112 protein-coding genes and 6 tRNA genes (2 of these 118 running past the window's edge) are annotated in these 115,343 nt (G+C 43.5%); 59 read left to right on the forward strand and 59 right to left on the reverse strand.

Going from position 1 to position 115,343, the window contains the following annotated elements; all coding sequences use genetic code 11:
* The 9 genes from RT422_RS01010 to RT422_RS01050 form a co-directional block, all read left to right on the forward strand.
* A protein-coding gene (locus RT422_RS01010; RefSeq protein WP_313420929.1) for a DNA polymerase III subunit crosses the window boundary here: on the forward strand, positions 1-368 show its end. Its footprint begins 796 nt before the window's first position; only the last 368 of its 1,164 coding nucleotides appear in the window; its start codon lies off the left edge, out of view; the stop codon is at positions 366-368.
* 93 nt (positions 369-461) lie between these two features.
* Positions 462-809 carry a pilus assembly protein PilZ gene (locus tag RT422_RS01015; RefSeq protein ID WP_138019005.1) on the forward strand — a complete coding sequence of 116 codons (348 nt, stop codon included), beginning with the start codon at positions 462-464 and terminating at the stop codon, positions 807-809.
* 301 nt (positions 810-1,110) lie between these two features.
* On the forward strand, positions 1,111-1,860 hold the full coding sequence (cmk, locus tag RT422_RS01020; protein WP_313420933.1) for a (d)CMP kinase: 750 nt from the start codon (positions 1,111-1,113) through the stop codon (positions 1,858-1,860).
* Between the two features lie 122 nt (positions 1,861-1,982).
* The gene (gene rpsA, locus RT422_RS01025; protein ID WP_313013348.1) at positions 1,983-3,653 is read left to right on the forward strand and encodes a 30S ribosomal protein S1; all 1,671 of its coding nucleotides are present in this window, start codon (positions 1,983-1,985) and stop codon (positions 3,651-3,653) included.
* Positions 3,654-3,923: 270 nt separating this feature from the next.
* Positions 3,924-4,220 carry an integration host factor subunit beta gene (locus RT422_RS01030; RefSeq protein WP_007116365.1) on the forward strand — a complete coding sequence of 99 codons (297 nt, stop codon included), beginning with the start codon at positions 3,924-3,926 and terminating at the stop codon, positions 4,218-4,220.
* A gap of 161 nt (positions 4,221-4,381) precedes the next feature.
* On the forward strand, positions 4,382-4,741 hold the full coding sequence (locus RT422_RS01035; protein ID WP_313420935.1) for a LapA family protein: 360 nt from the start codon (positions 4,382-4,384) through the stop codon (positions 4,739-4,741).
* Between the two features lie 41 nt (positions 4,742-4,782).
* Entirely contained in the window at positions 4,783-5,508 is a 726-nt protein-coding gene (gene pyrF, locus RT422_RS01040) for an orotidine-5'-phosphate decarboxylase (RefSeq protein ID WP_284034412.1), read from the forward strand.
* 17 nt (positions 5,509-5,525) lie between these two features.
* A complete protein-coding gene (locus tag RT422_RS01045) occupies positions 5,526-6,317 on the forward strand; it encodes a metallophosphoesterase (protein ID WP_284034413.1) in 792 nt (263 codons plus the stop codon).
* Positions 6,318-6,431: 114 nt separating this feature from the next.
* Positions 6,432-7,181 carry a histidine phosphatase family protein gene (locus RT422_RS01050; RefSeq protein WP_284034414.1) on the forward strand — a complete coding sequence of 250 codons (750 nt, stop codon included), beginning with the start codon at positions 6,432-6,434 and terminating at the stop codon, positions 7,179-7,181.
* Positions 7,182-7,269: 88 nt separating this feature from the next.
* Here RT422_RS01050 and RT422_RS01055 read toward each other — a convergent pair whose 3' ends face one another.
* From RT422_RS01055 to RT422_RS01065, 3 genes are all read right to left on the reverse strand, one after another.
* A complete protein-coding gene (locus RT422_RS01055) occupies positions 7,270-8,436 on the reverse strand; it encodes an acyl-CoA desaturase (protein WP_007116360.1) in 1,167 nt (388 codons plus the stop codon).
* Positions 8,437-8,640: 204 nt separating this feature from the next.
* Positions 8,641-10,284 carry a sensor histidine kinase gene (locus RT422_RS01060; RefSeq protein WP_313420939.1) on the reverse strand — a complete coding sequence of 548 codons (1,644 nt, stop codon included), beginning with the start codon at positions 10,282-10,284 and terminating at the stop codon, positions 8,641-8,643.
* A 3-nt stretch (positions 10,285-10,287) separates the two neighbouring features.
* A complete protein-coding gene (locus RT422_RS01065) occupies positions 10,288-10,923 on the reverse strand; it encodes a response regulator (protein WP_040403691.1) in 636 nt (211 codons plus the stop codon).
* Between the two features lie 326 nt (positions 10,924-11,249).
* On the opposite strand from RT422_RS01065, the gene RT422_RS01070 reads away from it, so the two are divergent.
* The 12 genes from RT422_RS01070 to radA all read left to right on the forward strand — a co-directional run bounded on the left by RT422_RS01070 (position 11,250) and on the right by radA (position 21,839).
* Positions 11,250-11,843, forward strand: a complete 594-nt coding sequence (locus RT422_RS01070) for a 6-pyruvoyl trahydropterin synthase family protein (RefSeq protein WP_007116356.1) — start codon at positions 11,250-11,252, stop codon at positions 11,841-11,843.
* A 78-nt stretch (positions 11,844-11,921) separates the two neighbouring features.
* Entirely contained in the window at positions 11,922-12,359 is a 438-nt protein-coding gene (gene tsaE, locus RT422_RS01075) for a tRNA (adenosine(37)-N6)-threonylcarbamoyltransferase complex ATPase subunit type 1 TsaE (protein WP_076774430.1), read from the forward strand.
* Positions 12,352-13,929 (forward strand): DNA mismatch repair endonuclease MutL, encoded by a 1,578-nt coding sequence (gene mutL, locus RT422_RS01080; RefSeq protein WP_313420942.1) that lies wholly within the window; start codon positions 12,352-12,354, stop codon positions 13,927-13,929. The genes tsaE and mutL overlap by 8 nt, the downstream gene beginning before the upstream one ends.
* 39 nt (positions 13,930-13,968) lie before the next feature.
* On the forward strand, positions 13,969-15,021 hold the full coding sequence (gene miaA / locus RT422_RS01085; RefSeq protein WP_060994786.1) for a tRNA (adenosine(37)-N6)-dimethylallyltransferase MiaA: 1,053 nt from the start codon (positions 13,969-13,971) through the stop codon (positions 15,019-15,021).
* Between the two features lie 148 nt (positions 15,022-15,169).
* Positions 15,170-15,712: an RNA chaperone Hfq gene (gene hfq, locus RT422_RS01090; protein WP_313420945.1), complete on the forward strand. Its 543-nt coding sequence runs from the start codon at positions 15,170-15,172 to the stop codon at positions 15,710-15,712.
* 299 nt (positions 15,713-16,011) lie between these two features.
* Entirely contained in the window at positions 16,012-16,980 is a 969-nt protein-coding gene (locus RT422_RS01095; protein ID WP_313420947.1) for a KpsF/GutQ family sugar-phosphate isomerase, read from the forward strand.
* A gap of 57 nt (positions 16,981-17,037) precedes the next feature.
* Entirely contained in the window at positions 17,038-17,562 is a 525-nt protein-coding gene (locus tag RT422_RS01100; protein ID WP_062334430.1) for a KdsC family phosphatase, read from the forward strand.
* Between the two features lie 165 nt (positions 17,563-17,727).
* The gene (lptC, locus tag RT422_RS01105) at positions 17,728-18,300 is read left to right on the forward strand and encodes an LPS export ABC transporter periplasmic protein LptC (protein ID WP_313420949.1); all 573 of its coding nucleotides are present in this window, start codon (positions 17,728-17,730) and stop codon (positions 18,298-18,300) included.
* A gap of 183 nt (positions 18,301-18,483) precedes the next feature.
* The gene (lptA, locus tag RT422_RS01110) at positions 18,484-18,993 is read left to right on the forward strand and encodes a lipopolysaccharide transport periplasmic protein LptA (RefSeq protein ID WP_099834480.1); all 510 of its coding nucleotides are present in this window, start codon (positions 18,484-18,486) and stop codon (positions 18,991-18,993) included.
* 57 nt (positions 18,994-19,050) lie between these two features.
* A complete protein-coding gene (lptB, locus tag RT422_RS01115) occupies positions 19,051-19,794 on the forward strand; it encodes an LPS export ABC transporter ATP-binding protein (RefSeq protein WP_099833710.1) in 744 nt (247 codons plus the stop codon).
* Positions 19,795-19,832: 38 nt separating this feature from the next.
* Complete coding sequence (locus tag RT422_RS01120; RefSeq protein ID WP_099833711.1) at positions 19,833-20,267, forward strand: PACE efflux transporter; 435 nt, start codon at positions 19,833-19,835, stop codon at positions 20,265-20,267.
* Between the two features lie 174 nt (positions 20,268-20,441).
* Positions 20,442-21,839 (forward strand): DNA repair protein RadA, encoded by a 1,398-nt coding sequence (gene radA, locus RT422_RS01125; RefSeq protein WP_050324120.1) that lies wholly within the window; start codon positions 20,442-20,444, stop codon positions 21,837-21,839.
* A 76-nt stretch (positions 21,840-21,915) separates the two neighbouring features.
* Here radA and RT422_RS01130 read toward each other — a convergent pair whose 3' ends face one another.
* From RT422_RS01130 to RT422_RS01145, 4 genes are all read right to left on the reverse strand, one after another.
* On the reverse strand, positions 21,916-22,248 hold the full coding sequence (locus RT422_RS01130; RefSeq protein ID WP_159676071.1) for a hypothetical protein: 333 nt from the start codon (positions 22,246-22,248) through the stop codon (positions 21,916-21,918).
* 214 nt (positions 22,249-22,462) lie between these two features.
* Positions 22,463-23,257: an ABC transporter ATP-binding protein gene (locus RT422_RS01135; protein ID WP_036593505.1), complete on the reverse strand. Its 795-nt coding sequence runs from the start codon at positions 23,255-23,257 to the stop codon at positions 22,463-22,465.
* Between the two features lie 73 nt (positions 23,258-23,330).
* The gene (locus RT422_RS01140; RefSeq protein ID WP_313420953.1) at positions 23,331-24,236 is read right to left on the reverse strand and encodes an ABC transporter permease; all 906 of its coding nucleotides are present in this window, start codon (positions 24,234-24,236) and stop codon (positions 23,331-23,333) included.
* A gap of 180 nt (positions 24,237-24,416) precedes the next feature.
* On the reverse strand, positions 24,417-25,445 hold the full coding sequence (locus RT422_RS01145; protein ID WP_409520104.1) for an ABC transporter substrate-binding protein: 1,029 nt from the start codon (positions 25,443-25,445) through the stop codon (positions 24,417-24,419).
* A 480-nt stretch (positions 25,446-25,925) separates the two neighbouring features.
* On the opposite strand from RT422_RS01145, the gene RT422_RS01150 reads away from it, so the two are divergent.
* Entirely contained in the window at positions 25,926-26,435 is a 510-nt protein-coding gene (locus RT422_RS01150; protein WP_313420954.1) for a hypothetical protein, read from the forward strand.
* A 79-nt stretch (positions 26,436-26,514) separates the two neighbouring features.
* Here RT422_RS01150 and RT422_RS01155 read toward each other — a convergent pair whose 3' ends face one another.
* Positions 26,515-27,573, reverse strand: coding sequence for an ABC transporter substrate-binding protein (locus RT422_RS01155; RefSeq protein ID WP_313420956.1), 1,059 nt, complete (start codon positions 27,571-27,573; stop codon positions 26,515-26,517).
* 454 nt (positions 27,574-28,027) lie between these two features.
* Between RT422_RS01155 and RT422_RS01160 the strand changes: the two genes are divergently transcribed.
* A complete protein-coding gene (locus RT422_RS01160) occupies positions 28,028-28,189 on the forward strand; it encodes a hypothetical protein (protein ID WP_007116336.1) in 162 nt (53 codons plus the stop codon).
* 140 nt (positions 28,190-28,329) lie between these two features.
* Here the strand turns inward: RT422_RS01160 and metG are convergent, their stop codons facing one another.
* Complete coding sequence (metG, locus tag RT422_RS01165; protein WP_313420958.1) at positions 28,330-30,441, reverse strand: methionine--tRNA ligase; 2,112 nt, start codon at positions 30,439-30,441, stop codon at positions 28,330-28,332.
* A gap of 212 nt (positions 30,442-30,653) precedes the next feature.
* Between metG and apbC the strand changes: the two genes are divergently transcribed.
* The gene (apbC, locus tag RT422_RS01170; RefSeq protein WP_313420959.1) at positions 30,654-31,880 is read left to right on the forward strand and encodes an iron-sulfur cluster carrier protein ApbC; all 1,227 of its coding nucleotides are present in this window, start codon (positions 30,654-30,656) and stop codon (positions 31,878-31,880) included.
* Between the two features lie 128 nt (positions 31,881-32,008).
* Positions 32,009-32,818, forward strand: a complete 810-nt coding sequence (locus RT422_RS01175) for a cation diffusion facilitator family transporter (protein WP_313420961.1) — start codon at positions 32,009-32,011, stop codon at positions 32,816-32,818.
* 75 nt (positions 32,819-32,893) lie between these two features.
* Here the strand turns inward: RT422_RS01175 and RT422_RS01180 are convergent, their stop codons facing one another.
* The 3 genes from RT422_RS01180 to RT422_RS01190 form a co-directional block, all read right to left on the reverse strand.
* Positions 32,894-34,219, reverse strand: a complete 1,326-nt coding sequence (locus RT422_RS01180; RefSeq protein WP_313420963.1) for an LD-carboxypeptidase — start codon at positions 34,217-34,219, stop codon at positions 32,894-32,896.
* A gap of 61 nt (positions 34,220-34,280) precedes the next feature.
* Positions 34,281-34,568, reverse strand: coding sequence for a hypothetical protein (locus tag RT422_RS01185; RefSeq protein ID WP_095355681.1), 288 nt, complete (start codon positions 34,566-34,568; stop codon positions 34,281-34,283).
* A gap of 110 nt (positions 34,569-34,678) precedes the next feature.
* Positions 34,679-35,224 carry a hypothetical protein gene (locus tag RT422_RS01190; protein ID WP_313420965.1) on the reverse strand — a complete coding sequence of 182 codons (546 nt, stop codon included), beginning with the start codon at positions 35,222-35,224 and terminating at the stop codon, positions 34,679-34,681.
* 135 nt (positions 35,225-35,359) lie between these two features.
* Here RT422_RS01190 and dnaQ point away from each other — a divergent pair, with 135 nt between their 5' ends.
* The 8 genes from dnaQ to RT422_RS01230 all read left to right on the forward strand — a co-directional run bounded on the left by dnaQ (position 35,360) and on the right by RT422_RS01230 (position 44,467).
* The gene (gene dnaQ, locus RT422_RS01195) at positions 35,360-37,072 is read left to right on the forward strand and encodes a DNA polymerase III subunit epsilon (protein ID WP_239741824.1); all 1,713 of its coding nucleotides are present in this window, start codon (positions 35,360-35,362) and stop codon (positions 37,070-37,072) included.
* A 193-nt stretch (positions 37,073-37,265) separates the two neighbouring features.
* Entirely contained in the window at positions 37,266-38,957 is a 1,692-nt protein-coding gene (locus RT422_RS01200) for a hypothetical protein (protein WP_203171663.1), read from the forward strand.
* An 18-nt stretch (positions 38,958-38,975) separates the two neighbouring features.
* Entirely contained in the window at positions 38,976-39,785 is an 810-nt protein-coding gene (gene nudC, locus RT422_RS01205) for an NAD(+) diphosphatase (protein WP_313420967.1), read from the forward strand.
* A gap of 126 nt (positions 39,786-39,911) precedes the next feature.
* On the forward strand, positions 39,912-40,721 hold the full coding sequence (locus RT422_RS01210; protein ID WP_050324131.1) for an RnfABCDGE type electron transport complex subunit B: 810 nt from the start codon (positions 39,912-39,914) through the stop codon (positions 40,719-40,721).
* Between the two features lie 81 nt (positions 40,722-40,802).
* Complete coding sequence (gene nth, locus RT422_RS01215; RefSeq protein WP_050324508.1) at positions 40,803-41,447, forward strand: endonuclease III; 645 nt, start codon at positions 40,803-40,805, stop codon at positions 41,445-41,447.
* A 199-nt stretch (positions 41,448-41,646) separates the two neighbouring features.
* Positions 41,647-42,177: an inorganic diphosphatase gene (locus RT422_RS01220; RefSeq protein WP_050324132.1), complete on the forward strand. Its 531-nt coding sequence runs from the start codon at positions 41,647-41,649 to the stop codon at positions 42,175-42,177.
* Positions 42,178-42,352: 175 nt separating this feature from the next.
* Positions 42,353-42,967, forward strand: coding sequence for a hypothetical protein (locus tag RT422_RS01225; protein WP_313420968.1), 615 nt, complete (start codon positions 42,353-42,355; stop codon positions 42,965-42,967).
* Between the two features lie 126 nt (positions 42,968-43,093).
* Complete coding sequence (locus RT422_RS01230; RefSeq protein ID WP_313420970.1) at positions 43,094-44,467, forward strand: 3-deoxy-D-manno-octulosonic acid transferase; 1,374 nt, start codon at positions 43,094-43,096, stop codon at positions 44,465-44,467.
* A 139-nt stretch (positions 44,468-44,606) separates the two neighbouring features.
* Here the strand turns inward: RT422_RS01230 and RT422_RS01235 are convergent, their stop codons facing one another.
* The 14 genes from RT422_RS01235 to RT422_RS01300 form a co-directional block, all read right to left on the reverse strand.
* Complete coding sequence (locus RT422_RS01235; RefSeq protein ID WP_036589350.1) at positions 44,607-45,407, reverse strand: 3-hydroxybutyrate dehydrogenase; 801 nt, start codon at positions 45,405-45,407, stop codon at positions 44,607-44,609.
* Between the two features lie 80 nt (positions 45,408-45,487).
* The gene (locus RT422_RS01240) at positions 45,488-46,270 is read right to left on the reverse strand and encodes an acetoacetate decarboxylase (protein ID WP_313420972.1); all 783 of its coding nucleotides are present in this window, start codon (positions 46,268-46,270) and stop codon (positions 45,488-45,490) included.
* A 231-nt stretch (positions 46,271-46,501) separates the two neighbouring features.
* Positions 46,502-47,218 (reverse strand): 16S rRNA (uracil(1498)-N(3))-methyltransferase, encoded by a 717-nt coding sequence (locus RT422_RS01245; protein ID WP_313420973.1) that lies wholly within the window; start codon positions 47,216-47,218, stop codon positions 46,502-46,504.
* Between the two features lie 293 nt (positions 47,219-47,511).
* The gene (locus RT422_RS01250) at positions 47,512-47,769 is read right to left on the reverse strand and encodes a hypothetical protein (protein ID WP_313420975.1); all 258 of its coding nucleotides are present in this window, start codon (positions 47,767-47,769) and stop codon (positions 47,512-47,514) included.
* Positions 47,766-48,233 (reverse strand): hypothetical protein, encoded by a 468-nt coding sequence (locus RT422_RS01255; RefSeq protein WP_313420976.1) that lies wholly within the window; start codon positions 48,231-48,233, stop codon positions 47,766-47,768. The genes RT422_RS01250 and RT422_RS01255 overlap by 4 nt, the downstream gene beginning before the upstream one ends.
* Positions 48,234-48,364: 131 nt before the next feature.
* On the reverse strand, positions 48,365-49,411 hold the full coding sequence (locus tag RT422_RS01260) for a hypothetical protein (protein ID WP_313420978.1): 1,047 nt from the start codon (positions 49,409-49,411) through the stop codon (positions 48,365-48,367).
* A gap of 95 nt (positions 49,412-49,506) precedes the next feature.
* On the reverse strand, positions 49,507-50,076 hold the full coding sequence (locus tag RT422_RS01265; RefSeq protein ID WP_313420980.1) for an inovirus-type Gp2 protein: 570 nt from the start codon (positions 50,074-50,076) through the stop codon (positions 49,507-49,509).
* Positions 50,077-50,228: 152 nt separating this feature from the next.
* Positions 50,229-50,531, reverse strand: coding sequence for a hypothetical protein (locus RT422_RS01270; RefSeq protein ID WP_313420981.1), 303 nt, complete (start codon positions 50,529-50,531; stop codon positions 50,229-50,231).
* Positions 50,518-50,715 (reverse strand): hypothetical protein, encoded by a 198-nt coding sequence (locus RT422_RS01275; RefSeq protein WP_313420983.1) that lies wholly within the window; start codon positions 50,713-50,715, stop codon positions 50,518-50,520. The genes RT422_RS01270 and RT422_RS01275 overlap by 14 nt, the downstream gene beginning before the upstream one ends.
* Positions 50,716-50,856: 141 nt before the next feature.
* Positions 50,857-51,096 (reverse strand): helix-turn-helix domain-containing protein, encoded by a 240-nt coding sequence (locus RT422_RS01280; protein WP_313420985.1) that lies wholly within the window; start codon positions 51,094-51,096, stop codon positions 50,857-50,859.
* 1 nt (position 51,097) lies between these two features.
* Positions 51,098-51,397: an AlpA family phage regulatory protein gene (locus RT422_RS01285; protein WP_313420986.1), complete on the reverse strand. Its 300-nt coding sequence runs from the start codon at positions 51,395-51,397 to the stop codon at positions 51,098-51,100.
* A gap of 144 nt (positions 51,398-51,541) precedes the next feature.
* Complete coding sequence (locus tag RT422_RS01290) at positions 51,542-52,402, reverse strand: hypothetical protein (RefSeq protein WP_313420987.1); 861 nt, start codon at positions 52,400-52,402, stop codon at positions 51,542-51,544.
* A gap of 8 nt (positions 52,403-52,410) precedes the next feature.
* Positions 52,411-53,766: a tyrosine-type recombinase/integrase gene (locus RT422_RS01295; RefSeq protein ID WP_313420988.1), complete on the reverse strand. Its 1,356-nt coding sequence runs from the start codon at positions 53,764-53,766 to the stop codon at positions 52,411-52,413.
* A 181-nt stretch (positions 53,767-53,947) separates the two neighbouring features.
* Positions 53,948-54,037, reverse strand: a tRNA-Ser gene (locus RT422_RS01300).
* A 466-nt stretch (positions 54,038-54,503) separates the two neighbouring features.
* Here RT422_RS01300 and RT422_RS01305 point away from each other — a divergent pair.
* Positions 54,504-55,841 (forward strand): dicarboxylate/amino acid:cation symporter, encoded by a 1,338-nt coding sequence (locus RT422_RS01305; RefSeq protein ID WP_007116316.1) that lies wholly within the window; start codon positions 54,504-54,506, stop codon positions 55,839-55,841.
* Positions 55,842-55,940: 99 nt separating this feature from the next.
* Here the strand turns inward: RT422_RS01305 and RT422_RS01310 are convergent, their stop codons facing one another.
* From RT422_RS01310 to RT422_RS01325, 4 genes are all read right to left on the reverse strand, one after another.
* Positions 55,941-56,246 (reverse strand): CopG family transcriptional regulator, encoded by a 306-nt coding sequence (locus tag RT422_RS01310; RefSeq protein WP_313420990.1) that lies wholly within the window; start codon positions 56,244-56,246, stop codon positions 55,941-55,943.
* Between the two features lie 214 nt (positions 56,247-56,460).
* Positions 56,461-56,949 (reverse strand): hypothetical protein, encoded by a 489-nt coding sequence (locus tag RT422_RS01315; protein WP_312384468.1) that lies wholly within the window; start codon positions 56,947-56,949, stop codon positions 56,461-56,463.
* A 158-nt stretch (positions 56,950-57,107) separates the two neighbouring features.
* A tRNA-Asn gene (locus RT422_RS01320) sits at positions 57,108-57,183 on the reverse strand.
* A gap of 193 nt (positions 57,184-57,376) precedes the next feature.
* Positions 57,377-57,452 (reverse strand) — tRNA-Asn (locus RT422_RS01325).
* A gap of 394 nt (positions 57,453-57,846) precedes the next feature.
* On the opposite strand from RT422_RS01325, the gene RT422_RS01330 reads away from it, so the two are divergent.
* From RT422_RS01330 to RT422_RS01345, 4 genes are all read left to right on the forward strand, one after another.
* Positions 57,847-58,296, forward strand: coding sequence for an acyl-CoA thioesterase (locus tag RT422_RS01330; RefSeq protein WP_050324512.1), 450 nt, complete (start codon positions 57,847-57,849; stop codon positions 58,294-58,296).
* 8 nt (positions 58,297-58,304) lie between these two features.
* Complete coding sequence (locus RT422_RS01335) at positions 58,305-58,979, forward strand: DUF2059 domain-containing protein (protein WP_313420991.1); 675 nt, start codon at positions 58,305-58,307, stop codon at positions 58,977-58,979.
* An 87-nt stretch (positions 58,980-59,066) separates the two neighbouring features.
* Positions 59,067-59,142 (forward strand) — tRNA-Val (locus tag RT422_RS01340).
* A gap of 36 nt (positions 59,143-59,178) precedes the next feature.
* A tRNA-Asp gene (locus RT422_RS01345) sits at positions 59,179-59,255 on the forward strand.
* Positions 59,256-59,579: 324 nt separating this feature from the next.
* Here the strand turns inward: RT422_RS01345 and RT422_RS01350 are convergent.
* From RT422_RS01350 to cydD, 8 genes are all read right to left on the reverse strand, one after another.
* Positions 59,580-60,284 (reverse strand): potassium channel family protein, encoded by a 705-nt coding sequence (locus RT422_RS01350; protein WP_050324178.1) that lies wholly within the window; start codon positions 60,282-60,284, stop codon positions 59,580-59,582.
* A gap of 23 nt (positions 60,285-60,307) precedes the next feature.
* Positions 60,308-62,089, reverse strand: coding sequence for a TrkH family potassium uptake protein (locus RT422_RS01355; protein WP_313420993.1), 1,782 nt, complete (start codon positions 62,087-62,089; stop codon positions 60,308-60,310).
* Positions 62,090-62,242: 153 nt separating this feature from the next.
* The gene (locus RT422_RS01360; RefSeq protein ID WP_313420995.1) at positions 62,243-62,842 is read right to left on the reverse strand and encodes an ATP-binding protein; all 600 of its coding nucleotides are present in this window, start codon (positions 62,840-62,842) and stop codon (positions 62,243-62,245) included.
* A gap of 7 nt (positions 62,843-62,849) precedes the next feature.
* Entirely contained in the window at positions 62,850-64,106 is a 1,257-nt protein-coding gene (locus RT422_RS01365) for a histidine kinase dimerization/phospho-acceptor domain-containing protein (protein WP_313420998.1), read from the reverse strand.
* 62 nt (positions 64,107-64,168) lie between these two features.
* Positions 64,169-64,837, reverse strand: a complete 669-nt coding sequence (locus tag RT422_RS01370; protein ID WP_036603962.1) for a response regulator — start codon at positions 64,835-64,837, stop codon at positions 64,169-64,171.
* Between the two features lie 111 nt (positions 64,838-64,948).
* Complete coding sequence (locus RT422_RS01375) at positions 64,949-65,827, reverse strand: PepSY domain-containing protein (RefSeq protein WP_313421001.1); 879 nt, start codon at positions 65,825-65,827, stop codon at positions 64,949-64,951.
* Positions 65,828-66,051: 224 nt separating this feature from the next.
* Positions 66,052-67,839 carry an ATP-binding cassette domain-containing protein gene (locus RT422_RS01380; protein ID WP_313421003.1) on the reverse strand — a complete coding sequence of 596 codons (1,788 nt, stop codon included), beginning with the start codon at positions 67,837-67,839 and terminating at the stop codon, positions 66,052-66,054.
* Positions 67,840-67,843: 4 nt separating this feature from the next.
* A complete protein-coding gene (cydD, locus tag RT422_RS01385) occupies positions 67,844-69,541 on the reverse strand; it encodes a thiol reductant ABC exporter subunit CydD (protein ID WP_313421005.1) in 1,698 nt (565 codons plus the stop codon).
* Between the two features lie 456 nt (positions 69,542-69,997).
* On the opposite strand from cydD, the gene RT422_RS01390 reads away from it, so the two are divergent.
* From RT422_RS01390 to RT422_RS01415, 6 genes are all read left to right on the forward strand, one after another.
* Positions 69,998-71,626, forward strand: a complete 1,629-nt coding sequence (locus RT422_RS01390) for a cytochrome ubiquinol oxidase subunit I (protein ID WP_313421007.1) — start codon at positions 69,998-70,000, stop codon at positions 71,624-71,626.
* Complete coding sequence (gene cydB / locus RT422_RS01395) at positions 71,619-72,755, forward strand: cytochrome d ubiquinol oxidase subunit II (RefSeq protein WP_313421401.1); 1,137 nt, start codon at positions 71,619-71,621, stop codon at positions 72,753-72,755. Before RT422_RS01390 ends, cydB begins: the two co-directional genes overlap by 8 nt.
* Positions 72,756-72,787: 32 nt before the next feature.
* Positions 72,788-72,997 carry a cytochrome bd-I oxidase subunit CydX gene (cydX, locus tag RT422_RS12160; RefSeq protein ID WP_204156291.1) on the forward strand — a complete coding sequence of 70 codons (210 nt, stop codon included), beginning with the start codon at positions 72,788-72,790 and terminating at the stop codon, positions 72,995-72,997.
* Positions 72,998-73,289: 292 nt separating this feature from the next.
* Positions 73,290-74,576, forward strand: a complete 1,287-nt coding sequence (locus RT422_RS01405; RefSeq protein ID WP_409520105.1) for an ammonium transporter — start codon at positions 73,290-73,292, stop codon at positions 74,574-74,576.
* Positions 74,577-74,683: 107 nt separating this feature from the next.
* A complete protein-coding gene (locus RT422_RS01410; RefSeq protein WP_313421009.1) occupies positions 74,684-75,448 on the forward strand; it encodes a hypothetical protein in 765 nt (254 codons plus the stop codon).
* A 252-nt stretch (positions 75,449-75,700) separates the two neighbouring features.
* Positions 75,701-76,273, forward strand: a complete 573-nt coding sequence (locus RT422_RS01415; protein WP_313421011.1) for a BLUF domain-containing protein — start codon at positions 75,701-75,703, stop codon at positions 76,271-76,273.
* Between the two features lie 158 nt (positions 76,274-76,431).
* Here the strand turns inward: RT422_RS01415 and RT422_RS01420 are convergent, their stop codons facing one another.
* Together RT422_RS01420 and RT422_RS01425 are read right to left on the reverse strand one after the other, a co-directional pair.
* The gene (locus RT422_RS01420) at positions 76,432-77,007 is read right to left on the reverse strand and encodes a BLUF domain-containing protein (protein ID WP_062334529.1); all 576 of its coding nucleotides are present in this window, start codon (positions 77,005-77,007) and stop codon (positions 76,432-76,434) included.
* 160 nt (positions 77,008-77,167) lie between these two features.
* Complete coding sequence (locus RT422_RS01425; RefSeq protein WP_065252434.1) at positions 77,168-77,599, reverse strand: BLUF domain-containing protein; 432 nt, start codon at positions 77,597-77,599, stop codon at positions 77,168-77,170.
* Positions 77,600-77,805: 206 nt separating this feature from the next.
* Here RT422_RS01425 and RT422_RS01430 point away from each other — a divergent pair, with 206 nt between their 5' ends.
* Together RT422_RS01430 and RT422_RS01435 are read left to right on the forward strand one after the other, a co-directional pair.
* The gene (locus RT422_RS01430; RefSeq protein ID WP_313421015.1) at positions 77,806-78,750 is read left to right on the forward strand and encodes an alpha/beta hydrolase; all 945 of its coding nucleotides are present in this window, start codon (positions 77,806-77,808) and stop codon (positions 78,748-78,750) included.
* A 346-nt stretch (positions 78,751-79,096) separates the two neighbouring features.
* Entirely contained in the window at positions 79,097-80,551 is a 1,455-nt protein-coding gene (locus RT422_RS01435) for an NAD-dependent succinate-semialdehyde dehydrogenase (RefSeq protein WP_313421017.1), read from the forward strand.
* A gap of 103 nt (positions 80,552-80,654) precedes the next feature.
* Here RT422_RS01435 and pncB read toward each other — a convergent pair whose 3' ends face one another.
* The 4 genes from pncB to RT422_RS01455 all read right to left on the reverse strand — a co-directional run bounded on the left by pncB (position 80,655) and on the right by RT422_RS01455 (position 84,538).
* Positions 80,655-81,848, reverse strand: a complete 1,194-nt coding sequence (gene pncB, locus RT422_RS01440) for a nicotinate phosphoribosyltransferase (protein WP_313421019.1) — start codon at positions 81,846-81,848, stop codon at positions 80,655-80,657.
* Between the two features lie 91 nt (positions 81,849-81,939).
* The gene (locus RT422_RS01445; RefSeq protein WP_138019048.1) at positions 81,940-82,446 is read right to left on the reverse strand and encodes a flavin reductase; all 507 of its coding nucleotides are present in this window, start codon (positions 82,444-82,446) and stop codon (positions 81,940-81,942) included.
* A 21-nt stretch (positions 82,447-82,467) separates the two neighbouring features.
* Complete coding sequence (locus tag RT422_RS01450) at positions 82,468-83,523, reverse strand: methionine synthase (RefSeq protein ID WP_065252438.1); 1,056 nt, start codon at positions 83,521-83,523, stop codon at positions 82,468-82,470.
* A 37-nt stretch (positions 83,524-83,560) separates the two neighbouring features.
* The gene (locus tag RT422_RS01455; RefSeq protein WP_313421022.1) at positions 83,561-84,538 is read right to left on the reverse strand and encodes a DUF1852 domain-containing protein; all 978 of its coding nucleotides are present in this window, start codon (positions 84,536-84,538) and stop codon (positions 83,561-83,563) included.
* A 577-nt stretch (positions 84,539-85,115) separates the two neighbouring features.
* Here RT422_RS01455 and RT422_RS01460 point away from each other — a divergent pair.
* Positions 85,116-87,536, forward strand: a complete 2,421-nt coding sequence (locus RT422_RS01460; protein WP_313421403.1) for a glucose/quinate/shikimate family membrane-bound PQQ-dependent dehydrogenase — start codon at positions 85,116-85,118, stop codon at positions 87,534-87,536.
* A 134-nt stretch (positions 87,537-87,670) separates the two neighbouring features.
* Here the strand turns inward: RT422_RS01460 and RT422_RS01465 are convergent, their stop codons facing one another.
* Positions 87,671-89,230, reverse strand: coding sequence for a deoxyribodipyrimidine photo-lyase (locus RT422_RS01465; protein ID WP_313421024.1), 1,560 nt, complete (start codon positions 89,228-89,230; stop codon positions 87,671-87,673).
* A gap of 228 nt (positions 89,231-89,458) precedes the next feature.
* Here RT422_RS01465 and RT422_RS01470 point away from each other — a divergent pair, with 228 nt between their 5' ends.
* Positions 89,459-89,629: a DUF2256 domain-containing protein gene (locus RT422_RS01470; protein ID WP_007116285.1), complete on the forward strand. Its 171-nt coding sequence runs from the start codon at positions 89,459-89,461 to the stop codon at positions 89,627-89,629.
* A gap of 133 nt (positions 89,630-89,762) precedes the next feature.
* Entirely contained in the window at positions 89,763-90,899 is a 1,137-nt protein-coding gene (locus tag RT422_RS01475; RefSeq protein WP_313421026.1) for an energy transducer TonB, read from the forward strand.
* A gap of 135 nt (positions 90,900-91,034) precedes the next feature.
* Here the strand turns inward: RT422_RS01475 and RT422_RS01480 are convergent, their stop codons facing one another.
* From RT422_RS01480 to RT422_RS01505, 6 genes are all read right to left on the reverse strand, one after another.
* Positions 91,035-92,576: an outer membrane protein transport protein gene (locus tag RT422_RS01480; RefSeq protein WP_313421030.1), complete on the reverse strand. Its 1,542-nt coding sequence runs from the start codon at positions 92,574-92,576 to the stop codon at positions 91,035-91,037.
* A gap of 245 nt (positions 92,577-92,821) precedes the next feature.
* A complete protein-coding gene (gene infA, locus RT422_RS01485; protein ID WP_007116282.1) occupies positions 92,822-93,043 on the reverse strand; it encodes a translation initiation factor IF-1 in 222 nt (73 codons plus the stop codon).
* A gap of 127 nt (positions 93,044-93,170) precedes the next feature.
* The gene (gene truA / locus RT422_RS01490) at positions 93,171-93,977 is read right to left on the reverse strand and encodes a tRNA pseudouridine(38-40) synthase TruA (RefSeq protein WP_313421037.1); all 807 of its coding nucleotides are present in this window, start codon (positions 93,975-93,977) and stop codon (positions 93,171-93,173) included.
* A 61-nt stretch (positions 93,978-94,038) separates the two neighbouring features.
* Positions 94,039-95,133 (reverse strand): asparaginase, encoded by a 1,095-nt coding sequence (locus RT422_RS01495; RefSeq protein WP_313421043.1) that lies wholly within the window; start codon positions 95,131-95,133, stop codon positions 94,039-94,041.
* 8 nt (positions 95,134-95,141) lie between these two features.
* Entirely contained in the window at positions 95,142-95,768 is a 627-nt protein-coding gene (gene ybeY, locus RT422_RS01500; protein ID WP_313421045.1) for an rRNA maturation RNase YbeY, read from the reverse strand.
* A 3-nt stretch (positions 95,769-95,771) separates the two neighbouring features.
* Positions 95,772-96,941, reverse strand: coding sequence for a PhoH family protein (locus RT422_RS01505; RefSeq protein WP_313421047.1), 1,170 nt, complete (start codon positions 96,939-96,941; stop codon positions 95,772-95,774).
* Positions 96,942-97,287: 346 nt separating this feature from the next.
* On the opposite strand from RT422_RS01505, the gene RT422_RS01510 reads away from it, so the two are divergent.
* Positions 97,288-97,364 (forward strand) — tRNA-Met (locus RT422_RS01510).
* A gap of 202 nt (positions 97,365-97,566) precedes the next feature.
* Here RT422_RS01510 and putP read toward each other — a convergent pair.
* Together putP and trmB are read right to left on the reverse strand one after the other, a co-directional pair.
* The gene (gene putP / locus RT422_RS01515; protein ID WP_138019059.1) at positions 97,567-99,054 is read right to left on the reverse strand and encodes a sodium/proline symporter PutP; all 1,488 of its coding nucleotides are present in this window, start codon (positions 99,052-99,054) and stop codon (positions 97,567-97,569) included.
* A 209-nt stretch (positions 99,055-99,263) separates the two neighbouring features.
* Positions 99,264-100,100 (reverse strand): tRNA (guanosine(46)-N7)-methyltransferase TrmB, encoded by an 837-nt coding sequence (gene trmB, locus RT422_RS01520; RefSeq protein WP_409520106.1) that lies wholly within the window; start codon positions 100,098-100,100, stop codon positions 99,264-99,266.
* A 111-nt stretch (positions 100,101-100,211) separates the two neighbouring features.
* Between trmB and RT422_RS01525 the strand changes: the two genes are divergently transcribed.
* Positions 100,212-101,159: a pilin gene (locus RT422_RS01525; RefSeq protein WP_219298823.1), complete on the forward strand. Its 948-nt coding sequence runs from the start codon at positions 100,212-100,214 to the stop codon at positions 101,157-101,159.
* A gap of 142 nt (positions 101,160-101,301) precedes the next feature.
* Here RT422_RS01525 and htpG read toward each other — a convergent pair whose 3' ends face one another.
* Positions 101,302-103,272 (reverse strand): molecular chaperone HtpG, encoded by a 1,971-nt coding sequence (gene htpG / locus RT422_RS01530; RefSeq protein ID WP_313421051.1) that lies wholly within the window; start codon positions 103,270-103,272, stop codon positions 101,302-101,304.
* A 238-nt stretch (positions 103,273-103,510) separates the two neighbouring features.
* A complete protein-coding gene (gene ispH, locus RT422_RS01535) occupies positions 103,511-104,479 on the reverse strand; it encodes a 4-hydroxy-3-methylbut-2-enyl diphosphate reductase (protein WP_076774283.1) in 969 nt (322 codons plus the stop codon).
* 196 nt (positions 104,480-104,675) lie between these two features.
* On the opposite strand from ispH, the gene gmk reads away from it, so the two are divergent.
* Positions 104,676-105,293, forward strand: a complete 618-nt coding sequence (gene gmk, locus RT422_RS01540; RefSeq protein WP_007116269.1) for a guanylate kinase — start codon at positions 104,676-104,678, stop codon at positions 105,291-105,293.
* Positions 105,294-105,332: 39 nt separating this feature from the next.
* On the opposite strand, the gene RT422_RS01545 is transcribed toward gmk, so the two are convergent.
* The gene (locus RT422_RS01545) at positions 105,333-106,280 is read right to left on the reverse strand and encodes a LysR family transcriptional regulator (protein WP_313421052.1); all 948 of its coding nucleotides are present in this window, start codon (positions 106,278-106,280) and stop codon (positions 105,333-105,335) included.
* 173 nt (positions 106,281-106,453) lie between these two features.
* On the opposite strand from RT422_RS01545, the gene RT422_RS01550 reads away from it, so the two are divergent.
* The 7 genes from RT422_RS01550 to RT422_RS01580 all read left to right on the forward strand — a co-directional run bounded on the left by RT422_RS01550 (position 106,454) and on the right by RT422_RS01580 (position 113,817).
* Positions 106,454-107,692: an acyl-CoA dehydrogenase family protein gene (locus tag RT422_RS01550; RefSeq protein ID WP_313096931.1), complete on the forward strand. Its 1,239-nt coding sequence runs from the start codon at positions 106,454-106,456 to the stop codon at positions 107,690-107,692.
* Between the two features lie 139 nt (positions 107,693-107,831).
* Positions 107,832-108,899: a phosphotransferase family protein gene (locus RT422_RS01555; protein ID WP_313421053.1), complete on the forward strand. Its 1,068-nt coding sequence runs from the start codon at positions 107,832-107,834 to the stop codon at positions 108,897-108,899.
* Positions 108,900-108,907: 8 nt separating this feature from the next.
* Positions 108,908-109,672, forward strand: a complete 765-nt coding sequence (locus RT422_RS01560; RefSeq protein WP_313421054.1) for a histidine phosphatase family protein — start codon at positions 108,908-108,910, stop codon at positions 109,670-109,672.
* Between the two features lie 100 nt (positions 109,673-109,772).
* A complete protein-coding gene (locus tag RT422_RS01565) occupies positions 109,773-110,576 on the forward strand; it encodes an SDR family oxidoreductase (protein WP_313421404.1) in 804 nt (267 codons plus the stop codon).
* A 441-nt stretch (positions 110,577-111,017) separates the two neighbouring features.
* A complete protein-coding gene (locus RT422_RS01570; protein WP_313421405.1) occupies positions 111,018-111,830 on the forward strand; it encodes an SDR family oxidoreductase in 813 nt (270 codons plus the stop codon).
* Positions 111,831-111,939: 109 nt separating this feature from the next.
* Positions 111,940-113,247, forward strand: coding sequence for a HAMP domain-containing sensor histidine kinase (locus RT422_RS01575; protein WP_313421056.1), 1,308 nt, complete (start codon positions 111,940-111,942; stop codon positions 113,245-113,247).
* 9 nt (positions 113,248-113,256) lie between these two features.
* Complete coding sequence (locus tag RT422_RS01580) at positions 113,257-113,817, forward strand: response regulator transcription factor (protein ID WP_284034473.1); 561 nt, start codon at positions 113,257-113,259, stop codon at positions 113,815-113,817.
* A 211-nt stretch (positions 113,818-114,028) separates the two neighbouring features.
* Here the strand turns inward: RT422_RS01580 and RT422_RS01585 are convergent, their stop codons facing one another.
* From RT422_RS01585 to RT422_RS01595, 3 genes are all read right to left on the reverse strand, one after another.
* Positions 114,029-114,241 carry a cold-shock protein gene (locus RT422_RS01585; protein ID WP_050324216.1) on the reverse strand — a complete coding sequence of 71 codons (213 nt, stop codon included), beginning with the start codon at positions 114,239-114,241 and terminating at the stop codon, positions 114,029-114,031.
* A gap of 321 nt (positions 114,242-114,562) precedes the next feature.
* On the reverse strand, positions 114,563-115,294 hold the full coding sequence (locus RT422_RS01590) for a glycosyltransferase (protein ID WP_284034474.1): 732 nt from the start codon (positions 115,292-115,294) through the stop codon (positions 114,563-114,565).
* 14 nt (positions 115,295-115,308) lie between these two features.
* Positions 115,309-115,343 carry the 3' portion of a class I SAM-dependent methyltransferase gene (locus RT422_RS01595; RefSeq protein ID WP_284034475.1) on the reverse strand. Its footprint extends 568 nt past the window's final position, so only the last 35 of its 603 coding nucleotides appear in the window; its start codon lies beyond the right edge, outside the window; its stop codon occupies positions 115,309-115,311.

Here is a 115,343-nt window from a genome sequence, read left to right on the forward strand (position 1 = left end):
CTTTTTTGGCACTGCAAATGTTACACAGCGAATGGTATCAACACCGCCAGACTTGGATAAACAGCTTTCAAGCAGTTCGTAGCGGACAACGTACGCCTGTACAAGCCAGCAACTATTGGCAAAAAACGCTGACATTAACGGACTTTTTATACTTGTCGCAAGCTTTGTTAGTGCCGTTGGGGCAATTTGCCGTCGGTATCTCAGCGTCATCCAATGACTTAGATTTTGGCAAGCTGCAGCCACCACCAACATTAAAGCAAATTAGCCATTTACAGTGGGTTATCGATCAAATCTGGCAAGATAGACAGCAACATATCCAAGATAAGTTATGCTATGATAAAATTTTTAGCACCATGCTTGATTGCTAATTTATTGAATTATCTATATTACCCAATTATCTATATTATTTATCATTCACCATGCGTTGGTAACCCCATGCGTTAGTAAAAGGAACAGTGATTATGGCAATGCCATCTCGTGGCGGTATCACCACCATTAACTATGATACGATCGAAAAATTGTATGCTAGCTATCTGCCTTTTATTGAAAACGGTGCGTTATTTATTCCTACTAACCAGCAGCAACAACTAGGCAGTCAAGCCTTTGTGGCAATCACCTTGCCAAATTCGAGTGAGAGAATGCCGCTGCATGGCAAAGTGGTGTGGGTCAACCATCGCGCACAGGCACAGCGCCCTGCAGGCTATGCGTTACAGCTTGGCAAAGACGAAGCAGGGTTACGTATCAAAAACGAAGTTGACCGCCTGTTAGCGGGTCATCTCAGCTCCGATAAACCCACCTTCACGCTATAAATTCTGGAAATTCTAGAAACTGCGGCAGTTTTTTTAGCCTGTGATTATTAAAAGCCAGCGATTGCTAAAGGTGAGCTTATGCTTAATCCTGTAAGTCGCTAGCTTTTTTTCTTCTATCGCGCAATAGTTAATCATCACTCTGCGTCTTGATGCCTTTCTCATGTTTAGTCCCTTTTTTGCGTATTTTTCTATTGGTAGAAAATGAAATGCAATTTAGTCAATCCTTGTGTCAAATTACTTGTATAAAATAGCTTTCAGGCGTAAAATATACGACTATTTTTGCTTTGTTCCTAAGAATGGCATGTCACAAACGTTAACGCAACCGTCTTTTGATCTAACCGCAAGCCTGCCCGTCATCACCATTGATGGCTCAAGTGGTGCAGGTAAAGGTACATTGACGGCAAGACTGGCAAAGCTGCTGGATTATCAAATTTTGGATTCAGGAGCGCTGTATCGGATTGTGGGGCTTGCAGCCCACCAAGCGGGTTTGTTAACGAACAGCATTGACGAAACTGCGCTAGCTGATTTAACCCAATCGTTAAAAATTGAGTTTGCAGCCGCAAAAGCGGGTTCTGAGCATGTGACCGTGCTCGTGAATGCCAACGATGTGAGCGAAGTGATTCGCACCGAAGAAGTGGGTAACTTTGCATCAAAAGTCGCGGTATTCCCGAAGGTGCGTCAAGCGCTATTAGAGTTACAAAAAAATATGGCAACGTCGCAAGGCAACCCAAAAAAGGGTTTGATTGCAGACGGGCGTGATATGGGAACAGTAGTTTTTCCCGATGCGCCGCTGAAAGTTTATTTGGTCGCATCCTCTGAGGCACGAGCCGAGCGCCGAGTCAGTCAGTTAACCAACGCTGGCAAACAGGCAGATTTTGACGAAATTTTGGCACAAATTATTGCCCGTGATGAGCGTGATAGTACACGCAGTGCCTCACCGGCTAAGCCTGCCGATGATGCGATAGTGATTGATAGCTCAGCCATCGATGCTGAGCAAGTGTTTAACCAAGTTTGGCAGCTATGTGTTGAACGTGGTTTGACAATTAACTAACAGCTTTTAAAAGTTTTATCGATTTTTTATAGGCACTAAAACCAGCCTTATGTTTATAAAAAATCTTAATTTGAACCGTACTGTGCTGGACAGGCTACGGCTATACAAAGGTAAATTTTATGATGGAATCATTTGCTGAACTGTTTGAAGCAAGCCAAGTACTTGACGTAGAACGTGGTGCAGTTATCTCTGGTCAAGTAGTTGCGATTGATAGCGACTGGATTACCGTAGATACGGGTCTAAAATCAGAAGGTATCGTTGCGCGTTCAGAATTTTTGAATGAACAAGGCGAGCTTGAAGTAGCAGTTGGCGACCAAGTTCAAGTCGTTGTAGACGCGGTTGACAATGGCATGGGTCAAACCCTATTGTCACGTGAAAAAGCAAAACGTGCTGAAACTTGGAACGTACTTGAAAAACTTTACGAAAACAATGAGATCGTAACCGGTCTTATCTCTGGTAAAGTTAAAGGTGGTTTCACGGTTGATATCGGTTCAGTACGTGCGTTCTTACCAGGTTCATTGGTGGACACTCGCCCAGTACGCGACACCGCGCACTTAGAAGGCAAAGAGCTAGAATTTAAAGTCATCAAACTGGATCAAAAACGCAACAACGTCGTTGTTAGCCGCCGCGCTGTGATGGAATCTGAAAACTCAGCAGAGCGCGAAGCATTACTATCTAACCTTGAAGAAGGTCAAGAAGTGGTCGGCGTGGTGAAAAACTTAACTGATTACGGTGCATTCGTAGACCTAGGTGGTATCGATGGTCTATTACACATCACAGATATGGCATGGCGCCGTATCAAGCACCCATCAGAAGTGGTTGAAGTGGGTCAAGAATTAAAAGTTAAAGTATTAAAATTTGACCGTGAACGTAACCGTGTCAGCTTAGGTCTAAAACAACTAGGCACTGACCCATGGCAAGACGTTCTTAACAACTATCCAAAAGGTACTAACGTTAAAGCACGTGTAACTAACCTGACTGATTATGGTTGTTTTGCTGAAATCGCTGATGGTATCGAAGGCTTGGTACACGTTTCTGAAATGGATCATACCAACAAAAACATCCATCCTTCAAAAGTGGTACAAATCGGTGACGAGATCATGGTTCAAATCCTGGATATCGATGAAGACCGTCGTCGTATCAGCCTAGGTATCAAACAAACCATGCCAAACCCATGGGAAGAGTTTGATAAGAACCACCAAAAAGGCGACAAAGTATCTGGTACTATCAAATCAATCACTGACTTCGGTATCTTTATCGGTCTAGAAGGTGGTATTGATGGTCTAGTTCACTTATCAGACCTTTCTTGGACTGAAAGTGGTGAAGAAGCGATTCGTAACTACAATAAAGGTGATACTGTTGAAGCGGTCATCTTGTCTGTAGATGCAGAAGCTAACCGTATCAGCTTAGGTATCAAACAACTTAACAGCGACCCATTCAATGAATACCTAGTATCAAATGATCGTGGTGCGGTAGTAAAAGGGGTGGTAACTGACGTTGATGCCAAAGGCGCTAAAGTAAAACTGGCTGACGATGTAGAAGGCTACTTACGTGCTTCAGAAATCCAACAAGACAAAGTAGATGATGCGACCACTGTACTTAATGTCGGTGATGAAGTTGAAGCGAAAATTGTCAGCGTTGACCGCAAAACTCGCGGTATCAATCTATCAGTTCGTGCAAAAGACGAAGCAGAACAACGTGATGCCATCAAAGCATTAAGTTCAAATGCTGCGGCAGATGCACAACCAAAAACGATTGGTGACTTAATCAAAGAGCAACAACAAAACCAATAATCGGTTTTGTGAGCAATAAAAAAAGCGACTAACTTAGTCGCTTTTTTTATTTTTGCCTTTTAGGTAACAAAATGAAAGATTTAGTCTAAAAAAAGACGACGAATTTAGTGCGGTTTTGTTATAATATGCGAAGAAAAGTAATGAAATGTAATTTTTCATTATTAGAATTGTTATTAGATTATTGGATGAAATTGGACTTTAACGAAGTTTTTAAAACAATCATTCTGTAATTTAGATTACGACAGTTACGTTTAGCGTGTTAGGGGTAGTATGGAAAAAGTGTTAAACAAATCTGATTTGATCACTAGATTATCAAGTGAATGTGAGAATATACCAGAAAAAACCATTGAGGAAGCCACCAAGCAAATCATTGATTTGATGGTCGATACCTTATCTCAAAACGGACGTGTCGAAGTACGCGGTTTTGGTAGTTTTAGTTTGCATCATCGTGAGCCACGTGTGGCGCGCAACCCTAAAACAGGCGAGAAAGTTACCGTGAAAGCAACAGCCATACCCCATTTTAAACCTGGCAAAGCATTGCGAGAGGCAGTCAATCATCATCGTTAGTTGCGGTTTTGAGTCATTTAACGTTATTGAACTTACGCTATGGTTTAATATATGATTGATCAAAAAAGAGTGGACAAAAAATCCACTCTTTTTTTTGAATTATCTGTAATAATAGTGGTATTCAAAAATGTAGATTAATTAAAATAACCAAGGAGAAAACTATGCGTTATCTGTTAGCGATTTTGTTGTTCGTGGTCATTGGTTATTCATTGATGCTGGTATTGGTGAATAACAACCAAGTCGAAGTAAATTTACTGTTTAGCCAAGTGCCACAAATGAGTTTGGGGTTACTGCTGATTATTAGCATTGTTTTAGGGGTCATCGCGGGGCTATTGATAGGTGTGATTTTATTTCGTGTCTTACAGATGAAACTGGAAAATCAGCGCTTATCTAAAGAATTAAATCAAACCCAAGAAAAATTGATGCAAACACAGCATAATTATGAACAGCATTTAGCGCAAACCAGCAATGCAACGATTGCTCCTACCGCAGCCAACCCTAATTTACCACCCATACGATAAGCAATGTATGCTATCGAATTGAAAAAACGAGTCAGTTTGTTATGAATCAAGTGGCAGTACCGCAAGCAACATCACTCATTAAGTCACCCATTATTGTGGCATTAGATAACATGGATGACCGTCAGGCACTAAGCTTGGCGGATAAATTGGATCCTACATTGTGCCGAGTGAAAGTTGGCAAAGAGTTGTTTACCAAATATGGTAGTAGCTTAGTGACAGCCTTACATCAGCGTGATTTTGAGGTGTTTTTGGATTTAAAATTTCATGATATTCCCAACACCACCGCACAGGCAGTATTAGCGGCGGCTGATTTGGGGGTATGGATGGTCAATGTACATGCCAGTGCGGGGCGCACCGCCATGCAAACGGTGAAAGCGCGTTTATCGGCGCAAAACTACCAAACTTTAGTCATTGCGGTGACGGTGCTGACCTCTATGTCACAGCAAGATTTGGCTGAGGTGGGCATTACCGACTCGGTAGAAAATCATGTCAAGCGACTAGCATTATTGACGCAGCAATCTGGGCTTGATGGGGTGGTTTGCTCTGCACAAGAAGCCAATATGCTTAAAGGTTTATGCGGCAAGGATTTTCTTTTAGTCACCCCAGGTATTAGACTACCAGAAGACGCCAGTAATGACCAAGCCCGCATTTGCACGCCCAAAGATGCTATAGCAAATGGGTCTGATTATTTGGTCATTGGGCGGTCAATCACGGCAGCAGCGGATCCCACCGCCAAACTGCATTATATCTTGGATACGTTAAAATAATCAATTTCGAGTCATGTATGCCAGTACGTTTTCAAGTGTTAAGTGATTTACATATTGATAGCTATACAAGAAGGGATTTGCCGATTGGTGAAATCCCTTATACAAATGCCGATGCTATTTTAGTAGCGGGCGACACATCCAATGGGCTTTTGGGCATCGAATGGCTTATCGGCGAATCAAAGCGACTTGAGAAACCAATTTTTGTGATTGTGGGCAATCATGAGTATTTTGGTCATAATATTCTTGATTTAGATGCCCAAATAAAGGCATTGACCCAAGATACGCAAGTACATTTTTTACAATGCACGAGCTTTGAATTTATGGGTGTTAGAATTATTGGTACAACGCTTTGGACGGATTATCAATATCAACCACAAGATAATACGTTAGAGATTGCTCAGCAGTTTATGCGTGATTATCGCGAGATTTATTATGATAACCGACTGTTAACGCCCCAAGATACCGTATCTATTCATCAGCGGCAGAGGGCATGGTTGCAAAATGCCTTAAAACAAAGCCAAAAAGATACTATGCCCACCGTGGTCATGACACATCACAGCATCAGCCCATTATCTATCGCGCCAAAGTATGCCAATTTTCCCAGTAATGCGGGATTTGTCGTTGATTTGAGCGAATGGCTACAGAGCGACTTTGCGCCTGATATTTGGCTACATGGACATACCCATGAAGCGTTTGATTATCAGCAAGGTCATACACGTGTTATTGTCAATCCCAGAGCCTACCCCAATGAAATCAGTAGTACGGGGATAGTTTTTGACTGGCACAAAGTCATTGAAGTCATGGTATGATTGGCAAGTTTCCCCCAGTAACATCCCATTTAATCGCTTAAATTTTTGACCTCATCAATTTATAGTATCAATTTATGGTGCAAAGATAAAAAGATATAAGGAATGCGTATTTAAATGTCTAATTCAATCAACACCATGCCTGCTCATTTACCGCCCAGTATGATTGAATCGGTTAAGCTACTGCCGAGAAATGAGCGACTAATACTATTTACCCGTCATTCATTGCGCGAGATGTCAGATAAGAATGGCTTTGCCAGTTATGCCTTGCCACTAACACCAAAAGGTAGAGTGTTGGCGGAGTCTTGGGGGCGTTGGTTGGCTGCCAACTTAGATTACTCGATGGATGTAGATAGCATCAGTAGCCCGATACAACGTTGTATTGATACCGCGATTTTAATGCAAGCAGGGGCCGGCATCTCTAGAAATGTGTCGCACCAATCACTGTTGGTAGAGCCCGGTAGTTTGGTGGTTGACCATGAAGAAGTGAGTAAGGTATTCAAACAAATTGGTGCGCTCAATTTTATCAATCGTTTTTTGGCGGGCGATATGGCAGGGATTAAAGCGCCACATAAAGGCGGTTTGGATTTATTAGCGCTTTTATTTCAGCATCAGCCAAAGCACGGACATTTATTATTGGCGGTTAGTCATGATACGCTATTGTCAGCGTTTTTAGCGGTGATGATGGGCGTGGGTGAAATTAGCTGGGATGATTGGCCAAAAATGATGGAAGGGGTGTTTTTGTGGTTTGATGATAAACCCTTTAGTGATGCAAAAGTACATTTTATTTGGCGCGGGCAGTGCTATGAACGCCGATTGATTGAATTGTTAGACCCATTTTCACCCTCTTATCCGCTAAAAGACTAATCGATACCCAAAAAACCATAAAAATAAAGGTAGGACTTTATCCTACCTTTTTTGACACAGTCAACCTTTAAACATGTTTATGTTTTAATCAAACATGTTTGCCTTTTAAATGATTAACCAAATTTTCAATTTGCTGAGCATGATTGCGAAGTTTATCCTCAATACCACTAAATTGGTCTTTTAGCTTATCATCGACTTCATGAATACGCTGGGCAAACTCATTTTTTTTCATCTCAATGGCTTGCGTTTTTAACGCTTGCCATTCTGCAATCGTTTGTTTAAAGGCTTGTTGTTCACTGTTTAAACGATCTTTTATCACTTGAAAGTCGCTGGTTAAATTCCCTGAAAAGGTCGCAACTTTTTTCTCAGCACGTTTGAATGCCATTTCTGTTTGCGCATGCTGAATAGTAACATCTGGGACACGTTTTAAATCCCAAGTCAAACCGATTTTTGACAAGCCATAAATAATCCATTTACTAGGATCATATTGCCACCATTTTACCCCATTGCGATAGTCGTATTGGAAAAAGTGGTGGTAGTTATGATAGCCTTCGCCCCAAGTGAAAATCGCCAGAATCGGATTATCACGCGCGGTGTTGGTATCGGTATAAGGACGGGTACCAAACATATGGCAAAGCGAGTTGATAAAGAAAGTAAAATGATGGCTTAACACCAAACGCAGTAGCCCTGCAAGTACTAAGGTACCTGCAATATCACCCACCATCCAACCAAACAACGCTGGCAAGCCAATATTGGCCAATAAAATCCACAGGGCATAATATTTATCTTGCGCCACTAACACAGGATCAGCTTTTAAATCTGGGATATTTTTGTAGTCATAATGGCCGCTTGGGTAGTTTTTGAGCATCCACCCGATATGTGAGAACCAAAAGCCACGCTTGGCAGAGTAGGGGTCTTGATAGATATCATCGACATGGCGGTGGTGTAAACGGTGTCCTGCACACCAGTCAAATACCGAGCCTTGAACAGCTAAGGTGCCGCCAATCAGAAGGAACCATTTGACAATCGGATGCGCTTGGTAAGTACGATGTGACCATAAACGGTGATAACCAACTGTAATACTTAACCCATTCCAAGCCATAAAGAATGCGAAAATTGCCCAAACTTGCCAACTGACGCTATGTGTCCACAAGTAATAAGGTACAATCAATAAAGCCGCCAAAGGCGTGCTAATTAAGACAAACGCAGGGATCCAATTGATGGGCGCGTTTTCAAAAGATTGAGGTTGTGCCATAGAGATAAATGTCCTGAGGATGATCAAAATACGACATGTATTTTTTTAATCATTGACGCTATATTGTACTGAAAAAATGGAAAAAAGTGAACACATATACACTCAAATTCCCGACAATTTTGCTAAATTGATATCGATAAACTTACTGTAATATGAATGCTTTAGCCAAAAAATTCAATTAAAAATTTTAGCTACAAAGATATTTTAGACGGACGGTAAAGTTTTGGTTTGACAAATCATCCGAAAGCAAGTTTGCCCCTCACTTCGTACATATTCTAGATTGGCATAGTTTGCCTGACAAAAGGCCTGCGACAAATAAAGCCCCAGACCCGTGCCCTGACTATCGGTGGTAAAAAACGGATTAAATAAATACTGAATATTTTCTTTGGCAACGCCGTGACCCGTATCTATCACATCGATATGGATAGATTTGCCAGATTCATACACTTCAAGGGTGACAAAGCCGTGGGGCTGGGTTTTGCTACTAAAACGCAGCCCGTTATTGATGAGGTTGACCAAAATCTGTGCTAGCTGATAGTTATCAAACATAAAGCCTTTATCAGTATGGCAGTGCAGAAAAATATTCTGCCCGCTAAAGTTTTCTTGTATAAAATCGTTTAGCCAAGTTTTGGGTTCAATATAAACAAAATTAGGGCGCTGCTGACGAGATAATTTAAGCACATCTTCGATGATTTTATTGACCCGAATGGTTTGGTGATAAATCATCTCATATAGCAGGATATTATCATCGGATAAGCCACTGTCAGCCTCATTAACTTCCTCCATTAATAATTGACTGGCTTGGCTAATGGTTGCCAGCGGGTTACGAATCTCATGGGCAATACTGGCGGATAATTGCCCCAGCGACGCAAGTTTTAACTGCTGCGCGCGGCTAAACTCGTGGCGTAAATCTTCAATAAAAATAATGGCATATTGCTGTCTTAATTGGGTGATACGAAGTCGCAAGTCATTAAAGCTTTGGTGATTGGGCTCAATGCCAACGGCCAAAGGTGTGCTAGCAGTCGCTGCGCCGAGCCGCACTATTAAAGTTTCTTCAGGCTCTTGGATGATGGGTGCAAGTCTTGCGGCTAATAAGGGGGAAATGTCTAGTAAATTAAAATTATCAAGGGCCTTGGGCAGATGTAGTTGTTCGAGTGCGGTATCATTGGCGATAAAAATTTCTAAATCGTGGGATAATACCACCACCCCTTGATCAATGATTTGCACAATTTTATTATTGATGGCATTTAGCGCATTGACTTCATTGACTTGGCGCTCAGAGAGCAGCTCAATTTGTTTAAGCCGTTTGGATAACGTATAACTTAAATAAGCAACCCCGATAAAGCTAATCGCCATCGAAGCCACGTTGTTAACCAGCGCGTAGTTCACATCGTTTTTTAGGGTTTGATAAAACTGCTGATAAATAACCAGCGTGATGGCAAAAATAGTGAGCAAAATAGCTTGGTTGGAGCGCACCAACATAAAGGCCGCCGCAACTTGCACCAAAAACAGCAAAATCACTTGTAAATCATTACCACCGCTAAAATACAACATGGTAGTGAGTACCAGCGCATCGACAGTTAGCCCGACCATCAACAGCGGATTTTTGGGATAAAAATAATACAAAATAAATAAAGCAATACTAAACAAAAAATAGAAAAAAGTGGGAAAAAGATTAATCAATACCCAATAGTCATGCTGGGCATTTTTTAATGCCAACATAAAACTAAAGGAAAAAAAGATAGCAATAATAATACGGTAACCATTGTAGACGTTACCGATTTTTTTGGTTTTATCGTGGGTGTTTGGCTTGTCAAATAGCGATGAAAACGCAGGATTGGTAATCATGGTTTAGGGTTGAACTAAACCATGACGCATAGCCAAATGGGTAAGTTTGACATCACTGTCGATATTAAGCTTTTCAAAAATACGATAGCGGTAGGTATTGACTGTTTTGACACTCACAAACAACTGATCGGCGATTTGCTGTGGACTTTTGCAATTGACCACCATCATCGCCACCTGCATTTCTCGCTCACTTAGCGCATCAAATGGCGACTCTGAATTGTCAGTGAATAAAATATCAGCAAGCTGCTCGGCAACATCGGCACTAAAATAACGCCCGCCTTGGTGGACTTTTTTGATGCCTTTAATCATCTCATCAAGCGGTGTCCCTTTGGTGATATAGCCACTCACTCCTGCTTTGATGAGCATGGATGGGTAGGGCTGCTGAACCAAAGAGCTGACCGCCAAAATTTTGGTGTTTTTATCGGTTTGCAGCAAGCGCTTGGTGACTTCTAACCCGCCAATGGTAGGCATATTGACATCAAGTAATACCACATCGGGTTTTAATTGTTTGGTTTTGATAATCGCGGTTTCACCATCGGCAGCCTCACCAATCACATCAATGTCAGGGCTATCTGACAGCATCCGTACGATGCCCATCCGGACTAAATCATGATCGTCAACGACCAATACTCTAATCATCATTTTTTATCTCCACCGCGCTTATCTTTGCTTATCTTTATGCCAACAAAGTTTTGTATCAACAAGACTTTATATAAAAAAGAGTCAGCTAAAGAAAACTCATTTTTCAAAAATAACTGTCTATCCCCAAGTTTTTATATTAGCACAGTTAACGATTTAAGACGTGAGTTAGTGTCTTAAATGTGACGAGATTTTTTGTTTGGGTTATGGGTAAATTTAGGTAGGCAAATTTGCATACATGACTAAAATTCGCTTAACTTGCCCAATAGCTTTATAATAGTCAGCATTCAACCCTTTATTACTGCTAAAAAAATGCGAATCCTATTATGAGAATTAGAAAGCTGTTTAAATTTGAAAATGCCCATATCGTGCGCAATTGTAGCTCCGATCGCTGCAAGTACTCGATTCATGGGCATAGTTACCAAATCGAGCTGATTTTAGAAGCGCACCGCCTCGATCACGGGCAAATGGTGTACGATTTTGGGCTGTTAAAATCATCGATCAAAGACATCATTGATAGTTTTGATCATGCTATTTGTTTTTGGGATAAAGATGACCCCGACTATATTGACGCCTGCAAAAAATTTAGCGCGCGCTGGATTAGTTTGCCTGTTTCGCCTTCGGCAGAGCAGTTTAGTCGCGTGGTGTTTTTTTGGGCAAGAGAAATCTTAAAACAAACCCAAATGCAAAACGGCGAAACCGATGTTAAAGTGTATTCCGTCATCGCCCACGAAACAGCCACAGGTTATGCACAGTGCTTTGAAGACGATGTCGATAATGCCCAAATGGGCGCGTTGACGCTGGGTGATTTTGAATTTAGCGAGCAAGTAAAAGCCGAATGGCATGACCCAAACATGTATGACAAATTAAAAAAAGGCGAGAAATTTGTCAATCCGACAGTGGTGTTACAAGTTGACTAAGCTGTTGGTATCTGACGGGGTTGTTGTAACGATTTTTGATTTAGGACAAACATTGGGCAAGTTGGGAAATTAATCGACATGAATAAAACTATCCTCCTAAAATCCGAAACCGACACCCAAGCCTTAGCTAAAGAGCTTGCCGAAATGAATGTGACCGGTAGCGTTTGGCTGTCGGGTGATTTGGGTGCGGGCAAGACCACGCTTACCCGCTATTGGCTACAGGCAATGGGTCATACAGGCGCGGTAAAAAGTCCGACTTTTACCCTGGTTGAACCTTATCGTATTACGCAGGACGATGGTACAATTAAGCCGGTTTACCACGCCGATTTATACCGTCTCAATGATCCTGGAGAATTGGAATTTATCGGTTTTTATGAATATCAAGATGAGCCAAATAGTTTGGTGATTATTGAATGGGCGAGTCGTGCAGCAGGCTATTTGACGCCGCCCAATGCCACCCTTGATATCAAACGCCTGGATGACGAACAACGAGAAGTGACGATAAGTTTTGCCTGACAACCGTATTCATAAATTATCCCCACTGCTTATCAACCAAATCGCCGCTGGCGAGGTAGTCACGCGTCCTGCTTCTGTGGTCAAAGAACTGATTGAAAATGCTATCGATGCCAACGCTACTCATATTCGCATCGATATCGAACAAGGCGGGCTTGGGTTGATTCAAATTAGTGACAACGGCATGGGGATTCATCCTGATGACATGACGCTTGCAGTCACTCGCCATGCTACCAGTAAACTTGCTAATGTCAATGAGTTGGTTGGTATTCATAGTTTAGGCTTTCGCGGCGAGGCACTAGCGAGCATTGCAGCGATATCGCATCTGACATTAACCAGTAGTCACAACGACAGCGGGATAGGGCAGCAGCTGAGCGTGAGCGGTAGTGAGGTAAGCCAAGCTACTATTCGTCCTATCGTAAAACATCGCGGCACGTGTGTCAGCGTTCGCGATTTGTACTTCAATGTGCCAGGCAGACGCTCGCACCTAAAAAGTATCGCCACAGAATTTGCCCATATTGAACAAGTCGTGCAGCGATTAGCGATTAGTTTTGCCGATGTGCAGATTGAATTATATCATCAAGACAAGTTGCGTTTTAGCTTGACGCAGTCAGCCCAAGCCCCTCACCAAAATTTAGAGGGTGCTGCATTGCCTTTTTTGCCCGCGTTTAGTTTGGTGCGCCTTGAACAAGCGTTAAATTTGCCATTGGCTAACATTGCACAGCCATTTTATTTATCGCTGCAAGGTTTACAAGCACAGACAGAGGAGTTAAGTGCCCAAGTCACCGGCTGGTTTTTTATCGCCCATAAGAATAATCTGCCAAAACTGATTTATATCAATCATCGTTTGGTCAGTGATATGGCAATTAGCCAAGCCATACAAAAAGTGGGTCGCAAGCTAGGGATTGGCATCGATAATTCGCTACAAATGGGCTATGCGTTGTCTTTTGAGCTGCCTGCCGAGTGGATAAATGTCAATATTCACCCGAGTAAACAACAAGTCAAAATCCAACCATTGACCAATATATTAGCTTGGTTGTCTCAGCATATGCTAGAGCAATTGCAGCCTAAAATGACTGAGTTAAATACCCTGCAACGGCAAGCTTGCGTGACAAAAACTGATGACAGTAACGTCGATAAATTTCAAAAATTGCCTACAGGTGAAGCTACGTCCATTCAGTATATAAAGACCGGTGAGAAACCCAACGCCACCCATGAGCTAACCCATGTTGCCGAAAATCAGTCGATTTATCAGGTGGCAAGAAAGGGTGCTGTTGATAGGTTAACGGATAGCGACGCGATACAGCTAGTAACCTTATTTGAAAACAAGCATGAATTTGAAAGACAGCATCAATGTGAAAACCAGCATCAAACTTTTGCTTTAATTTTTTGGCAAGGATATTTTTATCTGATTGATTTACAATATCATCATATAGACAGTGATGATAAAGCCTATGTTCAATCTTATTTGAATCAAGCTGATTTTACCCACATTGCCGATAATGCCATTCGAGTCAGTGAAGCTGACATGCTACAATGGCTGCTGTCGCAGTCGCATTTACCTAATCCCTAGTTACCTCCCTATTCACCTTAACAATCCCCAGAATAAGCTATGATAACAGCCGATAGACAAGACGTGATTTGCCTTATAGCACCTACTGCCAGCGGCAAGACAGCGTTGGCGTATGAACTCTACGAAACAGGCAAATATCGTCTTATTTCGGTAGATTCTGCCTTGATTTATCGGGATATGAATATCGGTACTGCCAAACCGACACGTGAAGAATTGGCACACTATCCACATGCCCTCGTTGACATCATCAGTCCTGAGCAAAGTTACAGCGTTGCGCAGTTTGTAAGCGATGTGGACTATCATATCAATCTTGCTCATCAGCAAAATAAAACACCTGTGCTGGTGGGTGGTACCATGATGTACTATATGGCACTGATTCAAGGTATCAATGATATCCCAGCAACCTTGCCTGAGATTCGCCAACAAGTCACCCAACTGATTGCCAAGCAGGGGATAGAACAGCTACATGCTTATTTAACCCGGGTAGATCCCATCCTTGCTAAGCAACTCAAAACCACAGACACCCAAAGAATTGGCAGAGCGGTGGAAATCTATCTACAAACAGGCAAGCCATTAAGCGCTTGGCAAAACCAGCCCGCTAGGGCGTTAGCCGACAATCCAAATCAGCGTTGGCAAGTTTTAGCCGTGATGCCAGATCGTGATTGGTTACACAAGCGCATCGCACTTCGGTTAGATATCATGTGGCAACAAGGCTTTTTGCAGGAAGTGATTGCCCTGCGACAACGATATCACCTCAGGGCTGATCTGCCATCCATGCGCTGCGTTGGCTACCGGCAAGCTTGGGATTTTTTAGAAAAAATACAAAATACAACATTGTTTACATATGATAATAATGAAGAAAATTTTCATGATGATGTGGCGCGTTTTTTACTAAACACGCACAGCTCCCCAATTCAAGATTATAGACAAACTATGCAAAATGAGGCATTATATGCTACAAGGCAGCTAGCAAAACGCCAATATACATGGATGCGTAAGCTGGTTAGCACACAACAATTGGTTGAGCGTTTTGATATCAGACCCTTGGCAACTATTGATCAAGCAAGAAATTTGCTAATAAAAACAAGTTAACAGCAGTGACATGCTTGGGTGATACTATTTGAGTGCTTATCTAATATGGTGATTCGACAATCCATATTAAGCTAATAAGGTATAATTAAAAATTCGTTTAAAAATATAATAATTTAACCAACTTTCTGTTTATTTCTGGGAGAAACCTATGTCAAAAGGTCAAACACTACAAGACCCTTTCTTAAACTCTTTACGTAAAGACCGTATTCCAGTGTCTATTTTTTTAGTCAATGGCATCAAACTTCAAGGTCAAATCGAATCTTTCGATCAATATGTGGTATTACTCAAAAACACCGTCAGTCAAATGGTCTACAAACACGCCATTTCAACGGTAGTACCTGCCCGTAATCCCCGTTCAGCCACGCCAATGCCAGGGGCAAGTGGATACGGCCAATCTAGCCAACTGGGCTTTGGTCAAACAGGCGGTTTTGAACCACAAGGCTATGGCGCAAATCGCACAGGGTTCGCTAATCGTGCGGGCTTTGGTGACCGCGGCTTTGATGGTGGTTATGACAATGACCCACGTGGCTATTCGCACGAGCGTACAGGGTTTGCCCAAGCACCGTATGATCGCAGTGGTTTTACTGACCGTGGTTTTGATAGCGGCTATGACACTATGAATTTTGAGCCTGCCAAAGATGATACTAATTTTGACGATGATGCCAACGGCAATGGTGAAGACAAGTATTAATTTTTAAATTCTAAACATGATATTACGTGGCGAACCCTATCAGTGTTCGCCATTTTTTATAGCTTTTATAACTTGTCTTTTATAGTTTATTTGGAACTGATTTAGCAATGCCTAGATTGTTAATATAAACTCGATGAAATGTTGTCAAAATATGTATTTTCGGACTTATCCCGTGAATATTGGCTTAAATTGCGCTATGATACAGTTTGAAAAATTTTAAATTTTAGCTTTTAAGGTTGCTGATGGCTGAGCGATTAAGCGCACAAAAAGTGATTTTGAAAAATTAGTGAGGAATTATCTTGGATGCATCGGTTGATTATTTAAAGCATGCCAAAGACGCTATCAAAACAGAACAACATGCTTTAGATTTGCTGATTGAACAGCTAGATGAACGATTTGTGACCGCTTGCCATTTGATTGAAAACTGTCAGGGGCGTGTAGTGGTGACAGGCATGGGTAAGTCAGGGCTTATTGGTCGCAAAATTGCAGCGACTTTTGCCTCAACGGGAACGCCGTCTTTTTTTATGCATCCTGGTGAAGCAGGTCATGGCGACTTAGGCATGTTGGTCAAAGGCGATGTGTTAATTGGCATCTCGAACTCAGGTGAGTCAGATGAAATCCGCACGTTACTGCCCGTGGTAAAAAAACTGGGTATTCCGCTCATTAGTATCAGCCGTGACAAACGTGGTATTTTACCAAGATCTGCCGATGTGGCGTTGACTTTAGGGGCGTCTGAAGAAGCCTGTCCCCTTGGATTGGCACCGACATCCAGTACTACAGCTACTTTGGCACTGGGAGATGCGTTAGCGGTTGCGTTGGTGCATAGTAAGCATTTTACCTCAGAAGATTTTGCTTTATCACACCCTGCGGGGGCATTGGGTCGCAAATTATTAACCCAAGTAAAAGACTTGATGCATGTGAATAATCTGCCAACCATTCATGAGCACTCGACGCTTAACGAAGCCTTGTTCAGCATGACGGGTGGCAGACTGGGGATGACGGTGATTACCAATGCAAACAATCAAGTCGTGGGCGTATTCACCGATGGCGACTTGCGCCGTGGCTTAGCGCGCCAATTGGGGCTTGATACGCCGATTAGTGAGGTGATGTCAACCAATCCAAAGTCCGTCAATCCTGATATGCGTGCGTCTGATGCGCTGACATTAATGAATGAACAAAAGATAAATCAGCTATTAATCATTAATGATGATAAGACTTTAGCGGGTATTTTGACCTTGCATGAGCTACTGCATGCGGGTGTGAATTAATAGGCTTAAAATAACTACTTTTAAAGTAACTAGGCTTACAATAATAAGGATAAGGTCATGCAAAGTCTGCTCACTAAAGCAAAAAACGTTAAACTATTGGTCATGGATGTGGATGGTGTGTTGTCCGATGGAAAAATTATCTATGATGCCAACAGTGTTGAAACCAAAGGCTTTAATGTTCAAGATGGCTTTGGTATTCAGCGTATTCACCAAGCAGGTATTCAAACTGCCATTATAACGGGTCGCACTAGCGCCATTGTCACGCATCGCGCCAAAGAATTAAAAATTACCCATCTAGTGCAAGGGCGGGAAGACAAATTGACGGCGCTCAATGAATTGTTAGCTAAGATTGGTATCTCGCTAGCAGAATGTGCTTATATCGGTGATGATTGGCCAGATATCAAAGCCTTGCAATCCGTCGGATTTGCTGTAGCCGTGGCAAATGCTAATGGCGAAGTCATCAAACGGGTCGACATGGTTACCACGCGCTCAGGCGGAGAAGGGGCAGTTCGTGAGTTATGTGATTTGATTTTAAAAGCAACGGGTCATTACGATGATATTTTGGCCAGTTATGTGGTTTAGGTCATATAACTTGGTTTAAGGGATTTATGCTAAGGGATTTGTTCTAAGTGATTTTTTTTGAAAGTGGTTTAGTTTAAGTGATTTGTTTTAAGTGATTTGGCGTATGCGGCTTAGTGTGGTAACGTCCATTTTTATCAAATTTTTTGGCAATGTTAGGTGGCAATCGTGTCAACAAAAACGCTATTTATTTTAGGCTTATTATTTATTATCGTATCGGCCTATTTTTATACGCAAAACGATGCTCGCTTGACCCAAGTATCACTCAAACCGACCGATATTGATTACCAAGCAGAGCAAATTAAAGCGCTACAAACGACCGAAACAGGTAGTGTCGGCTATCAGTTAACAGCGGCGCAGGTAACCCATTACCAAAATGCCAATACCGCCGTGATGTCCAAGCCACAGATTGTTATCCGTCCAAAAAATGAGCGTGAAGTAACCTTGGTGGCAGACCAAGCGCAATTGGATGAAAATAAGCAGATTGCCAAACTGATAGGTAACGTGACCTTAACTAGCGTTCCGTTGCTCACCCAAAATACCAGTATGTTGAATTTGCCTGTTAAAATGATAGGTAAAAACTTTGTCGGTGATTTGGTCAATAATACAGTGATGACTAATGAACCGCTGACCTTTATCCATGGGAATAATCGGTTTGATGCCAAACAATTTAGTGGTGACTTGGCAACGGGTGATTACGGTTTTGGACAAGTGAGTGTGATGATTCAACCTGCACAGTAGCTAACCCTATCTCTATGGAGTAGAGTGGCTACTGTTAAGACAGCAACTCAGTTGCGATGTTGACGGGACTTAAGTGAGTATCAAAAATCTTTAACTTCGGTGCTAATTTAATCTATATTGTTGATTTTAAAATTTTTATATAAAAGGTTTAACATGATTGTGGTGAAGACTCGACAATTAATAATGGCTGGCGGTGTGGTAGTTGCTGGCATGCTTGCGGCATCGAACGTGGCAAACGCCCTGCCATCAGACGCCAATGAGCCGATTCGGTTGTTGGCAGACAAAGCGACGTACAGTGAGCGCTCTGGGGTGACAAGCTATACAGGCAACGTCACCATTACCCAAGGCACACTCAAAATGGCGGCTGATAATTTAACCGTCAATTTGACGCCAACCCGCGCCATCGAAAGTGCAGTCGCAACAGGGCGTCCTGCCACTATCCAACAAATTGTGACACAAGAAAAGGGCTTAGCGAAAGGTCAGGCGAATCGAATTGATTACAATGTCAAAACAGGGCTTGTCACCCTCACGGGTAATGCGCGTTTGACCCAAAATGGCGGTAGTTTTTCTGGCAATGTCATCCATTACAGTCTAAAAGTGGGTGATATTGAGGCAAAAGCAGGGAATAACCAACGAGTTGAGCTGGTGTTTCCGCCACAAGCGAGCAACCGTGTGGGCGTTCGTAATCGCTAGTATTGTTTAACTTGCTTTCGCTTTGTTCATTGCCATTGTTTAGTTCTAGGATTTATTATGTCGCAACCGCAAGCCAACCAGACTCTAATCATGCAGCACCTTGCCAAACGCTATGGCAAGCGTTGGGTGGTTAAAGACGTGTCTTTTTCCGTAGAACAAGGGCAAGTGGTTGGGTTACTCGGTCCAAATGGGGCGGGTAAGACTACCAGCTTTTATATGGTCGTTGGTTTGGTCAATATGGACAAAGGGCAGATACAGCTGGGCAATCAAGATTTGTCGGCATTGTCCATGCACGAGCGCGCCGCATCAGGCATTGGCTACTTACCGCAAGAAGCGTCAATTTTTCGCAAATTAACCGTTGAAGAAAATATTTTATCGATTTTGCAGACTCGCACAGATTTGGATAAAGCGGGGCAGCAGCAGCAACTTGAGCAGCTGATTGGGGAATTTAATTTGGGTCATGTGCGCCACTCATTGGGGATGAGCGTTTCTGGCGGTGAGCGCAGACGTTGTGAAATTGCCCGTAGCCTTGCCTCAAATCCCAAGTTTATTTTGCTTGACGAGCCTTTTGCGGGGGTTGACCCGATTTCAGTAGGCGATATCAAAGAAGTAATTATTAAGCTCAAACAGCGCGGCATCGGCGTGCTGATTACCGATCATAATGTGCGTGAGACTTTGGCTATCTGTGAACATGCCTATATTGTCAGTGAAGGACAAATTATTGCGGCAGGTACGCCAGCGCATATTTTAGACAATGAGTTGGTACGTAAGGTCTACTTGGGTGAAAACTTCATGGTCTAGCAAGCAGGGTTTAGTAAGATGGTTGCAAGCAAAACGTGATGACCACCAAAGCACGCATTTGGCAAGCGATTTTATTTGAGACAATCGCCATACTGCTATCATTAGGCTGGGTAAAATTACTCAGCCTTTTTGGCTTTACGGGTAGTGAGTCGCAGCATAACTCAAGTATATTGGCGCTGCTGATTGGCATTTCGCTCATCGCCATGATTTGGACATTTATTTATAACTTATTGTTTGATAAATTTTTTACCGGTGAAAAACTGGCTCGTCCGATATGGCTAAGGGTACTGCATATAGTGGGGTTTGAAGGTGGCTTGTTGGGCTTTACCTTACCACTGGTCATGTGGGTGATGAATATTGGACTGTGGCAGGCGTTTATGCTCGATATTTCGTTGACCTTACTTATTTTGGTGTATGGGTTTATTTTTTACTGGATTTATGACCTGGTCGCCCATAAATATAGTCGCAAATAACAGCAATCTTGCGTGTCAAAACTTGTGTGCCAAACATAGCTCGCTATCCCTAATTTCATTGCATTAATGTCATCGTATTAATTTCATCGCATAGTTTATCCCTCTCACCACCATCAATACGCTTTAAGTTTCTTTATTCTTTATTTTTAAATTTTTCATTGCAAATTGGAATCTATGGCAAAATCAAAATCATCCTACGTGTGCCAACAGTGTGGCGCAAACTTTGGTAAATGGTCGGGACAGTGTGCCGAATGTGGCGCATGGAATAGCCTTGTCGAAGCGCCGACGGTCAGCATGCCACATCATAAACCTGTCACCAAAAAAGCTAGCAACTACGCAGGCGAACAATCGAGCGTCATGCCACTTAATGCAGTGCCCATGTCGCTCGATACTAGGCTACCAACGGGTGTTGGTGAGTTTGATCGGGTGTTAGGCGGTGGCTTAGTGGCAGGTTCTGTGGTGCTGATTGGGGGTGATCCCGGTATTGGCAAATCCACTATCTTGCTACAGACGGCGATTCACATGGCAGAAAATCAAAGTCTAGCAGGAAGTGCGCTGTACATCACGGGTGAAGAATCGTTGTCACAGGTGGCGATGCGGGCTAGTCGTTTGGGACTACCCAATAACAACTTAAAAGTATTGGCAGAAACCAATGTTGAAATGATCTGCCAAGCCTTGACCCAAGAGCAACCAGCCGTCGCTATCATTGACTCCATTCAGACTTTGTTTACCGAAGCCATCCAATCCGCACCAGGCGGTGTCAGTCAAATCCGTGAATCAGCGGCGATTCTGACGCGCTATGCCAAGCAAACGGGTACAGCGTTATTTTTGGTTGGGCATGTGACCAAAGAAGGGGCGCTGGCAGGTCCTCGCGTGCTAGAACATATGGTAGATGCGGTACTGTATTTTGAAGGGCAATCGGACAGCCGTTTTCGAATGATTCGTGCGGTGAAAAATCGTTTTGGTGCCGTCAACGAGTTGGGCATTTTTGCCATGACGGATGCAGGACTCAAAGAAGTGGCAAATCCATCGGCGATATTTTTAAGTCGCTATGATAAACCGATTGCAGGCTCAGTGGTCATGGTTAGCCGTGAGGGTACCAGGCCGCTACTGGTTGAAGTACAAGCGCTGGTCGATGAATCTCAAGGACAACCTAGGCGCATGGCACTAGGTTTAGATTATCAGCGCTTAGCCATGTTGCTGGCAGTCATGCACCGCCATGGCGGTATCCAAACCAATGGGCAAGATGTGTATGTCAATGTGGTAGGCGGGGTCAAGGTGCTTGAAACCGGCTCAGATTTGGCGGTTTTATTGGCCTGTGCGTCTAGTATCAAGGAAAAGCCTTTGCCTTATACCCTGGCAGTATTTGGTGAAGTGGGCTTGTCGGGTGAAATCAGACCTGTTCCCAATGGTCAAGAGCGTCTAAAAGAAGCGGTGAAACATGGCTTTACCCATGCGATTGTACCCAAAGCCAATGCACCCAAAACGCAATTAGAGCAATATCAAGGTCTCAAAATCATTGCAGTTGAGCGACTAGACGATGCGATTGATAGCGCCTTTAATCATCTATAAATAAAGGAATCATCTATAAATAAAAGACATAAAAAAGCTGAAAAGTAACATTTCAGCTTTTTTATAATTGACTTTTTTATTCTACATCTGCGGCAAAATTAAAGTATTTGGATTGACTGCCAATGATTTTTTCAACTGCTTCAATCACTTCATCCACCACATCATCATACACGCCATAGTGAAGTTCATTGCGAAACGAGGTAAACGGGCTTTTACGTAGACCTGAACGCACTTCGGTAATACCACTTTTATGGTAAATAAAATCAACTTTACCATTGGTGTTTAGTACACAGCTTAACCGTCCATCTTTTACCATCATATCTACGCGCTCTGGCATAAAGATGTATTCATTGACATTTAACGTTTTGTCTTCGACAGCTTTCGTAACAAGCGATTTTAAATCAAACATAGTGACCTCAAAGTTTATCGTTTTTTATAATTAAAATTTAGGGAAAATAGCAGTATTGTCACTGCTTGCTTATCCAGTGTTATTATGAAGAATTAATTTATCACTGTGTGTAAAAAAATGGATAACTTATGTTATCCATCTTCATCTTGTTAAGGGCTAGCGTTTATTTAACTTATTCTATTTAACCCATCTTATTTAATTGGGCCCAGTTAAGTTAGCTCAAAATTAAGCTGTCATCTTCTACCACTTCGCCGCGGGTGCGTTCAAACATATTGAGTAAATCATGAACAGTCATGCCTTTGCGTTCATCGCCTGATACGTCTAGTACCACTTGCCCTTGGTGTAGCATGACGGTGCGCGTGCCGTGATTGAGCGCTTGCTGCATGGAGTGAGTGACCATCATGGTGGTGAGATTGTTTTCTTGGACGATTTTATCGGTCAGTTCCAAGACGAAAGCGGCGGTTTTTGGGTCAAGGGCAGCCGTGTGTTCATCGAGTAGTAAAATTTTTGACGGCTGCAGGGATGCCATTAATAGGCTAACCGCTTGGCGTTGCCCGCCTGATAATAAACCCATACGGTCAGTGAGTCGATTTTCTAACCCTAATTTTAAAATCGCCAGTTTTTCACGGAAAATTTCACGGTTTTTGTGATTCAATGCGCCTTTTAAAAAACGCGATTCGCCACGCTTGTAAGCAAGTGCCATGTTTTCTTCAATGGTTAAGGCTTCACAAGTACCTGCCATTGGGTCTTGGAAAACGCGTGCTACCCAATGTGCCCGTTGGTGGGCAGATTTTTTGGTCACGTCAATATTGTTTAAGGTAATTTTACCGCTATCGACCCGAATAGTGCCAGCGACGGCATTTAAAAACGTCGACTTACCTGCGCCGTTGGTACCAATGACCGTGACAAATTCACCCGCCTCAATACGCAGGCTGATACCACGTAAGGCAGGGTTTTCAATGGGCGTACCAGGATTGAAGGTCAATCGTAGGTTGTCTGCGTTCATCATAAGGCATTGTCCTTTTACTTTTACTTTATAAGTTGTTAAGTGCCAAAGTTAAAATCAACTCTTTGATACCAAGTTAAGCAGCATGCTTATGGCGATTGCTTAAAATTTTTGATTTGATTTTTGGTAGGATTAAAGCAACCACAACCAGTAGTGCGGTGACTAAGTTAACATCTTGAGGACCAAAACCAATCGCACGTAAAGTATCATTTGACAACGCAATTTGGATAAAGAATTTATAAAGAATCGCCCCGACAATAGCAGATAGGGTAATCCACAGCATTTTTTTGGCAGGAATGATGGTTTCACCAATGATAACGGCAGCAAGACCAATCACAATGGTACCAACACCAATGGAAATATCGGCACCGCCTTGGGTTTGCACAAAAATCGCACCAGCAAGCGCAATCAGCCCGTTAGAAATCGCCATCCCAAGCAAAATACTACGAGAGGTAGCAATCCCTTGAGCTTGTGACATTCTAAGGTTAGAGCCAGTTGCCCGCATTGCCAAGCCCATCTCAGTGCTAAAGAACCAATCCAAGAAAAACTTGGCAGCAATCACCACACCACCAATCACCACACAGCGCATCCAATAGCCATTACTATCGGTCACCAGTTCGCCAAATATCGTTGGCTCACCGAGCAATGCCAAGTTTGGCGCTTGCATAATACGCAAATTGACGGCATACAGCGCGACCATCACTAAAATACTGGAGAGCAGCTGTAAAATACCAAGTTTGACATGTAGCCAAGCCGTTACCAAACCTGCAACACCCCCAGCAAGCATACCAAAGATACAAGCCAGCCAAGGGTTGACATCCGCGATGATTGCCACGCCTGCGACAGCACCGCCTAAGGGAAAACTACCATCCGCGGTCAAATCTGGAAAATCTAACACCCGAAATGAAATGTATACGCCCAAAGCCACTAACGCATAGATTAGACCACTTTCTAGGGCACCAAATAAAGCAAGTAACGACATAACTGTTCACACAAAAAAGTAAAGACCGCTTGTTAATTTAACAAGCAGTCAGGTGTTAAGGTAAACCAAGTGGCATTAAGCGTAATGCGACTAAAGTACAAATACGCGCTTTGAAACTTTAGTTGCCACTGGGAAATTAAATTTGCAATCACATTAAAACAGCTAACATTAACGAATGATTTATTGTTTAGCTTTTGGCGCAGGTTCTACTTGTGCTGCCTGACTAATTAAATCTTGTGGCAGCGTAATACCGACTTCTTGCGCGTGTTTTGGGCTAAGGTATAAGTCAAGCTTATTCATCGTGATAGGCTTGATGGTACCTGGTTTCTCGCCTTTTAGGACGCGTCCAACGATTTTACCTGTTTCGATGCCTAAGTCTTTGTAGTTGATACCCATCGCCGCGACTGCACCACGGGCAACGGAGTCAGTATCGGACGCCACTAGAGGGACTTTGATTTCTTTAGCCGCTTGGTAAAGCGACTCATAAGCGGATACTACGTTGTTGTCAAGTGAGGTATAGATGAGCTGAACTTTACCTTGTAGACCGCGAGTTGCTTGCGGAATATCGGTAGTGCGCTGTGCAGGTGCCGCAACGATGCTAATACCCATAGGTTTAAATTTTGCTTCAAGCGCTTTCAGTACCACCGTTGAGTTGACTTCTCCGGGGCTGTATACATAGCCGACTGATTTGAGATTTGGTACCACTTTTTTCATCAGCTCAATCTGTGGCTCCAGTGGCAACATGTCTGATGCGCCTGTCACGTTGGTGCCAGAGGCTTCCCAAGATTTTATCAGTTTCGCTTCGACAGGGTCGGTAACCGCAGAGAAGATTACAGGAATTGAGTTGGTCGCTGCAATGACGGATTGCGCCGATGGGGTAGCAATGGCAACGATGGCATCGGGTTTATCCGCAGCAAATTGTTTGGCAATCTGACCGGCAGTCGCCGTATTGCCTTGGGCTGATTGGAAATTTACTTTAAGGTTTTGACCTTCTTTAAAGCCTTCGTTGCCAAGCTCTTCAATCACACCTTGACGAACGGCATCTAATGCTGGGTGCTCAACGATTGCTGTGATAGCAACAGACTTGGTATCGCCTGATGACGCAGCTGTCGTTGCGCTTGCTGTGCTTGCAGTACTGGCATCAGCTGTTTTATTGTTAGATTGGCTGCAGCCCAGCAGGCTTGCCATACAAATTCCACCTAGCATCATTGCTTTGGTTAAACGAGAAACACCAAATGTAGCGTTCAACATATATCACTCCAAAAATCCATCCATAGGGTAACAATTAAAAAGGTAATAAAAAGGTAAATATTAAAAAGGAAAATCTTACACTTCAATAACAATATCATACAGCATTGTTAAACATTATTTACATTTTATCAGCTAATTTTGCAGCCGCATAGCGTTATATACAGCGGTCAAGTTTGCCAACCATGATTAAAGCTTTGGGTAACTGGCCAAAAAGGCATTATCTGATAAATTGCTATAACATAAAAATCTGCCTTATTTCGCTAATGTATCATTTTTTAATAATAATTCGCTAAGTCATAAGCTAACTAATAAGTCATAGCGCATTGTTTTTAAGTAGAAAGAAAATTACCACAGCATTGTCATATTAAGTTACATTTTAATTTCATAATATAGCTTCATACAAAATTACTTATCCAACACAGATAAAGGTGTATGACAATGAAAAAATCGACATTATTAACTAGCTTACTTTTAGCGGGCTCGTTTATGGCTTCACCCGCTGTTTTTGCAGATCCTGGTCATGGTAAAGCTCAATATAAACAAGACAAAAACTGGAAACAGCAACAAAAACACTATAAAGATGACCGCAAAGAAAACCGACGCTACAACACAAACCATGATAGAGACCGCTACAGAGGCGATAATCGATACTACGATAGTCGCAGTGGTCGCTACCTAACCCACGAGCAGTATCGCCAATTGCCCCCAGGTCTACAAAAAAATGTCGCACGTGGTAAAGCGGTACCACCAGGCTGGGCAAAAAAGCTAGACAATCGTTATTACACTGTCAAGCGATATAATGACCGTAATGTTTATGTGTTAAATAACAATGTTTATCGCCAGGCAAAGGTTATCAGTCGCCCGCGTCCAGGTGAAGTGCGCCTACGTGTTGACAACCGCGTACTTGATGTGCTTGAAGCAACACGTGTTATTTTAAATGTGCTTTAAATGACGCATCGTTTCACTGCCCAGTTTGAAGAACCCGTCTATTTAGTTAGGCGGGTTTTTTCTTATTTACCCATAACAATTATTTGTCAATTTTTCGCTCGGGTGTAGTATCAACGTTAATCGCGCCTTTTAATAGTTCAGGATTTAGTGTTAAGCCTTGTGCTTGTGCATGTTTTGGGCTCACATATAAAGTTAATTGGTTCATCACTTCGGGTTTAACTTGAGTGACGGGTGTACCATCCAAAATTTTGCCTACCATTTTGCCTGTGGTACGTCCAAAGTCATAATCATTGACACCGAGTGCTGCCGTAGCGCCGCGGCGGACGCTAAACTCATCGGAGGCGATGATGGGAAGTTTTAACGCATTGGCTGATTGCACCATTGATTCAAATGCCGACGCCACATTATTGTCCATTGAGGTATAAATCAACTGGGCTTTGCCGCCAAGACTGTTAGTTGCCATGGCAATATCAGTGGGACGGTTGGCTGGGATATCCACTAAGTTCATGCCACGCTTTGGTAGCGCAATGCTGAGTTTATCTCGTAGCGCTACCGAATTCATCTCACCTGCACTAAACACATAGCCAATGGATTTGGCTGACGGCATGATTTTTTGCATAAAGTCAAGCTGCGGTGCTAGCGGTAATTGGCTGGATAAACCTGTGATGTTGGGCTGAGTCGGGGTGTTTTGTTGAGTAATGAGCTTGGCAGCGACAGGATCTGACACTGCTGTATAAACAATCGGTATCTCTTTGCTAGCGGCAGCCAACGACTGAGCAGTAGGGGTGGAGATTGCCACGATGGCATCAGGTTTATCAGCAACAAATTGCTTGGAGATTTGTCCTGCCGTTGCTGTATTGCCTTGTGCTGACTGAAAATTTACCGTCAGATTTTGCCCTTTGATATATCCTTCAGCAGCCAATTCATCAAGGATACCTTGGCGAATGGCGTCGAGCGATGGGTGCGCCACAATCGCAGAAATGGCGATGGTTTTATTGGGTTTTTGGCTGGCAGTGGCTGAGGGTTTGCTATACGTGTCTGCAGCTTGCGCGGGTGGTTTCTGAGGTGAGCAGGCGGCTAAAGATAAACCAAGAAGGGCGCAGATAGCGGATAATTGACCGCGTGTGAATGACAACATAGTATTCCCCAATCATCAAAATTGTTTTGTGAGCAGAGTATATCATTTCAACGTACTAGTTTGCTATAACATAAATGAAAGTTTGCTATCCTCTATACATATTATACATAAGTTTTTTTATTGTTTAGCGGTTTTTATGAACATTAGTCTTTTAAAAAAATGTTGTAAATATTGCTGTCTGAGTAGGTTTAATTACATAAAGCGCTTAATGGAAACAAAAAGACCTTAATTGAAACATAAAGAATCAAAATAATTGGATATTTCATGAAATTGTCATAATAAAATGGTATGAAAATCTTTCGATATCTTTTAGAATACAACTTCTACTCGCAGCATTATTTATCTTTTTTAAACGATTCGTTGCAGCGTTGATTAAGTTAAACATGTCTGTGCTTAGTAAAGGTAAATGATTCACAGATGGAATCATCGTACACTAACTCAACAAGGAGGCTATATGAACTCATCAAACTTGATGGCAGGCGTATTAGTAGTTGGTGCTATTCTACCTTCGGCTGAAGCACCCCATTATTGCCAATATAATAAGTCAGCTAATCCGGTTAGAGCCAATCGAAAATCTATACCTGTTCGCATTAGCGTTAGCAAAAGCGACCGTTAATCGGACTACATTATCGATTTTTTGATATTTAGGATAGCTTAATAAAAAAACCGCTGGTAATCATCAGCGGTTTTTTTATATTTTGACAAAGAATATGTCAAAATGTTTCAAATTATAGCCATCAACCTCAGTTAAGCCGATTAAGCAAGGGTTGCACCCGCAGGGATATGATCATCTAAAGTAACAACCGTCAATTGACCGGCTTTTTCAGCCGATAAAATCATACCTTCAGAAGTACCAAACTTCATTTTTCGTGGCGCAAGGTTGGTAACGCAGACCACAGTTTTGCCCACCAATTGTTCAGGGTTATAAAATTTAGCAATACCGCTAAATACATTGCGCGTTTTCACATTGCCCTGCGCATCTGTCTCACCCACATCTAGGGTAAATTGCAGCAATTTATCTGCACCTTCCACGTTGTTGCAGGCTAGCACTTTTGCTACGGTCATCGTGACTTTGGCGAAGTCATCGATGCCAATCAATGCTGTATCGCCAGTGGATTGTTCACTAGCGGCGGCTTTGGCTTTGCTCGTGCCCGCTTGCCCATTTGCTGGTTGATTGGCGATAGCAGGCTGCTTGTTTAAATCTTCTTTTGAAGCGTCCACCATCGCAGCAACTTTATCTTTGTCAACACGCTGCATCAATGGGGTAAAGGCGTTGATGGTATGCCCGACCAATAACGCATGACGGCTATCAAAATCTAGGCTGTCAACATTGAGAAAAATTCGTGCTTTTTCACACATCAATGGCAATACAGGGGCAAGATAAACCACCAATTGACGGAAGATATTAAGCGCGACGGTACACACCGCTTGTACTTCGGCTTGTTGACCTTCGACTTTGTTGAGTGCCCACGGTTTTTTGTCATCGATGTACTCATTGGCTTTGTCTGCACACGCCATAATGAGACGCATGGCTTTGCTAAATTCGCGCGCTTCATAAGCGGCAGCGATGTCTTCGCCCGCATCAATGATTTGTTGCACCAGAGCAGGCTCGCTGATTGTCAGTGCCAGTTTGCTACCATGATTTTTATGGATAAATCCTGCACAGCGGCTAGCGATATTGACAACTTTACCCACCAAGTCTGAATTGACTTTTTGCATGAAGTCTTCAAGATCCAGATTGATATCTTCGACACTGGCTGATAATTTGCTAGCAAAGTAGTAACGCAAGTATTCAGGGTCAAGGTTTTGTAAGTAGGTATCGGCTTTGATAAAGGTGCCGCGAGATTTACTCATTTTCTCGCCATTGACGGTCAAAAAGCCATGCGCGTTGATGGCAGTGGGGGTTCTAAATCCTGCGCCTTCAAGCATGGCTGGCCAAAACAGGGCATGGAAATACACAATATCTTTACCGATAAAGTGATAAACTTCGGTGTTGTGATGATTTTCTTTTGACCAATAGTCATCAAAATTTAAGCCTAACTGCGCACCTTGTTGGTCACACAAGTTTTTGAAACTTGCCATATAACCAACAGGCGCATCGAGCCACACATAAAAATACTTGTCTGGTTCACTGGCTGGGATGTTTGGGATTTTAAAGCCAAAATACGGCGCATCGCGGCTGATATCCCAGTTGGCAAGACCTGCATCAAACCATTCTTGTAATTTGTTGGCGATAGAGGTCTGCAGGCGACCTTCTTTACGCGTCCAATCCTGCAAAAATTCGCTAAAGTTTGGCAGATTAAAGAAATAATGGATGGATGATTTTAAAACAGGCGTTGCACCTGAAAGCGTTGAGTAAGGATTTTTAAGTTCGGTGGCATTGTAGGTCGTGCCGCAGACTTCGCAGTTGTCGCCGTATTGGTCTTTTGCGCCGCATTTTGGGCATTCGCCTTTGACAAAACGGTCTGCCAAAAACAAGCCTTTTTCTGGGTCATACAGCTGTTCAACTGCTTTGTGCGAGATATGACCGTTTTCATACAAGCGATTATAAATCAGCTGTGAGTATTGCTCATTCTCAGGGCTATGGGTTGAGTAGTAGTTGTCAAAATCAACCAAAAATCCCGCAAAATCTTTTTCATGGGAGGCTTTGACATCGGCAATTTGCTCTTCAGGGGTGACGCCGTTGGCTTCTGCTTTAAGCATAATCGCTGTGCCATGGGCATCATCGGCACACACATAGGTCGCTTGATGACCCAGTGATTTCATGGCGCGTACCCAAATATCGGTCTGGATGTACTCAACCAAATGCCCCAAATGAATCGGACCATTGGCATACGGCAGGGCGCTAGTAACTAAAATTTTTCTCACAATACACCTGTTATTGATTTGTTTAAAAAAACGTTATTATTGCTGTATGATAGCTTAAATCGCATCATTTCCCAACCAATGGGCATCAATCAAACAAGAAAAATTACTTTTCACACAGATATGTTCAATCTATCACTGTGAAAATTGGCAATAAACCCCACTTAACAGTGGTTAAAATCGTTAAAATAACAACATTGGGGTAAGCAACTATCATGTTCAACTTTATCAAACCAAAAACCGTGGCAACAGTTGATGAGTCCACGCTTAATCAGTTATTTGATGAATATCATGTCAATAACCAGCCAATTCGCCAGTATATCAAAGGGTTTAAACAGCAAGGTAATACTCTGACATTGGATTTGCGCTTGCCCGATGACTGCAATCCTGAACAAATCCATCATGATTTGAGCCAAAAGCTGCATATCCATGGGGTCAGTGAAGTGAATATGAATATTACCTTGTTTGACAGCGCTACTGCGCCAAAACCTACGACCAAAGGCAGTGGCTCAACCCTACCCAAAACTACCAATGCCATGCCACCTGTCACTCAGGCCGCGCCACAAAGTGACAAATTAGTCACAGAAACCCCTGAACCTGCGATTGCCAAAAAAGCCACCACCCAAGCAGAATTAACACCGCATCCACGTATCCAGCATATTATTGTGGTGGCTTCGGGCAAAGGCGGCGTTGGTAAATCGACGACGACGGTGAATATCGCCTTAGCGCTGCAAAAACTGGGCAAACGCGTGGGCGTGCTGGATGCCGATATCTACGGCCCGAGTATTCCAAGTATGCTTGGCGTGGCAGGTCAGCAGCCGCAGCTGGAGCATGAGCAATTCGTACCGATTGCAGCGCAAGGCATGCCGATGCTATCCATCGGTAGCTTATTGAGCGATGACACTACCCCGGTTGCTTGGCGCGGTGCCAAAGCCACAGGCGCACTGATGCAGCTTTACAATCAAACCAACTGGCCAAATCTGGATTATTTGGTGATTGATATGCCACCTGGAACGGGGGATATTCAGTTGACGCTCGCCCAGCGCATTCCTGTGACCGGTGCGGTGATTGTGACCACACCGCAGCATATCGCCTTGCTAGATGCGCAAAAAGGCATTGAGATGTTCCGCAAAACCCATATCCCTGTGCTCGGCGTGGTAGAAAATATGGCGCTGCATACTTGTAGCAGCTGTGGGCATACCGAAGCGATTTTTGGCGAAGGCGGCGGCGATAAAATGGCAGCACAGTATCAAGTGCCGCTGCTGGGGCAGTTACCACTGGCAAAAGGCATCCGCGAGCAAGCCGATAAAGGAGAGCCATCCGTCATTGCCAATCAAGGCGCAGGCGATGAATTTGCCGACTATTATCTCAATATCGCTAAAAATATCGAAGCCAATATCGCCAAATTTGCCAAAACGCATGATAATAATCGGATTTTTTAAATTGAAATCTGATAGTCAATGCGAGCGTATTTGAAAAATTACAAGCCTGTTTTCATGTTAAAATTCAAACAGGTTTTAAAATAATATAAGCCCCAATTAACCATGTCTTCAATTCAATTAGATGAGTTATGCAAAAAACGCTATTTAAAATTGCTAAAATGGATTGCCCATCTGAAGAGCAAATGATTCGGATGGCATTAGCGCCCAATACCCGAATTCACTCGCTAGCCTTTGATATTGCCAATCGTCAGATGACAGTAATTCACGAAGGCGATGCTGCAGTGATATTGCAGCAACTACAGCCGCTAAATTTTGACAGTTCGATCATTGGCTCGGAACTCACCCAAGTGACTGATGCAGCCAATAGCAAAACTAGCAACGATCACCAACAAAGCAAATTGTTATGGCAAGTGCTTGCTATTAACTTGCTGTTCTTTATCATAGAATCCGTGAGTGGTTGGCTAAGCGGCTCGATGGGATTAGTCGCTGATAGTCTAGATATGCTTGCCGATAGCTTCGTATATGGGTTAGCGTTGTTTGCCGTGGGTCATTCGCTGCAAACCAAACAGCTGACTGCTAAGGTCGCAGGTGTGTTGCAGTTACTGCTTGCTGTAGCGGGATTGGTGGAAGTGGTGCGTCGATTTTTAGGTGCAGAGACGATACCAAATTTTGCGATGATGATAGGTATCTCGATGTTGGCGTTACTCGGTAATGCTTTATGTCTATATCTACTTCAGAAAAGTAGAAGTGAAGACGTACATATGCAAGCCAGTATGATATTCACGTCCAATGATGTGATTGTCAACTTAGGTGTCATCTTGACTGGGGTGTTAACGTGGTTTACCCAGTCGCGCTATCCCGATCTGTTGATTGGTCTCTTGGTCTTTGCCTTGGTCGCCAGTGGCGCGGTTAAAATTTTACGTTTGTCTAACAATTAATCTTGCAAGTAGCTTTGAAAGTAGTGTTTTAAGTAATTTTTCAAGTAAGCATGCAATCAATCTGACGAAAATAATTTAGACCAACAATTTAGTTAAATCCAAATTAGCAAAGTTTACATCGGTTTTAAGATGATAAAATTGGTTAAACGTCGCTTGATAGCCACTGCTGACATTGTCAAGCGTCACAGGGACACCAAGTGGAAAATTAATCCGTCTTGCTACATGCCCAAATGGAAAATCGGTATACACAGGTAATCCTGTCGTTTGCTGAATCGTGCGGATGACGGTATCAAAGGTGTAATCGCCATTGTAAGCATCACTGATACCGCTAAAATTAAATTTGCCCAGCACAATCGCTTGCTGTTTTGCCACAATACCTGATAACACCAAGGTTTGTAGCATACGCTCGATACGGTACGGCTGCTCACCGGTATCTTCCAAAAATAAAATCCCGTTGTCGACAGTTGGCATATACGGCGTGCCTACCATGGCAGATAACACGCTAAGATTACCGCCCCATAAGATGCCTTTTATCGGCTTAGCCAAAGGACGCGCAGTGTCACGATAAAGCTGAGCTTCTGGCACTTGGATACGTAGCTGGTTTTGGGTACAAAGGTTGATAAAACTTTGGATGGTATCGGTATTTACCGCTGTTTTGCCAAAGTCACTACTGAGCATTGCCCCTGCTACATAAGGGAGATGACCTTTGGCGTACATGGCAAGTTGCAATGCAGTAAAATCACTAAATCCCATCAGCAGTGTGCCGCGATCTTTGAGTTTTTGGGTCAGCGTTCGCCACTGGTGATCACTTAGTTTGTTGAGCAAACGCATCGCGCCATAGCCGCCCCGCACGCCGAGTAATATCTTGGGCAGCTCATGTACAGGTCGATTAAGTAACGCGGTAATATCGCCCAAGCGCTCACTGTCTGAACCTGCAAAGCGCAAATAACGTCGGCTAATCACTTCGGGATTGTCGATATAAAATCCCGCTTGGGTGAGTCGGTGAATCGCCAGTAAGTTACGCTGTTCATCACTGCCAAATCCCGATGGTGCTACCAGATGGAGGTGGACGCCGCGACCTTTGAGTGCTTCACAATTGGCTTTGATGGTCGCAAAGTCCCATTGGGGCCATTGGGGATTAATGGGCACTGTTTCCATGAGCGTATTGCCATTGGGCATAGCGCTTAGCTCGCCAAAAGCCATGTTATCAGCATCATTGTTTGACCCATACCGCTGTGAAGGTTGGCTAATCACTTGCCCGCCAATGGTCAAATCCGCTTTTGCACCCGTTACCGTCGCTGCCGATAGCGCTATCCCTGTTTTTAGCAGTCGGCGCCGCGTTAAGCCAGCCAAGTGGGTGGTAGTCATGGGGGCGTGAGTATTCGCCGTTTTTTGAGACATTTTATTATCCAAACAAATTCATCGACTTACAAAAAATCATGGTTCAACTAATCGGGTATGTTTAATCCGGTAGATTCATCTTATTGTTGGTATCTGCCGAAATACCATAGTAAAAGACCCCTGTCGCCACCAAACTCGATACCAACACAAACATCATATCAAGCGCAGCTTTGTGCATAACATATAAATTCAATAGCGCAAAGACCACGAGCGCGACCACAAAAAAAATTGCCGCGTATTGCCATTTTTTATCAGTTGGGATGGCGGCGTCTTTGTAGTGAAAATGACGGATACTAAAGCCACTAGTGTATGCCACTAAGCCTAGCACTAACCATGCAAAAAAATTCATCGCTTATTCTCTATTAATCGTTTGGGTTAAAATTTGGATGAGACGTATTAACTCAAGCATCAAATCAAGCAGCAAACCAAGCTCATCAAGTCAAGCAGCAACTCAGGTGATTACAGTTTGGTGGTTTGCTCGCATGCCACTTTATAGACAGTATTGCTACCTTTGTAGATATAACCCAGATAGGGACTGTCAAATTGCGGGTTTAGGCTTGCAAAACTATCGGTGATTTTGGCGAGCACGAACACGCGGTCGGGACGGGCAATGATTTTTTCTAAGTATTGATGTTCATCGGCTTTGATGTCAAAGTATTTTTGTATATCTGGGCTGTCAGTGGCGATGACTTGCATGGCTTCAGGCTTGTCCCAGTTTTTGCTGGGGTCGTTAAACTCGCGCATTTGCATGGCATAGTTGTCACCATTTTTGATGATTTTGATTTGGGCAGGTTCTGTATGGCTGACTGTGTAACAGCCCACAAACACATCATCGCTAGCGGCAGGTTGTGATAACGCTGGCGACTGTTTTGCGCCATCGCTGCTAGTCGTTGCAGGCGATTGGGGCTTGTTACAAGCCGCCAAATTTAGGCTTAGCGCACAGACCATAGCCATACCCACCTTGGTCAACATAGCTGACACGCGCGCACGAGATTTTTTTTGCATAGACGTCCTTTAAACCTGCAGATAGCAACTATAAGCGGTTATTATAGACGTTTTGGCATGGCTTTTTATGCTTTTTTTTCTTATACTGAGGGCTGTTTTTTTGATTGTTTTGCTGTTTCATATGGGTTGTTATCTATGTCAAATCATGCCTTAACGCCCCTTGTGGGTCGAACCCTTGCTTACACTGATGGCGCCTGTCGTGGCAATCCTGGTAAAGGGGGCTTTGGTGCTGTGGTGATTTTACCTACCGGTGAGCAAATTGATATTTGCGGGGGTGAGGCGCATACCACCAACAACCGCATGGAGCTGATGGGTGCGATTGCCGCACTGGAAAGCAGCCCAAAAACGTTACCGATTCAAATCTGGTCAGACTCTAGCTATGTCATCAAAGGCATCAGCGAATGGCTGGCAGGGTGGAAAAAGAAACATTGGAAAAATGTCAAAAATGTGGAATTATGGCAGCGACTTGATAAGCTGTGCGAGCAGCGACAAATTGACTGGCAATGGGTCAAAGGACATGCCGGTCATGATGGCAATGAGTATGCCGATAAGCTTGCAAACCAAGGCATTGACCAACTGCCCAAAACCTTTAACAAAGTGATTAAAAATCCACCCAATCCTATCACTGATTTAGATGTTAAATCGGATTTTAGTGATAAAAACCCTGATTTTGATGATAAAAAAAAAGACCCGCCCATGAACCCAATGTCAACCGATAACAACCCAGTCCTCAATCACTCAGAGTCAACCCGTGATTTTAGCGATACGTCTTTTGATGACGCGCAAGACCTAGAGTTTGCCGACAGTGAGATAATGGGGGATATCTTTTTGCAGGCACTTGACGGTGAGCCAGCCCCAAGCACTACTCACACAAACACTATTCAAATAAGCAAGGCTCAAACCAGCCATACTCAAGCTAGCCATACTCAAACCAGCATCGATGTATCAACTCAGTCATCGTTAGGGGGAAAGCCGACCCAATCGCCAACAAGTGCTAACCCACATTTTGCGGTGTTCACCAACCCACAAGGGCAATTTGTCGCGCAAGATGACAGCTTGATTGCTCAGCGTCCCGTGTTTAACGGTATTACCAGTCAGCCCAATCCGACCTTTATACCTTTATTACCCATCGCCAAACACAAAGGGACTGCTAATCGGCAGCTGATTCTCGATACTGAGACCACAGGGTTTGAAGCGCAAAATGGTGACCGTATCATTGAGGTCGGTATCGTTGAGATGATTAATCGACGTTTTACCGGTGAAAAACTGCATGTCTATATCAACCCAAAAATTGAGATGGGTGAGGAAGTCATTCGCGTTCATGGCATTCACAATGCGTTTTTAAATGATATGCCTGTATTTGAGCAAGTCGGTGAAGCGATTTATGATTTTTTGCAAGGCGCAGAACTCATCGCGCATAATGCAGGGTTTGACATGAGCTTTTTGCAAGCTGAGTTTGCGCGCCTTGGCTTGCCTGATATCAACCAAACCGTCACCGTGACAGACAGCCTTGCCATCGCCAAACGCATGTTCGCAGGGCAGCGCAATACTTTGGATGCGCTGGTAAAACGTCTCAATGTCGGTAAACAAGACCGTACCTTCCACGGGGCGTTACTCGATGCCGAGATTTTAGCGGAAGTGTATCTGGCGATGACTGGCGGACAGGTTGCGTTAGCCATCGATGATGAGGTCGGCGGCGGTGTCGGCGGCGCAACTGAGCATCAGCGTTTTAGCACGACTATCAAGCGCTTCTTGGCAAGTAGCGAGGCTGAGCAGGCGCATCTAGAGTGGCTTAATGCCTTAAAAGATAACAACCCACAGCTGGCTGAAAACTGGGCGAGTGTTTAACAATAAACAATGCCTTATTAAATTTTGTAAAAGCATTTCTTTGATGGGCAAAATTTCATGATAGAGTGTAATTATTGTGCGGGTGTTAACACTTTGACATAGACACTGGCATAGGGACGTCTTACAATAATCAGCAATAAGCGTAGCTGTCATTTTACCTTTATCAACTTAAAGTCATTTTGGATAAAAAAACATGAGTCTGCCAAGTCCTAACTCACAAAAACTAACGGCCACCAATTTTGATTTGCCTTCATTGCATTTATTAAGACCTGAGATTGCCGTGACGCTACACGATGCCGAGATGCATTTAAGTGAGTTTAATGACGACAGTAGTCAAGCGCCTTTGCTACTTGATTCCGTGGATACCTTGGCGCAATTGGCAAAAGTATTGCGGTTGATTCAATTAGAGGAAGGGTATGAACTTGCCAATAGTCTATCGGCAGGACTGCAAAAACTCTATGACGAGCGTGACCAAGCCAACCGTGACAAAGCTGGCAATGATATGATAATGGATGTGTCAGAAGGCATCATGACATTGGCGCGTTATATCGAGTTTGTATTACTTAAAGAGACCATTGAACCTTCGTTGTTGTTGCCGATTATCAATCAACTTCACAGCGATTTGAATCAGCCAGCGCTGCAGCTATCAGACTTAACTGGCCACAAAAACAGCAGCATCGCGATTGCCAACCCGGAACAAAATTACCAACCGTTAACATCACTCGGCATTGACCCAAAAAAATTAGTGGAAGCTTATCGCGCAGGCCTGAGCGTGGCGCTCACCGCACAAAGCAATCAATTATCGCCTAAAGAGCGAGACAAACTCAAAGCCATGCAAGCTGCGTGTGAAATGGTTTCAAAACGTACCGATAGTTTGTTTTGGCATGCTGCTGATGCGGCGGTATCAGATTTGGCAGGGGTGTTACCGCTTAGTAACCTGCAAAAGCGTGCGCTGATTTTTGTTGAACAACAATTTAATGACTATCTGCCTGTCAATGATTCTCGTTTTGCTGATTTGGTGCAGTTTGCCAGCTCAAGAGATAGCCAGCTTGCCTTGCAAGTTCAGCACAAATTCTCAGCCAATACCTTAAACGAAACCCAGTTAACAGCCATGCGTCGCTTCTTATTTGGCCCTGACTGTGAAGCGACTAGTACGCTCAACCACATCATCCAGCAAGAAATTGACTTGATTAAATCTGCCAGTGACAGTTATGCCCGCCAAGTTAACCTCAATTCAAGTACAGATGAGATTGATAGCATGGCCCAGCGTTTGCATGATTTAAGTAATGTGTTTAAAACCTTAAATTTAAATGAGGTTAGTGCGGCGCTGAATCAACAAACTGGCAAAGTAAAAACTTGGACGCAGCCAACGCCTAATGATTTTGATGAATTGCTTGGCACTTTAATGATGGCGGAAAATGCGGCGATTAACCTGGCAAAATCACATACCCCGGGTGCGGTGATATTGCCTGTGTACAACCAAACAATTTCGCTACATCAAATCGAAACGGCTCACAACACGCTCGTCCAAGAAAGCCGTACCGCGATTGCCACCATTGAAACTGCGCTCAATAATTATCTAAATGACGCCGACAAAGATATTCTACATATCACGCCTGTGCCTGATATGATGCGCGCTATCTCGGGTGCTTGCTTATTTTTAAACTTACCTCGACAAAGCCAACTGCTCAAACGCGCTGCCACAGTGCTACAAAACTTAATCGAGCAAAGTGATTGCAGGTTGTCAGAGTATCAGCTTGCTAGCATTGCCGATATTGTGATGTCAGCAGATTATTATCTAGAAAGTCTTGAAACGAACAAACCCGCAGGCAACCATGCAATGTATGTCGGCTATCGCAGCTTACAACACATGCTTGTGGCCTAGGGTAATTTGGTAACCAACATGACCACATTACACCATTATTTGCTTATTTGTGATAACGATAAGTTCGCTTGTATAGGCGGACTTCCTTTTTTTTATCCTTGTGAGGATATGCCCGCTCAGGCCGTTAAAGTGAGCACCGATGAGGTAGGCAACAGTATTTATGCCATTGCCCATCAAGATATCGACTTGTCACAATTGCCAGAAGAGATTACAGGACAGATTGAGTTTCTGCGCTTTCGACATCTGATTGGCAGCCTTGATGCGCTACAAACCAGCCAATTAGCCAAAGCCATGCAGTTGTTGCGCTGGCGTCAAGATCATCAATTTTGTAGCCGCTGTGGTACGCCCACGGAGTTACACCCCATTGAAAATGCCACCGTTTGCCCTAGCTGCCATTATCACCAATATCCCAGAGTACAGCCTTGTATCATCACCGCCATCATCAAAACCACCGAAGAAAAACCGCAGATTTTGTTGGCGCATCATCTACGGGCGACCGATAGCAAAATGTATACCGTGCTGGCAGGTTTTGTGGAAGTCGGTGAGAGCTTAGAGCAATGCGTGCATCGTGAAGTGATGGAAGAGGTAGGGTTATCTGTCAGCAATTTGCGCTATTTTGGCAGCCAACCGTGGCCTTTTCCCAGCAATTTAATGGTAGGCTTTATTGCAGAGTACCAAAGTGGCGATATCACCATAGATAACAATGAGCTGATGGATGCACAATTTTTTGATGTAGATAGCTTAAATGAAAACGGCCCTATCATCCCGCCAAAAGGCACGATTGCTTACCAACTGATCGAATGGGTCAAACAGCATTACCAATCTTAAACGGATTGATTAAATGATTTGTCTTCATTATTTGTCTTGATGATTTGTATTAATAGGTTATAGGCGAAATAGGCATGAGCTATGGTAAAATACACATTGATGATTATAGTGAATAAAAATTGAGCCATGTCTGATAGCCAACCTGTTTTTAAGGTACCCAATCTATTTAATAATTTAAACCTAAATAGCCTAAGTATCGAGCATCAACGATTAATACAACAAATCGACCAAGTCCTGCCGCAAACCCAATGCGGGCTATGCGGTCATCCTGAAGGCTGTCTGCCGTATGCCACCGCCATTGTCACACTGGGCGAATCGCATAACCAATGCGTGCCCGGGGGACAATCAGTCACCGACCAAATCGGCAAGTTGCTTGGGCGTATACCGCTAACGGCTGAAGCCTCAAAATGGCAAACCGATCCCGCTACCAATCGTCCAATGGAAATGCGGGCCATCATTCGAGAAGAGGATTGCATTGGCTGTACCAAATGTATTCCTGCGTGTCCTGTCGATGCCATTATTGGCTCAGGCAAGCGTATGCACACCATTTTTACCGACCTATGCACAGGCTGTGAGCTGTGTTTGCCGCCCTGTCCAGTGGACTGCATCGAGCTGGTACCCTTCACACGGTTGATGGATGACGCGACAAGGCAAACCGAGCAAGACGGATTACGCGCGCGCTATTACGCCCACCTTGACCGTATCGAACGCCAAGTCAATGACAACACCAATGCCAAACCTGTGGTCAGTATGGTACAAGCCAAACTCAATGATATCAAAGTCGATATCGATGCAGCAGCGGCTAAAAACGCCATCGAAGCGGCAAAACTACGTACCCAAATCAAAAAATTAGAAAAACAACTTGCCGTACGCGCTGATGACAATAAACAAGCCTTGGTGCAAGCCTTGCAGCAGCAACTTGCGACACTGCCATAACCTAAAGAGTGCATGATGGTTGCCAACATCAAACCAAAAATCCAAGTGCCCAAAACCGCAGAGACGCCGCCCTCACGGCGCATGCCCAATAAAAACGTGTTGCCGTTTTTCCAAAAACTAGCCGCAGCTATTGAAAAACCAGAGACGGAACTGGAATATCAGAGCAACTTTGAATTGTTGATCGCGGTCATACTGTCGGCACAAGCCACCGATGTCAGTGTCAATCTGGCTACCCGCAAACTATATGCCGTTGCCAATACCCCGCAAGCAATTTTGGATTTGGGTGAAGCTGGGCTAAAAAGTTATATCAAAACCATTGGGCTATATAATAGCAAAGCCAAAAATGTGATGAAATGCTGTCAAGACTTGGTGGATAAATTTGCTAGCGAAGTGCCGCAAACCCGCCACGAGCTTGAAAGCCTAGCAGGGGTAGGGCGAAAAACCGCCAATGTGGTGCTCAACACCGCCTTTGGGCAGCCCACTATGGCAGTGGATACCCATATTTTTCGTGTCGGCAATCGCACAGGCTTGGCAACGGGTAAAAACGTGCGAGAAGTGGAAGATAAACTCATCGCACGAATACCACAGGATTATATATTAGACGCGCACCATTATTTGATTTTGCATGGGCGTTATACTTGTAAAGCTAGAAGTCCCGAATGTGGCAAATGCCCAGTGTATGACGAATGTATGTTTAAAGACAAAGCCAAGTTTATTGAAAAGTAAGTGCATTTAAATTGACACAGGATGTTAAACGACCAATTTTTTTAATTCCAAACTTGCCTATGGATATTCATAATTTCCTAGAAGTTGAGACGGGAAAAAATAGAGAAAACCAACAGACTTTGCTATAATCGACCCACTTTTAGGCTACTTTTTTACAAGCAGTTTTATAAACAACTTTACTAACAAAAAGGAAAAACTCATGGCAGATTTTAACCAAATTCTTGATGCGGGCGATGTTGATGGCGGCGTGATTAACGTAGTTATCGAAATTCCAGCGGGTTCAAACAACAAAATCGAATGGAACCGTAAACTTGGCGTGATGCAACTTGACCGCGTAGAGCCACAATTATTTGCCAAACCAACCAACTATGGTTTTATCCCACAAACCCTTGACGAAGATGGCGACGAATTAGACGCACTAATCATCACTGACACCCCGCTACCAACAGGCATCTTTATCGAAGCCAAAGTCATTGGCGTGATGAAATTTGTCGATGATGGTGAAGTGGATGATAAAGTGGTCGTCGTACCTGCCGATGACCGCAACAACGGTAACGCTATCAATACCCTAGCAGATTTACCACAGCAACTGATTAAGCAAATCGAGTTCCATTTTAATCACTATAAAGATTTGAAAAAAGCGGGCACAACCAAAGTTGAAAGCTGGGGCGATATCGAAGAAGCCAAAGCGGTAATCAAAGAATCACAAGAACGTTGGAAAAAGCAATAATTTTACGCAATAGTTGTGTTGGTAAAAAACCTTTTCATTTGATGTGGAAAGGTTTTCTTTTTTTGGGTATATTCTATGATAGTCTCTTTGCAGAAATTTATATTAATTCTATAAATTGACGCAATAAATTATATACAAAAATCAGTAGTTTATTTTTATAAGAGGTTCATTTGATATGTCCCTACTAGAACTAGTTGAATATGGTCAAGACCCTGATAGTACAATTATGGGTTATGGTCGTAGCTATTTTAAAGCTGCGGAAAAATTGCGAGAATGCCTTGATGAGTATGGGGATTATATTTTCCCTATCGCCATGTTATCAGCTTTTTCAGTAGAACTATACTTTAAGGGGCTATATGCTGAAGTAAAAGAATCCTATGGTAAGGGAGAAAATACGGGTGTCAAAAAATTTTCAGAATATTCAAGTGATGAATTCAAAGAAAATTGGCAAGTAAAAGGTAGTATGCTTGGTAATGAAATAGAATCTTTAAACAAAGGTAATCATGACTTACTAAGATTATTTGAAAATTTAGAGAAAACGAAACCTAGGGTTTATAACAATTTGCTCGAACAATATCAAAAACATTTGAAAAGAGAATTACTAGATGATTTGAAGGAATGTAAAGATATTTTCAAAGATGGCAGATATCCTTATGAAACATTATCCAATGAAGCATTTGAGGGTGTATGTAATAAACAAAAGAAAGAAAAGATTGTCATAGCAAATTTTAATGAGATTTATTACTTAGCAAAATTTCTTTATACAGATGCAAAGCCATATGAAAATTAAAGTTGTCATTTGGATAAAATGATTGGATTCGCTAATAGATAAAAATAAGGATTTTGTAAGTCAAAGATTGCTATTTTTACCCCTGTTTTCTAAAATACCGCATTTTACCATTGCCAAAGAATCGCCATGCAAGCCACGCCTTTTTATTACCGCCTATCGATGGCGATGCTCAAACCCCTATACCAACTCAAGCTGCAAATTAACAAAACCTTGCCCAATGAGATTGAGCAACGCTTCGGTAAAGTGTTTCCTGAGATTCACACCCATCAGCCGATGATTTGGTGTCATGCGGTGTCCCTCGGTGAAACCAATACCGCCGAACCGATTTTAAGGGATTTGCTGGCGCAAGGCTATGCGCTGTGGGTGACCAATACCACCCATACAGGCTATAACCGCGTCGAGCAGCTGTTTGCGCTTGAGATAGCAGCCGGCAAGGTGTACCATAGTTTTGTACCGGTTGATAGTAAAGCAGTGATTGATAAATTTTTGGCACATGTCCAACCCATTGCCGCGTTATTTATCGAGACTGAATTGTGGGGCACCACGCTTGCTGAACTGAGCAATCGTCAAATTGCCACGATTTTGGTCAATGGCCGCTTGTCTGAAAAATCTTTTAAGGGGTATCAAAAAGCTGCCAAGCTGAGCCAAAGTATGATGGAGAATTTAAGCCTTATCATCGCCCAAGACAGCGATTCTGCCAAACGCTTTCGCCAATTGGGCGCTACCAGTGACAAAATCCGCATTGCCAGCTCGCTTAAATGGTCTAGTAAAACCAACCCGTTGATGCTAAGCCGTGCCGAAAAGTTACGAGAAAGTTGGAACTTGTCAGATCGCGCCGTGATTTTGGCAGCTAGCACCCATGAAGGCGAAGAATTGGCAATTTTAGACAGCTTTTTAACCGTGAAAGCCCAGTATGCCAACCGTCATCCGCTGCTCATTATCGTACCACGTCATCCCGAGCGTTTTGATGCTGTTGCCAAATTGATTGATTCCAAAAATTTGCCGGTGATTCGGCGTAGTCAAGATGGCGAACCTGCCAAAAATGAAAGCGTTTATTTGGCAGATAGTATGGGTGAACTTGGCGTGTGGTATGCTCTTTCGGACATTGCCATTGTCGGTGGGACTTTGGTCAACATTGGGGGGCATAATCCGATTGAAGCAGCCATTGTCGGCAAGCCGATTATTATGGGGCAATATACCCAATCTTGCCAACTGATTGTAGATCAGTTAAAACAAGCCGGCGCATTGGTGCAAGTCAATGGTAGTGATGAATTAACGCAGCAACTAGCTCGCTGGCTTGCCAACCCAAAATCTGCCCAAACCGCGGGTCACGTCGGGCAAATTTTAGCAGAAAAATATCAAGATGCGACCAAGCAACAACTTGCCATGATCATGCAATGTATCGCTGATAATAAGGAACAGCTTATAAAATCAGAGATTCAAAAAATTGACCATGAACCTGTGGTGAGTGATGGTCGAAAGCTCATTGACGATTTGTAACTCATGAATTAACCATTTATATAGATTGCAAACACAAAAAAAGGACTAGCCAAGCTAGTCCTTTTTTATCAGTCAGTTTTGTAATTTATTTTTGTACTTCAGATTTTCTTGTACTTTGGTTTTATAGGACAGCATTCAGCTATTTCATAAACCAACCATGACTTGCGATAAATGATTGACCGGTCATTGCATTGGTTGGGAAAGCGGTTAAGAATAAGGTTAATTGAGCGATATCATCGGTTGTGGTAAATTCACCGTCAACGGTTTGACCCAGCATTACATTTTTCACCACTTCTTCTTCAGAAATGCCTTTTTCTTTGGCTTGTTCTGGGATTTGTTTTTCAACCAGTGGGGTTTTGACAAAGCCTGGGCATACCACATATGAGCGCACATTGTGAGCGGCGCCTTCTTTAGCCAATACGCGGGCTAGACCTAATAGCGCGTGTTTGGCAGAGACGTACGGCGCTTTTAGGGCTGATGCTTCATGTGAGTGTACTGAGCCCATATAAATGACGGTACCTACTTTGTCATTTTGATACATGTATTTAAGTGCCGCTTTGGTAGTCAAAAAAGCACCGTCTAGATGAATGGCAATCATTTTTTTCCAATCAGCGTAGCTAAATTGGTCGATTGGGTTGATGATTTGGATACCGGCATTGGACACCAAGATATCAATATCCCCAAATTCTTGTACCAGTTTATCCACGCCAGCATTTACCGCGTCTTCATTGGTCACATCCATGGCAATGGCAACCGCTTTGCCGCCTGCAGCTTTGATTGCATCCACGGTTGCTTGCGCCGCATCTGGGTTGATATCTGCAATACCTACCGCAGCGCCTGCTTTGGCATAGGTTTCTGCGATATCGCGGCCGATACCACTTGCAGAGCCAGTGACGAGTGCGACTTTACCTGTTAAATCAGTAGTGAGTTGAGTAGCCATGATTTTCTCCTTAATTTTTTATGACAAAGTGGTTTTATTATGACGGTTTTAATTATTAAAAATTAATTATTGAAAGTTAATTATTGAAAGTTACTATCGGGACGGGCTTGCGCATCGGCAATGTAATCTACCGCTACTTCTCCCAACGCCAGGGTGAGATTAGCAATAATATGAGAGGTTTTGACGATTTCTAGCACAGGTAATTTTGACACGGGTGCCATCACATGGTCAAATAACTGTAAGGTAGCAGGTCCTGTATAGGCTGCTTTAACTTCTACATCGGTCAAATAATAGCGCACCAACTCGCAAATACGCGGCGTGCCATCGACATGGGGAATAAGTTTTAATAAATAATTGGGCGTTTTTTCCATATTGGCTTTGACAGTGGCTTTGTCCAGCTCATCATATTTATACGCCATAGTACCTGTGGCTACGCGCACACTACCATAGTCGAGGGTGCCAAGTAGGGTGTCGGTATTGTCGACGGTTAACACAGGTGACGCCATTTTTTTGGGAAAACCCCACAGCTCACGCCCGCCCGCGGTAGGTCCAAAGTCATCTAAAAACATACAATGGGTATAATTGGCATGACGGCCTTCGGCATCAATCACTTCAATTATTTGTCCCGATTCGGTGTAGTTGCCAAATCCTGTGCTGTTGGGCATACGGATAAACTCGTAACTCACTAGCGCGTCATCAGTGATTTGGAGTGGCTCAGGTACAATAGCGCGCAGTTTTTCGGGATCTGTGCGATAGGTGATGATAAAGTATTCGCGGTCAAAAAATTCGTAAGGACCATTCGAACAAGGTGGGGCAGTAAAAGGCATAAACGTCGCGTTATCTAAGATATCACTCGCTTTCATGAGCTTTCCTTTTTATCTCGTTATGTTATTTAGTCATGTTATCTAGTTATGCAATATTATTTAATTTTATCGTTATGACATGAAGCAGGAAATATCATACACCCTTATGCAAAATCAATCCCAAGACAAAATTGTTATGATGTTGTAATGATTTTTTCACACCTGCATCCGCTTAATTTTGGCGATAGCAGGTTATTTGACGGCAAGGTAGGGCTGTTCTTATGGGCTATTTTATTGGCTAGTTAACAGTGCATGACCGCAGAGCACACTTACGGCATTCTCAGTGCGTAAGATGCGATTGCCAATATGCGCCGCTTGGCAGCCAGCAGTTTTGAACAATTCGACTTCATAATCGATCCAGCCGCCTTCAGCCCCAATCACTAGCACATGTGGCAAGGCATTGTCCCAAACTTGGGTAAACTGCTCATTGGCATAAGGATGTGCCAAAATCGCCTGTTTACCTGCGATTAAAGCAGGTAGTTCATCTTCAACAAAGGGTTTTAAGCGTTTTTTGAGGCTCACGGTCGGGCTTACGGTATCGCAGGCTTGTTGTAAGCCTTCATGGATATAGTTATCGAGCTGAGTTAAAAATGGGGTTTGCCAGTAGCTTTTTTCACTACGGTAACTATTGACCAAGATAATATGCTGGGCGCCCATCGCCGTCATGTCCAAAAATAGACGACGCAATACCTTGGGGCGGGGAATTGCCAAAATAACAGTCAGTGGCAGTTTGGCAGGTGGCGCAATAGTACAGTGGATTTGCGATAATTCGATACTTGAATCGTAGATATTGCTCACAACCGCTGTGCCTAAATGACCATTTTTGATACCGACTTTCACCGTATCGCCCAATGTCACTTTAAGCACCTGTTTTAAATGCATCACACTCGTTTTATCATCAATAATAGCGGTCGATGAGGTATTTTGCGGTAAAAGAATGATATTCATAGGGATAAATCTTAGGCAATAAAAAACCCCAAAACTTAATTAAGTCAGGGGTTTTTTTAATATGGCGGAAGCTGAGAGATGCTATTTTTATTTGTAAGTATTTGAATTAAATAAATAAAATTTATTTTAAATTCTTGAATTACCACCATAATTACCACTAAGAGTGAGTTCATACAGTAAAAAACGGCAGTTGCTCTCGATATTAAAAAACCCTTTCTATAAAAAATTATCTACTAAACTAACTTAAAATACAATAATAAAAAGTTACATTGCAGCTACTCAGTGCCACTTTATCAAACTTTTTGCATGACTTCTTTTGCCAATTCTCGAAACTCTTCATCAGTTAAAGTTCTAACAGGTTGAATATTAAAAACTGGCGATTGATTTTGTTTAATCGTCAATGTGTCGCCTTTATCTAAACCAAGCAACTTTGCTTTTGCCATACTTGCTTGAAGCATAGCAGTTGGTTTGCGTTCTTCAATCGCCATTTGTCTTGCTGTTTCAATTTCATTCAAGATATCAGTCAACGAGAATTGTTCTGATAGATTCATAGCATTTTCTCAACTATTCTATTGACTATTTCATCATGCTCATTCACAAGCCTAGCAAACGTGGTTTTGTGCATCCCTTTTGGCTTGTTGCCGTGACCATATGCAATGCCTTGTTGCCATTGCAAACGCACCCTAATCTTGCTTACACGGCTAAAAAGACGGTCTAGCGGTTGTATTAATTGGCTCTTATAGTGAAGCCCTAAGCATTGTCTGCAAACGTATCTACCGTGACAATAAAGCGTTGAAGCTCGCCTGCCACATTGCGGACAGTTAAACCAATGACGCTTGCCACCATAATGACAAGGCGTTTCTGTGATGCTTATTTGATAGCGGTATTGCTGACCAAGATAGAAATAGTTTAGTTTTATTGTTTCGGCAGGCGCGTTGTCTAACGATTTTTTATAATTGCTTATAGTTATTTTGGGGTAATCGTTAAGGCTGTGAGTTGCGGCAAACTTTGGCATGATTTGTTATCTAAATCATTAATAAAATTTGAAGATATTTTATCATACAGTGATGTTGCATATCTAACGAATATTTATTTTTCAAATAAAAAACCCACTATTAAAGTGAGTTTAAAATTTTCTTTAAAAATTTATCTATTTTCTAGGCTAACTTCAATTTCTTTGCGTGTAGTTATTAAACATCTTCCTGTATAAGATAGTTCATTGCCAATTCCATTTTTAGCAGTAAATGGAATTATTACTTCAATATTCCCACTTGGCATTTTTCTAGCAGTAATACTTAATAACTCATCGTCAAAGCTACTTGGGAATTGTAATTTCGCTTGTATTGCTTCACGACATGGTTGAATGTAATTACTTGGCTCACCCTCTAACTGTTCACTTTCAGCTTTAACTATAGCATTTGCATTTAAATCGTTTTGGCTAATATATAAACGCTCACCATTTTTACAATCTACAAAAAATACTGCTTCTTTCTTAACAATGCTTCTATTATCCGCTATATCAACCATTTCAGGCTCATCACATTTTGGATTTTGAGCAGCTTTTTCAACTACCTTTGGCATCATATTGTTTATCTTATTAATCCAATTTGCGCCCCAACTAGCATATAGTTTAGGCATATTTTTCTTTGTGTAAGGTACAACTATTTTGCTGTAATCTTTTTTAGCAACTTCTTGAGGTTTAATAATATCTTCTTGCTTTACAGTGGAGGGGGCTTGTATATTGTTAGATGGTTGTGGATTGCTTACAGACTCCTTTGTTCCAATAATTTCCATAAAACCTATGAACAGCAATAAACCACCAATTAAATTCAATATCCAATTTTTAAAGTTTGGATTTTTTAATTGTATAAAGTTTTTAACAGGAATACATATTAGAGCACTACCAATGATTAAAAAAATAGCCATCAATGGATTTTCGCTAAATTTAAAAAAAGCGTATAAACATATGAACATTGATACTATAACTGATAACAGAATTTTTTCTTGTTTCTTTTGGCTTTCAGGTCTATTTTTAAATGCGTCTATCTTTTGTTGAATCTCTTCTTCTTTCTGCCGTTTCAAATTCAGTTGGTTTTGTAGCTGTGCTTGTATGGGTGAGCCACAGTTGGGACAAGTAACTGCATTAACACTAACCACCTTTCCGCAATCTTCACACTTAGTTAATTTTGCCATGTTAATACCTTTATAAAAAATTATAACTCTATATTAATAGATTGTAATATAAAGTTATTTAATAGTAGTTCTTTGTAATTAAATAGACATTTAAGTCATTTAATTTTAATTCGACTAGCTGAGTAATGATTAGACAATTTGCCCTTGTAACCTTTTGTCTTTTCCTTAGCAAAGTAACTCGCTCGATAAAAAGCATCTTTAAAAGTGTGGTCATCATTGCGACCAATGAAATAATAACAATTCTTTGGCGTGTAAGGCTTTGGCAGATTTCGCCTTATCGCTTGCCACTCAACTTGCTCAAGGATTTTTTGCGGATAATTGACGGCATTCCCATTTAGAATTAACGCCATGTGGTAGTGCTGTTTTTTCTTTTTACTTTTTTCTCTTACCCACAAATGACCGACTCGCACCATATCATAGTTGTTTTTTAACCATCGTTTTACTTTGCGTAAAATATCGGATATGAGCTTGCTGTCTTTCATATATTTGTCAGTGTGGATTTCAAAGAATACAACTAGTATTCTGCTATGGTATGACAACATGGCTGTCATTTGGTCATGAAAGCTCTCAAGGATTTCAAGATAGCATCCTGAGTCAGCTCTGACATTGATATTGTATTGTTCGCCTGCAATCGTGACCACTTCATCATAAATAATCGCTCTCATTCAGCTCCAAAGATTGAGTAATGACTCTATTAGATAATATGAAATACCGACCTATTTTTTGTGGTGTGCAAATATTGCCAAGCCCTAAGCTATCACGGCTCAAGGCTTGCTTTAAAAACAGAAAATAGGGGTAAAATATTGACAGACTCAATTTATGAGATATCAATTTTCAAACGGCTTTTTGTGGTCATTGCTAATCGCAATTTATGAGCCAATTTGCCAAAATTGGGGGGTCTATGGAGTGATAACACTACTTCAAGGCAAGTTTGTATCTTGATGCTTGCAGACAGTCCTATAGTAGCCTTTATTTTGTCTTGCCCTTTTGGCTTGACTGCTTCAGACATGAAATAACAGACAGGCTCGCCTTTAAGATATTGACGGCAGATAAATTGCTCATCCAGTGGGCAGATTGGCGCGTTGCAACTATCAAACAATTTGCAGTCAGTCATTTTCATGATGACCTCCAAGCAATATAGCGTTGCTTAGGTGATGCCAAGCTTGCATAATTTCATGGCTCATACTGTTGGCAAGATGAGCGAATTTGCTAGACTCATCTAGTATCATTGACAGTTGGGTGAGCGTGTCTGATATAATCGTTCTCGCTTGCTCAGTTTGTTGGATAATGTGTGTTATCGTCATGATAACCACCCTTTAAGCAACAAATAAGAGATATGTAGCAAGGTTAAAACCGACCAAGCTTTTAAAGCAAAAATTAGAGTTTTGGCTTTTTCGTTTAGCAAAGGTTGGCTTTTTTGTTCTGTGATTTGGTTAGATTGCTGATTATTCATTGCTGCCTCCAGCCAAGTTGATAGCATTGATATAATCAGCATCTAGCCAATATTTTGAATAATAGTTGCCGTTGTCATGTCGGATTCTTTCAGATTGAATCGGATAGCCTTTCTCTCTTAAATCATAAATCCGTTGGGCAAGCGTGGTGAGATGCCACATCTCATACGCTTCCCATTTGGTTATTGATTTATCATTATTTAACCATTCAATTAAATGTTCAATCATGCTCATATTAGCCTCCAATATCTTCACAAGGTTGTTGTTGCTCAAGCCATGCGATAACATCGGCATTGCGCCAAGCCGTGACAGTTGGAGAGATTTTTACTGGCTTTGGAAACTTGCCCGCCTTTGTGTAGTTCCAAAGGCTTGTGATGCCAAAGGGTAAGAAAGGCAATAAATCGCGCGCGCGACTCATACCTTGTGGTAGTAAGTAGGGGAGTTGTTGCTGTGAGATGCTTTTAATGGATTTTTGAGCATCGGTTGATAGCGTGACATTTTGGTCATGCTCAGGAATGGTAGCTTTCTTTGCCATAAAAAAACCTTCTATGATTAGTTCAAATTAAACCGTTAGCATTAACGGCTGAACACATCATAAAAGGTTAAAAAATTGTACTGTAGATTCAAATTCTAGCTTTATGGGGTAATTATTATAATTGGTACAAGTTACATAATTTGGTTACAAAAAATCTTTTCTCAAAACATCAATTATTTTTTGTGAGAATAATTCAGCTTCTTCTTTAGCTATATCTTCTCTTTTTACATTATTATTTTTCTGTACTTCTGCTGATATATATATATTCCAAGTGCTTTTTATTGTTTCAGCTTTGATTGATAGTCCTAAAAATTCTTTGATAATATTTGCAATATCTATTGGGTATAAAATATTGTTTTCATCATATTCTGCTATCAAAAGTGAAAGCTCGAAAGCTTTTGACTCTAGTTCTAATTTTTTTCTCTTATTTTGAGGTGGAGCACTTTCTATTATTTGTTCTAAAGTTTGCCCGCCATAAAATTGATAGCTTGTATTTAGTTCTATCCCTTTCTGCAATAATTGCAGACTGATAGAAAAATCATTACTTTTCATTGCAAATTCTGCTACAGATACATAGACTCGCGCTAACAATAAATATTCAAGATTTTTATCAAATATTTTTGGTATCTCTATTGATTGCATTAATGATTGATAGATATTCATTACTAACTTAAAGTATTCTTTTCTTATTTCAGAAAACTCTTCATTTTTTGGTTTGATAAATTTCTCTATTTGGTTTTTAACGTTGGTATTGAGTTTCTCATTAATTAGTGATGAAAAATTCATTTGCTTCTTCATCAAAGATAAATGTTCATCCGTTTTTTGCAAGCAATATGAATCATCCATTCCATCTCTAAGAATAAAGTTGCTTAAACATGAGAAAAGCTGAGAGTTTGATAAACTAAATAAGTATTCTTTAATAAATTTTTGAAGTGCTAAATCCGAATTACTATTCGTTTGAATTTTCTCTTTTTCTATTTTTTTAGTATTTACTATAAAAGCCATGTCTTATCCTATTGCTTTAATAAAGCCGTTAATTTGTCTTTGTCTAACTTACTCACCAGTTGCTCAAGCAAAGTATCATTGTCACTAACACTATCTAATAATCGCTCCAACTGCTGCTCAGGCGTTTCATTCGTTGGCTTAAATCGCTCGACATCTTCATCATTGCGGAGCGCATCGAGATAATCTGCCCACTTTTGCAAAATGCGACCGCGTTGTCGCTTGTAGCGTGAGCGGTTATAACTGCCCTTGTTTGCATCTTCATTGCGGTGGGTGAGTTGGCTCTCTAAGTGCTTCACCGACATTTCAAGCTCTTCATCAAGAATCGTTCTTGCTGTTGCTCTCAAGCCGTGAGCGGTCTGTTTGTCTTTGTACCCTAGCTTGTGTAAAGCCGTTCTAATGGATGCTTCACTAAGTGGCTGATTTTTGCCAACAATATGACTAGGAAAAATATATTCATTGTTGGGGAGGGCGTGTTGCTCTAGCTCTTCCATAATTGCTATGGCTTGACGTGGTAGCATGACAGGATGCTCAACATCCACCTTGCTTGCATACGCATAAATAACTTGCTCTTTGCTGTCGTATTGCGACCATTTCAGATTGCGAATTTCACTAGGGCGCAAATAAATTAACACAGACAATTTGAGCAAATTAGCGGTATGAATATTGGCTCTAGGGTGAGTAATGCGATAATTCCAAACATCCTTTAAAAATTGTTTGAGTGGCTGTTCATCAATAATCGCATCAAACGGCTTTGGCTTGTATTTAGGATGACGGAGTTTTGAGGCAGGATTGCTGTCTAGCATTTCGTATTTATCAATGGCATAGCTAAACACTAAGACAAGTAACGATTTAGTTTTTTTCGCTTCAGCAAACGTGCCTTTATCAATGATAGGGTTAAGAATGGTATCTTGCATGATTTGCTTTGTTATCTGAGCGTGAGGCATATTACCAATGGCAGGGTAAACGTGTTTATTCAGCCGTCTAATATTCTCTTCATCTTTCATCTTCTCTTTGGCGCGTTCAGCTAACATTTCTTCAGCTATGACTTTAAAGGTCAATTCTTTAGCATGACTGTCTGCATTGTGAGCTTTGCGTGGGTCAATGCCTTGTTTCGCTAATTGCTGATATTCGTTATTTAGCTTTCTTGCTTCAACTTCATTTACTAGCTCATAATCAGCAAAAAGCCAATCTTTGCGGATGCCGTTCAAGCGGTAACGAGTGCGCCAAGTTCTTTTGCCTGACGGATAGACAAGCAAGGTTAAGCCGTTGCCGTCATTGCGTTTATCGGGATTTGTGGTAGTAGCAGACTCGCTAGGTCTAGCTAATATCTCTTTGCGTGTTAGGTTTTTGATAATTTGTGACATGATGATGCTATGGGGGTAATTAATTGCTTACCACCAAGATTACCACCATAAGGGGGTAAATAGTGTTAAATTATCGTGAATGAAAATGAATAACGAAATTAGGTAAATTGGCTCAAAGCCTTGAGTGAAGCGGATTTGAGACGAAAAAAAACCACTGATAATCAGTGGTCATTTTCGAATTTGGCGGAAGCTGAGAGATTCGAACTCTCGAAGGGCTCGCACCCTTGCCGGTTTTCAAGACCGGTGCATTCAACCGCTCTGCCAAGCTTCCAAATTGTGGTGGCTATTATATACAAGTGAAATAACAATGCAAGCATTTTTTTACGTTAATGCAAAAAATATTAGCAAAAGAAAGCTAAATAGAAAATTAGATAACTATGCTGAACACCTTGGCTTTATATCTGGGCTTCATACCTTGCGCTGATGTTAAGCAAAATATTGAAGCAAAAAACGCTCAACAACCCACCAAATTTGCGTATAAAAATATTGATACAACGGATTTTTTCAGTGCCTCCATTTTACCCATTACAGCCTAACAATAATGTTGAAAATTACCTTGCTGATGCGTTACTACATTGTTAATATACGCAGCACTGTAATCTGTTAGATTTTCTAATGATTGCTGATAAAATTCTAAAGGTTGTGCGACTATTTGGCTAAATTTGTTCCACAATTTTTATCGCAAATGTAACCTTATCGCAGTTTTAGGGTTCGTCAGATAAAGGAGTGTATCTGTCATGATACCTATCGATACCACGACACTCGTGGAACCCCCCAAACCCCGTAAATGGTACCAAATTCTGTATGTACAAGTGATTATCGCCATTGTACTGGGTATCTTGCTTGGCGTCTTTGCCCCAGAAGTGGGCGAGGCAATGAAACCACTGGGTGATGCATTTATTAAATTGGTTAAAATGATTATCGCCCCCGTTATTTTCTTGACAGTGGTGACGGGTATTGCTGGTATGAGCAATATGAAACGAGTCGGCCGTGTTGCTGGTAAAGCGATGCTGTATTTCATTACCTTTTCAACCTTGGCATTGATCATCGGTCTTGTGGTTGCCAATGTGTTGCAACCGGGCGCGGGTCTCAATATCGATCCCGCTACTCTGGCAACAGGGAAAGATGCGGCTAAAGTGTCTGAGTATGTTAGCAAAGCGCACGATAGTACCATTACCGGTTTTTTGATGAATATCATTCCGGAAACCATGGTAAGTCCACTGACGGAAGGGAATATCCTGCAAGTGTTATTTGTTTCAGTGCTGTTTGGTGTTTCATTAGCATCCGTGGGTGATCGTGCTCGTCCCGTGTTAAACTTCTTTCAAGAGTTATCTGCGCCTGTGTTTAAAGCGGTTGAAATCTTGATGAAAGCTGCGCCGATTGGTGCGTTTGGTGCGATGGCATTTACCATTGGTAAGTATGGCGTGCATTCACTGGGTAACTTAGCCTTTTTGATAGCCTGTTTTTATATCACTTCATTGCTATTTGTGCTGGTGGTACTCGGTGCTGTGGCACGTTACAATGGCTTTTCAATCATCAAGATGATTAAATACATCAAAGATGAATTGCTATTGGTGCTAGGGACTAGTTCATCAGAAGCGGCCCTACCAACCTTGATGCAAAAACTTGAACGCGCAGGCTGCGAAAAATCAGTGGTCGGTTTGGTGATTCCAACAGGGTATTCATTTAACCTAGATGGTACCAACATCTATATGACTATGGCAGCGTTATTCATCGCGCAAGCCTGTAATATTGATTTGACATTGACCCAAGAGATTACGTTATTATTGGTTGCGATGTTAAGCTCAAAAGGCGCGGCAGGTATCACGGGCGCTGGTTTTATCACCTTGGCAGCTACTTTGGCGGTGGTGCCAACTGTGCCCATCGAAGGGATGGCGCTTATTTTAGGGATTGACCGCTTCATGTCAGAGTGCCGTGCATTGACCAACTTAACCGGTAATGCCTGTGCGACGATTGTCGTGTCGCGTTGGGAAAATGCACTAGACAAACAGCGTTTGGACGCAGCGCTCAATGGTCAGCCATTACCGCCTATTGAGCATCATCCTACTGTATAAGCGTATAAGCCTAGAAAAAATAAGCGTATAAAAGCGTTGATTAATCGTAAAAAACCCAAAACATTTGCGTTTTGGGTTTTTTTATGGGGCTGAAAATGCTTAAAGTTTTGCCGTATCGTTTGCTTTGGCTTCTGGCTCAGTGGCTGTCTCCTCAATTGCTTCAAAAATCACCTCATTGGACACCCCTTGACGCTTCAGCTTTTCGATAAAACGGCTGTCTTTGGCGAGCGAGTAGCCGACATTCTCGGCATCGAGTCCACGGCGAATATATAAGCGAATCAAGCCTTGAATACGTGGAAACCCATGGCTTTTGGCGACTTGGGTCAACAAATCCCGCATTTCTTCAGTAATTTTGATATGGATAGGAACCATGACTTGTTGATTTTTTTTGATTTTAGTAATCATTTGCATGCCTCGCGTGTGATCAATTTTTAGCAATCAAGCTAGATATAACCAAATTATCAATTAGACGGAAAATTTAGCGCAATTAGATATCTTTAACCTAGTGTAATTATTTCATTGGCGAGAAACAAGCAAGGCAAACGTAAAATTCCTACAAAAATCTTAGCCAAATGTTGCATTAGCTTAACGCTCGATGCGACCATCAAGCCAATTTTCTTTACAAAATTTGTTGTTCCCAATAGGTCTGTACCGATTTATCACATTGATAAACCTTCTCAACGATGCGATCGGCAGGGGCATTATTCACTTTTTTTACCAATTCAACCCACAGCTCAGGCGTACCGAATTCAATAATCACATTGAACAGGGGCGTCATATCGCGCTGCAACAGCGATTGGTCAATCATATATGCCGCAAACACACACGCTTTCGGATTTTTATCAGCCACGGCGCGATAAGCCATGCCATCAAGCAAGGCTGGCACGGTGATTTTGAATTCTGGTAAAAGCTGCATGGCCAAATGCGCGCTATCAGGCAGCTTGATTAGCTCGATAAATTGGGTGATTAAGCTTTCATAGTAAGATTTATCATCTGATGACAGTTTACCTTGCTGCTGATCGCTCACTAGCTGGGTGATGCGGTCTTTATTAATCGCTTGTTGTAGGGTCAAAAATTGAGATTGGGTAGGGGAAAACGACAGCGTCATAACTAGTACCTTATCAATAGTATCTTAAGTACTTTAGCAAGTGAGAGAATAGGGTATCAAACAAAGGCGTATTAAACAGCAAATTGTTAAACTTTGCTCATAAAAAAACCCATTCACAAGGGAACGGGTTCAAAATATACAACAGAATTTGGCTTGATTGGCTCTCCAACCTGGGCTCGAACCAGGGACACATGGATTAACAGTCCATTGCTCTACCGACTGAGCTATTGGAGAACAGATAATCAAGTGGTGCGTATATTACTGAGATTTAAAAAATGAGTCAAGCATTTTTTAGCAAAAAATATCAATAAAATTCATGATGCAAAATGACCTATAGTAATCAAAATGATTCATAGCAATAACGATAGAGAAAAATGCTACATAAAAAAAAGACCTTTAACAAGCGATGTTAAAGGTCTTCTTAATATGGCTCTCCAACCTGGGCTCGAACCAGGGACACATGGATTAACAGTCCATTGCTCTACCGACTGAGCTATTGGAGAATAAGCGGTAGAATTTTTTGTTAAACCTGCAAAAATCATCGCAGCGTTTAAGTGGTGCGTATTTTAGCAAATTAACCGTGACTGTCAAGCCCTATATCAAAAAATTCTTTGGAAATTTTTATTTTTGACCAGATTGTAGCTAGTAATCAGTCAGTTACTGATTGGCTATTGTGGTGATAAGACGAATTTGCTACTTTAGCGATTAAGGCATCGCCATATGGGTCAAGTTGGCTCACAGCATTGATTTACAGCTATGTTAGTTCACATCTGAGATGCCGAGGTTAATAATTTTTTATGATAGTTGTTATATGAATTAAGAAGGATCTTCATTGTGGCCAATTCGGTTGAATTACAGCAAAATTTGCAAGTTGCCCCTTTACAAAACGAACTTACCATGTCTGTGCTGATGACGCCTGATTTGGCAAATTTCACCGGCAATGTGCATGGCGGTGATTTATTAAAGATGCTTGACCAAGTGGCCTATGCCTGTGCCAGTCGCTATAGCGGTAGCTACGTGGTGACGCTATCGGTGGATCAAGTGATTTTTCGTGAGCCGATTCATGTAGGGGAGTTAGTCACCTTTTTGGCAAGCGTCAATTATGTGGGCAAAACTTCGATGGAAGTGGGTATTCGAGTGCAGGCTGAAAATATCCAAAACCGTACGATACGCCATACCAACAGTTGTTACTTTACCATGGTAGCGGTGGATAAATATGGCAAGCCCACCCGTGTGCCACCCCTTGAAATCAAAGATAGCCCACAAGAATGCCGCCAAAAAGCCGCGCAGATGCGTAAAGCATTACGTTTTCAAAGTAACAACATTCCCCAATGTGATATCAAATAGGCAAAAGAATGCGTCATCAATATCCCGCTAAAAAAACCAACACACCGTTAATTCTATCAGGCTCATTAAATGCTAAAAAATTAGCCTTGCTAGCCTTGTTGACATCGACTGGTATTACGACGTTGGTTCATCCTGCTTACGCCGAATTAATCATTCAAAACAATCCAGTTAGTGCTCAAACACCAGTTACGACTATCAATGAATTGCAAACCCAGCCCACGGATGCATCGCTTGACAAGCTTGTCAAGGTGCTACATATCGATAAAATGATTGATGAAATGATTGCCCAACGCCAGCAAGCGGCCTCTATGATGAAAGGGCTACCCCAAGAATTGCCTATGGATGAAAATGCGGGTATTTTTAGCCGTCATGCGCAAAAACAACTTAAAAATATCTTTGTTAAATATAGCACCATCTTGGGACAGCAATTAGACCAACCCATCTCTAAACAGCAACTGCAACAAGCTTATCAAGCAATTGCCAAAAGAACCTATACCCAAGCTGAAGTCGATGCCCTCAACCAATTTTATGAGACTCCAATGGGACAACGCATCTTAAGTAAACAATCGCAAGTTTCCAGTGAGTTTGTGCAGGTGATGATGCCGACCCTGATAGGTGACACAAGCCAATTTGAAAAAGCGATGCCAAGCTTGCAAAAAGATATCGAAAAAATCTTTAAATAACTAGTTGACAATCCATGACAAGTCTATATAATACGCGTCACTTCGATGATATTGAAGCAACTTGATTGGCTTATAGATTGCCTGTCAGGGTCGTTAGCTCAGTTGGTAGAGCGTCTGCCTTACACGCAGAATGTCGGCGGTTCGAATCCGTCACGACCCACCAATTTGACAAGTTTGGGTCATCGTCACCAGCTACCGTGCAGTGGTAGTTCAGTTGGTTAGAATACCGGCCTGTCACGCCGGGGGTCGCGGGTTCGAGTCCCGTCCGCTGCGCCACTTATTTTAGTGGATTTAAAAACGAAATTTTTAAAGTTTTATACCTCAAATCTCCCCTGATTTGAGGTTTTTTTCGTCTTGGTATTTAGTTAAGTGATTGAATATAAAAAATATTATTTTTTCGATAAATCTTTTACTTATCAACTGTGTCTTGACTGACTGATTGTTAAATTACCAAACATGTTCTGAAAGATAGGTTAGTAAAACTAACATGACCAAATGCTTGTGACCAAAACGTGACCATTTTGTGACCAAAAATTTTGGCTGACGACCTACAAGGTCGCAAGCCGTTGTTAAAACACAAGATGCTTGGATGGGCTATTGTTACGAATTCTGGGAGGCGTGCATATACTTGAACAGCCGTCTTAAGTCATTGGTTTCCCCAAATAATACTAAAACCGTATCAGGCTCAATGACAAAATCTGGATGCACAATGCCATCGATTTTGGATTTAGTTTGATTTCGACCAAAACCAAATTGGTTTTGGTGAAATGAAATGGTGGTTAACAGCATCACATTAAACTGATTGATTAAATCAAGCGCGTGAACTGTTTTACCGTAAAATGTAGGCGGTGTCTGTATTTGAACGATGCTATAATCGTTATCGAGTTCAAACGAATCAATTAAGCCATTTAGCGACAGTTTCTTTGCCCAGTGGGTTGCTGCCTCGTTTTCAGGTTGGATGATATCATCAACCCCCAATGCTTGTAGCACTTTTTCATGCAGGGGGTTAATGGCTCGGCTAATGATGTATTTGGCATTAAGATTTTTGAATAGGGCAGTGACCATCACGTTTTGCCCTTGGTCTTCGCCAATGGTAATGAGCACCACATCTGTCTGGGCGATGGGTAATCCCGAGACGGCGTTTTCACTGGTAGAATCGATACAAATCGTGTGCGAAATGGATTCTTTGTAGCGCTCAACCTTATCCATATCGATATCAATACCAATGACCTCATGCCCTTGACTGGTGAGTTTGGTGGCAAGTGATGAGCCAAAATTGCCTAGACCGACGATGATGTATTTCATATCTATACCTTATCAATTTATCTTTAGGTGATAATAATCTCTTCGCTAGGATAGCGATAGCTTTGATGCCTTGGGCGATTTAATAAGGCAATTAAGATAGTCAATGCCCCAACCCGTCCACAAAACATCAGCCCAATCAGGACAGATTTGCTAAACGCACTTAAATGCGGGGTAATACCTAAGCTTAACCCTGTGGTGGTGTAAGCAGAAACACTTTCAAATAGCACTTCTGTCATACTCATGTTGGGCTCTGCCCAGCGTATTAACGTACAACCAAACGCAATGATAATCACTGACAAACAGATAATCGCAAATGCCCGCTTCACTGAGATATCCGCAATTTCACGACGAAATACTTCGATACGAGAATAGCCGCGTGCCAGTGACACAATATTGAGCACAGCGACCGCAAAGGTTGTGGTTTTGATACCACCGCCTGTAGAGTTTGGGGCTGCCCCGACCCACATCAATGCAATGGTAAGCATCACGGTCGGCGGCGCTAGCTGTGCCATGTCTACCACGTTGATTCCTGATGAGCGCGGTGAAGCTGCCACAAAAAACCCTGTCACAAGTTTGCCTACGACACTGGTATGCTCAGTTAAGGTGCCTTGCCACTCAAAAGCAAGCACACTGACAAAGGCAAGCACTAGCAAGGACAAGGTCGTCACTAGACTAATGCGACTATTGATACTCAGTAACCACGGCTTGGCACCATATCGTGAGCGGTTAGGAAACAACAGGCGCATCACCTGATGGCGCAAATATTCCACGACATTGGCAACTATCGCAAACCCCAACCCCCCAAACAAAAACGTCACCGCCACAACCGTTTGTAACGGATAATTAAAGCGCAGTTGTAACTCATATAAGCTATCACTCATCGTTGAAAAACCTGCATTACAAAATGCAGAGATGGCATGAAAAACCGAAAAAAAGATGCGGCGATGGATACTCATAGGGACATCAAGCATACTCAGATAAATCGCTATGGCTGCCACGGACTCCACCGCAAACGTAACCGCAAAAATTACTTTGAGCGTCTTTAGCACATCACTCATACGATTGGCTGAGGTCACATGCCCAATCTGTAGCTGTGTCTGATAACTGATGCGCCCTCGAAAAAAATAGCTAAAATAAGTGGCAAAAGTTAAAATCCCTAAGCCGCCCAATTGAAACAAACACATGATAATGATTTGACCCAATGGGGTAAAAAAAGCGCCGGTATCTTTTACCGCGAGACCCGTAATACAAACCGCACTCGTGGCAGTAAATAAAGCATCAACAAACGCAATATGACTATAGGTGGCATTTGGCATCATCAGCAAAAACGTGCCGAGCAAAATAAGCAATAAAAAACTTAAAATAAACAATTGGGCAGGATGGGCAACGACTATCTTAAAGCTAAACTCCATCACCAATAACTGACGAATAAAAGAAACCAACAACGCAATTTTTATCAGCGATTTTTCAAACAAGAATTTGTATAAAAAAGAACTATTATCGGCAAAAAAATGTGTCACCAGCAATGCAATGACTAATAAAGCAATGGACAAATCAAACGTTAGCACAAGCTTTGAGCGTATACCTTTTTGCACATATTGACTCAATAATTCAATAAAATTAAGCCCGAGCACGATTAAATAAAACGTCGAAGCCACGCCGTGCAACCAAACTTTAAAATCAAACCCTGTCTCAATAATCGCAAGCAATACAGCGAATAAACCGCTATAAAATACCAGTTTATTAAACACACCCGATGGCTTGTCATGCATTGAGTCTAGCGCATTTTTTTTATTTTTTTTCAATATAAAATCAAACATCGTAAAGTTGACTTCCGTTTTACCCAAGCATAGTTGTTGTACTTTATACCGCAATTATACGGTTGAGAAAACTAGATTGAACAATGATTTAAAAAAAGTAGCGATGATTTGACAAAATTACGTTGTTTTTGAGGCAGGCTAAAACACCAAGGTTACCGTTAAGCCTTGGGTGGTGGCAGTGGTTTGGGCGTCATTCTCAACCACTTGCGTAGGACTCAAATAAATATCGATATGGGCTTGTTGGCAGATTTGATAAACAATCGATAAACCCAAGCCGGTACCGCCAATCCCCGTGAAACCTGAATGGGCGCTTGTGTCTTTGGTAGGAAAAGATTTTTTGGCAGTATCACTATGGGTTTGTGTGCTGCTTGGTTGTCCTTGTCCTTGTCCGTGTGCTAGGGATGCGCTTGACGCATTTTGATTGACGCGGTAAAAGGGTTGAAAGATGTCTTGATAATGGGCTGCATCAATGCCAATGCCAGTATCGGCAACTTGGACGACCAGGCGTTTTGCGCGGTGATTAAGTGCGTTGTTAGCGTTGTTCACCAACACAGGGGTCGGGGTCAATGCGTTGGCTAAGTTGGCACGGGTATCTTGCGTGGCATGGGTCGAATCGGTGCTGCTTGACGTCTGCGTTAAGTCTTCGATAGTCATCTGGTCAATAACAACAGCGATATTGCCTGTGGTTGGGGTGTATAAAATGGCATTTTGCAGTAGGTTTTTGAGGAGGATAAACAAGGCGGTTTCATCTACACTGACCTGCGTCGCGGACCCCCCCCTGCGCGGTGAGATGGTTGTCAACTGACAGGGTTTGGTCTTTGCTATCGGTAATGGGAAATAGCAGTTTGATGGCTTCTCGCAGCACTGCGATTAAATCGGTGGGCGTGTTGGTGTGCTCGGTCAGCTGTGATTGCTGGGCGTCCATACGGGCAAGGGTGAGTAGCTGTTCTACCAAATGTTGATTGTGTTCCACTCTGACAGCGAGTTTATGAATGTTTTGTTTGAATTTGGCTTGCCTTGCAGGGTCGCTATACATCGCCGCATCTTGACTGTATTTTTGCAGTTGTTGTACTTGCAGCGAGATGGCGGTCAGGGGCGAGCGTAGCTCATGCGCCGCATCGGCGATAAAGCGATTTTGGTTTTGGATATGGGTGTCAACCCGTTGTAACAACGCATTGATTTCAATGACCAAGGGCATGAGCTCGCTGGGCAGAATTGAGCGATGTTGGCTGTCAGTGGGTAGCTCGATCAAGCTGAGATCTTGACCGTGACGCTTTGCCATTTGCCTAGCTAATAACTGAATCGGACGCAATACGCGCTTTAATACCCAAGGCAATAGTGCAAGCAGCAACAGGGTGGTTAGTAAAATTGGAATAATGGATTGCCAAGCCGATTTTAACGCAATTTTTTTCTGCCATTCGACAGGTTGACGCACGAAAATCACCCGCCTTGGGGTGTCTTTACGAAAGACTTTCCAGATTTCACCATCGAGGGTTAATTCACTAAAACCGATAGGGGTATTAATCAATTGCGGGTGAGCCATTGGCTCAATAAAATTGGTGTCAATTTTGCCAAAACGGGCAGGGAAGATATCCACTTGCACACCGTCTTTAACGCCTTGATACTGTAGGACGTTGCTTTCATCATTGGGTGAGGAAACAGTAATCGGCGTGCTACTGCTAGGGGCAGAAGCTATCATAGCGGGTATAGGTGGTCTAGGCGGTGGTAAGTCATGCGGTAAAAGATTATTGTCTAGGTTTCGCCTATTGGGAATTAGTTCATGCGGGGGTGGTCGCACCCTTGAGCGCGAGCTAACCAACTCAGCAAGATAGCTAAGATTGGTTTCCTGTGAGGTGTTAAACTCTTGATAGGTATAACAAAATACCGCAATTTGTACCAAAATGCCAATCGATAGTAACGTGCCAACTATCCACACTAGCAATTGTTTTTGCAGGGATTTTCGCAACGGCAGGGCAGTTTTTGTAGGGGTAGTCATGGTCATTTTAGTGGCTATTTGGCGGTCATTGTCTGGATATTTTTTGAGCCTTTTTCTATCGCTTTTTATCAGTCTTGGGCTTCGGCGCTGATATACCAGCCTAAACCACGGATATTTTTAATCCGTTTTTGACCAATTTTTTTGCGCAGTCCATAGATTAAAAATTCAATGGCATTGCTCTCTATCCCAGCTTCCCAATTGTAGATAGAATTTTCCAATTCACTTTTTGAAAACACTTTATCGGGTGCGGTCATAAAAGTGGTGAGCAGCATGTATTCTTTGGCGGTAATATCGATTTCTATGCCGTCACGTTTGAGGCGTTTGGCATTGATATCAAGGGTTAAGTCGCCGACTTGTAGGGTGTTTTGGCTATTGCCCTGCGAGCGGCGCACCAACACACGCATACGAGCGAGTAATTCACTCATCGCAAACGGCTTGGTCATGTAGTCATCTGCCCCAGCGTCCAGCCCTTTCACGCGGTCTTTGATTTGGTCTCGAGCGGTCAGCACCAGTACAGGCGTATCGATTTTGGCACTGCGAAGCGTCTCTAACACGCTCATGCCGTCAATTTCTGGCAAGCCCAAATCCAGCAAAATCACGTCATACGATTCGACTTTGAGGGTCAAAATCGCTTCTCGCCCATCTTTTGCCCAGTCTACCGCATAGGCTTCTTCTTCTAGACTATCAATCAGACTGTCGGCAATGAAGACGTCATCTTCGACGAGTAATACTCTCATTGGGTTACCTTTATACACGAATACTGTTCAATAAATAGACTATAACACAAAAAACCGCCATTCTAAGAATGACGGTGTTGCTCATAAGCAAGGTTGCCATTTGGCACTCAATTATGGCTGAGTAGGCGCACCACGTTTGAAGTCGTTAAATGATTTAACATCGCTCACGGCACCTGTTTGGGCATCAACTTTTACATGATAGACTTCTTGACCTTTTACCACCTCAATTTGATAGCTTGGGGTTCTTGGTGGTTGATTTTGGGCAGGGTTTGGTGCAGGCGGCATGCCTGTATTGCCCATTTGTGGGTCTCTGTTAAAGCGGCGTTGACCGTCACGAGGACCATGACCCATTTTACCCCCTTTATCCCCACCTAAATGGGCGCCAATAGCTTCACCACCCACTTGGCTTGCTGCCAATTGCATGGCGCGTTCTAGGCTGACATTGGTGGCAGGCGGCGCAGGCGGTTGATTGTTGTTGGGGTTGCCCATGTTATTGGTGTTATTGGGTTGTGGCGGACGCGCTGGGCGTGATGGCCGTGATGGCATAGTTGCTTGGCTCACTTGACCATTAGACGCATTGACGATATATAGCTGTGGCTGACCATTCGCACTAAGGGTCATGACCCGGTAGCCGACAATTTTATCATCGGCGTTGTTGCCGCTACGGGCAGGATTTGGATTGGGTCGGTTGCTATTGTCATGATATTGTACACCAACAATGCGTGTGTTTGCGGTTTGTTTTTGTACCAAGGCAACTGCTTGAGAGGCACTGATGTTGGCATTTGCGGCTGCTTGGGCGTTGACCTGCATGGCTTGTAAGCGTTGCTCAAAGTGCTTGGCATTGGCTGGATGGCGTTTTTGCATGTTTTGTGCTTGTGGTGCTGCTGAGGTGCTCGCACAGGCGGTGAGTGTCGCACCTGTAACAACACTAAGCAAGGCTACACTAAGCCCAGTGGCTAAAAATGAGGGGTTAAATTTTGCTAAGTTCATAGGTTTTCCTGCGGTTGTTAATATAGTTGTTGATAACCCTTGATTAGATAGTACTATCATACAAAAATTAAGACAGCAGAAACTTAGCGATAACGCAGAATCGGGCTAGGTAGGTTATAGCAATCGGATTAAAAAAATTTGTTTTGCATAAACGCCCACAGCAACGTTCAAAAATGTTTTTATCAATTTTTTTGTCTGTCAAATCAAACCTGACCCCTGACAGGTTAAATAAAAACACCAGGCTCAGGTAATTGCACGATATTAATTGGACACTCAGTTTGCCAAAGATGGTGGGTGACAATGATTAAAATGCCTTGCTGCTGATGCTGTACCAGCATTTGCCACAGTGCTTCACGGCTTTTTTTATCAAGTCCCGCAAACGGCTCATCTAGCAGCAAGATTTTTTTTGGGCTAAGTAATAGCCGTGCCAAGGCAATGCGTCTGGCTTGTCCACCGGAAATAGCTTGCCCGTATTCCCCTAGCGGGGTCTGTAATTGTAGCGGCTGACTGCACGCCCAGTCTTTGAGCCCAACCTTACCCAGCACTTGCCAAAGCTGTTCATCACTGGCATCGGCGTTGCCCAATCTTAAATTGGTCGCCAAGGTCTGGTCAAAAATATCAATCTGCTGCCCCAAATAACCTGTGAGCGCGGGCGTATTGGGTAAGGCTAGCCAATCCATCCCATTGAGCTCTATGCTGCCTTGTTGCGGTGCTAGTTCACGGGCTAGCACTTGTAACAGTGTTGATTTTCCCGCGCCCGAGCGCCCCGTAATCAATACAGGGATGCCTTGGGTGGCAGTCAAGCTGATAGCTTTGAAACCGACAATCGCCTGCGGCATTTTGGCAGCTAGCTGATTGATAGTGAGTGTGAGTGGCGCACTTAGGCGGGCAAAATCAATGGGTAAAGGGGCTAAATCATGGTTTAAATGATGACTAGGTTGTAGCGAAGGATTAAGTAATTCATTGAGTTGATGTTTTGCTGCCAAACTATTGCCAAGGGCTAGCGAATGGGTGACTAACGGTGTTAGCAAGTCAGTCATGCCCATGATACCGAGGGATAGCGCAAGCAACATCGGCACACTGATGACAAGGGGCGTGTGATAAAAACCCACTAACAAGCCGACCAAAACCGCTGCAATCAGCCACTGCATGATTAGCATGACCAATGATTGGGCGCGCTGGATGCGCTTTTGCTGATGCGTATGTTGAGTGTCGACGCTATTAAAATCAGTCAATTCGGATTGCCAGCGCTGCCAAATCAATAAATGGGTAAGCGCCGATAGCGGATTGAGCAAACTGACACGCCTAGACTCTGCCAATGCCTGATAAGCGCGGGCGTGCTTGATACTGCGCCATGTCAGCATGGCAGGCAGCATCAAACCTGCGATTAAAAATATGGCAATCAGCACGGGGTTAACCTCATACTGATAAAGTAAGGTGGCTACTAGCAAGCTCGCGGTTGTCGCGACTAGCCAAGGCGATACCACGCGAAGTGGCAACTCATTGAGCACCTCAATATCATGGGTTAAACGGTGCATGGCATGGGTAGATTGTAGGGTACTTGATAAATTTGCCAGTGGCAGGCGTGCAAACTGGTTAAAAAACCTCACTCGCAGCCGCTGCAACAAACCAAACACCGCATGGTGGGACACCATCATTTCACCATAGCGTCCTGCGGTACGTACCATCGCCATCACACGGATAATCGCTGCCGGTACCAGATAATTAAAACTGTGTGAGCCCAGCGCCACCATCCCCGTCATTGCTGCCGCAGAAATAAACCACCCTGACGTCATCAATAGCCCAATCACCGATAACGCAGTCATTATGCCTAAGCAGGCAGCAATGAGCCATTTATCTAGCTGCGTGCTAAACAGCTGGGTTAAACGAAAGGTTTGATGACTGTTTGATTTTTTTTGCGGGTGAGTTTTGACAAAGCTATTTTGACTAATAAGCCTATTTTCACCAACAAGTTTATTTTCGCTATTTTTTTCACCATTAGGGGCTGTCATACCGTCACGCCTTCGCCAAAGTAGATGCAATATCAAGGCTTATTTGCCGATCCAGCCAAGGCAGGTTTGTGGCATCGTGCGTCACCCATAGCACGGTTTTCCCCCTAGTCACTTGTTGTAATAGCCCATTAATCTCGGCTGCGGTATCACTATCTAAATGCTCAGTGGGTTCATCGAGCAGCCAAAGGTGTGCCTCTTGTAAGAGTAACTGGGCTATTGCCAGTCGCCGCTGTTGTCCACCGGACAACCCGCTACCACGCTCACCTAACTGAGTATCTAGCTGATTTGGCAGTGCTTTTATCAAAGGTTTTAACCCCACTTGTGCAAGAATTTGCCATAATTTATCATCACTGGCGGTTGGGTTTGGCAGGCGTAAATTATCGGCGATACTTATCGGCAGTAGCATGGTTTGCTGTGATAAATAGGCGATTTGGTGGCGAAATTGCGTGGAATTGATGGTGTTAAAATTTTGGTTATCAATAAAAATATCGCCTTGATAGGCACAAAAACCCAAAAAAATTTGCAATAGGGTGGATTTACCGCTGCCACTTTGACCGACAATCGCTAACCGTTCCCCTGCGGCAATAGCAAAACTTAACGGCGCGAGCCGTATGCGCTGCTGATGATTGACCCAAATATTATCCGCGTCAATGGCAGGGGGTGCGGTTAACAAAAAATGGTTAGCTTTTGTTTTTTCCGCTGTCTCAAACGCTAACAACGGTGATAATTCAGCAATCGCGCCTTCCGCTTGCGCTTTGACATGATAATCCGCGCCCAATTGACGTAGCGGGGCATAAAATTCGGGTGCCAACAGCAGTAAAAATAGCGCCGACTGGTAAGGCACAGGCACCGTGTTTTTTTGCCAAGGTAAAATACCGATTAAACCAAAACCCAAATACACGGCAAGTAGCGCAATCGACAGCGCAGCTAACAGCTCTAGCGCGGCGGTGTTTAAAAACGCAATTTTGAGTACCGACATGGTGCGTATACGGTAGGCTTCGGCTGAGGCGTCGATGTCCTGACTCGCGTGCCCGACAGCATCGAGCCGTTGCAGTGTCGCTGTGCCACGTAACCAATCCAAAAATCGCCCGCTCAGCTGTGCCATCGCGGCAAATTGTTGCCGACTTTTACGGGCGGTGGCATGACCAATTAATACCATAAATACAGGGACTAGGGGTGCGGTCAGCAGTAAAATCAGCGTCGCTATCCAACTTTGCGTCGCAGCGGCGACTAATAGCATGATAGGTGTGGTCACCACAATCAGTCGCTGCAGATAAAAACGGCTGACATAGCCCGTTAAGGCGTCACATTGCTCAATCACCATACTGGCAAGCCCGCCATCACTGCCATACTGGTCGCGCGCCGCACCTACTTGTGCCAGTTTTTCAACTAGCGTTTTTCGTAGGATGCTGGCTACTTGTAGTCCCGCGTCTAACGCCAGCTGGTCTTTGCAAAAATGCAGTAAAGGACGTAGCAACAGACATCCCATCAGCCACGGCAGATAATCAAAAAATACGTCAGTGGCAGGGCGGTGATGGGTAATTTGTGTTAACCAATCTGCAAAGATGACCGCAATCAGCCAAGACTGCACAATCAATACCAGCGTGGACACAACTGACAGTCCCCATGCCATATAAATCGGTCGCTTTGCCATAGCGGCATAGTGACGAAGGGTTTGGTTGACAGCAGAAGTTTCAGACATGGTTGGTTAACAGTAACGATAAAATCAATGGACATATCATAGCGTATCAAGCGCAGGTTAGGTACGACAAATCATGCTCATCAAGGCAATGAGACAAAAAAGTGTAAACACCGTGCCCACCAATGAGGGTTGATAAAACATTGATAAAGGCATATAAAAAGCCATATAAAAGACAATTAAATAAGTAAAGCGATGAACGAGCCCACTTTAAAATATTACCTTCAAGAGACCCATAAACTATCGCTCATTCAACTATCACCATCTTTGACATAGTATGAAAAGATGGTAGCAGCAACGCAATACTAATCATAGTATTTTGTAGTTAGGTGCGACATTATGCCGCATGACAAATAATTTATAGATTTATATAATGTTTGTAAATAAAAACATTACCCTTTTTTAACCACGCATGAGGGTAATTGACATCTGAATTGGTTGTCAAACCAAGGAGTCAACATGATAACAGAACATCTCGTCGATATTTCCCGTCTGCAATTTGCAGTCACGGCGTTATATCATTTTTTATTTGTACCACTCACACTGGGCATGGTGTGGCTGCTGGTCATCATGGAATCTATGTACGTGATGACAGGCAAAGAAGTGTGGAAAGACATGACGCGTTTTTGGGGCAAACTGTTTGGCATCAACTTTGCCTTGGGTGTCACCACAGGCATCACCATGGAATTCCAGTTTGGTACCAACTGGGCATATTACTCACAATATGTGGGCGATATTTTTGGGGCGCCGCTTGCCATTGAAGGCTTGATGGCATTTTTTTTAGAATCCACCATGGTTGGACTGTTTTTCTTTGGTTGGGATAGACTGTCGCGCGGACAGCATTTGCTGGTGACTATGTTGATGGCACTGGGTACCAATTTATCCGCGTTGTGGATTTTGATCGCCAATGGGTGGATGCAAAATCCAGTTGGCGCAGAGTTTAGTTACCAAACCATGCGCATGGAAATGACCGATTTTGCGGCAGTATTATTTAACCCTGATGCGCAAAACAAATTTGTGCATACCGTCTCTGCCGGCTATACGGTGGGAGCGACCTTTGTGCTTGCCATCTCAGCGTGGTATCTGCTTAAAAAACGCGATGTCGAATTTGCCAAACGCAGCTTTCAAGTCGCGGCGGCATTTGGTTTTGCGTCGATTTGTAGCACTATCGTACTGGGTGATGAGTCGGGTTATTCTATTGGCTTGGCACAGCAAACCAAAATGGCAGCGATAGAGGCGATGTGGGAAACCGAGCCTGCGCCTGCCAGTTTTAATTTGATTGCCGATATCAACCAAGCCGAGCAAAAAAACAACTGGGCAGTACAAATCCCGTATGTGATGGGCTTGATTGGGACGCGCTCGCTGGATACCCCGATTTTGGGCATCCATGACATCAAAATCATCAATGAAAAACGTATCATCAATGGTCAAAAAGCGGTGGTACTACTGGATCAATTACGCAGTGCACCCCCAGGTTCAACCCCAAACCCTGTGACAGTGGCTGAATTTGAAAAGGTAAAAAAAGACTTGGGCTTTGGGTTATTGCTCAAACGCTATTCGCCAGATGTCAGCAAAGCCACGCCGGCAATGATTAAACAGGCCACTGATGCCACCATTCCACCTATTGTCCCGATGTTTTGGTCATTTCGTGCCATGGTGGGCTTGGGCTTTTTATTGTTGGCATTGTTTACTATTAGTCTTTGGTCAACTGTCAAAGGCAACTTTATCCAAAAACCTTGGCTGTTACGTTGGGCATTATTGATGCTGCCTGCGCCTTGGCTTGCTGCTGAATTTGGTTGGTTTGTTGCTGAGTATGGGCGTCAACCTTGGACGATTTATGGCATGTTGCCGACCTATTTTTCAACCTCCAACATTAGCGTGGCGAATGTGTATGCCTCGTTGGCGGGATTTGTTGGTTTTTATACGGTGCTGCTGATGATTGAAATGTACTTGATGGTGAAATATGCCCGTAAAGGACCTGCAAGTCTAGGTACGGGCAAATACTACGGCGAAGACACTCACAAGGTTCATGTGAGTCCCGCATTAAATTTGCCCCATGATAAAGCCGAGGTGAATCATGTTGTTTGATTATGAAACACTCAAAATTATTTGGTGGTTATTGGTCGGTGCACTGCTCATTGGTTTTGCTATCATGGATGGGCATGATATGGGCGTGTGTTCGTTACTGCCTTTTGTCGGCAAAGATGATGAAGAGCGCCGGGTGATTATCAATACCATCGGTCCGCACTGGGAGGGTAACCAAGTGTGGTTTATCACCGCAGGTGGCGCAATTTTTGCGGCATGGCCGATGGTGTACGCCACTGCTTTTAGCGGTTTTTATTGGGCATTGATGGCAGTGTTGTGGGCGTTGTTTTTCCGCCCAGTGGGGTTTAAATATCGCAGTATGATACACAATCCAACCTGGCGAAAAGCGTGGGACTGGGCGTTATTTGTCGGTTCATTTATTCCGGCTGTGGTGTTTGGCGTGGCATTTGGCAATTTGTTTTTAGGCGTGCCTTTTAGTTTTAATGACCATTTGGTATCGACTTATACAGGCTCTTTTTGGGCATTACTTAATCCATTTGCCCTACTGTGTGGCTTAATCAGTGCGTCTATGTTGATTATGCAAGGTGGGGCGTATTTGGCGCATCGCACCCTTGATGAGGTACAAAATCGTACCGTTAACTACGCTGCTATCAGTTGTATGGTGATGGCGGTATTGTTTGTGATAGCAGGGGTATGGATACAATCGATTGACGGCTATCATATCACCAGCCACATTGACCCCCAAGCCTTGCCAAATGTGCTCAATAAAGAGGTGACGCGTCAAGCGGGCGCATGGATGGCAAATTATCATCAGTATCCGCTGGCATGGGCATTCCCTGCACTTGGTGTCATCATGCCGCTTGTCACGGCGATATTGTTAAAAGCGCGTAAAACCTTGACCGCATTTATCGCATCCAGTATTGCTGTGCTTAGTGTGATTATGACCGCAGGTGTGGCGCTGTTTCCGTTTGTCATGCCATCCTCTAGCGACCCACGTTCAAGCTTGACGGTTTGGGACAGTGTATCGAGTCATCTCACCTTGATGATTATGTTGTTTGTCGTGGTGGTGTTATTACCGATGATTGTAGGTTACACCAGCTGGGCATATAGCGTGATGCGCGGTAAAGTGACCAAGGCTTATGTTCGAGAGCAAGAGCATTCACTTTACTGACCCAAATCAAGGCAACTTAATAGGAGAACACAATGTGGTATTTTGCGTGGATATTAGGATTGGGGTTTGCGGTATTATTGGCGATTTTAAACGCGCTGTGGCTTGAAAATGCCGATGCGCGTAATAAAGCCTTTAATCCAAAAGCTAAGGACGATAATCCCACCAATGATGGTACGGTGACAGAAGGCAATCCCACTGAAGATATCCATAAAACAGGCAACACTTCAGATAACGAGTCCTAATAGCCATCAGCCATTAGCGCTTTAAGTCACCATGGCTTAAAGCGCTTTTTTATGCGTTGTCAAAACCCGCTATTTTTTAATTATTTTCTTATTTGGTACATAATTTGCATTCGCTGTCTTGGCAAAACTGAATTAATGATTGAGCGATAATTTTTTATCGAGGGCACAAGGGCATAAGGGCATAAGGGCATAAGGGCATAGGGGCAAAAGTTTCATGAGAAAGTTAAACAATACGGTTCAACGGCATACCAGTAAACGGTTTAATAAAGCCTATAAATGGCTATTATCCGTGATGGTTTTTTATCAGCATTCCTCGGTGTACGCTGCGACGCCCACCAATGAGCAGCTTTATGACTACCAAAACGTGATGTGGGTGGTTATTGGCGGTTTGCTGGTGTTCTTTATGCAGGCGGGCTTTGCGCTCATTGAATCCGGTTCAGTGCGTAGTAAAAATACCGTGAATGTGTTGATGAAAAACTACACCGATATGGCGATTGGTGGATTAATTTTTTATATCTTGGGCTATGGCTTGATGGCAGGCAACAACCCCACAGGTTACGTGGGTCAAAGCGAGTTTTTACCAGAGCAGCTTAGCAATATGCAATGGGCACATTTGTTTTTTCAGATGATGTTTGCTTCCACCGCCGCCACCATTGCCAGTGGTGCGATGGCGGAGCGCATTAAATTTTCAGGGTATCTGATTGGTACGTTGATGACTTGCGGACTGATTTATCCAGTCGTAGCAAGTTGGGCATGGGGTGGTTATTATGGCGGTCAAGGCTGGCTTGCCCAGCTTGGATTTATTGATTTTGCCGGCTCTTCAGTGGTGCACTCTGTCGGTGGGTGGCTAGCGCTCGCGGGTATTATCGTCCTTGGACCGCGTATTGGTCGCTTTGCCCCTGATGGCACGCCGCGTTTGATTGCCGGTCATAATCTCACGCTTGTCACCTTGGGCGGCTTTATCCTATGGTTAGCGTGGTTTGGATTTAACGCAGGTTCTACACTGACCAGCTCAGGCAATTTGGGCAAAATTATGCTAAATACCCACCTAGCAGGGGTGAGTGCGGTGACGGCTTATCTGCTGATTTCAGGGGTGATGCGTAAAGCGATTTTATTGAGTGATACGGTCAATATCAGCCTTGCAGGGTTGGTCGCCATTACCGCAGGCTGTGCGACCATGTCGCCTGTGTTTGCGATTGTTACCGGTGGTGGTGCATGTTTGGCGTATTTGGCGGTGAAGCGGTTATTGGATAATGTTCAAATGGATGATGCGGTGTATGCCGTTGCCGTGCATGTGGGCGGCGGTGTGTGGGGTACGCTGGCTGCAGGGCTGTTTTATGAAGGTGATTTATTCAGCACCCATCGTATCATCGTCCAGCTGATGGGCATCGGGGCAATGTTTGTCTGGTCGTTTGGACTGGGTATGGTGGTGTATTTTGTGATAGAAAAAACCATCGGTCTTCGCGTACTTGCACAGCATGAGCAACGCGGGCTTGACTTTACCGAACATGCTGAAGGGGCTTACCCTGAATTCCAAGATAGCTTATTTAGTCAGCAAACGCTAGCTGAGCGGCACTAGTTTTAAATTTTTGCGGTGCCTGTATGCTCCGTCATCACAGGTGCCCGACCCAATACAGTCATTTGCGTCAATTGTAATTTTATTAACTTTAAATATTTGGCACCGTCATGAACAAAGAAGCTACTATCAAATCTGCGTTAACACCGTTTTTAAAAGATGCTGATATACGTAAAGCCATGGACATCTTTCATAAAGATTATGCCGATATTACGCCTTACCAAATCCAGCGTTTTGTCCATGAAATTACGCAAGACAACGCAACCAAAGAATATCGCTCAAATATCCGTCGAAGTTTGATGAAAGCGCTGAGTGATTATCAAATGGGTGCAGCCAACCCCCAACCGATGACCCATGATATCCCTGATTTGGGGCAAAATAGTCCAGTAATTCACCCATCACCTAGTCAAATAGCTATCGCTAACCAAAAACCTGACGCAGTATCTAGCCCAATATTTAGTCAAACATCTAGCCAAATAGCCGCCTTTGAGTTACTGATTGATAGTTTTATGGCGCAATTTTCACCATTATTGGGCAGCCAAATTTTAGACAGTGTCAGGCAGACGATTCATCAGCATCATAATTCATCAAAATCTCGTGGTTTTGGGCTATTAGCTCGCAAGGCAGAAACCAATCAGGCTTTAACCTTAACCATGATTCACTTTTTTGATCAGTTTTTTGGTGGGGACAAACAAAGTGCGTTGACAATGTCCTTGACCGATGCGGATACAGCAGGGTTTAGAACTATCTTATCGTTATTTTATCAGCAAGCGTGTCAATGGGCGGGACCTACTGATGCAGATATTGCTTTGGCGCAGGCAAACAAGATTACCAAAGCCAAGTTTGACGTATCTTTGGTTGAAAAATTTATGTAGAATGCCATTTATATAAAATACTACGGATTGACAGTATCATAGTACAATTTTTATGCAGACCTAAAGATGCTGAATGGCAAGTTCCCAGTTCATTTTATTTCCAGGTCCATTTTAGAGAGTTTAGCACTGCGCTTGATACTGTATTGTAGCTTAATTTTATGAGACCAATTCTAGGTGTCATAAGATTAAGTTTTTTTTAACCGATGAAAATTTATTGCAACTGGCTTCCCTCACAAATTTTCGGAAAATGTCATGAATCATCAAATTCAGTATTATGTTTACGCCAGTAAAATAAATTTGACCCAAATTTTTGACCACAATTTATTCACTGATATTCGCGAGCAAGCCCAGTCCAACAATCAACACCATCATATTACGGGGTTTTTATTGTTTAAGGATGGCAAATTTTTGCAGTATATTGAAGGTCAAAAAGCGGTATGTGAACAATTATTTAACACCATAAAGCAAGACCGACGACATAAAGAGATGGTGGTGTTAGACCAGGGACAGCTAGAAAAACGCTATTATCAGCAATGGCTGATGAATTGTTATAACATGGATGAAAAAACCCAAACCCTTGAACTGCTTAATCTTCCAGATATGGTGTACGACTTTGATATTTATCATTGGAACAAAGCTCACGTACATGAAGTGATGTCACTAATGGCAAAAAACCATTTGCTTGGCATGACACCCCAAACAGGCAGTTTTTTCTCGGTGGTTTATCGCCGCTTTATGCGGCAGAATAAAAAATATTTAATCATTCAACTGCTGATATTAGGTATGTTTTTCATCAGTTTATTGTTCTTAAAAAGCAACCATTAAAAGCAAACATTGATTAACGCGATAGGGTATAAGCCGAAAGTGACGATTACCAAACACTTAATAAAGACGTCGAAACAATTGAGCTTAAACCGCGTCGCTATCTTGCGCTTGCGTAAGCGTTTAATGGTTAGCCTTTTCGCCATCAGATTGGCAAAAATTTACAGGTCAATTAACAACATAAATATCACCAACCATGGAACCGTGATGATGGTGAACATGAAAAAAAGGTGTTTTTTGACATGGTGTTTGATGATGGCGCCGATGTAGCTTTCCGCTTTGACTTGGTAGGGCGCAATATCAGCCGCATCGCGCTCATAGAATGCGACCATCTCATTGAGTAATTGCTCGACTTGTTCGGTCTGCCATTGGTAGGTTTCAAACTGTGCTAACAGCTTACTAATCACTGGGGTGGTATGGGATATGCTGGGTGTCACGCATAGCATATCGCATTGCTTAAAGCGTTTAGAATGGGTCGTACCTTGATGGATAAGATGAATTTTATGGTGGCGTTTATCATGGGTGATAGCGAGGTACAAATTCGCTATATACATTTCACTACCTTCCATAAAATGCAGAAAGCGACCATCTTTGAATAGGATAAAACCCATGATGCCGGTTTTTTGATTATTATCTCTGGCACTTTGATAAATTTGGGTAAATGTGCTGGGCTTTAAAGCGGCTGACCACGTAAGCGAACTGGTATAAGTCAGGTAATAAGTAGGGGGAGACATCATCGTAGAACTCCTCAGCCATACTCTTTATATGTTACTTTGAGTGTAGCATAATAATTTTTAATGTTATTATTAATTTAGCATCTTTTATTAAAACTAAAGTATAACCCTTAATTCATACAAAAATAAATTAAAGTTTATAAATTTTTTTAGGGTAAAAAATTTAATTATTTTTATGATGCTGTGTTTGCATATCTGTGATTAGCTCGTTCACCTCCGATGACTGCCAATAGGTTGGGGTAAACGCTTGAAATAGTCGGCTAATGGATAAATTATTCACATCCTTATCAATGTCAATACAGTACATGTCCCATTTTTTGAACCGCGGCTGCTCCCGATGACCCTCGGTAATTATTTTTAAATTTTTATGGCGATAATCTTTTAGTAAATCTTGGTACAGCTGAGTGACCAATGCCTTATCCCCTTCCAAATATTGAAAAAAATGCCCATTTTTGAATAGCAAAAATCCCGTGATGTGTTGGGCATGATTGTTTTGCCTAGAAATCTGCTCGATAGTTTTGAAAGTAAACGGATTAATCGCGCCTAGTAAGGTGATTTTACTGGTGTAGGTTAAATAATAAATAGCATTACACATAAAGGATATCCAACATAAGGTTACCGTTGTTACCAATTAACTACAGCGGGCATTTGATTAACGCTTATAAGCGATTATACTTAACAAAAAGCCATTTTCTTACATAAATATTTAATCATTTCAAATTTAACGTCCTGACTTAAAAACTTACTTATTTAAAAAAGCAAAAACCTTAAAAAAGAGAAACCTTTAAAAAAGAGAAACCTATGCCGAATTTATCGACCCACGCTACAAAAAACCCGCCATCCGCCACCGTCCGCTCAAATAAATTCAAACTTGGGGCTGCTGCGGTTATAGCCCTTGTGGGGTTAAGTTTAACAGGCTGTCACGCCATGGCGACAAAAAACGCACCAATCGCCGCAAAAGCTGATAGCACGAGCACGGTATCAAATGGCATTAAAACCATCAAAAATATTGCCTATGGCACAGATACTCGCCAAAAACTCGATATTTATACCCCTGCAGACGGTCAGCGTCACCCTGTGTTGATATTTGTATACGGGGGCAGCTGGCAACATGGCAAACGCCAAACCTATGGCTTTGTCGGTAAGCAGTTTGCCAAGTCGGGCTACACCACAGTGGTGGTAGATTATCGCTTAGCCCCGGCAAACGTATTCCCAGATTATGTGCTCGATACAGCCAGCGCTATGGGGTGGGTGTATCGCAATATTGACCAATATGGCGGCAATCCTAATCAGCTGTTTGTCATGGGGCATTCGGCAGGGGCGTTTAATGTGGTATCTGCGGTGGATGATAACCGTTTTTGGATAACAACCGGCATTCCCAACAAGGCAATATTAGGCGTGATTGGACTAGCAGGGCCGTATGATTACGATTTTCGTAGCGGTACTACCAAAGTCGCCTTTCCAGCTGATAGCACCCGCCAGCAAGTAATGCCTGTGTATCATATTCGCCAAGATGTACCCCCGCATTTATTGGTCACAGGCAGTAAAGATATGCTTGTCTACCCACAAAATGCTGATAGCCTACAAAAAGCGCTGACCCACGCAGGCGGCAACGTGGAACGGGTACAAGTCCCTGCCACTCATGCAGGCGTCGTCATTGGACTGGCAACACCGTTACAGTCGTTTTATCCCACCTTTAACAAGGTCAATGATTTTATGCAGCGGCATTTGCCAACAGCGCAGTGAGAAAAATTTCCAAGAAAAATTTCCAAGAAAAACTTTTAAGCAGCGGCAATTTTTACAGACTCATGCAGTCAAAGGCATACCACTGCTGAGCCAGTAGCCTCAAATGCGATGAAAGAATCATAACCGAGTTGACGTAACCGACTCGGTTTGCATTTTTATGCAATTAATTATATTTATGCAACTTTCTATCCAATCTTTGCTGTAATTTTTACTGCCTAGACAGCTGCTGCAACATAATGACGCTATTGCAGGCAGCTGCTATGCGCTTATAATAAACGGCATTGACTTGCTTATCATAAAAAAGTTCTCAATATCCTCATAACAACATAACGAACAGGAATTCCTGATGCTACTACTTAAAGACCCAACCTTACTCAAAACCCAATCACTCATTGACAACCAATGGACGGACGCCACGACAGGCGACACCATTGATGTCACCAATCCATTTGACAACCAAGTGATTGCCACTATACCGAGTCTAGAAAAATCCCAAGTCATCGACGCCGTTGCCATCGCCCACAAAGCGCAAATAGACTGGGCACAAAAAACCGCCAACGAGCGCGCAGCTATTTTAAACAACTGGGCGGATTTAATCGACCAAAATAAAGAAGATTTGGCAATAATCATGACAGCCGAGCAAGGCAAGCCAATGACCGAATCGCGCGGTGAAATCGGCTATGCCAATAGCTTTATTCGCTGGTTTGCCGAAGAAGGCAAGCGCATCTATGGCGACATCATCCCTAGCACCAACAAAGACCTACGCTACGTGGTGTTAAAACAACCCATCGGTGTCTGTGCGGCGATTACCCCGTGGAATTTCCCCGCCGCCATGATTACCCGTAAAGTGGCACCGGCATTAGCTGCTGGCTGTAGCATAATTGTCAAACCTGCCACTGAAACACCCTTGACCGCATTAGCACTGGGCGAACTTGCCATACGAGCAGGCTTACCTGCAGGCTTGCTACAAATCGTCACCGGTAAATCCTCAGTGATTGGTGAAGTGCTCACCCAAGATGAACGTATCCACAAATTGTCATTCACTGGCTCTACTGAAGTTGGTCGCGTGCTGATGTCACAATGCGCATCCACCGTCAAAAAACTTTCGATGGAGCTTGGTGGCAACGCCCCCTTTATCGTCTTTGATGATGCGGATTTAGAAAAAGCAGCAACCGGTCTTATCGCTTCCAAATACCGCAATGCCGGACAAACCTGTGTCTGTGCAAACCGCGTCTATGTGCAATCAAGTATCAAAGACAAATTTTTAGCCATCTTCAAACAAAAAGTCGAAGCACTAAAAGTCGGTAATGGTATGACAGAGGGTGTAAATATCGGTCCGCTCATCAACCAAGGCGCACTGGACAAAGTCGAGCAGTTACTTGCAGATGCGGTCAACAAAGGCGCGACAATTGTAACTGGGGGTAAAAAACATGCAGCATCGGCGTTAAGTTTTGAGCCAACTGTTATCACGGGAATTACCGATGACATGGACATTGCCAGCCAAGAGATTTTTGGTCCGATTGCGCCCGTGTTTGTGTTTGATAGCGATGATGAAGTGATTGCCCATGCCAATAACACGATTTATGGACTAGCGGCGTATTTTTATACCCAAAGCGTTGCGCGCTCGTGGAAAGTGTGTGAAGGACTCGAATATGGTATGGTCGCCCAAAACACCGGGCTGTTATCAACCGAAGTTGCACCATTTGGGGGTGTCAAACAATCCGGTTTTGGGCGTGAAGGCTCAAAGTATGGGATTGAAGACTATGTAACTACCAAGTATTGGTGTATTGATGTGCAATAATAGTTCAATCGTCCAAATTCATGGCATACATTGCCATGATTGGGCGTGAGATTGAACGCGCTGATTTAGCTTATTGGTTTTTGCAGTTAGCGCTTTAGGAATTTTACTCAGCGATATCAAATACTTGGCGCAGATATGCCAAAAAGGTATCGTTGTCGGTCATGGTTTTGCCCGGGCTGTCGGATATTTTGGCAACCGATTGCCCGTTACATTCAACCAGTTTAAGGACAATGTTGAGCGGTGTTTGCCCCATATCATTGGTCAAGTGAGTCCCGATACCAAACCCAAGTTGAAAACGGTCGTTAAAATGCAAGTACAGCGCCCATGCCTTTTGCAACGTCAGCCCATCGCTAAAATTTAACATTTTGGTTTTTGAGTTGATTTTAAGTTGCTGGTAGTGCGCGTAGGCTTTTTCGCCCCATTCATACGGGTCGCCACTGTCATGACGCAGCCCATCAAATAGTTTGGCAAAATACAAGTCAAAATCGCGTAAAAAGGCATCCATCCCGACCACATCTGTCAACGCAATACCTAAGTCACCCCGATATTCTTGCACCCAAGCTTCGAGTGCCGCTTTTTGGAAATTACGCAAACGCACATCAAGCGCCTGAAAGGCTTGTAAAAATTCATGTGCCATTGTGCCAATCGGGGTGATACCGAACTGTTTGGCAAAATACACATTGCTCGTACCGCGAAATATTTCCGGCACTGCCATCAACCGCTCAATCACATTCTCTTGCCAAGCAACACTATAACGTCGACGCGTACCAAAATCTGATACCAAAAACGGGACATCATAAGCCGTCATTTGGCGACGATAGTCTTGTAGCAGTAGCAGTTTATCGTTTAGCCGTTGTTCACCGACTTGCCAAGCCGATTGCTGGTCAAGGCGACTAAAGTACAGTTCATTGACAATCGCCAACACAAAGATTTCAAACATCATTGCCTGAATCATCGGCCCTTCAATACGAATGTCTAACCGACCTTCGGTATCAATGGTCGCTTTGATAAAACGACGTTTGAGTTGAAATAATTCAAGATAATCAACAAAGTCACTTTTGATAAAGCGCAGACCACGAAGGTATTGCAGCTCATCGGCTGTAAACCGCAGTTCACAAAGCGCATCGAGCTCGCTATTGACTTCATCGAGTAGCGTTGATAGGGGATAGGCGGTGTCTTCAAGGTTGCGACAGCGAAACGCATATACGCTATGCGTCTGTGGAAACTTGTGTAGTACCACTTGGAGCATGGTAAATTTGTATAAATCCGTGTCCAGCAAAGACTTAATAATCGCCATCACTCATCCTAAATTCTGTAACTATCGATATGAGTGACTACTTTAGCATTAATTCGCTTGAATTGTACAAAATCTGACTCGGTGCTTGGCATTATGGTTGGCTGGGCGTTTCGACTTTAATTTTATTGACGGCATGGTATTCACGGTTAAAATACACCAAGCCTGTCTGGTCTTTGCCTTGTTGTATGGCTTCGATACGACAAATAAAAATCCCGTGTGTGCCGACTTCTTGGATTTGCTCGATTTGGCAATCAAAGCTCGCCAAGGCATTGTCCAAAATCGGTGATTGGGTCATCAAGGTATGCCATGTGCCATGCTCAAAGCGCGCTTGCGCTTCGAGTTTTGATGCAAAAACCGCGGATAATGGTGCATGATGGTCGGCCAGCACATTCACTGCCAATACCTTGTTTTGCACGAAATATTCATACGAGCGTGAGGCGGTATTCATGCATACGAGCAAGGTCGGTGGGGTATCGGTTACACTGCACACCGCCGATGCAGTAAAGCCATGACGACCCGCAGGGCCATCGGTAGTGACCACATTGACCGCAGCCGATAACATCGACATGGCATTTCTAAAATCAGTAACGTCAACCATTGTTTCTTTCCAAAGTACTTTTTAAATTATTAGGTCGTCCAATTGATGCGTGGCTAAATAGTCATTTCGGACAAGCTTGGCGCCTTGTGCTAAGGCAGACAACTTGCCTTGTGCCACATGACGGGGTAGCGGCGCCATCCCGCAATTGGTACAAGGGTACAAATTTTCAGCATCCACAAATTGCAAGGCTTTATGCAGGGTTTCTGCCACTTGTTCAGGCGTTTCTACCTGATGCGTCGCCACATCAATCGCGCCCACCATCACTTTTTTGCCACGAATCAATTCGATAAGTTCCATCGGTACGCGCGAATTTTGACACTCCAGCGACACCATATCAATCGCCGATTGCTGTAGTTTGGGGAAGATGGCTTCATATTGTCGCCATTCACTGCCCAAGGTTTGCTTCCAATCGGTATTGGCTTTGATACCATAACCATAACAGATATGGACGGCAGTGTCACATTTCAACCCTTCGATAGCACGTTCGAGTGCCGCAATGCCCCAATCATTAACTTCATCAAAAAATACATTAAAGGCAGGCTCATCAAATTGAATAATATCAACCCCTGCCGCCTCGAGTTCTTTGGCTTCTTGGTTGAGTAGGGTAGCAAATTCCCAAGCCAGTTTTTCGCGGCTGCCGTAGTATTGGTCACTTAAGGTATCAATCATGGTCATGGGTCCAGGTAGCGCCCATTTGATAGGTTTGTCCGTGTGCTGACGTAAAAACTTGGCGTCCTCAGCAAATACCGATTGAGGACGTGACACGGCACCCACCACAGTCGGCACACTCGCTTCATAGCGATTGCGAATTTTTACCGTAGCACGATTGGCAAAATCAACCCCATCTAAATGCTCAATAAAGGTGGTGACAAAATGTTGGCGGGTCTGCTCGCCATCACTCACAATATCAATGCCTGCCGCTAATTGCTGCTGCAATGATACCAATAACGCGTCTTGTTTGCCTTGGACAAGCGCGCTGTCTGTCAGCTTCCAAGGTGACCAAAGTTGTTCAGGTTCGGCAAGCCAGCTTGGTTTAGGCAGGCTACCTGCCGTTGATGTTGGAAAAAGTGTAGTCATTGTTTTCTCTTTAATTGTTGGGTGTCAGCAAAACTGCTTAAGCGACTTGGGAATTTAACCATTCTTGTAATAAGGTTTGGTAGGGTTTGATAAAGTGGGTTTCTGTGTATTGACCTTGTTGAATCGCTAGCTGGCTACGTTCTTCACGGTCATACTCGATTTTGGTGAGTGAATAATCCTCATGATTTAAACTCGGCTGATAGCTTTGACCTGCCACGCTATTGGCGTTATAAATCTCAGGACGATAGATTTTTTGGAACGTTTCCATCGTGCTAATCGCGCTGATAAGCTCAAGGTTGGTGTAGTCGTTGAGCAAATCACCTTTAAAATAAAATGCAAAAGGTGCTACTGATTTTGGCGGCATAAAATAACGCACCGATAACCCCATTTTGCTAAAGTACTCATCTGTCAGCGAATACGCGTCTTGTACATATTCAGTGCCCAAAATCGGATGACAATTGGCGGTTCGGGTGTAGGTCTTAGTGGTCGATACACTGAGACAAATCACCGGTGGTTTGTTAAATTGCTCACGATAGGCAGGCGAGTTCAGCACATAATCAAACAACTTGCCATGCAAATCCCCAAACCGCTCGGGCACGCTAAACGATGGCTGGTTTTTGTTATGCGCCAACAGCCATACACTAAAGTCATAATCGCGCACATAGGAAGAAAAACTGTTCCCCACAATGCCATCGATTCGCTGCTGGGTCTGGGTGTCAAAGATAACGGTTTTTAAAATCTCAATAGCCGGAAAGCTGTATCCCGTACCAACAATCTCAAGATGGGCAGATACAATTTCAAGCTCGACCTGATAGCGGTCGCCCGTCACATTGTCCCAATGTGCCAAGTCATTAAATCGATGGTTAATCATTTGCAGGGTATTGCGTAAGTTTTGCTGGCGGTGTTCACCCCGTGCCAGATTGGCAAAGTTGGTAGTCAGCCTAGTATCTTTGGCAGGTTGGTAGTTTTCATCAAATGCAATGGTTTTGATATGACAATCAATCGGTAAAGTCATGTCTATAGTCTCCGTAACAGTCGCGCAAAAAATTTTCTTTTAGCACCCTACGATTACTAAAAATCGTCACTGCTAAAAGTACAAAGACAGTTATACGCTAAAATGAAGATGAATAAAAACGAATTAAAATTTAAAAATGATGAATTTTATTCATTTTAGGTTTTTCCTTGAATAAAAAACGGCTAGAGAGTATCTAACCGTTTTTTAGCAGCGCTGAGATTTGGTATTAGCGATGTCAAAATTCCCTAACATAGATTCAGTGAAGCTAGTGATGCTGTGTATTTTTTGAGGTTGACGAAGATTAATTTTGTTAGAAGTTTTGCACATTCAATAAAAGTTGATAAATAAAAAATAATTTGTGCAACAAAGTAATAAATTTTGTAGGTATAAAACAAGTAATTATTCATCAGAAAGGTTAACTTACCAATTATCAACATTAAGCTACAAGTCTGTAGCATTAAAGGGTGAATAGCCCGCTCTATAATCACGGGAAAATAAGGAGGGTGATATGACAATAAGCAATCATCAAAATATACCCTCGTCAGCAATCAATACGGTAAAACCACCCTATATCACCATGGCGATTTTTGCCATTATAGGCTTTGTATTATTGTTTGGCGGGATTTATCTCATTAGTTTGGGCGGCTCGTGGTACTACTTGGTAGCCGGTCTTTGGATATTAGCCACGGCGGTGTTACTTAAAAAACGCGCTGCATTGGCGCTGTGGCTGTTTGCTGCCTTATTGGTTGTAACAGCGGTATGGTCGCTGTGGGAAGTGGGCAGCGATTTTTGGGCACTCGCACCTAGACTGGATATTTTAACCTTTATGGGGATTTGGCTATGGTTGCCACATATCACCCGTTATGTTAAATCTCATCAGGCAATTAAACAGACGACTCTATCATTAACACCTCAAGCAACGTTATTTGATCATACTTGGCTAACCCCGGTTCGACGTGGCTTAGGCTTAGTCATTCTATCAATTTTTGCGTTGATGGGTTATGCCGCTTTTCATGACCCCCAAGAAATCAACGGAACCATCACCCGTGCGCAGCCTACGCCAAAACCCCTGGCAGGCATTGCTCCTGGCGATTGGACCGATTATGGACGTACGCCTGAAGGTACACGCTATTCGCCTTTGACCCAAATCAATGATAGCAATGTCAAAAATCTTAAAGAAGCGTGGACGTTTCGTACTGGCGACTTTAAAACCGCCAATGATTCTGGGGAAACCACCAACCAAGTCACCCCGCTTAAAGTCAACAATACCTTATATTTTTGTACCGCGCATCAGTTTTTGATTGCGCTTGACCCTGCCACAGGTAAACAAAAATGGCGGTTTGATCCGAAACTTAAATCAGATAAAACCTTCCAACATTTGACCTGCCGTGGGGTATCGTATCACGATGACGCCAATGTCAGTAAAAATGCTGCCAGTTTTCAAGCGCGCCAAACCCAATCGGCGCTTTGCCCGCGTAAAATTATTTTGCCGGTCAATGATGGTCGCTTAGTCGCCGTCAATGCCGATACGGGTCAACGTTGTAGCGATTTTGGTACCAATGGTGAAGTCAATCTGCAACAAGATATGCCATACCCCTATCCCGGTGGCTATAACCCAACGTCACCACCTGTAGTGACAGGGACGACGATTGTCATCGGTGGGTCTGTGACTGACAACCTCTCTACTAAAGAGCCTTCGGGCGTTATCCGTGGCTATGATGTTAATACCGGTAAATTAATGTGGGTGTTTGACACAGGCGCAGAAGACCCCAACGCCATCCCAGCACCTGGGCAAAAATTTGTACACAACTCGCCAAATGCATGGGCGCCGCTTGCATATGATAGCCAAGCCGATGTCGTATATGTGCCTGTCGGTGTTGGTACGCCAGATATTTGGGGTGGTAATCGTGACCGACTACAAGAGCGTTTTGCCAATTCGGTTGTTGCGCTCAATGGCACCACAGGTAAAGTGCTGTGGAGTTTCCAGACTACGCATCATGACTTGTGGGATATGGACGTACCGTCGCAGCCAACCATTGCAGAATTGACCGACCAAACGGGTAAAACAACGCCTGTGGTCTATGTCACCACCAAAACGGGCAATGTGTTTGTCCTTGACCGGCGTACTGGTAAACCTGTGGTACCGGTGACAGAACGCGCCGTGCCGCAAACGGTCAAACGCGGTAACCAAACCAAAGGTGAAAAATACGCTGCCACTCAGCCATTTTCTGAGTTAAACCTTGCGCCACCGAATCCGCTGCAGGATAAAGATATGTGGGGCGCGACCATGTTTGACCAACTATATTGCCGTGCGTATTTTAAATCACTCAATTATGAGGGTATCTATACGCCACCATCAGAAAACGGTACTTTGGTTTTCCCAGGCAATTTAGGGGTATTTGAATGGGGCGGTATTTCAGTCAATCCTGATCGCCAAGTCGCGGTGATGAATCCTTTAGCGTTACCTTTCGTCAGTACTTTGATTCCACAAGATCCTAACCGTCCACAAAAAGAAAAAGGCGCAGGCACTGAGCAAGGCGTCCAGCCTATGTATGGTGCGCCTTATGGTGTTGAAATCAAACCTTTCTTATCACCTGTCGGATTACCTTGTAAACAACCTGGCTGGGGCTATGTGGCAGGGGTGGACTTGACCACGCATCAAATCGTGTGGAAAAAACGTATCGGTACTATCCGTGATAGCTTGCCAAAACTGATGCAGTTACCGCCATTAAAAATCGGTGTACCCGGACTGGGTGGTTCGATTTCGACAGCGGGAAATGTGATGTTTGTCGCGGCGACCCAAGATAATTATATCCGTGCCTTTAATGTCAGCAACGGCGATAAACTCTGGGAAGCACGTTTGCCGGCTGGTGGACAAGCCACGCCAATGACCTATGAGATTAATGGCAAACAGTATGTGGTCATTATGGCAGGTGGGCATGGCTCGTTTGGCACCAAGATGGGTGACTACATGGTTGCCTATGCGTTACCCGATTAGTCATTGAGGCTTATTGAGGCTTTAAGAAAACCACGTTAACATTTTAACGTGGTTTTTTTATGAGCCTAGATTAAGTGGGCAGTGTATTTAGTCATAATTTATACCAGCAATTAAAAAACACTTAACGATAGCAATTACTCAACTGGTTTTTTAAACGCCTCAATCGCCATTGCCCGTGAGACTTTTGTCGGGGTGTCAAGCGTTGGATAGGCGATGTGAGGATGTTGTGTTAGGTAGGTTTGCAGTTTTTGCTCATCGTTGATGATGTTAGCTGGCACTGTTCCAAGCTCGGGCACCCAGTGTTGGATATAGCTGGCGTCAGGGTCATGCGTTGCCGCCTGACTAAATGGATTCATCACCCGAAAATAAGGCTGGGCATCGGTACCAACGGAAGCTGACCATTGCCATCCACCATTATTACTGGCAAAATCACCATCTACCAAATGCTGCATAAAATACGCCTCACCCCAACGCCAATCGATTAATAGGTTTTTGCTCAGATACATCGCCACCACCATACGCAGCCGATTGTGCATAAAACCTGTGCTGTTGAGACAGCGCATCGCTGCATCCACAAGCGGCACACCTGTCTTACCTTGATACCAGCTTTCAAAGTCGGCTAGGTCATAACGCCAAGCCACAGATTCATCGAGTGGGGTCAAAAACGCCTTGCCTTTAACGATATCTGGACGGTTAACCATAACGTCATAATAAAAATCGCGCCAAGCCAGCTCGCTAATCCAGCGCATGATGTCTTTCTCACTTCCCAGTCCTTGCTGACTGTTCAGCTTTTGTCTGGCTTCGAGATAGCATAATCTGGGCGATAGCATACCGATTGCCAAATAGGGTGATAAACGACTGGTCGCACCCAAGTGATTATTCAAAGCGGGCACGTCTCTGGCGGTATTGTAATCAGCGATATGTTTTTTTAAAAAATCATCCAGTCGTGATTGGGCAGCCGTTTCACCGGCAGGGTATAACAATTGTGCTAACTTAACCACGTGATTGAGTTGTTTCTCAAGCGCAGCGGTGGGGGTAAGATAAGCGCGATAAAATGCATCAATCGTTATATGGTCATTGGTATTGGTATTGGTATTGGTATTGGTATTGCGGCTGTCTTTGGCAACTTGTGTGGTGTTTATAGCCATGGCAGCAGGGGTGGGCGATAGGGTTAAGCCCGCGGTTTCACTCATCGCAAGCCAACGCTTGTAAAAAGGAGTAAAGACTTTGTACGGCATACCTTTGTCGGTGACGATACGCTGAGGGGCAATCACTTGACTATCATCAAACCATTGGGTAACTATGCCTAATGACTGCGCCTGCTGGGCGATATACTGATCGCGGGCAAGTTCATTAACCGGGTACTCCAAATTGGCAAATACATGGCTTATAGAAAGCTGCTGGCAAAGCTCAAGCACATCCGTCGCCTGCAAGGCAAAATCATCCACCACTCTGATGATGATACCAATATTTAACTGAGATAAACTCTGCTCAAGTGCGCGGATTTGCCGCAGTATCAAGTCAATTTGCCACAGCGATTTGCGGTGAGATTGCCATTGCTTGGGTGTCAAATAAACCACGGCGATGACGCCAGCATGGTTTTGCTGTGCATGCTCACAGCAAGCCGCAAAAGCGGTATTGTCAAAGGTGCGCAAATCTTGGCGAAACCACATCAAGTTCATTGTGCTGCTCATTATCTTTACCCCAATACAACAATTTATCGTTAGGGTATTATGTCAACAAAGGCTTGTCTTCCCAAGACATTTTTTCAGGTTTATTGCGCCATCATAACGGTAAAAGCCAGTTATCCCGTTGCAAAAATGTGCAATGACCCACATAAAAAGTCAACTAAACTAGATAATAGATAATAGATTTACGTGCTTTAAATAGCCAGCGATTAAGTAAATCTATAGAAAGGTACGATGAAAAATTCTAATAAAACCGTTAAAAAATCTGATTTACCGAGCAAAATCTGCCCAGTGTGTCAGCGTCCATTTACCTGGCGAAAAAAATGGGAAAAAGATTGGGTGAATGTCATTTATTGCTCAAAGCGCTGTCAAGGTAATAGCCGTAGCAGCAAATTAAAAAAATAACGCTAAAAACTCATTGACCCCAGGTATACCCAACATCAAATAGCAAACTAACTATTTGATTTATGGCACAATTATATTAAGATGGCAATGTCATCTGCCATCATTCAAGCGTGCATCAAGCGATTTCCCTGTTATGCTATCTACCCCATCATCCGATAACAAATCGTCAAAACTATATATTAGGGTAGTGGTGGTTGGCATCGTTACTGCGCTGCATGGGCTGCTGCTATATCTATTTTTTCAGTACCAAATGCCATTAAAAATCAAACCACAAACCACACAGCCGCTCGAAATTAGCTTTATCCAGTTGAAGCCTCAACACCCTTCACAGACCCACCTTTCACAACCGCCTGTGGTTATCCATCATGCAGACCCTGCCAAACAACCTTATCTTAGCGATAACACACAAGCGGCTGATATTCAGGAAAAACCGTTCCCAACACCAAACCCTACACCCGCTAAACTGGTAAATGACCAAGCAAAAGATAATAACCACCAGCCAATCGAACTCAGACCAACGATAGATAATTCGACTAACCAAAAAAAAGCCATTCAACTTACAACTTCGTTATCTAAAACAAGTCAAAGTCAAAGTCGAAGCCAAACTCAACCCCAAAAAAAATCACAAGTTATTCCTAGCGAGCCATTAATGAACGCGCGTGAAAATAACGCCCACGATAAACAACAGCAAGCGGCGCAAATAGAACGCAACATAAGTTCAAACACTAGCCAATCTCTTACTCAACCCAACTCAGCTACTATCAAATCAGCTACTCCCAAGCAAATCTATACCAATACTGAATATGCTTTAAAACCTATAATTCACGATGAGCGTGCTGAATCATCTGCTAAATCATCTAAAGACTCGATGCGCCCTCAAATAAAAAAAACGCCAAATCAGCCCGTTAGCCCAGTTATTTCAGCTATCCCCGATGTCCCAGCTATTAATTCGTCAGCAAAACCAGCAACACCCATCACCTTTGGCAATGCGGAGGCAAGTTGGCAGAAAAAACCGAACACGCAGTTACCACCCAATTTATCCCGTATTGTGACACTAAAGCAGCTATCAAGCCTGCAAGTAAAACTTAATGTCAATGCCAAAGGTGACGTGGAAAAATGCAGGATTACGCAAACATCGGGTGATCAAGCGGTGGATAAATTTATTTGCCAACAAGTGCAAAAAGCCAAACTTTACCCAAAAAAAACCAATGGCGTCACGGTACCAAGCATTGGCAATCTCACCATAGCACTGACCAATCTTGCAAATTAAATCATACAATATATCGTTGAAGCGGCACCTATGTAATAATCATTAATGGCTTACTGTATCAACAATTGATTAACTAGACACATAAAAAAAGCCAACCTGATAAACAGATTGGCTTTCTTATTATTGAAAGTTAGCTTATTTCTTTTGGTAAGATAAACGTAGACCGTATACCCAGCCATCATTGTCTTGGAAATCGCCAACAATGCTACCATCAGGTAGTTTCGCTTTGGCATCACCAAACATTAAGTATTTAACGCCGCCTGAGACAGCCCATTCAGGCGTCAAATTGTATTTTGCGCCCAAGCCCACATTCCAGTTACCTTCCACAGGTCCTAGAGAAGTGATGGGATTGCCTGCACCTGAGTCATAACCCACAGCGCCCGAAATAGCCAATTGTGGTGATAGCTTCTTACCTAGACCGACTTCAGCAGTCCAAGCGTCTTTAGAATAATCAAGCAAATTAAGGTCACCATTTCCACTAGCTATTGCTGCTGCATTATAAATTTTTGGTTTAATTGCAAAATCGCTCCAAGGAACCCAACGTGCTTTTGCGGTTAAAAGGGTTGTTGGATTGATACCTGTTTGGAAATCTAAGTTAACAGATTTTGGCGTGGTGATAGTAATTTCATTGGTGCCTTGAGTAGGTAATCCTCTAGCAGCTAATGCTGGGAAATTTTCATACGTCGTTGTATCATGGTCGATTTCAGAGCGATAGGTTAACGCGGCTTTGAGGGCAATTTCAGGTTTTAAATAAGCAATCCCAGCCATCCAGCCATAAGCCGTATCACGCGTAATATTTGCATCATACCCAGAGGCGGTTTTATAAGCGTTACCACGTAAGTGGACATCACCTTCTAAACGCTGAATCGTAGGACCACCATAGATTTGAATGTTTTTCTTTTCACCCAGTTTTACCCCCAACAGTCCTGTGAAATTTTGGCTGCTGACAGAAACGTTGGTTGCACCTGTAACTTTAGATAAATTTTGTGAAGCCGCTTGTGCGGTAGATAAAGTCTTAACTGCTTGTGTACCAGCCGCAACTTGGGTAGTACCTGCAGCAATCCCTTGTTGAAGTGCAGTAATTTGTGGCGTTAAAACAGGCGCTAATGCAGGGTTAGCAGCCAAAGCGGCTTGGGCTTGAGTCAATTGGGTGTTGGCTGCATCTAATCGCGCTTGCCCTGCAGTAACTTGATTTTGGATGGTTGAGATAGCGGTTTGCAGTTCTGTCGCATTGGTAACAGGGAGCGCAATACCTGCATTTTGCAATCCTGCTGCTGCCTGCGCATAGATACCATTCACTATAGAAGTTGGGGCACCAACAAAGTTGTTATCGCCAGAAAACTCAACATCTGCGGCCCAAGGCTGATCAAAAAATGCGCCTACGCTGATGGTGTCATTGACATCGGCTTTTGCCCCAAAATTTAAAAACTGGTAATCCTCTGCCATATCAGGGACATTGCGACCAGCGGTAAAGTTTGCGTCAGTTGTCGCAACTTTTGCGTTATCTTTACCCTCGACTTTTGGATCGATAGCAATGTGCTCAACATAGGCAAAAGTACCTTGCTCGGTAAAAGCCCAGCTTGGTTGGGTAGAGCGGTCTAGACCTGCGGCGTTTGCGATAGAAACAGTAGAAAGCGTAGCAACAGCTAGCGCAAGAGAAGAAATTTTAAATGACATGTGAAGCTCCCTGTTTGATTTTAATCATCACGTCTAACATCTAATTTAACAAAAACTTATCGGTAAATTAAAATTGACGTAATACCTTCCTTTCGTCAGTCAAAGAATAATCAAAATTTTAACAATTGACAACCATAGAATCACATTTTTGTAAGAATTTATTGACCTGAGCAGTCACGAAAAAAAGAGGGTGTTAACCCAATGAGTTAACACCCTCTTTTTACTAACTATATGTGCCTAAACAACTATCGACCGCGGTAAGTAATACGTCCTTTCGATAAGTCGTAAGGTGTCATTTCAACTTTAACTTTATCGCCTGTTAAGATACGAATATAGTTTTTACGCATTTTTCCAGAAATATGCGCAATAATTTCATGCCCATTTTCTAAACGCACTTTAAATAAAGTGTTAGGTAAAGTATCGACCACTTCGCCTTCAAATTCAATTACATCGTCTTTTTTTGCCATAATACCTATATCTATGAGTCAAATGTATAAATGCAGATTATACGCTGATGCGTGTGTTATCGCAACTTTTAACCCCTAAATCAATCAATTGAAAAAAACAGCTAAAAGATTTGCACGCATCGCGCCCTTATTCAGGCAAATTTAGCCAAATAGGGGATAGCCTTGTTGCAGGTAACAGTGATTGAAATTGGGGTGGATACAGCGCATTGATAAAGTACAGCCCATCGGCAGAGGCCGTCGCTGCCGCAAGTGACCGATTTTTGCTAAGTAGCAATGCTTCAATCCATTCGACTGGCTTTTCACTGCGCCCAATTTCAAATAACGTCCCCATAATATTTCGCACCATGTGATGCAAAAAACCATCGGCTTGGATATCTAGTACCAACAGTTCACCATGCGGAATCAATTTGGCAAAATGGACATGGCGCACAGGCTGGTTAGATTGGCAGGAAGCGGCACGAAAACTGGTGAAATCATGGGTGCCTTCAAGGTAGGTCGCTGCCTGCTGCATCAGTTCGACATTAAGCGGGGCGTATTCATGGGTAATTTGCTGATTGAGTATCGCAGGTCGAAAGGGGTGGTTGAGGGTAATATAGCGGTAGCGTCGAGCAATGGCAGAAAAGCGCGCATGAAACTCAGCGGGCATCACTTGTATCCAGCGCACCGCGATATCATCAGGTAGGAGAGAATTTGCGGCACGCAGCCAATTATAGGGCTGACGCATGGCAGTGGTTTGAAAATGGGCTATCATATTTGACGCATGGACGCCTGCATCAGTACGACCCGCAGCGATGACTTCTATAGGTTCATTGGCTATCTTTGATAACGCTGCTTCAACATGCTGCTGAATACTATCAACTTCTTGTTGGCGTTGCCAGCCGCGATAGCGAGTACCAATAAATTCGATGCTGATCGCATAAGTATTTACAGTCATAAAAAAGCCAATTTTGCCAAAACATACGATAAAAAAGCCTAGTATAACAACTAATCAGTTATTAGGCGACGGTGTGGGTATCTTTTAGACAATGCGCCCAGCGCTGACGGCGGCGAGCAGGGGTATCATAATTGCCAATCAACCAAAGCAGACGCGCAAATATGGCAGGTAAGGTCAATCGTCCCGTCATCAAAACTTCACATTGAGCCAGCCATGCCCCCGCTTCATACGCTTGGCTGACGCCGCCATACGCGCATTGGGTCGTCACTGCAACCAGACAGCCTTGTTTTTTCGCCTGTAATAATTGGTTTTTGATGGATTCGGCATACGGCACATTGCCTGCACCAAATGCCAAAATAATGATGGCATCAGGTTTTTCAGACAATAAATTACCCAAGCGAGTGGCGAGCAACTGCGTATCCACGGGCGTCAGATAGAGTGTGGCAATGTTGGCATAGGACAAGCTGTCAAAGACTTGCGGCAATTGACTCAACCGATCTTCTAGCCACAGTTGATGCTGAGCCTGGGTGATTTTTGCGGTATAGCTATTGGCGGGATAACCAGCACGGTGGTGCCCCACAAACGCCATTAAATCATGGCTATGAATTTTTTGCACCGTTTGCGCAGGCCAATCTTCACCAGAAAAACACACCCGCACCCCAGGCTCACCATGACGGGCTATTTTGCATGCATCAAATAAATTCTGCGTGGCATCGCTCTGCGGGTCGATGCGGTAATCGGTTAACACATTGCTATCAAGCAAAGGTCTCATTGCGCCTGTCACCACAATACTGATATGACTACCCGCAAAACACTCTGCCAAAAAAGCCGCGAGGTAGCTGAGCGTATCCGTGCCTGTTAGCACCACAAATTGGCGAAGCCCTTGCGCAATGGCTTCTACAATCAATTGATAAAAATGCGCAAAATCGGCAGGCGTTAACTGGCTACTGTCTTTAATAACCTCATTATCCAATATCCGCCAATCCACAGGGTCGTGTGCATGGTTTGGGTAGGTGGCAAAATGGGTCTGTAATATCTGTGATAACACAGGTAAAAAAATATCGGCATCTAAGCTAGCAAGCGGTTTGCCATAACTTCCAAAAGTGCCGCCCGCGTAGATGATGCCAATGCCTGATTTGCTGATAGATTTACTCAATTGAAATTTTACTCATAAGGGTTGGCAATGGATAACTTATCAAGGACAGCGATTTCAATCGCTTCCATTTCATCTTGCTCAGCTTGCCCAAGTTCATGGTCAAAACCCAGCAAATGCAGCATACCATGCACCAGCAAATGGGTGAGATGCTGCTCTACTGTCTTGCCTTGCTCAGCGGCTTGACTGACCACCACCGCATGGCAAATCACTAGTTCACCTAACGGCAATGCGGGCAGTAATTCTAGCACAGCTTCAGGCAATTCACTGGCATAGGATAAAATATTGGTGGCGTAGTCTTTGCCACGCGCATCCAAATTGATGGCGCGAGCTTCCACAGGCTCCGTGACATAAATTTCTAATTCAACGGTTTTTTGAAAGATAAATTCACCCAGTTGACTAGGTATCTCAGTAGTGTCTTGATGGGTTTCAAAATACTGCAGAACTTGTTGCAAAATAGCGACAATCTTGTCTTGTTGGTACAAGGCTTCAAGTTCGCCAAAAGTTGGCAGTTCAAGTAAGTCTTCGGCAAAACTAATTATCACTTGACTCATCGGCACTTGACCAAGCGGCGCTTGCGGCAAAGCGCCTGCTAAATCACCTGTTAAATCAATTTGGGTTGGCAAAGCTGATGACATAAGCTACTCCGCAATACCTATATCAATGGGTGCGTTATCAATCGCAGCTTTATTAACCGGTGCGTTGTTATCCGTCACCCCGATAGCCGAGCTTGCGGCTTGTGACTGTGCTTGGCTTTGTTCGAGTAGGCGCGATTGCTTTTTGGCTTCTTTAATCGCTTCTTGCGCTTCATCGTATTTATCATAAGCTTGCACGATTTTTTGAACCAATTGATGGCGTACCACATCTTTGCTATCAAACCGTGTCACATGAATCTCTTCAATATCCGCCAGAATTTCTAGCGAATGACGCAAGCCTGACTTGGTGCCGCGAGGTAAGTCCACCTGTGACATATCGCCCGTGATGACCGCCCGCGAGCCAAAACCCAAACGGGTCAAAAACATTTTCATCTGCTCAGGAGTAGTGTTTTGTGCTTCATCCAAAATCACAAACGAATTGTTTAAGGTACGACCGCGCATGTAGGCGAGGGGGGCTACTTCAATGACTTGTTTTTCAATCAGTTTTGCCACTTTTTCAAACCCTAGCATTTCATATAAAGCGTCATAAAGAGGGCGTAAATAAGGGTCAATTTTTTGGGTCAAATCCCCCGGTAAAAAGCCCAGTTTTTCCCCTGCTTCTACCGCAGGGCGCACCAGCAAAATACGCTCAATCTCATTGCGCTCTAGCATATCCACCGCACAAGCCACCGCCAAGTAAGTCTTACCCGTCCCTGCAGGCCCTACGCCAAACGAAACATCAGACAGTAAGATTTTTTTGACATATTGCTGTTGGTTGTAACCGCGGGGAATGATTTTTCCTTTACGGGTTCTCAAACTAATTGGGGTGAAATCAGTACTATCTGCGCGCTCGCTGCCATTTTCACTAGCGGCATCATTTTCTAGCGCTAAATCTTGCTCGCGGCTAAAACTCGTTTGCACGAGTAGGTGCAAATCTTCTGGCGAGATGACGTCGTTGCTTTGTGCTTCATCGGCAAGCTGTACCAAAATACGCTCAGCACGTGTGACTGAATCAAGCTCACCTGAAATCACAAAATCGGTTTTGCGTTGGTGAATGTGCACTGACAGACGATGTTCGAGGTACTTAATGTGGTTATTGTATTCGCCCAATAGGGTTTTGAGTTGGTGGGCTTTTAGAGATGATAAATCGACCGTTCTGCTGATGGTATCGCTCAAGAGTGCTTCCTTTTATGGGTTTTTATAGTTTTGATAAATCATAAGGTTGAGAGATTATGGGGGTGTGACAGTAACCAATATTATATTTTGGCACGTTGATACTATTATGGTAAATATATGCAAAAATTCAAGTGACGTTAACGGGTTTTTGTGATTTCAAATGATTTTGAAGCCAACAGTCAGGCAATGCTCAGCCACGACGGGCAAAAAATTAAATTTTGAGAAAATGAAAAAAAATGTGACAAAATGCTTGACGACATAGAGTTAAATACGCATAATATGCACCCCATGACAGGCAAGAAATACTTTCAAAATTCTGCCTAAATCCTGCAAATTTGCCAAACATGGCGATGTAGCTCAGCTGGTTAGAGCGCACGACTCATAATCGTGAGGTCAAGAGTTCAAGTCTCTTCATCGCCACCATTTGCAAATAACTTAACGCCCAGTATTTTGATAAGTCCCGTATTTTGCTAAGCCAAGCATTTTGATGTTTGGCTTTTTTGTTGCTTGTCATTTGGTTGTTTGTCATTTGACAATAAAAAAATGAAAAAGAAAAACAAAAAAAGGGCGATAGCTGTATCACCCTTTTTGTCATTTAAATGACTATTCACATTGTCATTCAATATTAACGAGCATCGTTATAGGCTTTATTGGCATCATCAAAACGTGCCATGACTTTATCAGATGCGGGCGTTAACAGCGATACCACATAGATGGCAATCATGCCTAAAATAAAGCCTGGTACGATTTCATAAAGACTGCTACCGGTTAATGGTTTCCAAGCGATGACCGTCAATGCGCCTACGAGCATACCTGCCAACGCGCCTGTCCCAGTCATACGTCGCCAAAATAATGACATCAACACCACAGGACCAAACGCCGCGCCAAAACCTGCCCAAGCATAAGAGACCAATCCTAACACTTTGCTGTCTGGGTTTTGGGCAATGACAATGGCAATCGCTGAGACCAAAAGCACCATGAAGCGACCAATCCAAACCAGCTCTTTTTGCGTGGCAGTAGGGCGAATAAACCCTTTATAAAAATCTTCTGTAATCGCGCTTGAGCATACCAATAATTGACAGCTGAGGGTACTCATGACCGCCGCCAAAATAGCAGACAATACCACACCGACAATCCAAGGGTTAAATAACAATTGTGCCAAACCGATAAAGATACGCTCGTTATTATCTTTTAAAATGGCAGTTTGCTCAGGATGCACCGTCATATAGGCAAGCCCAAAATAACCGACCGCCACCGCGCCTGCTAGGCATAAAATCATCCAAGTCATACCGATACGACGAGCATTATTCAGTGATTTGACCGAATTTGCCGCCATAAAACGCGCCAAAATATGCGGCTGACCAAAATAACCCAAGCCCCACGCAGCCGCACTGATGATACCGACGAATGACGTACCAAACAGCAAGTTACCGTAGTTTTTGTTATTTGCCTGTGCCGCCATACTGACCGCCGCATGAATTTCATCCATACCGCCTAAGTTTAAATAAACCATGATGGGCGCAAATACCAGTGCAAAAATCATCAAACTTGCTTGAATAGTATCCGTCCAGCTTACCGCCAAAAATCCTCCAATAAAGGTATAGATAATGGTGGCAAATGCCCCTAACCACATAGCCGTGGCATAGTCAATTTCAAATAAGCTTTCAAATAGTCGCGCACCTGCGACAATGCCTGAGGCGCAATAAATGGTAAAGAAAAACAAAATAATCGCCGCCGAAGCAATTTTAATCAATTTATTGTTGGCGCCAAAGCGGTGGTGAAAGTATTCAGGCAAAGTCAGCGCATTGTTATTAAACTCGGTATGCACCCGCAGTCGACCCGCCACCAAAAGCCAGTTAAAATACGCCCCAATCACCAAGCCAATTGCAATCCAAGATTCACTCAACCCCGATACATAAATCGCCCCAGGTAACCCCATCAGCAGCCATCCTGACATATCTGACGCACCCGCCGACATCGCGGTCACAAAACTGCCCAGACTACGACCACCCAAAATATAGTCATCAAAGTTACGCGTGGCAAAATATGCCGCAAACCCGATGCCCAATACCAAAATCAAATACAACGTAAATGTAATATAAACGGGTGTCATCCCATCACTCCTAAGGTCATCCCGATTCAAGGTAATAAAACCACTAAAAATTACTAGCAGTCATAGAGATTTTACGTGGCATCACACGCTAATCGACATCCTGATAGATACCATCTAATAACGAAAAGTCACATTGTAGAAAAATTTTAGGCATAAAAAAAGGATAATCGCTGTGATTATCCTGTGTACGGCATAAAATTGTCAACGTGCTAAACTTTGCGATACATAATATCGTAAATAGCGCGACCTTCCTCCATACCGCGTTTTTCAAATTTAGTCAGGGGACGAAAATCGGGACGCGGCAGAAAGTTACCTATCCCTTCGCTGTTTTTGCCTTCGACGTTCTCAAACGCGGTTAAACTATCCATGACTTCAATCATCCAGTGGGCATAATGTTCCCAATCGGTAGCCGCATGAAATATGCCGCCTTTTTTAAGCACCCGTTCCACCACCCTCATGCGATCAGCACTGACAAAACGGCGTTTGTAATGGCGCTTTTTTTGCCAAGGGTCGGGGAAATACAACTGCAGCGTGTCAATATGCTCCGCCGGTAATTGCTGCATCAAAGCAATGGCATCGCCGCTGATGAGTTTGAGGTTATTTAGACCGATTTCCCCTGCCAAAAATGCACAATTACCCAGTCCTGCCTCATGCACTTCAATGCCGACAAAGTTTCGTGTTGGCTCATTTTTTGCCATTTCCACCAAGCTTGTGCCCATACCGAAGCCAATTTCAACTGTCAAAGGCGCATCAGGGTTTGAAAATAGCTCACGCAAATTGGTTATGCCGCCGATATCCATTGCTTGAATTGCATCCAAATTGGGCTGGACAAAAAAATGGGCAAAGTCTGACTGCAACCCAGCTTCTGCTTTTTTGCCCACATGGGTTTTGCGTTTCATAAAAGTTTGAATGGCGCGATAGTGCAGGGATGAATCAGGGTTTTCATCATTTGGTTGTAGGGCAGTGGATGGATTGGGAGAAAGGCATTGGGCATCGGGTTTAGCCGCATCGACTGTCTCAGAAATTTGGGTGTGTTGGGGTGTCATCATTTGCAAAAATCGTAGTTAGTGTGATAAAGGGTGGTTGTGATAAAATTCGGCTATTATAAGTGAAAACCCCAGAAAGTGAAAACAACCAATGGATAATCCGTAATCGCCATGTTATTTCTTGAAAAAACATCACCGCCGCCATTTTGGCAGCCACAGCTAACTGATAAACAGCGTTTGATGTATGACAAAGCCTTTATTGGCAATCGTTCGCAGGCGTATTATCTCAAGCGTTTTGCCCAGTTTGATCAGGCAGGGCGATTGACGGCAAAGTGGCATTGGGCAGGGTTTTTGATGACGTTTCCTTGGCTGTTATACCGTAAGCGATTCTTAGATAGCATTGTCTATTCGGTGGCGGGATGGTCATTTATTCAGCTCAATGTCACCATCATTTTGGTGGCGATAGAGTACTTATTGATACGCAATCTTGATGAAGCGATTCGTATGCCGCTACGTATTGGCATTGGGCTTGCGATTTGGCTGTTTTGGTCGGTAATGGTGGCACGTTGGAGCGATGCTTATTATTATCGGATGGCGCGCCGTGAAATCGCCGATGCCATTGAAATGTATCCGCGTGATGAAGAAAAACAGCTCGCTCATATCCGCAGGCACGGCGGTGTGAGTTTGGTAGGTTTGGCGCTGGCGTTTGGGTTTTATGCGTTTTCTTTGTTTGTGATACAAGTGCAGTTTTTGCCGATTTATGCCAAACAAAAAGCCAATGCCACGCTGTTTGAAGTGCTTGATATCGTAGAAAGCGCACAGGGGCGAGTCGATGCCATCTACAAAGCCACCGGTCAATGTCCTGTCAATACGCCGCTAAGCACAGATAACCAAAAAGTGGTGTTAAAAGTGCTCACGCAAGCAGAAAGCATTCCAACTGACAGTCATTGTATGATTCAAGCGACAGTACGAGGCGTGCCGTTTCCTAATCGCTGGCTCAATGGTCAGACGCTAACCATGTACCGCATTGGTGATAGTAAAGTCGAGGGTAGTTGGGGCTGTATCACCTCACTCAATCGCAAGCAAATTCCCAAACAGTGTATGCTTGCAGAGCGCTGATAAAATAGTGGTGCTTACAACCACTAGCCGATGCGATGGCGGTGGTTTTCAAAAAAAACCGAAGCCTAAATAACAGCCTAGGCTTCGGTTTTTGTTTATCAGTTTTTATTTATCAGTTTTATTTTGAAGCCAGCAAAATAACTTACTTCATCAACAACGCATTGACGCGTTTGAGATAAGCGGCTGGGTCGTCTAATTGACCGCCTTCTGCCAATAACGCTTGGTCAAAAATCACTTGCGCAAGGTCATCGAACTGCTCCGCGCTTTCCAATTTTTGAATGAGCGGATGGTTTGGGTTGACTTCCAAAATTGGTTTGCTCTCTGGCACAGGCTGACCCATTTGTTTGAGCATTTGCATCATCTGTGGTGATAGTTCACCATCAGCCGTCACTAGCAAAGCAGGGCTATCGACAAGGCGATTGGATACGCGCACATCTTTAGCCCGGTTACCCAACACGCCTTTGAGTTTTTCTACCACAGGCTTGAAGGTTTCTTCCGCCTTTTTGGCTTCTTCTTTTTCGGCTTCATCGGTCAAATCACCCAAGTCTACCGCGCCTTTGGCGATGTTTTGTAGCGGTGTGCCATCGTACTCAAACATAAAGTTCATTGCCCATTCATCAACCGGGTTGGTCATTAAGATGACTTCAATGCCTTTTTTCTTGAACACTTCAAGTTGCGGACTGGCTTTGGCGGCGGCAAGGTTTTCAGCTGTTAGATAATAAATCGCCTTTTGACCGTCTTTCATACGACCTTTATAGTCGTCAAAGCTGGTGACCACATTGTCATCAGTGGTAGTGGCATAGCGCAATAATTTGGCAATTTTATCCTTATTGCTTTGGTCTTCACCCAAGCCTTCTTTTAAGACGTTGCCAAATTCAGCATAAAACTGTCTATATTTTTCTTGTTTTTCGGCTTCATCGCTATTGGCTAGGCTAGCTAGCACAGTCAATATACGGCGAGCGTTACCATCGCGAATAGATTTGACATCGCGAGACTCTTGCAGGATTTCACGGCTGACATTGAGCGGTAAATCCGCGGTATCAATCACCCCTTTGACAAAACGCAGATACATCGGCAATAACTGCTCGGCATCATCCATGATAAATACACGTTTGACGTACAGTTTTAGACCGTGTTTTTGCTCACGTTGGTACAGGTCAAACGGCGCTTTTTTAGGGATATATAGCAGCTGGGTATATTGGAGACGTCCTTCGACACGGTTGTGCGTCCAAGTTAGCGGTTCATCATAGTCATAGGTAAGATTTTTATAAAATTCTTGATACTCTTCGTCTTCAATTTCTGAAGGTGAGCGCGTCCATAGGGCATTGGCTTGGTTGATGGTTTCCCATTCGTCAGTGGTTATCATTTGACCTTGGGGCATCTCACCTTTGGCAGTTTCGCCCCCTGGTTCTGAATTAGCAGTTTTTTGCGCGTCAGTGAGTTCTTCTTCTTGCCAAACCTCTTTGCGCATTTGGATTGGCAAGCTGATATGGTCAGAGTATTTATTGACTAAAGATTTGATTTTGTGGCGGTCAAGGTATTCGCTGTGTTCATCGGTAACATGTAAAATCACTGTCGTGCCACGGGTAGGCTTTTCGATGGTTTCGGTGGTGAATTCACCGGTGCCGTCTGAAACCCAGCGTACGCCTTGGCTGGCAGGCTCACCTGCTTTACGCGATTCCACCGTGATGGTGTCCGCTACGATAAAACCTGAATAAAATCCCACCCCAAATTGACCAATCAAATTGCCGTCTTGTTTTTGCGCATCGGATAATTTTTCTAAGAAAGCTTTGGTGCCTGATTTGGCAATAGTACCCAAATGTTCTACCGCATCGGCTTCATTCATACCGATACCATTGTCAATAAAGCTAATGGTTTTAGCATCTTTATCAATATCAATGCGAATGCGTAATTCACTGTCACCTTCATACAGCGCGTCGTTTTGATTGCCTTCAAAACGCAACTTGTCACAGGCGTCAGACGCATTTGAGACCAGCTCACGCACAAAGATATCTGCATTGGAGTATAGCGAGTGGGTGACTAGATGTAATAGTTGCGCGACTTCAGCTTCAAAGCTATATTTTTTTGGCTCAGGTTTGTTTGAATCTGCCATAGTAAGTAACTCCTAAAAATAAGAATAAAAATAATTAACCCAATTTATGATGGTTCGTTGTCATAGTTAGGGTGAGTCTAAAACTATTTCAAGCATAAGCGGCACAATTTTTTAATTTTTAAATAATGAAAACAATGATGCAAGCAGGGTTTAAATATTCAATAATTAAATGACCAATAAAAAGCCGAGCATACTTATACCCGGCTTTACTTGCCATCTATCCGATACTATATCTCTGTTAAATCTTGGATTCACTAGGATTGGACAGTTGGGGTGAGCGTAACGCTTTGGGCAAGCTAAAGGTCACGTTTTCCAAAATCCCTGATAATTCCTCAGGTTTCTCGCCACCCCAGGATTGTAAGGTATCTAATACTTCTTGAATCAATACTTCAGGCGCGGATGCACCCGCAGTCACGCCTACCGTATCCACGCCTGCAAACCAGTCTTTTTGCATTTCACCGGCATTATCAATCAAATGCGCTTTGGCGCCCAAACGCTCCGCGAGTTCACGCAAGCGATTGGAGTTGGATGAGTTGGGTGAGCCCACCACTAACACCACTTGACAACGCGCCGCAAGCTCCTTGACCGCATCTTGACGGTTTTGGGTGGCATAACAAATGTCATCTTTACGCGGCGCATGGATTTTGGGGAATTTATTTTTTAGCGCATCAATCACTTCTGCGGTGTCATCCATCGATAGGGTGGTTTGGGTGACAAAAGCCAAATCAGTATCAGTCGGTAGGTCAAGATTGGCAACATCCACCACATCTTCAATTAGGTGAATACGTCCACCGTATTGTGGATCGAAGCGTCCCATCGTGCCTTCTACCTCTGGATGACCTGCATGACCAATCAACACCGCATCTACGCCTGTTTTGGCAAATTTATTGACTTCGATATGGACTTTGGTAACCAGTGGGCAAGTGGCATCAAACACCGTCAAATCACGGCGTTCGGCTTCATCTTCCACGGCTTTGGAGACGCCATGCGCTGAAAAAATCACAATCGCCCCATCCGGCACTTCATCCAACTCTTCGACAAATACCGCACCGCGATTGGCCAGGTCTTCCACCACAAACTTGTTGTGTACCACTTCATGGCGCACATAAATAGGCGGTTCAAAGCGCTCAAGGCAGACATTGACGATTTCGATGGCTCTATCGACCCCAGCACAAAAACCACGAGGATTGGCGAGTAAAATTTTCATAACACAGTTCTTCAGTCATTGATGATTCATGTGGCTAGTTTACCATGAGTTCATACACGCAAAATATGTTAAACGTAAAAAATCAGCGAATCGGTATTCAAGCACTAAATTACGCAGAAATTGTTAGCAAAAATTGCTAAAATAGCCGATTCAAAAATGGCTACTACTCACTTCATCAAACCCCTAAGGATATGTCATGACCAAAGGCTCATTATTTATCATCACCGCAGCAAGCGGTACTGGCAAAACATCGCTGGTCAAACAGCTGATTGCAACGACCAATGACTTGGCGGTTAGTATCTCGCATTCGACTCGCAAGCCACGTCCTGGTGAGATTGATGGGCAGCATTATCATTTTGTCAGCCGCGAGATATTTGCTGATATGATTAAGCAAGGTGAATTTTTGGAGCATGCTGAAGTGTTTGAAAACTACTATGGTACCGCCCAGTCCACAGTAGAATTTATGCTGAGCAATGGCTTGGATGTCATCTTAGAAATCGACTGGCAGGGCGCGCTGCAAGTGCAAAAATTGCGTCCCGATGCCACGACCATTTTTATCCTACCGCCCGACCGCCAATCGCTGCGCCAACGGCTTTCCAATCGCGGACAAGACAGTCAAGAGGTGATTGAAAGACGTCTTGCCGGTTCGGTCAATGAAATGTCGCAATACGTGAATTTTGATTATGTGGTGATTAATGACAATTTCGACGTGGCATTAGCGGAGCTAAAATCAATCATCATCGCCAATCGTTTGACACTCGCTAAACAGCAAGAGCGTCACGCTGGCCGTATTGAGCAGCTATTGTCTGAATAAATCATCAATAGCCTATAAATAATCAATAAGCGCAACGCGCTAATGAAACGCACTAAAAATCTGCTGTCTTAGCCACCCATACAGCGGGTCAACCTGTTGTTGTTGGTGCCAATAGCCGTGTAACTCGATATGAGTCAACTCAATCGGCAAATCCAAAATCTGCCAGCCTTGGGCGGGTGGCAAAAATGTGGTGGCTAACTGGCGCGGCAAGGTAAGCAATAGTTTGTCTTGTTTTAGCAATTGAAAAGCCGTGGCATAATGTTGGCAACGGATTTTACTCTGCCGCTGCCAACCTGCTTTGGACAATAAACTATCTTCAATCGACAGACCTAGCCGCCGTGATGACACAGTAATATGTTGACTGGCAAAATACTGGGCTTGGGTGATAGTCGGTTCGTTCGCCAATTCAGCCGCAAAATTTGGCGCATACAGTACCAGCACAAACTCATCTCGCAACAACGGTTGATGCACAATCTCACTATCCACCACCCGCGCCACATCAATGGCAAAATCCAGCTGTCCAACTTTTAGTTCATGCGCAAGCGCTGAGCGATTGAGCCGGCTACTGGTGATTTGGCAATTGGGCAGGACTTGATGAATTTGGCTGACCAATTTGTTAAACACAATCAATTCAATTTCATCGTGCATGGCAATCGTCAACTTAGCAAAGCTCTGCTGCGCCAGCTCGCCAAGTTTGTCCTCGCTTAATAAATGGTTAGTTTGAAATATTTGTTCGAGATTTTCAAAGCTTTGTTTGACGGTGGGATAAAGCCGTTTGGCATACAGGGTGGGGTGCAGCTCACCTTTTTCCCGATAAAAAAGTTCGTCCCCCAATGATTGGCGCAGACGACCTAACGCATGGCTAATCGCCGATTGGCTCAAATGTAAGGCTTCTGCGGTATGGGTAAGATTTTTAAGCTCAAAAATATAAATAAATAGCCTAAGTAGATTTAAATCAAGCTGCTTTAATGGGTTTTTACGCAACATATGGATAATACCTTACAAGTATAGGACAATTATTTGCTCAATAATTTGGCTAAGACCTTTCAATGGTATGAATTTTATTCATGGTATTATACTAATTAAAATCATTTTATTCATGATAATAAATCCGTTAAGCTGATTCAATAATTGTTTTAGCCGAAAAAGGACAATGCCTAATGGAATTCCAACTTAGCGATAAAGCAAAAGATTACATCGCCCGTACCAAAGCATTTATTCAAACCGAAATCGAACCGATTGAAGCAGAATTTTGGCAAGCGGCGCATAAGCTTAATCCCACAGGCGATTGGACGACTTGGCAATGGCCTGCCAAACTTGAAGAATTAAAAACCAAAGCCCGTGCGCAAAATTTATGGAATATGTTTTTGCCAGACGAGCAACTCGGTCAAGGATTAAGTGTTCAAGAATATGCCCATATTGCTGAGTTGTCTGGCAGAAGTCTCATTGCCCCACATGTGTTTAACTGTAATGCGCCAGATAGTGGCAATATGGAATTGATTTGGCGCTACGGTAACGACGCCCAAAAAGCGCAATGGTTAACGCCGTTATTGGCAGGCGAGATTCGCTCCGTGTTTGGCATGACAGAGCCTGCAGTAGCCAGTAGTGATGCCACCAATATGCAAGCCACAGCGATTGTCGAAGGCGATGAAATTGTGCTCAACGGTCGCAAATGGTGGTCATCAGGTTTGGGCGATCCAAACGCTAAACTTATTATTTTTATGGCACACACCCCAGACGAGAGCAAAGATCGCCACCATCAGCACACCATGGTGTTGGTGCCAATTGATACCCAAGGCGTCAAGATTGAACGCATGCTCAAAGTGTTTAATGATTATGATGCACCGCATGGACATGGCGAAATGTGTTTTGACAACGTGCGTGTACCGCTTAGCAATGTCATCGGCGGGGCAGGCGAGGGATTTGCGATTGCCCAAGGGCGCTTAGGACCGGGTCGGATTCACCACTGTATGCGCTGTATTGGTGCTGCAGAAAAATCGCTAGAGCTTGCCATCGATCGCGGGCTAAGCCGTAGCGCATTTGGTAAACCGCTGCTTGATTTAGGGGGCAACCGTGAACGTATCGCTGACGCCCGTGTCAAAATTGACCAAGCGCGTCTGCTAACCCTGTATGCTGCCTATAAAATGGATAAACTCGGCACCAAAGCGGCGTTAACCGAAATCTCAGCGATTAAAGTGGTCGCCCCAACGGTACTACAAGAAGTCGTCGATATGGCGATTCAGCTGCATGGGGGTATGGGTGTGAGCCAAGATACGCTGTTGCCGATGTTCTTTAACCAAGCCCGTAGCCTACGCCTTGCCGATGGACCTGACGAAGTGCATAAAGGCATGATTGCCAAACTGGAAGTGAAAAAACGCCAACAAGCGACGACCAAATAACTAGCAAATAACTAATAGCTAGTTAACAAAAAAGGTAGCTAGCTAACAAAAAAGGCGTAATGTCAGGTTGCGTCATTTTGCTATTTGACCTCGTTAACAATACAAGTTAAAAAACAAGATAAAAAACAAGGATGAAATTATGCTTGATACTGCGAACCCAGTACGCAAAGGCGAAGAGATTGACAGCAATGCGGTCACCGAGTATTTAATGAGCCAAGGCATCGCTTTGCAAGGTCGGCCAGAAGTCACCCAATTTTCAGGGGGCGCATCCAACTGGACATACCGACTAAAATATGCCAACCGTGATTTGATTTTACGCCGGCCACCCAAAGGTACCAAAGCCAAATCCGCCCATGATATGGTGCGTGAGTACAAAGTGCAAAAAGCACTGCAATCACAATACCCACGCGTCCCCAATATGGTCGCCCTGTGTACCGATGACCGCGTGATTGGTTGCGATTTTTATGTCATGGATCGCATCGAGGGCATTATTCCCCGTGCCAATTTGCCCAAAGCATTGACGTTAAGCGAACAGCAAGTCAGCGAGCTGTGCAGGCAGGTGGTCGATGCGTTGATTGATTTACACAAGGTCGATTACACCCAAAACCCTGATTTGGTGGCACTTGGCAAAGGCGAAGGCTACTGCGAGCGTCAAGTCATGGGATGGGATAAACGCTATGAGCAAGCCCGTACGCCTGATGTACCTGATTTCGCCGATGTGCGTCAGTGGTTAAAAGCCAACACCCCAACAGATGTCAAAACTAGCGTAATTCATAATGACTGGCGTTTTGACAATGTGATTTTAGACCCAAACAATCCAACCAACATCATTGGCGTGCTCGACTGGGAAATGGCAACGATAGGCGATCCCTTGATGGATTTGGGCTGTGCGTTAGCTTACTGGATTCAAGCCGATGACAATGCGGTGATGAAAGCTACGCGCCGTCAGCCGACCAATCTGCCAGGCATGATGACCCGTGCCGAAGTGGTCGAATATTACCTACAAAAAACGGGGCTGAAAGTGGACAACTGGCGCTTTTACGAAGTGTTTGGGGTGTTTCGCTTGGCAGCGATTGCACAGCAGATTTATTACCGCTATTATCATGGGCAGACGGATAATCCGGCGTTCAAAGATTTTGGCGTGATTGTCAATGCCTTATACGAGCGCTGTGTCGAGCTTATCGAAAAAAATAATCATAAATCATAGGGATTTTCATGAAACTCATCAGCCTTGTCCGTCATGGGCAAGCGTCATTTGGCGCAGACAATTACGACCAACTGTCCCCAAAAGGTATCGCTCAGACCCAATGGCTTGGCGATAGTTTCCGCCAGTCAGGTCGGCAAGTGCACGCGCTGATGTCAGGCAGCATGGCGCGGCAAAAGGACAGTCTCAAGCATTTTTTAAGCCATTATTATGTCACCCGTGAAGGCATTGAACTAACTGAAATCACTCACCATGTGCAAAACATAGCAAATCCCAGTTTGACCATGCCGCTATTGCTCGGTGAAGATAGCAGTTTTAATGAGTTTAATCATGAGCAAATTCTTTATAAAGCGGGATTGCCATTTGCGGATAAAGCCAGTTTTATGGCGTATTTGTCCAGTCAAACACACCCTGAAATTAGCTTTACTGATATTTTTACTCAAGCCATGAGCCGTTGGCAAAGCGGTCAGTACGACAGTGATTATGATGAAAGTTGGCAACACTTTTTGCAGCGCACTTGGAACGGTTTTGAGCGGTTGATGGCGCAAACTGGCGAGCATGAACATGCGATGGTATTTACCTCAGGTGGCGTGATTGCCAGTATCATGCAGCAAGTGATGAAACTATCAGATGTCCAAGCCTTTGATTTGAACTGGCATATCGCCAACGCCAGTATTCACCAATTTCGCGTGAGTGACCAAGGTGTTTTTTTACAGACCTTTAATGAGTTTAGCTATTTGTATCAGCAAGGCGAGCAAATGGTGACTTGGCGCTAAAATTTAGCTTATCAGTTTAACATTTGAAAAAATTTAACAAATAATTAAGGATGAAACAATGCAAACACTACCGGAATTACTGCAGCAAGTTCAAACCACAATGACACCCCCGAACACTGACTTATCGCCTTTTATCGATAACCAAGTGGGCAAGGGTAAAACTATTTTGATTACTGGCGCAAGCTCAGGCCTGGGGGCAGGCATGGCGACCCATTTTGCTCGCATGGGCTATAATTTGGCAATTTGTGCGCGCCGTACCGAACGCCTAGAACAACTCAAAGCCAACCTGTTAGCGGATAATTCGACGATTAAAGTCAGTGTCAAGGCACTCGATGTGACTGATTATGCGCAGGTTTTTAAAGTGTTTCATGAATTTGCCGAAGAGTTTGGCAAGCTTGATCGTATCATCATCAATGCAGGGGTCGGTGAGGGTCGCCGTATTGGCAAGGGTAATTTTGATATTAATCGCAAAACTGCCGAAGTCAATTTTATCTCAGGCCTTGCCCAGTGTGAAGCAGCGATGGAAATTTTCCGCGCCCAAAATAGCGGTCATTTGGTGGTTATCTCAAGTATGTCGGCATTCCGTGGTCTGCCAAAACACATGTCAGTTTACGCGGCAAGTAAATCAGCGATTGCCCAGCTTGCTGAAGGGATTCGCGCCGATATGCTGCTTTCTGCTTTACCGATTAAGGTGTCAACGATTTATCCAGGGTATATACGCACTGAGATTAATGAAGGCGCTAAACCGTTACCCTTTGAAGTGAGTGAAGAAATCGGCACCAAAGCATTGGCAATCGCGATTGAAGGCGAGCCTGATGAAGCGTGTGTCCCTGAACAACCCTGGACACTGATGAGTGACTGGATGAAAAACGCCCCACTCACCTGGGTCAATGGTTTGGCATAAACCAAAGAATGGTAAAAAAACCCAAATGAGACTTTGCGCTGATTTGGGTTTTTTTATTGTCTTCATATAGGGTGTCTTGATATAGGGCGTCCTAATATAGAGTATCTTAATATAGCGCATTGCCAACCTGTATATTTGCCTTTGGCGACAGATTTGACATTACCGAGTAGAAGGCTGTTATAAAAAATAATGAGTATGAAGGGTTAAATCGTAACAGTCATCATTAACCATGCACCTATACTGTACCTATAGTTTTTCATGTGAGGCATTTAACGCCTATAATGATATTTGCAGTAGGCTAGACAAGGGTCGAAATGATAAAATCAGCGACTCTTTTATGAATTTTCTTTATTGTTACGATAACTGAGTGGTACAGGCAACCAAACGATGAAAAAACTTGAAAACGCGCTACAAAAAATTGATAAATACGGTCAGTTTGTGATGAAAAAACTGGTCAATCGACGCTCATTAGCAGAGCTACAAGGTATCGGTAAAGGCAAAACCGTATTGATTACCGGTGCCAGTTCAGGGATTGGCGCGATGATGGCACGCCGATTTGCCTATCTAGGCTATGATTTGGCAATTTGCGCGAGACGAGAAGAGCGATTAAATGCGTTGAAGCAAGACATTGAAAGCAAGTACCCTGTCAAAGCCTCTGTCAAAACTTTGGATGTGACCGACTATAATCAGATTTTTACGGTATTTGATAGCTTTGTGAGTGACTGCAAAACCCGAGGGAAAACGATTGATAAAATTATCGTCAATGCAGGGGTGGGCGATAGCCGCGTCATTGGTCATGGACGCTTTGAGACCAATCGCCATACCGCTGAAGTCAATTTTATCGCAGCGATTGCCCAGTGTGAGGCGGCGATGAAGATTTTTCGCCAGCAAAACAGCGGTCAGTTGGTGGTCATCTCAAGTATGTCAGCGGTGCGCGGTTTACCCCGTCATCTTACCACCTATGCCGCTGCCAAAGCGGGACTGGCAAATCTAGCCGAAGGCATTCGCGCTGATATGATGCAGGAAAAACGTCCGATTACTGTCACCACCATTTATCCTGGTTATATCCGTACTGAGCTTAATATCGGTGCCAAATATTTGCCGTTTGAAAGTACAGAAGAAGAAGGCGTCGAAGCGATTGTCGAAGCGATTGAAGCCAAAGTGGATGAAGCCTTTGTCCCGGCATGGCCTTGGCTGCCGATTGGGATTGGTATGAAAATATTGCCGCTCAGGGTGATGACCAAATTTTTATAAGCGCATATTTAAAAAAATTTTAAACTCTCAGCATAATCAACAACGCCTTGGCAGCCATTGCCTTGCTTCATGCTAAAATCTTGTTTTATGGTTCGTCAAAAGTTTGTCCATGCATCAAGCCATCAAGAACGTCGCAAAAGCCCCCATGATTGCTCGCTATACCTGGTTAGCTATTATGGTCGCCGCCATGATTTGTGCCGACCAGTGGGGCGTTGCCAAACAGCAAATCAATCATCTACTCACGATTACCATTATGTATGGGGTCAGCGTTGAGCTAACTAAACGCCTAATGGCTATTCGACAATTTAACCCACAACACTCTTGGGTCACAATGGCGGGATTTATCGGGGATTTACTGGCGTGGTCAGCCTTTATTTATTATTCAGGTGGCGCCGCCAATCCGTTAATTACCTTATTTTTGACGGTGATTGCTGTGGCGTCTATGGTGATGCGAACCATGCACATCATCAGCTTGTCGGTGCTGTCAGTTGGGCTGTATACGCTGTTATGGTATTGTTATGTGCCGCTAACCCTGAGCCACCATGATCATGTGGTGGGGCAAAAACTCCATTTACTGGGTATGTTTGGGGTGTTTATTTTTGCCGCCATCATGTTCACTGCTTTAACGGTTTATTTTAAACAGGCGATGAGCCGCAGTTATCAGGCGCTTGAGCAAGCGCAGCAAGCCATTCACCAACAACGTCGGTTGCTTGCCATCAGTAGTCTTGCGGCCAATATCGCCCATGAGATGAGCACGCCGATTGCGTCGATGCAATTACTAAGCGATGATATTGCCCAGCAATTAGAGGAAGACGACGAACTGTTGGATGACATAAAACTGTTACAGTCACAAATCGACGTCTGCCGCCAATCGCTGCACAAGCTCAAATCCCATATCCAATCCAATGCGCTCCCGCCAGCGCAATCAGAGCCATTGGCATGGGTAACGTCATCAAATTTACCAACGCTATTGCCCAAAGTCGTCAATGATTGGCAATTTATCAACCCCCATGTTGAAGTAGCACTCAATGTACCACCACAACCGATCGATGTGCCCTTGAGTGAAGAACAGCTGTATTCTATTGTGATGAATATGCTCAATAATGCCATGCAGGCACAAGCCACAATGCTTAGTATTAGCGTACAGCTTGCTCAAAACGTGATGATTATAATTGAAGACAACGGACAGGGTATCGACAGTAGCATGGTACAGCGTATCCAACACCAAATCGCCATCGAATCTGATCATGGCTTAGGGCTTGGCTTGACGATTGCCAAAACAGTTATAGAATATGTTGGCGGACACCTTGAGCTGACCAATAAGCAAAATTCACCCCTGCAAAAAAGGTTAGATGATTCAGGTACGTGCGTGAAGATAACGTTACCAGTAATCGATGCGCCCGCCAGTTTGTTGTAGGAGACTAGGTTGCAACACCCACCCCTGTTAGCAGAGACATGGCTTATCATTGATGATGATGAGGTGTTTTGCCGTATTTTAAAAAAGTCGTTGGAAAAACAGGGCAATCAGGTATTGACTGCCAGCAATGCCGATAGCGCGCTACAACTGGCAAAGAAGCAATTACCCAAGTTTATTATATTGGATCTCAACATCGGTGATGACAACGGCATTCATCTGATTAAGCCATTACTCGCTATTAGCCCCACCGCCAAAATTCTAATGCTTACTGGTTATGCCAGCATTGCTACCGCTGTCAGTGCGGTCAAAATGGGCGCATATCATTATTTACCTAAGCCTTGTAGCCTGGATGACATCTATAAAGTATTGGATATTGCAGCAACCCCTACAAAGTCACTAAGTATTGCCACAGATGAACGTTTATCACTTGAACATCACGAATGGGAATACATCCACCAAGTATTAGGTGAATGCCAAGGCAATATCAGTGAAGCCGCGAGGGTACTTAAAATGCACCGGCGCACACTACAGCGCAAACTACAAAAAAAACGTAAAGTGGATGCGCAATAACCTTTATTAGGCGCACACAGCAGCCCATAAATTGTCAGCCGAGTTAGCCCAATAGTTGGGTGAGCACAAAACACAAAAAAAGCGCTTATAATAAATAAGCGCTTTTTTGATATCTATTTTTTGATATCTAGGCAAATGGATAACCAATCAATGCAGCGTTATTCACGCAGTCACGATATCAGACCATTTACGATAGTAGGCTTAGCTAACCTTAGATAGCAACGATATTGCTAGCTTGGTCGCCTTTTTGACCTTGGGTCACAACGAAAGATACGCGTTGACCTTCCGCTAAGGTTTTGAAACCTGAGCTTGCGATTTGGCTATAATGGGCGAAAACGTCTTTGCCGCCATTGTCTTGTTCGATAAAGCCAAAGCCTTTTGATTCGTTAAACCATTTTACGGTGCCGTTTACAGTATTTGACATAGGATTGTCCTTGATTAGATAGATTTTAAAAGTGGTCATCTGACCCTAAAGCTGGAACTAAGCCACAACACGATTCTATTCGGTATGAAAGAATTGCGGCAGTTTTGATACACGATTGACTTAAAATCTAGGACACAAGCGTAATGGAAACGAACTTAGAATAGACTTAATGTAATGCGATTGAAACTTCTGACTGCTTTCTAGCTGTTGTCCAGTATATAGTAATACCGGCAGATAGCAAGGAATATCACAATAGTTTTGTAAGTGAACTGTGTTAAACCCAACTTTTATACCTTTATTTCATTCAAAGGCTGGTTTTATTTAAGCCGAAGGCTGATTCTCTAAACCCCTTAAAAAATGGGCAAATCCTTCCTTAGCGCGGGCATCAAGGCGACTGCTAGTCACCACGCGTACTAAATTACTCCAAATAATGGGTAAATTGGCTTGCTCAAATTTTTTCACCAAACCCACATCTTCATGGCAAGTTAATTCATCAAACCCACCTACCGCCAAATAATCTTGACTGGCAAAGCTCAAATTTGCCCCATGAATATGGCGATGATTCATACAATCTTGATAATGGGCGAGGTATTGCTGTTTGGTACTCTCTGACAACGCGTCCCAACAATCGATGCTCACTACGCCACATATCATGGCTGTGGGCATAGTGGTGGGCGTAGTTGTGGGCTCAGCTTTTAGATGTTTGATTTGTGCCATTAACCAATCAGCTTCCACCATACTATCGGCATCGGTGCAAGCAATCCAATCAGCCCCCTGTTCAATCAAGTAACGCACGCCCAAATCTCTGACCTTACCCACGCAGCGAAACTCACAGCGCAGCCAGTCTACGTGGGCGTTTTGTACTTTTGATAAAGTATCATCATCACAGCTATCTAGCACGACCACCGTTTGTACCACTATGTCGCTTGATAGCTGAGCAATCGCCTGTTTAATGGCATCCAAACACGCGCTGATGCTATCGGCTTCATTATGGGCAGGGATGACTATGCCGATTTTTTTGGGTAGCCGCTGTGGGACGGTAGTATTTGCCATGACGTTTTTCTCAGTTATTCCACTAGATTTTCTTGCTTGGCAAGGCTTT

The organism is Moraxella sp. CTOTU49803, from assembly GCF_032097965.1.
In the GTDB taxonomy this organism is placed as follows: domain Bacteria; phylum Pseudomonadota; class Gammaproteobacteria; order Pseudomonadales; family Moraxellaceae; genus Faucicola; species Faucicola tetraodonis.

Excerpts from the sequence above, each read along its gene's own strand:
- RT422_RS01380 (WP_313421003.1), bottom strand. The coding sequence starts at position 67,839 with ATGACAGCCCCTAATGGTGAAAAAAATAGCGAAAATAAACTTGTTGGT.
- RT422_RS01575 (WP_313421056.1), top strand. The coding sequence starts at position 111,940 with ATGCATCAAGCCATCAAGAACGTCGCAAAAGCCCCCATGATTGCTCGC.
- RT422_RS01445 (WP_138019048.1), bottom strand. The coding sequence starts at position 82,446 with ATGGTTGACGTTACTGATTTTAGAAATGCCATGTCGATGTTATCGGCT.
- RT422_RS01015 (WP_138019005.1), top strand. The coding sequence starts at position 462 with ATGGCAATGCCATCTCGTGGCGGTATCACCACCATTAACTATGATACG.
- RT422_RS01240 (WP_313420972.1), bottom strand. The coding sequence starts at position 46,270 with ATGAAAGCGAGTGATATCTTAGATAACGCGACGTTTATGCCTTTTACT.
- pyrF (WP_284034412.1), top strand. The coding sequence starts at position 4,783 with ATGAATCAAGTGGCAGTACCGCAAGCAACATCACTCATTAAGTCACCC.
- RT422_RS01525 (WP_219298823.1), top strand. The coding sequence starts at position 100,212 with ATGTTATTTCTTGAAAAAACATCACCGCCGCCATTTTGGCAGCCACAG.
- RT422_RS01210 (WP_050324131.1), top strand. The coding sequence starts at position 39,912 with ATGTCTGATAGCCAACCTGTTTTTAAGGTACCCAATCTATTTAATAAT.
- RT422_RS01055 (WP_007116360.1), bottom strand. The coding sequence starts at position 8,436 with ATGGCACAACCTCAATCTTTTGAAAACGCGCCCATCAATTGGATCCCT.
- lptB (WP_099833710.1), top strand. The coding sequence starts at position 19,051 with ATGTCGCAACCGCAAGCCAACCAGACTCTAATCATGCAGCACCTTGCC.
- radA (WP_050324120.1), top strand. The coding sequence starts at position 20,442 with ATGGCAAAATCAAAATCATCCTACGTGTGCCAACAGTGTGGCGCAAAC.
- RT422_RS01275 (WP_313420983.1), bottom strand. The coding sequence starts at position 50,715 with ATGACGATAACACACATTATCCAACAAACTGAGCAAGCGAGAACGATT.
- RT422_RS01180 (WP_313420963.1), bottom strand. The coding sequence starts at position 34,219 with ATGTCTCAAAAAACGGCGAATACTCACGCCCCCATGACTACCACCCAC.
- RT422_RS01430 (WP_313421015.1), top strand. The coding sequence starts at position 77,806 with ATGCCGAATTTATCGACCCACGCTACAAAAAACCCGCCATCCGCCACC.
- RT422_RS01310 (WP_313420990.1), bottom strand. The coding sequence starts at position 56,246 with ATGATTACTAAAATCAAAAAAAATCAACAAGTCATGGTTCCTATCCAT.
- RT422_RS01435 (WP_313421017.1), top strand. The coding sequence starts at position 79,097 with ATGCTACTACTTAAAGACCCAACCTTACTCAAAACCCAATCACTCATT.
- RT422_RS01390 (WP_313421007.1), top strand. The coding sequence starts at position 69,998 with ATGATAACAGAACATCTCGTCGATATTTCCCGTCTGCAATTTGCAGTC.
- RT422_RS01220 (WP_050324132.1), top strand. The coding sequence starts at position 41,647 with ATGGCAGATTTTAACCAAATTCTTGATGCGGGCGATGTTGATGGCGGC.
- RT422_RS01545 (WP_313421052.1), bottom strand. The coding sequence starts at position 106,280 with ATGTTGCGTAAAAACCCATTAAAGCAGCTTGATTTAAATCTACTTAGG.
- RT422_RS01560 (WP_313421054.1), top strand. The coding sequence starts at position 108,908 with ATGAAACTCATCAGCCTTGTCCGTCATGGGCAAGCGTCATTTGGCGCA.
- RT422_RS01100 (WP_062334430.1), top strand. The coding sequence starts at position 17,038 with ATGCAAAGTCTGCTCACTAAAGCAAAAAACGTTAAACTATTGGTCATG.
- RT422_RS01265 (WP_313420980.1), bottom strand. The coding sequence starts at position 50,076 with ATGAGAGCGATTATTTATGATGAAGTGGTCACGATTGCAGGCGAACAA.
- RT422_RS01140 (WP_313420953.1), bottom strand. The coding sequence starts at position 24,236 with ATGTCGTTACTTGCTTTATTTGGTGCCCTAGAAAGTGGTCTAATCTAT.
- gmk (WP_007116269.1), top strand. The coding sequence starts at position 104,676 with ATGACCAAAGGCTCATTATTTATCATCACCGCAGCAAGCGGTACTGGC.
- truA (WP_313421037.1), bottom strand. The coding sequence starts at position 93,977 with ATGACTGTAAATACTTATGCGATCAGCATCGAATTTATTGGTACTCGC.
- RT422_RS01280 (WP_313420985.1), bottom strand. The coding sequence starts at position 51,096 with ATGAGCATGATTGAACATTTAATTGAATGGTTAAATAATGATAAATCA.
- RT422_RS01555 (WP_313421053.1), top strand. The coding sequence starts at position 107,832 with ATGCTTGATACTGCGAACCCAGTACGCAAAGGCGAAGAGATTGACAGC.
- RT422_RS01130 (WP_159676071.1), bottom strand. The coding sequence starts at position 22,248 with ATGTTTGATTTAAAATCGCTTGTTACGAAAGCTGTCGAAGACAAAACG.
- RT422_RS01565 (WP_313421404.1), top strand. The coding sequence starts at position 109,773 with ATGACACCCCCGAACACTGACTTATCGCCTTTTATCGATAACCAAGTG.
- apbC (WP_313420959.1), top strand. The coding sequence starts at position 30,654 with ATGTTCAACTTTATCAAACCAAAAACCGTGGCAACAGTTGATGAGTCC.
- RT422_RS01190 (WP_313420965.1), bottom strand. The coding sequence starts at position 35,224 with ATGCAAAAAAAATCTCGTGCGCGCGTGTCAGCTATGTTGACCAAGGTG.
- RT422_RS01470 (WP_007116285.1), top strand. The coding sequence starts at position 89,459 with ATGAAAAATTCTAATAAAACCGTTAAAAAATCTGATTTACCGAGCAAA.
- dnaQ (WP_239741824.1), top strand. The coding sequence starts at position 35,360 with ATGTCAAATCATGCCTTAACGCCCCTTGTGGGTCGAACCCTTGCTTAC.
- RT422_RS01245 (WP_313420973.1), bottom strand. The coding sequence starts at position 47,218 with ATGAATATCATTCTTTTACCGCAAAATACCTCATCGACCGCTATTATT.
- RT422_RS01235 (WP_036589350.1), bottom strand. The coding sequence starts at position 45,407 with ATGGCTACTCAACTCACTACTGATTTAACAGGTAAAGTCGCACTCGTC.
- RT422_RS01335 (WP_313420991.1), top strand. The coding sequence starts at position 58,305 with ATGCGTCATCAATATCCCGCTAAAAAAACCAACACACCGTTAATTCTA.
- ybeY (WP_313421045.1), bottom strand. The coding sequence starts at position 95,768 with ATGTCATCAGCTTTGCCAACCCAAATTGATTTAACAGGTGATTTAGCA.
- RT422_RS01305 (WP_007116316.1), top strand. The coding sequence starts at position 54,504 with ATGATACCTATCGATACCACGACACTCGTGGAACCCCCCAAACCCCGT.
- RT422_RS01060 (WP_313420939.1), bottom strand. The coding sequence starts at position 10,284 with ATGATTACCAATCCTGCGTTTTCATCGCTATTTGACAAGCCAAACACC.
- lptA (WP_099834480.1), top strand. The coding sequence starts at position 18,484 with ATGGCTGGCGGTGTGGTAGTTGCTGGCATGCTTGCGGCATCGAACGTG.
- RT422_RS01160 (WP_007116336.1), top strand. The coding sequence starts at position 28,028 with ATGAACTCATCAAACTTGATGGCAGGCGTATTAGTAGTTGGTGCTATT.
- RT422_RS01420 (WP_062334529.1), bottom strand. The coding sequence starts at position 77,007 with ATGATGTCTCCCCCTACTTATTACCTGACTTATACCAGTTCGCTTACG.
- RT422_RS01290 (WP_313420987.1), bottom strand. The coding sequence starts at position 52,402 with ATGGCTTTTATAGTAAATACTAAAAAAATAGAAAAAGAGAAAATTCAA.
- pncB (WP_313421019.1), bottom strand. The coding sequence starts at position 81,848 with ATGGCGATTATTAAGTCTTTGCTGGACACGGATTTATACAAATTTACC.
- RT422_RS01065 (WP_040403691.1), bottom strand. The coding sequence starts at position 10,923 with ATGATTAGAGTATTGGTCGTTGACGATCATGATTTAGTCCGGATGGGC.
- cmk (WP_313420933.1), top strand. The coding sequence starts at position 1,111 with ATGTCACAAACGTTAACGCAACCGTCTTTTGATCTAACCGCAAGCCTG.
- RT422_RS01425 (WP_065252434.1), bottom strand. The coding sequence starts at position 77,599 with ATGTGTAATGCTATTTATTATTTAACCTACACCAGTAAAATCACCTTA.
- RT422_RS01030 (WP_007116365.1), top strand. The coding sequence starts at position 3,924 with ATGGAAAAAGTGTTAAACAAATCTGATTTGATCACTAGATTATCAAGT.
- nudC (WP_313420967.1), top strand. The coding sequence starts at position 38,976 with ATGACCACATTACACCATTATTTGCTTATTTGTGATAACGATAAGTTC.
- tsaE (WP_076774430.1), top strand. The coding sequence starts at position 11,922 with ATGAATAAAACTATCCTCCTAAAATCCGAAACCGACACCCAAGCCTTA.
- nth (WP_050324508.1), top strand. The coding sequence starts at position 40,803 with ATGCCCAATAAAAACGTGTTGCCGTTTTTCCAAAAACTAGCCGCAGCT.
- RT422_RS01590 (WP_284034474.1), bottom strand. The coding sequence starts at position 115,294 with ATGGCAAATACTACCGTCCCACAGCGGCTACCCAAAAAAATCGGCATA.
- RT422_RS01050 (WP_284034414.1), top strand. The coding sequence starts at position 6,432 with ATGTCTAATTCAATCAACACCATGCCTGCTCATTTACCGCCCAGTATG.
- RT422_RS01405 (WP_409520105.1), top strand. The coding sequence starts at position 73,290 with ATGGTTTTTTATCAGCATTCCTCGGTGTACGCTGCGACGCCCACCAAT.
- putP (WP_138019059.1), bottom strand. The coding sequence starts at position 99,054 with ATGACACCCGTTTATATTACATTTACGTTGTATTTGATTTTGGTATTG.
- RT422_RS01200 (WP_203171663.1), top strand. The coding sequence starts at position 37,266 with ATGAGTCTGCCAAGTCCTAACTCACAAAAACTAACGGCCACCAATTTT.
- RT422_RS01480 (WP_313421030.1), bottom strand. The coding sequence starts at position 92,576 with ATGTCATTTAAAATTTCTTCTCTTGCGCTAGCTGTTGCTACGCTTTCT.
- RT422_RS01415 (WP_313421011.1), top strand. The coding sequence starts at position 75,701 with ATGAATCATCAAATTCAGTATTATGTTTACGCCAGTAAAATAAATTTG.
- RT422_RS01225 (WP_313420968.1), top strand. The coding sequence starts at position 42,353 with ATGTCCCTACTAGAACTAGTTGAATATGGTCAAGACCCTGATAGTACA.
- RT422_RS01450 (WP_065252438.1), bottom strand. The coding sequence starts at position 83,523 with ATGACTACACTTTTTCCAACATCAACGGCAGGTAGCCTGCCTAAACCA.
- RT422_RS01230 (WP_313420970.1), top strand. The coding sequence starts at position 43,094 with ATGCAAGCCACGCCTTTTTATTACCGCCTATCGATGGCGATGCTCAAA.
- RT422_RS01145 (WP_409520104.1), bottom strand. The coding sequence starts at position 25,445 with ATGATGCTAGGTGGAATTTGTATGGCAAGCCTGCTGGGCTGCAGCCAA.
- RT422_RS01455 (WP_313421022.1), bottom strand. The coding sequence starts at position 84,538 with ATGACTTTACCGATTGATTGTCATATCAAAACCATTGCATTTGATGAA.
- RT422_RS01350 (WP_050324178.1), bottom strand. The coding sequence starts at position 60,284 with ATGAAATACATCATCGTCGGTCTAGGCAATTTTGGCTCATCACTTGCC.
- ispH (WP_076774283.1), bottom strand. The coding sequence starts at position 104,479 with ATGAAAATTTTACTCGCCAATCCTCGTGGTTTTTGTGCTGGGGTCGAT.
- RT422_RS01270 (WP_313420981.1), bottom strand. The coding sequence starts at position 50,531 with ATGAAAATGACTGACTGCAAATTGTTTGATAGTTGCAACGCGCCAATC.
- miaA (WP_060994786.1), top strand. The coding sequence starts at position 13,969 with ATGATAACAGCCGATAGACAAGACGTGATTTGCCTTATAGCACCTACT.
- cydD (WP_313421005.1), bottom strand. The coding sequence starts at position 69,541 with ATGTCTGAAACTTCTGCTGTCAACCAAACCCTTCGTCACTATGCCGCT.
- RT422_RS01150 (WP_313420954.1), top strand. The coding sequence starts at position 25,926 with ATGAAAAAATCGACATTATTAACTAGCTTACTTTTAGCGGGCTCGTTT.
- RT422_RS01155 (WP_313420956.1), bottom strand. The coding sequence starts at position 27,573 with ATGTTGTCATTCACACGCGGTCAATTATCCGCTATCTGCGCCCTTCTT.
- RT422_RS01375 (WP_313421001.1), bottom strand. The coding sequence starts at position 65,827 with ATGAACTTAGCAAAATTTAACCCCTCATTTTTAGCCACTGGGCTTAGT.
- RT422_RS01135 (WP_036593505.1), bottom strand. The coding sequence starts at position 23,257 with ATGATGAACGCAGACAACCTACGATTGACCTTCAATCCTGGTACGCCC.
- cydX (WP_204156291.1), top strand. The coding sequence starts at position 72,788 with ATGTGGTATTTTGCGTGGATATTAGGATTGGGGTTTGCGGTATTATTG.
- rpsA (WP_313013348.1), top strand. The coding sequence starts at position 1,983 with ATGGAATCATTTGCTGAACTGTTTGAAGCAAGCCAAGTACTTGACGTA.
- infA (WP_007116282.1), bottom strand. The coding sequence starts at position 93,043 with ATGGCAAAAAAAGACGATGTAATTGAATTTGAAGGCGAAGTGGTCGAT.
- RT422_RS01570 (WP_313421405.1), top strand. The coding sequence starts at position 111,018 with ATGAAAAAACTGGTCAATCGACGCTCATTAGCAGAGCTACAAGGTATC.
- RT422_RS01250 (WP_313420975.1), bottom strand. The coding sequence starts at position 47,769 with ATGAATCTATCAGAACAATTCTCGTTGACTGATATCTTGAATGAAATT.
- RT422_RS01365 (WP_313420998.1), bottom strand. The coding sequence starts at position 64,106 with ATGACCATGACTACCCCTACAAAAACTGCCCTGCCGTTGCGAAAATCC.
- RT422_RS01410 (WP_313421009.1), top strand. The coding sequence starts at position 74,684 with ATGAACAAAGAAGCTACTATCAAATCTGCGTTAACACCGTTTTTAAAA.
- htpG (WP_313421051.1), bottom strand. The coding sequence starts at position 103,272 with ATGGCAGATTCAAACAAACCTGAGCCAAAAAAATATAGCTTTGAAGCT.
- RT422_RS01475 (WP_313421026.1), top strand. The coding sequence starts at position 89,763 with ATGCTATCTACCCCATCATCCGATAACAAATCGTCAAAACTATATATT.
- hfq (WP_313420945.1), top strand. The coding sequence starts at position 15,170 with ATGTCAAAAGGTCAAACACTACAAGACCCTTTCTTAAACTCTTTACGT.
- RT422_RS01070 (WP_007116356.1), top strand. The coding sequence starts at position 11,250 with ATGAGAATTAGAAAGCTGTTTAAATTTGAAAATGCCCATATCGTGCGC.
- RT422_RS01295 (WP_313420988.1), bottom strand. The coding sequence starts at position 53,766 with ATGTCACAAATTATCAAAAACCTAACACGCAAAGAGATATTAGCTAGA.
- RT422_RS01255 (WP_313420976.1), bottom strand. The coding sequence starts at position 48,233 with ATGCCAAAGTTTGCCGCAACTCACAGCCTTAACGATTACCCCAAAATA.
- RT422_RS01585 (WP_050324216.1), bottom strand. The coding sequence starts at position 114,241 with ATGTCAAATACTGTAAACGGCACCGTAAAATGGTTTAACGAATCAAAA.
- RT422_RS01285 (WP_313420986.1), bottom strand. The coding sequence starts at position 51,397 with ATGGCAAAGAAAGCTACCATTCCTGAGCATGACCAAAATGTCACGCTA.
- RT422_RS01260 (WP_313420978.1), bottom strand. The coding sequence starts at position 49,411 with ATGGCAAAATTAACTAAGTGTGAAGATTGCGGAAAGGTGGTTAGTGTT.
- trmB (WP_409520106.1), bottom strand. The coding sequence starts at position 100,100 with ATGACACCCCAACACACCCAAATTTCTGAGACAGTCGATGCGGCTAAA.
- RT422_RS01185 (WP_095355681.1), bottom strand. The coding sequence starts at position 34,568 with ATGAATTTTTTTGCATGGTTAGTGCTAGGCTTAGTGGCATACACTAGT.
- RT422_RS01315 (WP_312384468.1), bottom strand. The coding sequence starts at position 56,949 with ATGACGCTGTCGTTTTCCCCTACCCAATCTCAATTTTTGACCCTACAA.
- RT422_RS01465 (WP_313421024.1), bottom strand. The coding sequence starts at position 89,230 with ATGAGCAGCACAATGAACTTGATGTGGTTTCGCCAAGATTTGCGCACC.
- RT422_RS01035 (WP_313420935.1), top strand. The coding sequence starts at position 4,382 with ATGCGTTATCTGTTAGCGATTTTGTTGTTCGTGGTCATTGGTTATTCA.
- RT422_RS01120 (WP_099833711.1), top strand. The coding sequence starts at position 19,833 with ATGACCACCAAAGCACGCATTTGGCAAGCGATTTTATTTGAGACAATC.
- RT422_RS01550 (WP_313096931.1), top strand. The coding sequence starts at position 106,454 with ATGGAATTCCAACTTAGCGATAAAGCAAAAGATTACATCGCCCGTACC.
- RT422_RS01175 (WP_313420961.1), top strand. The coding sequence starts at position 32,009 with ATGCAAAAAACGCTATTTAAAATTGCTAAAATGGATTGCCCATCTGAA.
- RT422_RS01370 (WP_036603962.1), bottom strand. The coding sequence starts at position 64,837 with ATGAGAGTATTACTCGTCGAAGATGACGTCTTCATTGCCGACAGTCTG.
- RT422_RS01460 (WP_313421403.1), top strand. The coding sequence starts at position 85,116 with ATGGCGATTTTTGCCATTATAGGCTTTGTATTATTGTTTGGCGGGATT.
- RT422_RS01045 (WP_284034413.1), top strand. The coding sequence starts at position 5,526 with ATGCCAGTACGTTTTCAAGTGTTAAGTGATTTACATATTGATAGCTAT.
- RT422_RS01330 (WP_050324512.1), top strand. The coding sequence starts at position 57,847 with ATGTCTGTGCTGATGACGCCTGATTTGGCAAATTTCACCGGCAATGTG.